This window comes from Modestobacter sp. SYSU DS0875 (assembly GCF_054050915.1).
Window position 1 is genome coordinate 1 of record NZ_JBJHAH010000002.1, and the last position, 112,611, is coordinate 112,611.

108 protein-coding genes, 3 tRNA genes and 1 pseudogene (1 of these 112 only partly in view) are annotated in these 112,611 nt (G+C 74.8%); 61 read left to right on the plus strand and 51 right to left on the minus strand.

The annotated features are described in order from the left end of the window. Positions 1-169 precede the first annotated feature (169 nt). The 6 genes from ACI79Y_RS01030 to ACI79Y_RS01055 all read left to right on the plus strand — a co-directional run bounded on the left by ACI79Y_RS01030 (position 170) and on the right by ACI79Y_RS01055 (position 4,307). Positions 170-243: transfer RNA gene (locus ACI79Y_RS01030), tRNA-Met, on the plus strand. A gap of 228 nt (positions 244-471) precedes the next feature. Beyond that, positions 472-548: transfer RNA gene (locus ACI79Y_RS01035), tRNA-Met, on the plus strand. Positions 549-656: 108 nt separating this feature from the next. Next, a complete protein-coding gene (gene galT, locus ACI79Y_RS01040) occupies positions 657-1,793 on the plus strand; it encodes a galactose-1-phosphate uridylyltransferase (RefSeq protein WP_457156712.1) in 1,137 nt (378 codons plus the stop codon). Between the two features lie 74 nt (positions 1,794-1,867). Further along, positions 1,868-3,058, plus strand: coding sequence for a galactokinase (gene galK, locus ACI79Y_RS01045; RefSeq protein WP_457156713.1), 1,191 nt, complete (start codon positions 1,868-1,870; stop codon positions 3,056-3,058). A 49-nt stretch (positions 3,059-3,107) separates the two neighbouring features. Beyond that, entirely contained in the window at positions 3,108-3,395 is a 288-nt protein-coding gene (locus ACI79Y_RS01050; protein WP_457156714.1) for a GNAT family N-acetyltransferase, read from the plus strand. 42 nt (positions 3,396-3,437) lie between these two features. Further along, positions 3,438-4,307 (plus strand): polysaccharide pyruvyl transferase family protein, encoded by an 870-nt coding sequence (locus tag ACI79Y_RS01055; RefSeq protein WP_457156715.1) that lies wholly within the window; start codon positions 3,438-3,440, stop codon positions 4,305-4,307. On the opposite strand, the gene ACI79Y_RS01060 is transcribed toward ACI79Y_RS01055, so the two are convergent. After that, positions 4,285-5,160 (minus strand): glycosyltransferase family 2 protein, encoded by an 876-nt coding sequence (locus tag ACI79Y_RS01060; RefSeq protein WP_457156716.1) that lies wholly within the window; start codon positions 5,158-5,160, stop codon positions 4,285-4,287. The genes ACI79Y_RS01055 and ACI79Y_RS01060 overlap by 23 nt on opposite strands. A 75-nt stretch (positions 5,161-5,235) precedes the next feature. Between ACI79Y_RS01060 and ACI79Y_RS01065 the strand changes: the two genes are divergently transcribed. Beyond that, on the plus strand, positions 5,236-5,541 hold the full coding sequence (locus ACI79Y_RS01065) for an antibiotic biosynthesis monooxygenase family protein (protein WP_457156717.1): 306 nt from the start codon (positions 5,236-5,238) through the stop codon (positions 5,539-5,541). 9 nt (positions 5,542-5,550) lie between these two features. Here the strand turns inward: ACI79Y_RS01065 and ACI79Y_RS01070 are convergent, their stop codons facing one another. Continuing rightward, positions 5,551-5,820 carry a helix-turn-helix domain-containing protein gene (locus tag ACI79Y_RS01070; protein WP_457156718.1) on the minus strand — a complete coding sequence of 90 codons (270 nt, stop codon included), beginning with the start codon at positions 5,818-5,820 and terminating at the stop codon, positions 5,551-5,553. A 46-nt stretch (positions 5,821-5,866) separates the two neighbouring features. Between ACI79Y_RS01070 and map the strand changes: the two genes are divergently transcribed. Continuing rightward, positions 5,867-6,640 carry a type I methionyl aminopeptidase gene (map, locus tag ACI79Y_RS01075; RefSeq protein WP_457156719.1) on the plus strand — a complete coding sequence of 258 codons (774 nt, stop codon included), beginning with the start codon at positions 5,867-5,869 and terminating at the stop codon, positions 6,638-6,640. Positions 6,641-6,711: 71 nt separating this feature from the next. Here map and ACI79Y_RS01080 read toward each other — a convergent pair whose 3' ends face one another. Both ACI79Y_RS01080 and ACI79Y_RS01085 read right to left on the minus strand, forming a co-directional pair. Continuing rightward, complete coding sequence (locus ACI79Y_RS01080; protein ID WP_457156720.1) at positions 6,712-7,851, minus strand: cystathionine gamma-synthase; 1,140 nt, start codon at positions 7,849-7,851, stop codon at positions 6,712-6,714. Next, on the minus strand, positions 7,848-9,254 hold the full coding sequence (locus ACI79Y_RS01085; RefSeq protein WP_457156721.1) for a cystathionine beta-synthase: 1,407 nt from the start codon (positions 9,252-9,254) through the stop codon (positions 7,848-7,850). The genes ACI79Y_RS01080 and ACI79Y_RS01085 overlap by 4 nt, the downstream gene beginning before the upstream one ends. 177 nt (positions 9,255-9,431) lie before the next feature. Here ACI79Y_RS01085 and ACI79Y_RS01090 point away from each other — a divergent pair, with 177 nt between their 5' ends. The 4 genes from ACI79Y_RS01090 to ACI79Y_RS01105 all read left to right on the plus strand — a co-directional run bounded on the left by ACI79Y_RS01090 (position 9,432) and on the right by ACI79Y_RS01105 (position 12,781). Continuing rightward, positions 9,432-10,397, plus strand: a complete 966-nt coding sequence (locus tag ACI79Y_RS01090) for a phosphatase PAP2 family protein (protein ID WP_457156722.1) — start codon at positions 9,432-9,434, stop codon at positions 10,395-10,397. Continuing rightward, positions 10,336-11,037 (plus strand): ANTAR domain-containing protein, encoded by a 702-nt coding sequence (locus ACI79Y_RS01095; RefSeq protein WP_457156723.1) that lies wholly within the window; start codon positions 10,336-10,338, stop codon positions 11,035-11,037. The genes ACI79Y_RS01090 and ACI79Y_RS01095 overlap by 62 nt, the downstream gene beginning before the upstream one ends. A gap of 50 nt (positions 11,038-11,087) precedes the next feature. Beyond that, positions 11,088-12,491: an FGGY family carbohydrate kinase gene (locus ACI79Y_RS01100; RefSeq protein WP_457156724.1), complete on the plus strand. Its 1,404-nt coding sequence runs from the start codon at positions 11,088-11,090 to the stop codon at positions 12,489-12,491. A gap of 101 nt (positions 12,492-12,592) precedes the next feature. Further along, a complete protein-coding gene (locus tag ACI79Y_RS01105; protein ID WP_457083724.1) occupies positions 12,593-12,781 on the plus strand; it encodes a hypothetical protein in 189 nt (62 codons plus the stop codon). A gap of 24 nt (positions 12,782-12,805) precedes the next feature. Here ACI79Y_RS01105 and hisN read toward each other — a convergent pair whose 3' ends face one another. Continuing rightward, positions 12,806-13,603, minus strand: coding sequence for a histidinol-phosphatase (gene hisN / locus ACI79Y_RS01110; protein ID WP_457156725.1), 798 nt, complete (start codon positions 13,601-13,603; stop codon positions 12,806-12,808). 53 nt (positions 13,604-13,656) lie between these two features. Continuing rightward, positions 13,657-13,842 carry a DUF2795 domain-containing protein gene (locus tag ACI79Y_RS01115; RefSeq protein ID WP_457156726.1) on the minus strand — a complete coding sequence of 62 codons (186 nt, stop codon included), beginning with the start codon at positions 13,840-13,842 and terminating at the stop codon, positions 13,657-13,659. Positions 13,843-13,938: 96 nt separating this feature from the next. On the opposite strand from ACI79Y_RS01115, the gene ACI79Y_RS01120 reads away from it, so the two are divergent. Together ACI79Y_RS01120 and ACI79Y_RS01125 are read left to right on the plus strand one after the other, a co-directional pair. Further along, positions 13,939-14,487, plus strand: coding sequence for a DUF2087 domain-containing protein (locus ACI79Y_RS01120; RefSeq protein WP_457156727.1), 549 nt, complete (start codon positions 13,939-13,941; stop codon positions 14,485-14,487). A 47-nt stretch (positions 14,488-14,534) separates the two neighbouring features. After that, positions 14,535-15,266, plus strand: a complete 732-nt coding sequence (locus ACI79Y_RS01125) for a Type 1 glutamine amidotransferase-like domain-containing protein (RefSeq protein ID WP_457156728.1) — start codon at positions 14,535-14,537, stop codon at positions 15,264-15,266. 27 nt (positions 15,267-15,293) lie between these two features. On the opposite strand, the gene rsgA is transcribed toward ACI79Y_RS01125, so the two are convergent. The 3 genes from rsgA to ACI79Y_RS01140 form a co-directional block, all read right to left on the minus strand. Then, positions 15,294-16,310, minus strand: coding sequence for a ribosome small subunit-dependent GTPase A (gene rsgA / locus ACI79Y_RS01130; protein ID WP_457156729.1), 1,017 nt, complete (start codon positions 16,308-16,310; stop codon positions 15,294-15,296). Continuing rightward, positions 16,307-17,587 carry a 3-phosphoshikimate 1-carboxyvinyltransferase gene (gene aroA, locus ACI79Y_RS01135; RefSeq protein ID WP_457156730.1) on the minus strand — a complete coding sequence of 427 codons (1,281 nt, stop codon included), beginning with the start codon at positions 17,585-17,587 and terminating at the stop codon, positions 16,307-16,309. Before aroA ends, rsgA begins: the two co-directional genes overlap by 4 nt. A 76-nt stretch (positions 17,588-17,663) precedes the next feature. Beyond that, positions 17,664-19,124 carry an NAD-dependent succinate-semialdehyde dehydrogenase gene (locus tag ACI79Y_RS01140; RefSeq protein WP_457156731.1) on the minus strand — a complete coding sequence of 487 codons (1,461 nt, stop codon included), beginning with the start codon at positions 19,122-19,124 and terminating at the stop codon, positions 17,664-17,666. 151 nt (positions 19,125-19,275) lie between these two features. On the opposite strand from ACI79Y_RS01140, the gene ACI79Y_RS01145 reads away from it, so the two are divergent. Continuing rightward, positions 19,276-20,022 carry an SOS response-associated peptidase gene (locus ACI79Y_RS01145; RefSeq protein ID WP_457156732.1) on the plus strand — a complete coding sequence of 249 codons (747 nt, stop codon included), beginning with the start codon at positions 19,276-19,278 and terminating at the stop codon, positions 20,020-20,022. 166 nt (positions 20,023-20,188) lie between these two features. Further along, on the plus strand, positions 20,189-21,634 hold the full coding sequence (locus ACI79Y_RS01150; protein WP_457156733.1) for a fused MFS/spermidine synthase: 1,446 nt from the start codon (positions 20,189-20,191) through the stop codon (positions 21,632-21,634). 9 nt (positions 21,635-21,643) lie between these two features. Here the strand turns inward: ACI79Y_RS01150 and ybaK are convergent, their stop codons facing one another. Continuing rightward, positions 21,644-22,138: a Cys-tRNA(Pro) deacylase gene (gene ybaK, locus ACI79Y_RS01155; protein WP_457156734.1), complete on the minus strand. Its 495-nt coding sequence runs from the start codon at positions 22,136-22,138 to the stop codon at positions 21,644-21,646. Positions 22,139-22,381: 243 nt separating this feature from the next. On the opposite strand from ybaK, the gene ACI79Y_RS01160 reads away from it, so the two are divergent. Together ACI79Y_RS01160 and rsrA are read left to right on the plus strand one after the other, a co-directional pair. Then, positions 22,382-23,095 carry a sigma-70 family RNA polymerase sigma factor gene (locus ACI79Y_RS01160; protein ID WP_457156735.1) on the plus strand — a complete coding sequence of 238 codons (714 nt, stop codon included), beginning with the start codon at positions 22,382-22,384 and terminating at the stop codon, positions 23,093-23,095. Further along, positions 23,092-23,478: a mycothiol system anti-sigma-R factor gene (gene rsrA, locus ACI79Y_RS01165; protein WP_457156736.1), complete on the plus strand. Its 387-nt coding sequence runs from the start codon at positions 23,092-23,094 to the stop codon at positions 23,476-23,478. The genes ACI79Y_RS01160 and rsrA overlap by 4 nt, the downstream gene beginning before the upstream one ends. A gap of 72 nt (positions 23,479-23,550) precedes the next feature. Here rsrA and ACI79Y_RS01170 read toward each other — a convergent pair whose 3' ends face one another. Beyond that, positions 23,551-23,625 (minus strand): 50S ribosomal protein bL37, encoded by a 75-nt coding sequence (locus tag ACI79Y_RS01170; protein WP_014742531.1) that lies wholly within the window; start codon positions 23,623-23,625, stop codon positions 23,551-23,553. 224 nt (positions 23,626-23,849) lie between these two features. On the opposite strand from ACI79Y_RS01170, the gene ACI79Y_RS01175 reads away from it, so the two are divergent. Both ACI79Y_RS01175 and ACI79Y_RS01180 read left to right on the plus strand, forming a co-directional pair. Continuing rightward, entirely contained in the window at positions 23,850-24,893 is a 1,044-nt protein-coding gene (locus ACI79Y_RS01175; RefSeq protein ID WP_457156737.1) for a biotin carboxylase N-terminal domain-containing protein, read from the plus strand. A gap of 68 nt (positions 24,894-24,961) precedes the next feature. After that, a complete protein-coding gene (locus tag ACI79Y_RS01180) occupies positions 24,962-25,186 on the plus strand; it encodes a biotin/lipoyl-binding carrier protein (protein WP_457083696.1) in 225 nt (74 codons plus the stop codon). 3 nt (positions 25,187-25,189) lie between these two features. On the opposite strand, the gene ACI79Y_RS01185 is transcribed toward ACI79Y_RS01180, so the two are convergent. Next, positions 25,190-25,687 carry a GNAT family N-acetyltransferase gene (locus ACI79Y_RS01185; protein WP_457156738.1) on the minus strand — a complete coding sequence of 166 codons (498 nt, stop codon included), beginning with the start codon at positions 25,685-25,687 and terminating at the stop codon, positions 25,190-25,192. A 55-nt stretch (positions 25,688-25,742) separates the two neighbouring features. Between ACI79Y_RS01185 and ACI79Y_RS01190 the strand changes: the two genes are divergently transcribed. Further along, positions 25,743-27,227, plus strand: coding sequence for a sensor histidine kinase (locus ACI79Y_RS01190; RefSeq protein ID WP_457156739.1), 1,485 nt, complete (start codon positions 25,743-25,745; stop codon positions 27,225-27,227). Positions 27,228-27,328: 101 nt separating this feature from the next. On the opposite strand, the gene ACI79Y_RS01195 is transcribed toward ACI79Y_RS01190, so the two are convergent. Together ACI79Y_RS01195 and ACI79Y_RS01200 are read right to left on the minus strand one after the other, a co-directional pair. Further along, a complete protein-coding gene (locus tag ACI79Y_RS01195) occupies positions 27,329-27,580 on the minus strand; it encodes a WhiB family transcriptional regulator (protein WP_153361367.1) in 252 nt (83 codons plus the stop codon). 312 nt (positions 27,581-27,892) lie between these two features. Continuing rightward, positions 27,893-28,855 (minus strand): diacylglycerol/lipid kinase family protein, encoded by a 963-nt coding sequence (locus ACI79Y_RS01200; RefSeq protein ID WP_457156740.1) that lies wholly within the window; start codon positions 28,853-28,855, stop codon positions 27,893-27,895. A 75-nt stretch (positions 28,856-28,930) separates the two neighbouring features. Between ACI79Y_RS01200 and ACI79Y_RS01205 the strand changes: the two genes are divergently transcribed. Next, positions 28,931-29,413, plus strand: coding sequence for a hypothetical protein (locus ACI79Y_RS01205; protein WP_457156741.1), 483 nt, complete (start codon positions 28,931-28,933; stop codon positions 29,411-29,413). Here ACI79Y_RS01205 and ACI79Y_RS01210 read toward each other — a convergent pair. The 5 genes from ACI79Y_RS01210 to sodN all read right to left on the minus strand — a co-directional run bounded on the left by ACI79Y_RS01210 (position 29,410) and on the right by sodN (position 32,758). After that, positions 29,410-30,222 carry an HAD-IIA family hydrolase gene (locus ACI79Y_RS01210; protein WP_457083686.1) on the minus strand — a complete coding sequence of 271 codons (813 nt, stop codon included), beginning with the start codon at positions 30,220-30,222 and terminating at the stop codon, positions 29,410-29,412. The two genes, ACI79Y_RS01205 and ACI79Y_RS01210, sit on opposite strands and share 4 nt — an antisense overlap. Continuing rightward, positions 30,219-30,749: an N-acetyltransferase family protein gene (locus ACI79Y_RS01215; RefSeq protein WP_457156742.1), complete on the minus strand. Its 531-nt coding sequence runs from the start codon at positions 30,747-30,749 to the stop codon at positions 30,219-30,221. Before ACI79Y_RS01215 ends, ACI79Y_RS01210 begins: the two co-directional genes overlap by 4 nt. Next, positions 30,746-31,552: a CDP-diacylglycerol--serine O-phosphatidyltransferase gene (pssA, locus tag ACI79Y_RS01220; protein WP_457156743.1), complete on the minus strand. Its 807-nt coding sequence runs from the start codon at positions 31,550-31,552 to the stop codon at positions 30,746-30,748. Before pssA ends, ACI79Y_RS01215 begins: the two co-directional genes overlap by 4 nt. Position 31,553: 1 nt before the next feature. Then, complete coding sequence (locus tag ACI79Y_RS01225; protein ID WP_457156744.1) at positions 31,554-32,219, minus strand: phosphatidylserine decarboxylase; 666 nt, start codon at positions 32,217-32,219, stop codon at positions 31,554-31,556. Between the two features lie 134 nt (positions 32,220-32,353). After that, a complete protein-coding gene (gene sodN / locus ACI79Y_RS01230) occupies positions 32,354-32,758 on the minus strand; it encodes a superoxide dismutase, Ni (protein ID WP_457156745.1) in 405 nt (134 codons plus the stop codon). Between the two features lie 143 nt (positions 32,759-32,901). Between sodN and ACI79Y_RS01235 the strand changes: the two genes are divergently transcribed. Beyond that, positions 32,902-33,192: a S26 family signal peptidase gene (locus ACI79Y_RS01235; RefSeq protein ID WP_457156880.1), complete on the plus strand. Its 291-nt coding sequence runs from the start codon at positions 32,902-32,904 to the stop codon at positions 33,190-33,192. Positions 33,193-33,237: 45 nt separating this feature from the next. Here ACI79Y_RS01235 and ACI79Y_RS01240 read toward each other — a convergent pair. The 11 genes and pseudogenes from ACI79Y_RS01240 to ACI79Y_RS01290 form a co-directional block, all read right to left on the minus strand. Then, a pseudogene (locus ACI79Y_RS01240) lies at positions 33,238-34,212 on the minus strand (acyltransferase family protein); the annotation flags it as partial. Continuing rightward, the gene (locus ACI79Y_RS01245; protein WP_457156746.1) at positions 34,209-35,072 is read right to left on the minus strand and encodes an alpha/beta hydrolase; all 864 of its coding nucleotides are present in this window, start codon (positions 35,070-35,072) and stop codon (positions 34,209-34,211) included. The pseudogene ACI79Y_RS01240 and the gene ACI79Y_RS01245, both read right to left, overlap by 4 nt. A 62-nt stretch (positions 35,073-35,134) precedes the next feature. Continuing rightward, on the minus strand, positions 35,135-35,830 hold the full coding sequence (locus ACI79Y_RS01250; RefSeq protein ID WP_457083675.1) for a response regulator: 696 nt from the start codon (positions 35,828-35,830) through the stop codon (positions 35,135-35,137). Beyond that, positions 35,827-37,095, minus strand: a complete 1,269-nt coding sequence (locus ACI79Y_RS01255; RefSeq protein WP_457156747.1) for a sensor histidine kinase — start codon at positions 37,093-37,095, stop codon at positions 35,827-35,829. The genes ACI79Y_RS01250 and ACI79Y_RS01255 overlap by 4 nt, the downstream gene beginning before the upstream one ends. A gap of 70 nt (positions 37,096-37,165) precedes the next feature. Then, positions 37,166-37,870 (minus strand): metal-dependent hydrolase, encoded by a 705-nt coding sequence (locus ACI79Y_RS01260; RefSeq protein WP_457156748.1) that lies wholly within the window; start codon positions 37,868-37,870, stop codon positions 37,166-37,168. Between the two features lie 80 nt (positions 37,871-37,950). Beyond that, positions 37,951-39,144, minus strand: coding sequence for a multidrug effflux MFS transporter (locus ACI79Y_RS01265; RefSeq protein WP_457156749.1), 1,194 nt, complete (start codon positions 39,142-39,144; stop codon positions 37,951-37,953). A gap of 70 nt (positions 39,145-39,214) precedes the next feature. After that, positions 39,215-39,400, minus strand: coding sequence for a DUF6104 family protein (locus tag ACI79Y_RS01270; protein WP_457083668.1), 186 nt, complete (start codon positions 39,398-39,400; stop codon positions 39,215-39,217). Between the two features lie 17 nt (positions 39,401-39,417). Then, a complete protein-coding gene (locus tag ACI79Y_RS01275) occupies positions 39,418-43,335 on the minus strand; it encodes a multifunctional oxoglutarate decarboxylase/oxoglutarate dehydrogenase thiamine pyrophosphate-binding subunit/dihydrolipoyllysine-residue succinyltransferase subunit (protein WP_457156750.1) in 3,918 nt (1,305 codons plus the stop codon). A gap of 154 nt (positions 43,336-43,489) precedes the next feature. Further along, entirely contained in the window at positions 43,490-44,290 is an 801-nt protein-coding gene (locus tag ACI79Y_RS01280; protein ID WP_457156751.1) for an ankyrin repeat domain-containing protein, read from the minus strand. A gap of 19 nt (positions 44,291-44,309) precedes the next feature. After that, positions 44,310-45,074, minus strand: a complete 765-nt coding sequence (locus tag ACI79Y_RS01285) for an ABC transporter permease (protein WP_457156752.1) — start codon at positions 45,072-45,074, stop codon at positions 44,310-44,312. Then, entirely contained in the window at positions 45,071-46,087 is a 1,017-nt protein-coding gene (locus ACI79Y_RS01290; RefSeq protein ID WP_457156753.1) for an ABC transporter ATP-binding protein, read from the minus strand. The genes ACI79Y_RS01285 and ACI79Y_RS01290 overlap by 4 nt, the downstream gene beginning before the upstream one ends. 262 nt (positions 46,088-46,349) lie before the next feature. On the opposite strand from ACI79Y_RS01290, the gene ACI79Y_RS01295 reads away from it, so the two are divergent. After that, positions 46,350-47,372, plus strand: a complete 1,023-nt coding sequence (locus ACI79Y_RS01295; RefSeq protein ID WP_457156754.1) for an adenylate/guanylate cyclase domain-containing protein — start codon at positions 46,350-46,352, stop codon at positions 47,370-47,372. Between the two features lie 49 nt (positions 47,373-47,421). Continuing rightward, positions 47,422-49,059 (plus strand): ABC-F family ATP-binding cassette domain-containing protein, encoded by a 1,638-nt coding sequence (locus ACI79Y_RS01300; RefSeq protein ID WP_457156755.1) that lies wholly within the window; start codon positions 47,422-47,424, stop codon positions 49,057-49,059. A gap of 75 nt (positions 49,060-49,134) precedes the next feature. On the opposite strand, the gene ACI79Y_RS01305 is transcribed toward ACI79Y_RS01300, so the two are convergent. From ACI79Y_RS01305 to ACI79Y_RS01315, 3 genes are all read right to left on the minus strand, one after another. Beyond that, positions 49,135-49,209, minus strand: a tRNA-Arg gene (locus ACI79Y_RS01305). 81 nt (positions 49,210-49,290) lie between these two features. After that, a complete protein-coding gene (locus tag ACI79Y_RS01310) occupies positions 49,291-49,971 on the minus strand; it encodes a DUF305 domain-containing protein (RefSeq protein WP_457156756.1) in 681 nt (226 codons plus the stop codon). Between the two features lie 79 nt (positions 49,972-50,050). Then, positions 50,051-50,719, minus strand: coding sequence for a DUF3105 domain-containing protein (locus ACI79Y_RS01315; protein WP_457156757.1), 669 nt, complete (start codon positions 50,717-50,719; stop codon positions 50,051-50,053). 246 nt (positions 50,720-50,965) lie between these two features. Here ACI79Y_RS01315 and argS point away from each other — a divergent pair, with 246 nt between their 5' ends. The 23 genes from argS to ACI79Y_RS01430 all read left to right on the plus strand — a co-directional run bounded on the left by argS (position 50,966) and on the right by ACI79Y_RS01430 (position 73,689). After that, positions 50,966-52,627, plus strand: coding sequence for an arginine--tRNA ligase (argS, locus tag ACI79Y_RS01320; RefSeq protein ID WP_457140402.1), 1,662 nt, complete (start codon positions 50,966-50,968; stop codon positions 52,625-52,627). Beyond that, the gene (gene lysA, locus ACI79Y_RS01325) at positions 52,624-54,129 is read left to right on the plus strand and encodes a diaminopimelate decarboxylase (protein WP_457140401.1); all 1,506 of its coding nucleotides are present in this window, start codon (positions 52,624-52,626) and stop codon (positions 54,127-54,129) included. Before argS ends, lysA begins: the two co-directional genes overlap by 4 nt. Further along, a complete protein-coding gene (locus ACI79Y_RS01330; RefSeq protein ID WP_457156758.1) occupies positions 54,126-55,427 on the plus strand; it encodes a homoserine dehydrogenase in 1,302 nt (433 codons plus the stop codon). Before lysA ends, ACI79Y_RS01330 begins: the two co-directional genes overlap by 4 nt. Continuing rightward, positions 55,424-56,518 (plus strand): threonine synthase, encoded by a 1,095-nt coding sequence (gene thrC, locus ACI79Y_RS01335; protein WP_457156759.1) that lies wholly within the window; start codon positions 55,424-55,426, stop codon positions 56,516-56,518. Before ACI79Y_RS01330 ends, thrC begins: the two co-directional genes overlap by 4 nt. After that, positions 56,511-57,422 (plus strand): homoserine kinase, encoded by a 912-nt coding sequence (gene thrB / locus ACI79Y_RS01340; protein WP_457156760.1) that lies wholly within the window; start codon positions 56,511-56,513, stop codon positions 57,420-57,422. The genes thrC and thrB overlap by 8 nt, the downstream gene beginning before the upstream one ends. 268 nt (positions 57,423-57,690) lie before the next feature. Then, entirely contained in the window at positions 57,691-59,898 is a 2,208-nt protein-coding gene (gene rho, locus ACI79Y_RS01345) for a transcription termination factor Rho (RefSeq protein ID WP_457156761.1), read from the plus strand. 129 nt (positions 59,899-60,027) lie between these two features. Then, positions 60,028-60,252: a 50S ribosomal protein L31 gene (gene rpmE / locus ACI79Y_RS01350; protein WP_457156762.1), complete on the plus strand. Its 225-nt coding sequence runs from the start codon at positions 60,028-60,030 to the stop codon at positions 60,250-60,252. Positions 60,253-60,367: 115 nt separating this feature from the next. Beyond that, positions 60,368-61,444 (plus strand): peptide chain release factor 1, encoded by a 1,077-nt coding sequence (gene prfA, locus ACI79Y_RS01355; RefSeq protein WP_457156763.1) that lies wholly within the window; start codon positions 60,368-60,370, stop codon positions 61,442-61,444. Positions 61,445-61,458: 14 nt separating this feature from the next. Next, a complete protein-coding gene (gene prmC / locus ACI79Y_RS01360) occupies positions 61,459-62,316 on the plus strand; it encodes a peptide chain release factor N(5)-glutamine methyltransferase (protein ID WP_457156881.1) in 858 nt (285 codons plus the stop codon). A gap of 54 nt (positions 62,317-62,370) precedes the next feature. Then, a complete protein-coding gene (locus ACI79Y_RS01365) occupies positions 62,371-63,012 on the plus strand; it encodes an L-threonylcarbamoyladenylate synthase (protein ID WP_457156764.1) in 642 nt (213 codons plus the stop codon). 183 nt (positions 63,013-63,195) lie between these two features. Beyond that, positions 63,196-64,467 carry a glycosyltransferase family 4 protein gene (locus ACI79Y_RS01370; protein WP_457156765.1) on the plus strand — a complete coding sequence of 424 codons (1,272 nt, stop codon included), beginning with the start codon at positions 63,196-63,198 and terminating at the stop codon, positions 64,465-64,467. Further along, positions 64,464-64,949 (plus strand): hypothetical protein, encoded by a 486-nt coding sequence (locus ACI79Y_RS01375; RefSeq protein WP_457156766.1) that lies wholly within the window; start codon positions 64,464-64,466, stop codon positions 64,947-64,949. Before ACI79Y_RS01370 ends, ACI79Y_RS01375 begins: the two co-directional genes overlap by 4 nt. Before the next feature lie 92 nt (positions 64,950-65,041). Continuing rightward, on the plus strand, positions 65,042-65,287 hold the full coding sequence (locus tag ACI79Y_RS01380) for an AtpZ/AtpI family protein (protein ID WP_457156767.1): 246 nt from the start codon (positions 65,042-65,044) through the stop codon (positions 65,285-65,287). Next, positions 65,284-66,111: a F0F1 ATP synthase subunit A gene (gene atpB, locus ACI79Y_RS01385; RefSeq protein WP_457156768.1), complete on the plus strand. Its 828-nt coding sequence runs from the start codon at positions 65,284-65,286 to the stop codon at positions 66,109-66,111. The genes ACI79Y_RS01380 and atpB overlap by 4 nt, the downstream gene beginning before the upstream one ends. A 160-nt stretch (positions 66,112-66,271) precedes the next feature. Then, on the plus strand, positions 66,272-66,505 hold the full coding sequence (atpE, locus tag ACI79Y_RS01390) for an ATP synthase F0 subunit C (RefSeq protein WP_457156769.1): 234 nt from the start codon (positions 66,272-66,274) through the stop codon (positions 66,503-66,505). A gap of 55 nt (positions 66,506-66,560) precedes the next feature. After that, on the plus strand, positions 66,561-67,103 hold the full coding sequence (locus ACI79Y_RS01395; protein WP_457156770.1) for a F0F1 ATP synthase subunit B: 543 nt from the start codon (positions 66,561-66,563) through the stop codon (positions 67,101-67,103). Next, on the plus strand, positions 67,103-67,933 hold the full coding sequence (locus ACI79Y_RS01400; RefSeq protein WP_457156771.1) for a F0F1 ATP synthase subunit delta: 831 nt from the start codon (positions 67,103-67,105) through the stop codon (positions 67,931-67,933). Before ACI79Y_RS01395 ends, ACI79Y_RS01400 begins: the two co-directional genes overlap by 1 nt. 73 nt (positions 67,934-68,006) lie before the next feature. Continuing rightward, a complete protein-coding gene (atpA, locus tag ACI79Y_RS01405; protein ID WP_457156772.1) occupies positions 68,007-69,644 on the plus strand; it encodes a F0F1 ATP synthase subunit alpha in 1,638 nt (545 codons plus the stop codon). Position 69,645: 1 nt separating this feature from the next. After that, the gene (locus tag ACI79Y_RS01410; protein ID WP_457156773.1) at positions 69,646-70,599 is read left to right on the plus strand and encodes a F0F1 ATP synthase subunit gamma; all 954 of its coding nucleotides are present in this window, start codon (positions 69,646-69,648) and stop codon (positions 70,597-70,599) included. Between the two features lie 103 nt (positions 70,600-70,702). Beyond that, positions 70,703-72,148: a F0F1 ATP synthase subunit beta gene (gene atpD, locus ACI79Y_RS01415; protein ID WP_457075324.1), complete on the plus strand. Its 1,446-nt coding sequence runs from the start codon at positions 70,703-70,705 to the stop codon at positions 72,146-72,148. A 299-nt stretch (positions 72,149-72,447) separates the two neighbouring features. Then, complete coding sequence (locus ACI79Y_RS01420) at positions 72,448-72,639, plus strand: hypothetical protein (protein WP_457156774.1); 192 nt, start codon at positions 72,448-72,450, stop codon at positions 72,637-72,639. Between the two features lie 215 nt (positions 72,640-72,854). Next, positions 72,855-73,244: a F0F1 ATP synthase subunit epsilon gene (locus ACI79Y_RS01425; RefSeq protein ID WP_457156775.1), complete on the plus strand. Its 390-nt coding sequence runs from the start codon at positions 72,855-72,857 to the stop codon at positions 73,242-73,244. Between the two features lie 40 nt (positions 73,245-73,284). Then, a complete protein-coding gene (locus ACI79Y_RS01430; RefSeq protein WP_457083610.1) occupies positions 73,285-73,689 on the plus strand; it encodes a DUF2550 domain-containing protein in 405 nt (134 codons plus the stop codon). An 82-nt stretch (positions 73,690-73,771) separates the two neighbouring features. On the opposite strand, the gene ACI79Y_RS01435 is transcribed toward ACI79Y_RS01430, so the two are convergent. Then, the gene (locus tag ACI79Y_RS01435) at positions 73,772-74,380 is read right to left on the minus strand and encodes a cob(I)yrinic acid a,c-diamide adenosyltransferase (protein WP_457156776.1); all 609 of its coding nucleotides are present in this window, start codon (positions 74,378-74,380) and stop codon (positions 73,772-73,774) included. Between the two features lie 90 nt (positions 74,381-74,470). Here ACI79Y_RS01435 and murA point away from each other — a divergent pair, with 90 nt between their 5' ends. Then, positions 74,471-75,766 carry a UDP-N-acetylglucosamine 1-carboxyvinyltransferase gene (gene murA, locus ACI79Y_RS01440; RefSeq protein WP_457156777.1) on the plus strand — a complete coding sequence of 432 codons (1,296 nt, stop codon included), beginning with the start codon at positions 74,471-74,473 and terminating at the stop codon, positions 75,764-75,766. Positions 75,767-75,836: 70 nt separating this feature from the next. Here murA and ACI79Y_RS01445 read toward each other — a convergent pair whose 3' ends face one another. The 6 genes from ACI79Y_RS01445 to ACI79Y_RS01470 form a co-directional block, all read right to left on the minus strand. Continuing rightward, entirely contained in the window at positions 75,837-76,154 is a 318-nt protein-coding gene (locus ACI79Y_RS01445) for a hypothetical protein (RefSeq protein WP_457156778.1), read from the minus strand. Positions 76,155-76,252: 98 nt separating this feature from the next. Then, on the minus strand, positions 76,253-77,278 hold the full coding sequence (locus ACI79Y_RS01450) for a Gfo/Idh/MocA family protein (RefSeq protein ID WP_457156779.1): 1,026 nt from the start codon (positions 77,276-77,278) through the stop codon (positions 76,253-76,255). Positions 77,279-77,348: 70 nt separating this feature from the next. Beyond that, a complete protein-coding gene (locus ACI79Y_RS01455; protein WP_457156780.1) occupies positions 77,349-78,521 on the minus strand; it encodes a sensor domain-containing phosphodiesterase in 1,173 nt (390 codons plus the stop codon). A 236-nt stretch (positions 78,522-78,757) separates the two neighbouring features. Further along, the gene (locus ACI79Y_RS01460; RefSeq protein WP_457156781.1) at positions 78,758-79,489 is read right to left on the minus strand and encodes a YqjF family protein; all 732 of its coding nucleotides are present in this window, start codon (positions 79,487-79,489) and stop codon (positions 78,758-78,760) included. Positions 79,490-79,515: 26 nt separating this feature from the next. Continuing rightward, a complete protein-coding gene (locus ACI79Y_RS01465) occupies positions 79,516-80,244 on the minus strand; it encodes a hypothetical protein (RefSeq protein WP_457156782.1) in 729 nt (242 codons plus the stop codon). Between the two features lie 73 nt (positions 80,245-80,317). Next, a complete protein-coding gene (locus tag ACI79Y_RS01470) occupies positions 80,318-81,226 on the minus strand; it encodes a hypothetical protein (RefSeq protein WP_457156783.1) in 909 nt (302 codons plus the stop codon). Positions 81,227-81,283: 57 nt separating this feature from the next. Between ACI79Y_RS01470 and nucS the strand changes: the two genes are divergently transcribed. The 3 genes from nucS (at position 81,284) to ACI79Y_RS01485 (ending at position 84,073) form a co-directional block, all read left to right on the plus strand. Further along, complete coding sequence (nucS, locus tag ACI79Y_RS01475; RefSeq protein ID WP_457156784.1) at positions 81,284-81,955, plus strand: endonuclease NucS; 672 nt, start codon at positions 81,284-81,286, stop codon at positions 81,953-81,955. A 109-nt stretch (positions 81,956-82,064) separates the two neighbouring features. Beyond that, the gene (locus ACI79Y_RS01480) at positions 82,065-83,735 is read left to right on the plus strand and encodes a 3-hydroxyacyl-CoA dehydrogenase family protein (RefSeq protein WP_457156785.1); all 1,671 of its coding nucleotides are present in this window, start codon (positions 82,065-82,067) and stop codon (positions 83,733-83,735) included. A gap of 101 nt (positions 83,736-83,836) precedes the next feature. Further along, complete coding sequence (locus ACI79Y_RS01485; protein WP_457156786.1) at positions 83,837-84,073, plus strand: hypothetical protein; 237 nt, start codon at positions 83,837-83,839, stop codon at positions 84,071-84,073. A gap of 115 nt (positions 84,074-84,188) precedes the next feature. On the opposite strand, the gene ACI79Y_RS01490 is transcribed toward ACI79Y_RS01485, so the two are convergent. The 5 genes from ACI79Y_RS01490 to mce form a co-directional block, all read right to left on the minus strand. Next, positions 84,189-84,815: a class F sortase gene (locus tag ACI79Y_RS01490; RefSeq protein ID WP_457156787.1), complete on the minus strand. Its 627-nt coding sequence runs from the start codon at positions 84,813-84,815 to the stop codon at positions 84,189-84,191. Positions 84,816-84,826: 11 nt separating this feature from the next. Beyond that, the gene (locus tag ACI79Y_RS01495) at positions 84,827-85,690 is read right to left on the minus strand and encodes a DUF4397 domain-containing protein (protein ID WP_457156788.1); all 864 of its coding nucleotides are present in this window, start codon (positions 85,688-85,690) and stop codon (positions 84,827-84,829) included. Between the two features lie 88 nt (positions 85,691-85,778). Beyond that, on the minus strand, positions 85,779-87,632 hold the full coding sequence (locus ACI79Y_RS01500) for a hypothetical protein (protein ID WP_457156789.1): 1,854 nt from the start codon (positions 87,630-87,632) through the stop codon (positions 85,779-85,781). A 233-nt stretch (positions 87,633-87,865) separates the two neighbouring features. Next, positions 87,866-89,359 carry a hypothetical protein gene (locus tag ACI79Y_RS01505; RefSeq protein WP_457156790.1) on the minus strand — a complete coding sequence of 498 codons (1,494 nt, stop codon included), beginning with the start codon at positions 89,357-89,359 and terminating at the stop codon, positions 87,866-87,868. A 110-nt stretch (positions 89,360-89,469) separates the two neighbouring features. Further along, a complete protein-coding gene (gene mce, locus ACI79Y_RS01510; RefSeq protein WP_457156791.1) occupies positions 89,470-89,943 on the minus strand; it encodes a methylmalonyl-CoA epimerase in 474 nt (157 codons plus the stop codon). A 138-nt stretch (positions 89,944-90,081) separates the two neighbouring features. Between mce and ACI79Y_RS01515 the strand changes: the two genes are divergently transcribed. From ACI79Y_RS01515 to ACI79Y_RS01540, 6 genes are all read left to right on the plus strand, one after another. Beyond that, a complete protein-coding gene (locus ACI79Y_RS01515; protein ID WP_457156792.1) occupies positions 90,082-91,287 on the plus strand; it encodes an acetyl-CoA C-acetyltransferase in 1,206 nt (401 codons plus the stop codon). After that, a complete protein-coding gene (gene meaB, locus ACI79Y_RS01520) occupies positions 91,284-92,366 on the plus strand; it encodes a methylmalonyl Co-A mutase-associated GTPase MeaB (RefSeq protein WP_457156793.1) in 1,083 nt (360 codons plus the stop codon). Before ACI79Y_RS01515 ends, meaB begins: the two co-directional genes overlap by 4 nt. After that, positions 92,363-93,835, plus strand: coding sequence for a phytoene desaturase family protein (locus ACI79Y_RS01525; protein WP_457156794.1), 1,473 nt, complete (start codon positions 92,363-92,365; stop codon positions 93,833-93,835). The genes meaB and ACI79Y_RS01525 overlap by 4 nt, the downstream gene beginning before the upstream one ends. Before the next feature lie 109 nt (positions 93,836-93,944). After that, positions 93,945-94,454 (plus strand): MarR family winged helix-turn-helix transcriptional regulator, encoded by a 510-nt coding sequence (locus tag ACI79Y_RS01530; RefSeq protein ID WP_457085373.1) that lies wholly within the window; start codon positions 93,945-93,947, stop codon positions 94,452-94,454. A gap of 39 nt (positions 94,455-94,493) precedes the next feature. Further along, the gene (locus ACI79Y_RS01535) at positions 94,494-96,185 is read left to right on the plus strand and encodes an acyl-CoA mutase large subunit family protein (RefSeq protein ID WP_457156795.1); all 1,692 of its coding nucleotides are present in this window, start codon (positions 94,494-94,496) and stop codon (positions 96,183-96,185) included. A gap of 62 nt (positions 96,186-96,247) precedes the next feature. Further along, on the plus strand, positions 96,248-97,225 hold the full coding sequence (locus tag ACI79Y_RS01540) for a tetratricopeptide repeat protein (protein ID WP_457156796.1): 978 nt from the start codon (positions 96,248-96,250) through the stop codon (positions 97,223-97,225). A 121-nt stretch (positions 97,226-97,346) separates the two neighbouring features. On the opposite strand, the gene ACI79Y_RS01545 is transcribed toward ACI79Y_RS01540, so the two are convergent. From ACI79Y_RS01545 to ACI79Y_RS01565, 5 genes are all read right to left on the minus strand, one after another. Further along, positions 97,347-98,765: a neutral zinc metallopeptidase gene (locus tag ACI79Y_RS01545; RefSeq protein ID WP_457156797.1), complete on the minus strand. Its 1,419-nt coding sequence runs from the start codon at positions 98,763-98,765 to the stop codon at positions 97,347-97,349. A 95-nt stretch (positions 98,766-98,860) separates the two neighbouring features. Beyond that, the gene (gene glgB / locus ACI79Y_RS01550) at positions 98,861-101,977 is read right to left on the minus strand and encodes a 1,4-alpha-glucan branching protein GlgB (RefSeq protein ID WP_457156798.1); all 3,117 of its coding nucleotides are present in this window, start codon (positions 101,975-101,977) and stop codon (positions 98,861-98,863) included. Positions 101,978-102,032: 55 nt separating this feature from the next. After that, positions 102,033-103,403, minus strand: coding sequence for a maltokinase N-terminal cap-like domain-containing protein (locus tag ACI79Y_RS01555; protein WP_457156799.1), 1,371 nt, complete (start codon positions 103,401-103,403; stop codon positions 102,033-102,035). Next, a complete protein-coding gene (gene treS / locus ACI79Y_RS01560) occupies positions 103,403-105,265 on the minus strand; it encodes a maltose alpha-D-glucosyltransferase (protein WP_457156800.1) in 1,863 nt (620 codons plus the stop codon). The genes ACI79Y_RS01555 and treS overlap by 1 nt, the downstream gene beginning before the upstream one ends. A 101-nt stretch (positions 105,266-105,366) precedes the next feature. After that, complete coding sequence (locus ACI79Y_RS01565; protein WP_457156801.1) at positions 105,367-107,379, minus strand: alpha-1,4-glucan--maltose-1-phosphate maltosyltransferase; 2,013 nt, start codon at positions 107,377-107,379, stop codon at positions 105,367-105,369. Positions 107,380-107,574: 195 nt separating this feature from the next. Between ACI79Y_RS01565 and glgP the strand changes: the two genes are divergently transcribed. The 3 genes from glgP to ACI79Y_RS01580 all read left to right on the plus strand — a co-directional run bounded on the left by glgP (position 107,575) and on the right by ACI79Y_RS01580 (position 111,927). Beyond that, a complete protein-coding gene (gene glgP, locus ACI79Y_RS01570; RefSeq protein ID WP_457156802.1) occupies positions 107,575-110,124 on the plus strand; it encodes an alpha-glucan family phosphorylase in 2,550 nt (849 codons plus the stop codon). A gap of 269 nt (positions 110,125-110,393) precedes the next feature. Beyond that, entirely contained in the window at positions 110,394-111,362 is a 969-nt protein-coding gene (locus tag ACI79Y_RS01575; protein WP_457156803.1) for an FHA domain-containing protein, read from the plus strand. 13 nt (positions 111,363-111,375) lie between these two features. Then, complete coding sequence (locus ACI79Y_RS01580; protein WP_457156804.1) at positions 111,376-111,927, plus strand: hypothetical protein; 552 nt, start codon at positions 111,376-111,378, stop codon at positions 111,925-111,927. A gap of 10 nt (positions 111,928-111,937) precedes the next feature. Here the strand turns inward: ACI79Y_RS01580 and glgX are convergent, their stop codons facing one another. Continuing rightward, positions 111,938-112,611, minus strand: partial view of a glycogen debranching protein GlgX gene (gene glgX / locus ACI79Y_RS01585; RefSeq protein WP_457156805.1) — the 3' portion only. Its footprint extends 1,501 nt past the window's final position; the window shows 674 of its 2,175 coding nt (coding positions 1,502-2,175); its start codon lies beyond the right edge, outside the window — the gene reads right to left on this strand; the stop codon is at positions 111,938-111,940.

A 112,611-nucleotide genomic window follows, 5' to 3' on the forward strand; every position in this document is an offset into this window, starting at 1 on the left:
CCCCCCCCCCCCCCCCCCCCCCCCCCCCCCCCCCCCCCCCCCCCCCCCCCCCCCCCCCCCCCCCCCCCCCCCCCCCCCCCCCCCCCCCCCCCCCCCCCCCCCCCCCCCCCCCCCCCCCCCCCCCCCCTCGGCACGACCCGGTGGACCTGTTGTACTGTTGTCTCACCGACGCGGGGTGGAGCAGCTCGGTAGCTCGCTGGGCTCATAACCCAGAGGTCGCAGGTTCAAATCCTGCCCCCGCTACTCGTCCGGAGGGCCGGTCACCATTCTGGTGACCGGCCCTCCGTCATGTCCGGCCCGCTCGCGTGCGGCGCACTTCGTGTCCGGGCCCTCCTGGCCGGCCCGTGCCGGCACCGTCTCCGGCGCACGTTCCCTCGGCGGGCGGCTCCGCCGCGGGCGGCTCGGCCGCAGGTGGCTTCCCGCCCCCCGGTTCGCGTCGGATCGTGAGGTGGGGTAACCTGATCTCACCGACGCGGGGTGGAGCAGCTCGGTAGCTCGCTGGGCTCATAACCCAGAGGTCACAGGTTCAAATCCTGTCCCCGCTACCAACCCGGAGGCCCGGTCACCGTTCTGGTGACCGGGCCTTCGGTCTGTGTGGCGGCGCCGACCCGGTCCCCGGGCTCCGGTGGCCGCCCGGGACGGAGAGGACGCAGTCGATGGGACCGGGGTCTGCAGAGGCGCCGCAGGGCTGGACCGGGCAGGTGACCGAGCGGACGCTGGCCGACGGTCGCCCGATCCTCTACTTCGACGACGAGCGCCGGGCCGGGTCCGTGCACGCGGCCGTCGACCAGCGGCCGCTCGATCAGACCCCGCGCGCCGGTGAGGTCCGCTTTGACGTCCTGACCGGGGAGTGGGTGACCATCGCCGGGCACCGGATGAACCGGACCTTCCTGCCGGCGGCCGCGGACTGCCCGCTCGACCCCACCCGGGATCCGGAGCACCCGAGCGAGGTGCCCGACAGCGAGTACGACGTCGTCGTCTTCGCCAACCAGTTCCCGAGCTTCGCCCCGGTCGCCGTGGGCCCCGACGGGGACGCCCCGCCGTTCGGCCCGGTCGACGGTCCCGCGTACGGGCACTGCGACGTCGTCGTCTTCTCCAGCGACCACGAGGCCTCCGTCGTCGACCTGCCGGCCCAGCGGATGCGCACCGTCGTGGAGGCCTGGGCGCACCGGACCGCGACCCATTCGGCCGATCCGCGGATCGCGCAGGTGTTCGTGTTCGAGAACCGCGGCCAGGAGATCGGCGTCACCCTGACCCACCCGCACGGGCAGATCTACGCCTACCCGTTCCTCCCGCCGCGCGCCGGTCAGCTGGTCGAGCAGGCCCGCCGGCACCGCGAGGCGACCGGCGGCAACCTGCTGGCCGACGTGCTGCGCGCGGAGCAGGCCGCGGGCCGGCGGGTCGTGCTGGCCGGTGAGCACTGGACCGCCTACGTGCCCAGGGCGGCCCGCTGGCCGGTCGAGGTGCACCTGGCCCCGCACCGCGACGTCCCCGACCTCGCCGCGCTGGACGACGCGGAGAAGGCCGAGCTGGCCGTGGTCTACCAGGAGCTGCTGCGCCGGGTCGACCGGTTCCACCCCGGGGTCGACCGGGTGCCCTACATCGCCGGCTGGCACCAGGCCCCGACCGGGGAGGACCGCGAGCTGGGCCGGCTGCACCTGCAGCTGTTCTCGCTGCTGCGGGCGCCGGGGAAGCTCAAGTACCTCGCCGGCTCGGAGTCGGGCATGGGCGCCTGGATCAACGACACGACGCCGGAACGCATCGCCGACCGGCTGCGGGAGGTGGCCTCGTGAGCGGACAGGGGCGTGAGCGCAGCGAGGAACGAGCGAGGAGCGGAGGGCCCCGCGGGAGCGAACGCGTTGACGTCGTGAGCGCCGAGGTCGACACCGGCGCGGAGGTGGGTGCGCAGGGGCTCGCCGAGCAGGCGGCGGCCGAGTTGCGGCGGGCCTTCGACGTCGAGCCGGACGGCGTCTGGACCGCGCCGGGCCGGGTCAACCTGATCGGGGAGCACGTCGACTACAACGGCGGCCGCTGCCTGCCGATGGCGCTGACCCGGGTCACCGCCGCGGCCGTGCGCCGCCGGGACGACGACGTCGTCCGGCTGGCCAGCACCGACCCGGACGCGCCGACGTTCGAGGGCACCCTCGCCGGCCTCGGGCCCGGCCGGGTCGAGGGTTGGGCCGCGTACGCCGCGGGCACGCTGTGGGCGCTGCAGCAGGCGGGGATCGACGTCCCGGGCCTGGACCTGTCGGTCAGCAGCGACGTGCCGCTGGGTGCGGGTCTGTCCAGCTCCGCGTCGCTGGAGGCTGCGGTGGCGATCGCCGCGGCCGAGCTGGGGGGCCGGGCCGACTCTCCCGAGTTGCGCCACCTGCTCGTCCAGGCCGCCATCCGGGCCGAGAACGAGGTCGTCGGCGCCGGCACCGGGGGCATGGACCAGACCGTCGCGCTGCTGGCCGAGGAGGGCTCGGCCCTGCTCATCCACACCCGGGACTTCCGCACCGAACCGGTGCACCTGGGCCTCGCCGAGGCCGGGCTGGCGCTGCTGGTGATCGACACCCGGGTCAAGCACACCCTCGCCGACGGGCAGTACGCCCAGCGGCGCGCCGACTGCGACGAGGCGGCCCGGCAGCTCGGCCTGGAGTGGCTCTCCGACGCCACCGAGGCCGACGTCGAACGGCTGAGCGACGAGCGGCTGCGGGCCCGCACCCGGCACGTGGTGGGCGAGAACCAGCGGGTCGACCGGGTGGTCGAGCTGGTCCGGGCAGGCCGGGTGGCCGAGATCGGGCCGCTGCTGGACGCCTCGCACACCTCGCTGCGCGACGACTACGAGGTGTCCGCGGTGGAGCTCGACGTCGTCGTCGAGGCCGCCCGCGAGGCGGGCGCGCTGGGGGCGCGCATGGTCGGCGGCGGGTTCGGTGGCTCGGCGATCGCGCTGGTCCACCCCCGCGACGCGCAGGCGATCAGCAACGCCGTCGCCGCCGCCTGTCGCGAGCGGGGGCTCACCGAGCCCGGCACGCTCACCGTCACCTCCGGCCCCGCGGCGCGCCGGCTGTCCTGAACCCCCGGGGCCGGGGAACAGCACCCCGGCCCCGGGGGTTGGCCCGAGCATGGAGACGACCGTCACCGACGCCCCCGAGGACAGCCGCTACGAGATCCGCGACGGCGAGCGGCTGCTGGGCCAGGCCGCCTACCAGCGGCGCGGCGACCAGGTGGTGTTCACCCACACCGAGGTGGACACCGGCGAGGAGAACTCCGGGCTGGGCAGCACGCTGGTCCGGGCCGCGCTGGACGACGTCCGCAGCAAGGGAGGCACCGTCGTGCCGATGTGCTCCTTCGTGCGCGGCTGGATCGACCGGCACCCGGAGTACCAGGACCTGGTCGCTGCCGAGGGCTGACCGCCTGCAACCGCGCTGCGGCCGGCCTGAGAGGGTGGGCCCATGCGTGTCCTGGTCGCCGGGTGGTTCAGCTTCGACGAGGTCATCGCGACCGTCGGTGACGAGCTGGGGGCCGACGTCGTCACCGGCTGGCTCCGCGAGCTCGGGGTCGACCACGACGTCGCCTGGGCGCCCTACCTGCAGCGCGGCCCCGACTGGCGGGAGCTGGACCCCGCCGGCTACACGCACCTGGTCTTCGTCAGCGGCCCGGTGTCGGACACCCCGCTGCTGCGCGAGCTGACCAGCGCGTTCGCCGGTGCCCAGCGCTGGGCGGTGAACGTCTCGGTGGTCTCCGACGCCGGGCGCGCGCTGTTCGACCGGGTGTGGGAGCGGGACGCGCCCGGCATCGCCCGGCCCGACCTCGCCATCGGCACGACGACACCCGACGTCCCGGTGATCGCCGTCGCCTTCGCCCCGCCGCAGGAGGAGTACGGCGACCGCAGCCGCGCCGGGGAGGTGCGGGCGGCGATCGAGGGCTGGCTCGGGGCCCGGGCGATCCCGTGGTTCGAGCTGACGATGGACCTGTTCGAGAAGCCGCACGAGCGCTTCCCGTCCCAGGTCGAGGCCCTGATCCGGCGGGCCGACGTGGTGCTCAGCATGCGGCTGCACGCCCTGGTGCTCGGGCTGGCGCACGGGAAGCCGGTCATCGCCTGCGACGCGATCGTCGGTGGCGCGAAGGTGAGTGCCCAGGCGGCGTCGCTGGGCTGGCCGGTGGTGCTGCGGGCGGGCGAGATCGACCCGGTGACGCTGGACGCCGCACTCGAGCACGCCCTGTCGGGCACGCTGACCGAGGAGATCGCCGCCGCCCAGCGGCGCGGCGCGGAGGGCAACGCGGCCGCCCGCGACTGGTTCACCTGCCAGCTGCAGGGCTGAGGGGGCGCTGGGCGGCGGCGAACCGCCGCTCCAGCTCCGCGGGCACCGGCCGGCGCTGCCGCAGGGCGGCGGGCAGGCGCCGCAGCACGCCGGCCAGCGCCGTGCGGGCGGCCGGTTCGTCTCGGCAGCGGCGGGCCAGCCGGGTGGTCGCGGCGAGCGCCACCGGCAGCGGTCGGCGGAGCCAGTCGACGAGCACGTCGTTGCGGATCTGCAGCGCCCACCGCTGCGGCGAGGGCCGGTCCGGACCGGCCGGGTCGTGCCAGGCGACGACGTCGTCGGCGTAGGCCAGCTGCCAGCCGGCGGCGGCCAGGTCGAGGGCGAGCAGGTGCTCCTCGCCGCCGAAGAACAGGAACGGGGAGAAGCCCCCGACGGTCAGGTAGGCGTCCCGGCGGACCACGGCGGCGAACGCCGGGAAGCTGAGCACGTCCGGACCGGGCGCGCCGGGGGAGCGGCCCAGCACCGCGGCCCGGTGCTTGACCGACACCCGGTCGTCCGACCCGTCCCGCGCCAGGCGCACCCGGCCCACCAGCACCGCGACCTGCGGATGGGCGTCGAGCAGCTCGGCGGCCCGCTGCAGCGCGCCGGGCTCCCACCACGAGTCGTCGTCGGCGAACGCGACGTAGGGCGTGGTCGCCCGCCGGACGCCGTCGGTGCGGGCGACCGCGCCGGCGTTCTCCGGCAGCTCGACGACGTCGACCCGCGGGTGCGTCTCACGGACGGCCGCCGCCGTGCCGTCGGACGACGCGTTGTCGACCACCAGGATCGGCTGCCCGTCGACGTCGAGCCGGTCCAGCGAGCGCAGCAGCGAGTCCCGCCGGTCCAGAGTGGCGATGACGACGGTGACCCGGTGCACGCCGGGATGTCTACCCGAGGCTTCCCCGCACTCGTCGTGCGGCCACTGCGCGTCCGGTCCCGGGCCGCCAGTACCGTGCCGGACGCGGTACTGGAGCACGCACTGCTGGACGTCCGGCCGGGCCACCAGGAGGAGTTCGAACGTGCCTTCGCCGAGGCGCGCTCGATCATCGCGGCCATGCCGGGCTTCCGGGCTCTGTCGCTCTCCCGCTGCCTGGAGCGGGAATCGGGCTACCTGCTGCTGGTGGAGTGGGACCGGCTGGAGGACCACACCGAGGGCTTCCGCGGATCCCCCGGGTGTCAGCGGTGGCGGGATCTGCTGCACCGCTTCTACGAGCCGTTCCCGGTCGTCGAGCACTTCACGACGGTCGTGACCGCCTGAGGTCGGGCGTCAGGCGGGGAGTGGGGTGCCCTCGGTCGGGCTGTGCAGGGCGGTGATCAGGTGGTCCAGCGGCAGGTCCAGGGCCCCGGCGAGCGCGGCGACGGTGAAGAACGCCGGCGTCGGCACCCGGCCGGACTCGATCTTCCGCAGCGCCTCCGGGCTCACCCCGGAGGCAGCGGCGACCTCGGCGGGGGAGCGGTCGCCCCGGGCCTCGCGGAGCAGCGCCCCCAGTCGGCGGCCGCGCTCACGCTCTTCGAGGGTCAGCGGCGGGCGCACCATGGCCGTGATAGTAATACCGGGATACCAATACCGGGAGGAACTCCAGATGATCGAGCTGCGGACGCCGGGGGAGATCGACGCCATGCGCGCGGCCGGTGCGGTGGTCGCCGACATGCACGCGGCGGTGCAGGCGGCCGCGGCCCCGGGTGTCCGGCTGACCGAGCTGGACGCGATCGCCCGCGACGTCCTCGCCGACGCCGGGGCGACGTCGCCGTTCCTGGGCTACGCCCCGCTGCCGACCACCCCGCCGTTCCCCGGCGTGCTCTGCCTGTCGGTCAACGACGTGGCGCTGCACGGCATCCCGACCAGCCAGGAGCTGGCGGACGGCGACCTGCTCAGCGTGGACGCCGGCGCGACGCTCGACGGCTGGGTGGGCGACGCCGCACGCACCTACCCGATCGGCACGCCGCGGCCGGAGGACCTCCAGCTCGTGGAGACCACCGAGCGGGCGCTGGCCGCGGGGATCGCCGCGGCGGTGGTCGGCAACCGGGTCGGCGACATCTCCGCTGCGATCGGGGCGGTCGGCCGGGCCGGTGGCTGCGGGATCAACACCGACCAGGGCGGGCACGGGGTCGGCCGGAGCATGCACGAGGCGCCGAGCGTGCCCAACGAGGGCCGGCCCGGCCGCGGGCTGCCGCTGCGCGCCGGGCTGGTGATCGCGATCGAGCCGTGGTTCCTGGCCGGCGGCAGCGACGACTACCGGGTCGACGCCGACGGCTGGACGCTGCGCAGCGCCGACGGGAGCCGCGCCGCGCACGTCGAGCACACCGTGGCGGTCACCGCCGACGGCCCGCGCGTCCTCACCGCCCCGCGCTGCTGAAGGACCCCCCACCGCTCGCACGCTCGCGGCGGGCCCCTACGAGGGGGCCGAACGGTGGGGAGCGGGGGGTGTCAGGACAGCGCCTGGTCCAGGTCGGCGAGCAGGTCGTCGACGTCCTCGATGCCCACCGACAGTCGCACCAGGTCGGCCGGCACCTCCAGCGGCGAGCCGGCAGCGCTGGCGTGGGTCATCCGGTGCGGGTGCTCGATCAGCGACTCCACGCCACCCAGCGACTCGGCCAGGGTGAACAGTTGCGCCCGCTCGCACACCCGCAGCGCCGCCTCCTCGCCGGCCTTCAGGCGGAACGAGATCATCCCGCCGAAGCCGGACATCTGCGACGCTGCGATCTCGTGGTTGCGGTGCTGCGGCAGCCCCGGGTAGAGCACGTCGCCGACGGCCCGGTGCTCCAGCAGCCACTCGGCGATCCGGGCGGCGTTGGCGCTGTGCCGCTCCACCCGGACGCCGAGGGTCTTCAGGCTGCGCAGCACCAGCCACGAGTCGAAGGGGCCGGCGACGGCGCCCATCGCGTTCTGGTGGTAGGCCAGCCGCTCGCCGAGCTCAGCGTCGGACACGACCAGCGCACCGCCGACGACGTCGGAGTGCCCGCCCAGGTACTTCGTCGTCGAGTGGACGACGACGTCGGCGCCGAGCGTCAGCGGCTGCTGCAGGTAGGGGCTGGCGAAGGTGTTGTCGACGACCAGCAGAGTCCCGGAGGCGTGCGCGATCTCGGCCAGCGCGGCGATGTCGGAGACGTTGAGCAGCGGGTTGCTCGGCGTCTCGCACCAGATCACCCGCGTCGTCTCCGGGGTCACGGCCTCCCGGACGGCGTCCAGGTCGTTGAGGTCGACCGGCTGGTGCGTGACACCCCACGGCTCGAGCACCCGGGAGATCAGCCGGTACGTGCCGCCGTAGGCATCACCGCCCAGCACGATCGAGTCGCCCGGCCGGCACACGGTGCGCAGCAACGTGTCCTCGGCGGCGAGCCCGGAGGCGAACGCCAGTCCGCGGGTGCCCTGCTCCAGCGAGGCCAGCGCCGTCTGCAGGGTGTCCCGGGTGGGGTTGGCGCTGCGGCTGTACTCGTAGCCGCCGCGCAGCCCACCGACGCCGTCCTGCTTGTAGGTGGTCGTGAGGTGCAGCGGCGGGATGACCGCCCCGGTCGCCGGGTCCGGGTCCTGCCCGGCGTGGATCGCCCGCGTGTTGAAGCCGCTCATGCCCCGACCGTAGGCGTGATGCCGACCAGGTGGCCCAGCACGTCCTGCCGGGTGACGACGCCGGCGGGCTTGCCGTCGACGTGCACCAGCAGGGCGTCGGCCTCGCCCAGCGCGCTCACCGCCGCGCTCACCGGCTCGCCGGAGCCGATGATCGGCAGCGGTGCGGACATGTGCCGCTCCACCGGGTCGGCCAGCGTCGCGCGCCCGGCGAACAGCGCGTCCAGCAGCGCCTTCTCCGCGACCGAGCCGACCACCTCGCCGGCGGTCACCGGCGGCTCGGCCCGCACCACGGGCAGCTGGCTGACGCCGTACTCGCGCAGGATGTCGATCGCGTCGCGGACGGTCTCGGTGGGGTGGGTGTGCACCAGCTGCGGCATCCCCGCCGACCCAGCGCCGGACTTGGTCCCCAGCAGCTCGCCGACCGTCTCCCCGCCGCCGGCGTCCAGGAAGCCGTAGTCGGCCATCCACTCGTCGTTGAAGATCTTGTTCAGGTAGCCGCGGCCGCCGTCGGGCAGCAGCACCACCAGGACGTCGTCCTTCGTCAGCCGCTCGGCCACCCGCAGCGCGGCCACCACCGCCATGCCGCAGGAGCCGCCCACGAGCAGGCCCTCCTCGCGGGCCAGCCGCCGGGTCATCGCGAAGGAGTCGCCGTCGGAGACCACGACGATCTCGTCGGCGATCGACTTGTCGTAGGCCTCGGGCCAGAAGTCCTCGCCGACGCCCTCGACCAGGTACGGCCGGCCGGTGCCGCCGGAGTAGACCGAGCCCTCGGGGTCGGCGCCGATGACCTGCACCCGGCCCGCGCTGGCCTCCTTGAGGTAGCGGCCGACGCCGGAGATGGTGCCGCCCGTGCCCGCGCCGGTGACGAAGTGGGTGATCTTCCCGTCGGTCTGCGCCCAGATCTCCGGCCCGGTGGTCTCGTAGTGCGAGCGCGGGTTGGCCGGGTTGGCGTACTGGTCGGCCTTCCAGCCACCCGGGGTCTCGCGGGCCAGCCGGTCGGAGACCGAGTAGTAGGAGCGCGGGTCGGCCGGGTCGACCGCGGTGGGGCAGACGTGCACCTCGGCGCCGTAGGCCTTGAGCACGTTGATCTTCTCCTGGCCCACCTTGTCCGGGCAGACGAAGACGCACTTGTAGCCGCGCGTCTGGGCGACGATGGCCAGCCCGATGCCGGTGTTGCCGCTGGTCGGCTCGATGATGGTGCCGCCGGGCTGCAGCGCCCCGGAGGCCTCGGCGGCCTCGACCATGCGGAGCGCGATCCGGTCCTTCACCGAACCACCGGGGTTGAGGTACTCGACCTTGGCCAGCACCAGCGGGGCGTCGGGCCCCAGGTGCTCGGTGACCTTGTTCAGCCGGACCAGCGGGGTGTCGCCGATCAGCTCGACGACGGACTCGGCGTACTGCACGGGATCTCCTGCGGCGCTCGGGCCGGTGGCGGGTCGCGCCTCCGGCGGTCCCCCCATCCCACCATTCCGTGCGCGTCCGGGCGCGCGCGGTGCGAGGCCCGCCGGGGCGCGCGCCGCCGGGCGCCGGTGCCGGCTGCTCCCCGAGCGCGGGACCGGCGCTCCACCCATGCTGAGGTGGTGCTGCTGGCCTGGGACAGTGCGCTCCGGATCCCCAGGCCCCGCGCTCGGCCCCTGCTCGCCGGGGGGCTCACGGCGGCCCTGCTGGTGCTGCTGGCCGGGGTGCTGACCGGCAGCCGGGTGATCGAGCTGGACGAGGCGGTCTACCGCTGGGCGCCGGGCCAGCGCTGGCCGGCCCTCGGCCCGCTCGCCGACTGGTGGGTGCTGCTGGGCCAGCGGGCGGTCTGCCTGGCCCTGGTCGTCCCGTGGCTGGGGCTGCGGGCCTGGCGGGCCCGGAACGCCGGCCCGCTCGTCGTCCTGGCCGTGGCCACCCTGCTCACCAACGTCGGCGTCGGCGCCATGAAGTACCTCGTCGGTCGCCTGGGGCCACTGCAACTGGGCGAGGCCGCCGGCGACGTGGGCGCTGGTCACGCCTTCGCGCTGGGTGGCTCGATCTTCCCCTCGGGGCACGCCGCCAACGCAGTCGTGACCGCGGGTGTCCTGGTGATGACGGCCCGCGGGCACCGTCGGCTCGGCGCCGTCCTGGCCGGGGTGCTCGCGGCCGGCGTCGGGCTCACCACGATCCACCTGGGCACCCACTGGGCCTCGGACGTCCTCGCCGGCTGGTGCGCCGGAGGGCTGGTCCTCCTCGCCGTCGCACCCGCTGTCCGGGTGGTCACCGAGCTGACCGGTCGGCTGACCGGTCGGCTGACCGGACGGCTGGCCGCCCGGCACGGTCCCGGCCGGCCGCTCACGGCGGCCACGGGCCCGACGCGGCCCGCCCGCCCCGAGGCCGGGGCGGCGTCCCCCTCCCGCGCGGTGCCGGCGCACGTGGGTCGGGCCTATACCCTCGCGTGGCCGAGCCCGCCACTCGGCAGCGACCGTCGAACCGGCGGCGGCCGTCGACGGAAGGGGCCCACCCACCATGAGCGAGCTGTCGTGGGACCTGCACCAGGCCCTGGCCGGGATCGAGCTCGCCGGCCGTGAGCTCTCCGACGTCCTCGACGAGGTGGTGCACGTCGCCCGCCGGGCCATCCCCGGCACCGAGGCGACCTCCATCACGCTGATCCGGGGGGAGCGCGCCTTCACCGCGGCCTTCGACGGTCAGCTCGCGATGGACGCCGACGAGTCGCAGTACCAGCGCGGCCACGGCCCCTGCCTGGACGCCGCCCTCGCGGGCGAGGTGTTCGTGGTCCAGGACATGCGGGCCGAGGAGCGCTGGCCGGGCTACGCGTCGCGCGCCGCGGAGTTCGGGGTGCGCAGCTCGTTGTCGGTCCCGCTGCCGTACCAGGGCGCCACGATCGGGGCCCTCAACAACTACGCCACCCGGACCGGGGCGTTCGCCGAGACTGACGTCGCGCTGGGTGAGGAGGTCGCGGCCTTCGTCGCGATCGCGGTCGGCAACGCGGAGGCGACCAGCCGGGCGCTGGAGGAGTCGGCGAACATGCGGCGGGCGATGCTCTCCCGCGCGGTCATCGAGCAGGCCAAGGGCATCCTGATGGAGCGGCACAAGATCACCGCGGAGCAGGCGTTCACCCTGCTCACCCATGCCTCCCAGCGGCGCAACGTCAAGCTGCGGGTCGTCGCCGACGAGCTGGTGGCCACCGGGGAGCTCACCGCCCGCTGACGCCCCGCCCCGGCTGGCGCGGCCGGCGCCCCGGCGGCCAGGATGCGGCGGTGAGCAGCGACCCGGTCGTCGTCGGCGCCGACCTGGGCACCAGCGGGCTGAAGCTCGCCGCCCTCGACCCGGTGGGCGCCGTCGTCGCCGAGAGCGAGGTCGGTTACGCCGTCGACCGGCCGCAGCCGGCCTGGGCGCAGACCGACGTCGCCGTGTGGCGCCGGGCACTGGACGACGCCCTCACCGCGCTCGCCGGCCGGCTGGCGGGCCGCCCGGTGGCCGCCCTGGGGTTCTCCGGCCAGATGCACGGCGCGGTGCTGGTCGACGGCGCCGGCCGGCCGCTGGCACCGGCCCTGCTGTGGCCCGACCAGCGCGCCACCGCGGAGCTGACCCGCTGGCGAGGGCTCCCCGACGGCGACCGGGCGGCGCTGGCCAACCCGCTCGTGCCGGGGATGACGGGGCCGCTGCTGGCCTGGCTGGCCGCGGCCCGACCCGAGCTGCTGGACCGCGCCGCGGCCGCCCTGCTGCCCAAGGACGCGCTGCGCGCCACGCTGCTGCCCGGCACCGACCCCGCGGTCACCGACCGGACCGACGCCTCGGCCACCCTGCTGTGGGACGTCCCGGGGGAGCGCTGGTCCACCGCGGCGGTGGCGGCCGCCGGCCTGCCGGAACGGGTGCTGCCCGCCGTCCGTCCCGGCGCTGAGGTGCTCGGCACGGCGGTCCTGCCGGTCGGTGAGGTGCCGGTCGTCGTCGGCGGCGCCGACACCCCGCTGGCGCTGCTGGCGGCGGGCGGCGACGGCGGCGTCCAGGTGAACCTCGGATCCGGGGCGCAGGTGCTGCGCCCGGGCGTGCGGCCGCGGCCGGTGGCCGACCCGGTCGTGCACTGCTTCGCCGACGCCGACGAGGGCTGGTACGCGATGGCCGCGCTGCAGAACGCCGGCACGGCCTGGTCGTGGGTGCGGGAGGTGCTCGGCCTCGACTGGCCGGCGCTGGTGGGCAGCCTGGGCGCCGCGGCGCCGGGGGCCGGTGGCGTCGTCTTCACCCCGTTCCTGACCGGTGAACGGGGTGGGGTCGCCGGCCCGACGGCGCGGGGTGGCTGGACCGGGCTGTCGGCCGGCACCAGCCGGGCCGACCTGGCCCGCGCCGCGCTGGAGGGCGTCGTGTTCGCCGTCGGCGCTTCCCTCGACCTGCTCGGGACGCCGCCGGACGACGACGCCCCGGTGGTGCTCACCGGCGGCGGCGCGCGGGACAGCGGGCTCCAGCAACTGCTCGCCGACGTGCTGGGCCGGCCCGTGCAGCACGTGCGGGTGCGCAGCGCGTCGGCCGCGGGCGCCGCGGTGCTCGCCGGGCGCGGGGTCGGGCGGCAGCTCACCCCGCAGCGGGCGCACGGGCCGGTGGTGGAGCCGCGGACGGTGCCGCAACTGCGGGCCGCCCGGGAACGGTGGACCGCCGCGGTCGGCTGACCCCGGCCGCGCAGGAGTGGAACCGGCTGGTCCGGGGCACCGTTGGCCCGGAGTGAGGAGCCGGCACCCGGCTCCTCGTCGACGAGAGGGGGCGACGCGCCATGGCGTCGATCATGAACAAGGTCATGCAGTTCGCGAACAGCCCGAAGGGCAAGCAGGTCATCCGTCAGGCGACGGACAAGGCCCAGCAGCTGGCGAGCGACCCGAAGAACCGGGCCCGCATCGAGGACGTGCGGCGCCGGATCCAGGGCGGTCGCGGCGGTTCCGGGGGCACCGGACCGGCGCACTGACCAGCGCCCCGGGCGGCGCTCGCCCTAGCGTCGGGCGAGCGCCGTCAGCACGTCGGCGTGCAGCACGCCGTTGCTGGCCACCGCGCTGCCGCCCGCCGGGCCCGGGGTGCCGTCGAGGTCGCTGAAGCTCCCCCCGGCCTCCCGGACGATGACGTCGAGCGCGGCGAGGTCCCACAGCGACACCTCGGGCTCGCAGGCCACGTCGACGGCGCCCTCGGCGACCATCATGTAGCTCCAGAAGTCGCCGTAGGCGCGGGTGCGCCACACCGAGCGGGTCAGGTCCAGGAACGGGTCGAGGCGGCCCTGCTCCTCCCAGCCGGAGAGGCTGGAGTAGGACAGGCTCGCGTCGGTCAGGCCGGCCACCTGCGAGACGGTGCAGCGGGTCGCGTTCTCCAGCCGGCGACCGGTCCAGGCGCCCACTCCCGCGGCCGCCCACCAACGCCGGTTGAGGGCCGGAGCCGACACCAGCCCGACGACCGGCACGTCGCCCTCGAGCAGCGCGATCAGCGTCGCCCACACCGGGACCCCGCGGACGAAGTTCTTCGTGCCGTCGATGGGGTCGATCACCCAGCGCCGGTCGCCCCGGCCGGTGCTGCCGAACTCCTCGCCGAGGACCGCGTCCCGGGTCCGTGCCCGGGACAGGGTGGCGCGCAGCTGCTCCTCGACCGCCCGGTCCGCGTCGGTGACCGGGGTCAGGTCCGGCTTGGTCTCCACCCGCAGGTCCTGCGCCCGGAACCGGTCGAGGCTGATCGCGTCGGCCTGGTCGGCGAGCACGTGCGCCAGGCGCATGTCCTCGGTGAAGCCGCGCATCCCGGGTGTCATGGCACCCGAACCTACTGGTCCCGGCCCCGAGGGGCCGGGACCGACGGGGACGCTCAGTTGTTGAAGACCGCCTTCTCCACCGCAGCCGGGGTGTCGTACTCGCCGTCGTCGATGTTCCTCAGCGCCTCGAGCACCTCGCCGTCGCCCCCGTGGGACTCCGCGTGCTTGACCACGTCCTCCTTCTTCGCCGGGTACTCGATGCCGCCGAGGGCCTTCTGGATGTCGATCGGGCTCACCATGGCCGGTCGGCTACCCCGCGACCGGTGCGTCGATGCCTGCGGCTGCACGCCGGTGTGCCGGGGCGCCCGCGACGTCACCCCGGTTACGGTCGGGGGATGGAGGCGCGGACGATCGTCGGGCTGCTGGCCGACCCGGTCCGGCTCAAGGTGGTGGCCGCGCTGGCGCTGGGCGCCGGCACGATCGAGCAGGTGGCCGAGGCCACCGGCCTCTCCCTGCAGGAGGTGGCGCTGGCCGCCCGCCGGCTGGCCCGCGGCGGCCTGGTCGGTCGCGACGGCCACCGGTTGACGCTGCACCAGGACCGCTTCGGCAGCGTGGCGCGGGCGGCCGCCGAGCGCGAGCCGGCCCCGGAGCCGCTGTCGGCCGACCCCGCCGAGGACGCGGTGCTGCGGGCCTTCGTGCGCGACGGCCGGCTGGTCGCCGTCCCCGCGCAGCAGGGCAAGCGGCGGGTGGTGCTGGCCCACCTGGTGCACGTGTTCGAGGCCGGGGTGCGGTACCCGGAGCGCGAGGTGAACGCCCTCCTGGCAGCCTGGCACCCTGACGTGGCCGCCCTCCGCCGGTACCTGGTCGACGAGGGGCTGCTGTCGCGGGACGCCTCCGGGGTCTACTGGCGCAGCGGTGGTTATGTGCACGGCGTCGACGACTGACCCGGCTCCGATGACCGACACGGCGCCGACGGGACGAGGGGAGCAGCGTGCAACGGCAGGTCTTCGCCTTCTCCGGGGTGCTCGCGCCCCGGCCGGGTGAGCGCGGCAACCAGCCGCTCATCGAGCACGTGCTCCGGCTCGGACGGGACCGGCGGACCGCCGAGGGACCGGTGCGGATCTGCTACGTGCCGACGGCGATCGGCGACGACCCGACGGCGGTCTCGGTGTACGACCGGGTCTTCGGCACCCGGGGCGACGTCACCCTCAGCACGCTGCGGCTGTTCCCCCGGCCGAGCGTGCCGGACGTGCGCCGGCACCTGCTCACCCAGGACGTCGTGCTGGTCGAGGGCGGCAGCCTGGTGAACCTGCTGGCCGTCTGGCGCGCGCACGGCCTGCCCGCGGCGCTGCGGGAGTGCTGGGAGGCCGGGGTCGTGCTGGCGGGCACCGGGGCCGGGAGCCAGTGCTGGCACGCGGGCGGCCCCACTGACGGGTTCGGCGACCGGCTCGCCCCGCTGACCGACGGGCTGGGCCTGCTGCCGTTCAGCAACAACGTGCACGACGACGACGGCGAGCAGCCGCGCCGGGAGGCCTACCGCCGGCTGGTGGCCGCGGGCGAGCTGCCCGGCGGGTACGCGACCGAGGACGGGGTCGGCCTGCACTACATCGGCGCCGCCCTCGCCGAGGCGGTCACCGTGCGCCCGGGAGCCCAGGCGTGGCACGTGCGGCCCGACGGCGCCGGCGGCTGGGCCGAGCGCGCGCTCCCGGCCCGCCTGGTCTAGCCACCTGCGCCCCGGGCGCCGGCCCTCCTAGTGCCCCGGGTCGAGCTGGCCGACGGCGGTGATCAGCCGGCGGAAGCTGCCCAGCCGCTCGCCGCGGGCGGACGGACCGTCGGCGGCCCAGGCGTCCAGCGCGCACTCCGGGTCCTCGGCGGTGTGCCCGCAGCCGGGCGGGCAGTCGACGGCTGCCTCGGCGAGGTCGTCGAAGGCGGCGAGCACGTCCTGCGCGGTGACGTGCGCCAGCCCCAGCGAGCGGATGCCCGGGGTGTCGATCACGGTGCCCCCGCCGGGGAGGTCCAGCAGCACCGCCGAGGACGACGTGTGCCGGCCCTTGCCGATCTTGCTGACGTCGCCGGTGGCCCGGAAGGCGTCCGGGACCAGCCGGTTGACCAGGGTCGACTTGCCGACCCCGGACTGGCCGACCAGCACGCTCATCCGCCCGGTCAGCCGCTGCAGCAGCTCGTCCAGCGACGCCTCCCGCGACATGGGCACCGCCTCGACCTCCAGACCGGCGTACCGGTCCAGCAGCGGCTGCGGGCTGGCCAGGTCGGTCTTGGTGAGGCACAGCAGCGGCGCCAGGCCCCCGGCGTAGGCGGCCACCAGGCAGCGGTCCAGGAAGCCCAGCGCCGGGTCGGGGTCGGTCACCGACGTGACGACCACCAGCAGCTCGGCGTTGGCCACCACGATCCGCTCGGTCGGGTCGGTGTCGTCGGCGGTGCGGCGCAGCGCCGTCGTCCGGTCCTCGATCACCACGATCCGGGCCAGCGTGTCCGGCCGGCCGGAGGTGTCGCCGACGATCCGCACCCGGTCGCCGACCACCACACCGTGCTTCCCCAGCTCCCGGGCCCGCATGGCGGTCACCTCGACCGGGGCGCCGTCCGGGTCCTCGACCCGCACCTGCATCCGGCCGCGGTCGACGGCGACCACCATCCCCGGGACGGCGTCCTCGTGCGCCGGCCGGGTGCGGGTGCGCGGGCGGGAGCCGTGCCGGGTCGGCCGGACCCGGACGTCGTCCTCGTCGGACCGCTTGTCCATCCGGCGGCTCAACGGCCCACCTCCGCCGGCTGGTCCACCAGTGCGGCCCACCGGTCCAGGAAGTCCGGGAGGGTCTTGCTCACCGCGCCGGGGTCGGCGACCCGGACGCCGCCGACAGCCAGCCCGAGCACGGCGGCGGCGTGCACCATGCGGTGGTCGGCGTAGGAGTCCAGCTGTGCGGCCCGGCCCGGGCCGGGGGTGATCACCAGGCCGTCGGGCAGCTGCTCCACCCGGGCGCCGACCGCGGTCAGCACCTCGTCGAGTGCCTGCAGCCGGTCGGTCTCGTGCCCTCGCAGGTGGGCGATGCCGGTCAGCCGGGACGGACCGTCGGCCAGGGCGCACAGCGCCGCCAGCACCGGGGTCAGCTCGCCGACGGCGCCCAGGTCGGCCACCAGCGGCGCGATCCGGGCGCCCCCGGTGACCTGCAGCCCGGCGGGGGTGGTCGCGACCTCGGCCCCCATCGCGGTGAGCAGCCGGTCAAGCTGCGCGCCGGGCTGGGTGGTGTCGGCCGGCCAGTCGCGCACGGTGACCCGCCCGCCGGTGACCAGCGCGGCCGCGAGGAAGGGTGCGGCGTTGGACAGGTCGGGCTCGACCACCCGGTCCAGGGCGGTGATCGGGCCGGGGGAGACCCGCCAGCCGCGTTCGGTCGGGACGACGTCGACGCCGTGCTCGGCCAGGGTGCGCACGGTCATCTCCACGTGCGGCATCGAGGGCAGCGACCCGGCGACGGCCAGGTCGACTCCCCGGTCGTACCGGGCGGCGGCCAGCAGCAGCCCGGAGACCACCTGGCTGGACTCGCTGGCGTCGACGGTCGCCGCGCCGCCGCGGACCGCGCCGGTGCCGTGCACGGTGAACGGTGCCCGGCCCCGGCCGTCGTCGTCGATCCGCACGCCCAGGTCGCGCAGCCCGGCGATCAACCCGGCGTTGGGCCGTTCCCGCAGCCGCGGGTCGCCGTCCAGCCGCACCGGGCCGGTGGCCAGCGCGGCGACCGGGGGCAGGAAGCGCAGCACGGTGCCGGCCAGCCCGGCGTCGACGTCGGCGGGGCCGCGCAGCTCGCCGGGGGTGACCAGCCAGTCGTCCCCGTCCTCGGCGACGCCCACGCCCAGCGCGCGCAGCCCGGCGGCCATCAGGTCGGTGTCCCGGGCGCGCAGCGGTCGCACCAGCCGGCTGGGCCCGTCGGCCAGCGCGGCCAGCACCAGCGCGCGGGCGGTGAGCGACTTCGACCCCGGCAGCGTGACCACCGCGTCGACGGGGGCGGTGCGGTGCGGCGTCGTCCAGACCTGTGCCATGCCGGTCATCCTGCCCTGTCACGGCACCGGAGGTCCGGGGTGACGGCGTCTGCGGCCACCACCCCGGACCACCAGGTCAGCCGGCCTCGGCCTCGACGGACTCCGGCTTCGGGGTGCCGACGGTGCGCACCAGCCGCTGGTTGGCGAACTCGAACATGCCGAGCTCGGAGAGCTCCCGGCCGTAGCCGGAGCGCTTCACCCCGCCGAAGGGCAGCTCCGGGGAGGTGCCGGACGGCGAGTTGATCCAGACCATCCCCGACTCCACCCGGTCGGCCACGGCGCGGGCCCGCTCGACGTCGGCGGAGAAGACCGAGGCGCTCAGCCCGAACTCGGTGTCGTTGGCCAGCCGGACCGCCTCGTCCTCGCTGGACACCCGGTACACCACCGCCGCGGGGCCGAACAGCTCCTCGCGGTAGGCGCGCATCTCCGGGGTGACGTCGGCCAGCAGGGTGGCGTTGACGAACGCGCCCTCCCGCTCCGGCCGGCCACCGCCGACCAGCACCGTGGCGCCCTTGTCGATGGCGTCCTGCACCTGGGCGGTGTAGTCCTGGGCGGCCCGCTCGGAGGACAGCGGGCCCAGCGTGGTCGCCGGGTCCGCCGGGTCGCCGGGCTGCAGCCCGCGGAAGGCCTCGGTCAGGCCCGCGACGAACTCGTCGTACACGTCGTCCATCACGATGAACCGCTTGGCGGCGATGCAGGCCTGCCCGGTGTTCAGCGTGCGGGAGATCGTGGCCGCCTGCACCGTCTTCGACACGTCGGGGGCGTCGAGCACGATGAACGGGTCGCTGCCGCCGAGCTCGAGCACCGACTTCTTGAGGTGCTTGCCGGCCAGCGACGCGACGCTGCTGCCGGCGCGAGCGCTGCCGGTCAGCGTCACGCCCTGCACGTGCGGGTGGGCGATCACCTTCTCCACGTCGGAGATCCGCAGGAACAGGTTGGTGTAGACGCCCTCCGGGACGCCGGCGTCGCGGAACAGCTGCTCCAGCGCCAGGGCGGTCTGCGGGTTGTTCTCCGCGTGCTTGAGCAGCACCACGTTGCCCAGCACCAGGTTGGGGGCCACCACCCGGGCCACCTGGTAGAGCGGGAAGTTCCACGGCTCGATGGCCAGCAGGACGCCGACGGGCTCGTTGACGACGAGGGCCTCGCCCTCCATGACGTCGATCCGCTTCGGCTCGAGGAAGCCCGGGCCCTTCTGGGCGTACCAGTCGAAGATCATCGAGACGAGCATCGCCTCGCCGGTCGCCTCCTGGATGCGCTTGCCCATCTCCTTGGTGATGAGCGCGCCGAGGTCGTCGCGCCGCTCGCGCATCAGCTCACCGATGCGGCCGACGATCGCGGCGCGCTCGGCGACCGGGCGGCGGCGCCACTCGCCGAAGGCGGCGTGCGCCCGCTCGACGACGCCGTCGACCTCGGCGGTCTCCAGGAAGGGGAACTCCTGCTCGGTGCGTCCGGTGGCCGGGTCGATCGTCGCGTACGGGCGGTCGCCGGCGTCGCTGGCGGTCTTGGGGTGCTCGGTGGGCGGAGCCTGGGTCGTCACGTCGTCGTGCCTCCATCGCGCTGGGTCGGCTCTGTGCCTCCCCGTCCTACCTCCGCCGGGCCCCGCGCGCACGGGTGAGGGCGTCGGACGGAAGACCCACCTAGGCTCGCTGGTGGCCGCCGGTGCCGTCGGCGGGCGGGGAGGAGCCGTCATGTGTGGTCGCTACGCCGCCAGCCGGCGTCCCGAGGACCTGGTGGTCGAGTTCGAGGCGGTCGTCGCCGAGGGGCAGCCCGCGCTGCCGGCGGACCACAACGTCGCGCCGACCAAGGACGTGTACGTCGTCCGGCACAAGAAGGAGCGGGACGCCGAGGGGGCGCTGACCGGCGGTGGACACCGCGAGCTGCGGGTCGTGCGCTGGGGTCTGGTGCCCTCCTGGGCCAAGGACGCCGCGATCGGCAACCGGATGCTCAACGCGCGGGTGGAGTCGCTGACCGAGAAGCCGGCGTTCCGCACCGCCGCGGCGAGCCGTCGCTGCCTGGTGCCTGCCGATGGCTGGTACGAGTGGGCGCCGCGCACCGACCGCCCGGGCAAGCAGCCCTACTACGTCACCCCGGAGGACGGCGCGGGCCTGGCGTTCGCCGGCCTGTGGGAGGTCTGGGGCCGCGGGGACGACCGGCTCTACACCTGCACGGTCGTGACGGCGCCCGCGGTCGGTGCACTGGCCGAGGTGCACCCGCGGATGCCGCTGGTCCTTCCCCGCGAGCGGTGGGCGCAGTGGCTGGACCCGGCGGTGCAGGACGTGACCGAGGTGGCCGCCCCGACCCCGCCGGAGGTCGTCGAGCGGCTGGAGATCCGCCCGGTGGGCCCGGCCGTGGGCAACGTGGCCAACAACGGTCCGCAGCTGACCGCCCGGGTGGAGTCGGTCAGCGAGCCGGCCGACCAGCCCGCGCTCTTCTGACCGACCGCCTCCCTGACCGACCGACCGCCTGCCTGACCGACGCAGCCGAGGAGACCCGCTGAGCGCCGACCCGTCCGCCCCGCCCGCCCCCGACCGGGCCCCGGAGTCCTCCCGGGCGCTGCCCGGGTGGGTCGCGGCCGGGGTCACGTTCCTCTCCTCCGGCGCGGTGCTCGTGCTCGAGGTCGTCGGGCTGCGGCTGATCGCGCCCTACGTCGGCATCACGCTGCAGACCAGCACCGCGGTGATCGGCTTCGCCCTGGCCGCGATCGCCGTGGGCGCGTGGGCCGGCGGCGCGGCGGCGGACCGGACCGACCCACGCCGGCTGATCGCCCCGCTGATGGTGGCCGGTGGTGGGCTGATCGTGGCGGTGCTGCCGCTGGTCCGCTTCGCCGGGGAGCTGCTCACCGGGGCGGCGGCGGGCAACGTGCTCCTGCTGGCGGCGGTCGCCGTCGTGGTGCCGGCGGCGCTGCTGTCCGCCGTCCCGCCGATGGTCGTGGCGCTGCAGCTGGGCAGCCTCGCGCAGACCGGCTCGGTGGTCGGGCAGCTGTCCGGCATCGGCACGCTCGGCGGGATCGTGGCCACCTTCGCCACCGGCTTCGTGCTGGTCGCCGTGCTGCCCAGCAGCGTCATCCTGGTCGGCACCGGCCTGGTCGTGGTGGTCGCCGGGCTCGTCCTGGCCGTGCTGCTGCGCCGCAGCGGGCCGGCCGGCTCCGGGCGGCTGCCGGTGGGGCTGCTCGTGCTGGCCCTGGCGGCGCCCCTGCTCGCCGCGGTCGCGCCCACCCCGTGCGAGCGGGAGACCGCCTACCACTGCGCGCGGGTCACCACCGACCCGGAGCGGCCCACCGGGCGGGTGCTGCAGCTGGACACGCTGCGGCACTCCTACGTCGACCTGGCCGACCCCACGTACCTGGAGTTCGAGTACGTGCAGGCGATCGCCTCGGTCGCTGACGCGATGGCGCCGGCGGGGGAGCCGTTGTCGGCGCTGCACGTCGGGGGTGGGGGGCTGACGCTGCCCCGCTACCTCGCCGAGGTCCGGCCGGGCACGGTCGGCCGGGTGCTGGAGGTCGACCCCGGCGTGGTCGCCATCGACGAGGAGGAGCTCGGCCTGGAGCGGTCCGCGGAGCTGCAGGTGCGGGTCGGGGACGGTCGGGTCGGCCTGGAGGAGGAGCCGGCCGGGCAGCGCGACCTCGTCGTGGGCGATGCCTTCGGTGGGCTGTCGGTGCCCTGGCAGCTGACCACCGTCGAGGCGCTCCGCCTGGTCGACGACGCCCTGGCCGAGGACGGCGTCTACGCGGTCAACCTGATCGACCACCCGCCGCTGGGCTTCGTCCGCGCGGAGCTGGCCACCCTTCGGGAGGTCTTCGACCACGTCGCGCTGCTCGCCCGGGCCCCGGTGCTCGCCGGCGAGGACGGCGGGAACGTCGTCGCGGTCGCCTCGCAGCAGCCGCTGCCCGTCGACGGGATCGCCGCCGCCCTCGACGACCGGCAGCTGGCCTGGCAGGTCGCGACGGGGGAGGAGCTGGACCGGTTCGTCGGCGACGCCGGCGTGCTCACCGACGACTTCGCGCCGGTCGACCAGCTGCTCACGCCCTACCCGACCACCGCCCGCTGACCCGGCCCGTCACCAGCGCGTGATCGGTGCGGTCCGGGCGCGGGTGAGCCGCACCAGGTCGGCCGGGGACAGCTCCACCTGCAGACCCCGGCGGCCGGCGCTCACCAGGACGGTGGCGAAGCCCAGCGCCGAGGCGTCGACCACGGTCGGCAGTGCCTTGCGCTGGCCCAGCGGGCTGATGCCCCCGCGCACGTAGCCGGTGGCGCGCTCGGCGTCGGCCGGGTCGGCCATCGCGGCCTTCCGGCCACCCGCGGCCGCCGCCAGCGCCTTGAGGTCCAGCTGCCCGCTCACCGGGACGACGGCGACGGTGAGCGCGCCGTCCACGCGGGTGACCAGGGTCTTGAACACGCGGGCCGGGTCGGCGCCGAGCGCGGCCACCGCCACCTCGCCGTAGCCGTGCCGCCCCGTCTCCGCGAGCGCCGCGCCGTCGGCCGGGTCGTACTCGTGCAGGGAGTAGGCCGCCTTCGCCCGTTCCAGGGCCCGCACCGCCGGGGTCGCTGCCACGGCGGGGGAGCCTAGAGCGCGGTGGCCGGCGGCACGACCGGGTTCGGCGGTGACCCGGGTCGCGGGAATCCCTCCCGGGGGTGCTCGGTTGGACCGACCGTGAGCAGCACAGCCCCGGGCGCGGCGGCGCGGACCGCGCGCAGCGCCGCCCCGTCCCGTCGTCCCCCCGGCCGTCCCGACCGGTCCCGGCTAGGATCGTCCGACGTGGTGCCCCGTTCCCGGGTGCCGCAGAGAGGACGGTCGGTGCCCGAGGAGCCCAGGGTCGAGAACCCCGTCGTCGAGGCGGACGCGGCTGCAGTGCAGCCGGACCAGCGCGAGGAGACGCCGGAGGCCCGCGCCGACGGCAGTCGGAGCGAGCTCGCCGAGTCGCGGGCGCAGCGCGACGCCCGGTTCGAGCGCGACGCCCTGCCCTACCTGGACCAGCTCTACCCGGCGGCCCTGCGGATGACCCGCAACCCGGCCGACGCCGAGGACCTGGTCCAGGAGACGTTCGTCAAGGCATACTCCGCGTTCCACCAGTTCGCCGAGGGCACGAACCTCAAGGCCTGGCTGTACCGGATCCTGACCAACACCTACATCAACAGCTACCGCAAGAAGCAGCGGCAGCCGCAGCAGTACCCCACCGACCAGGTGCAGGACTGGCAGCTGTACGCCGCGGAGGAGCACACCTCCAGCGGGCTGCGCTCGGCGGAGATCGAGGCGCTGGACCACCTGCCCGACTCCGACATCAAGGACGCCCTCCAGCAGCTGCCGGAGGACTTCCGGCTGGCGGTGTACCTCGCCGACGTCGAGGGCTTCGCCTACAAGGAGATCGCCGAGATCATGGGCACGCCCATCGGCACGGTGATGTCCCGCCTGCACCGCGGTCGCCGCGGTCTGCAGAAGCTGCTGGCCGACTACGCCCGGGAGCGCGGTTTCGTCCGCGCGGGGGCTGCCGAGGAGGCGACCCGCTCATGAGCACCGACGCTCACGACGGAACGCACCGGATCCGGGGAGAGCACGGGGCGCACGACGACGTCGAGATCACCTCGTGTGACGACGTCCTCTCGCACGTGTTCGAGTTCCTCGACCAGGAGACCGACGACGCCCGGCGGTCGGTGATCGCCGAGCACCTTGAGGACTGCTCGCCCTGCCTGCGGCAGTTCGGCATCGAGCAGGAGTTCAAGGCCCTGGTGCGCCGCCGCTGCGGCGGGGACGCGCCGCCGCCCGGCCTGCGGGACCGGATCAAGGTGCAGCTGACCACCGTCTCCTTCGAGGAGGACGGCACGCAGGTCCGCATCGAGCGGTCCAGCGTGGAGACCTACACCGAGCAGCTCCCGGGGGAGCGCCCCTCCGCCTGACGGCGGCGGACGAAGGACCCCCCTGCCCCGTCGCTCGCGACGGGATCCTGCAGGGGGGCCGACGGCTCCGCCTTACGCGTTGGGGCGCTTGCCGTGGTTGGCGCCGCTCTTCTTGCGGGCGCGCCGCTTGCGTCCACGCTTGGACATCGCTGCCTCCTGACTCGGGTCGGGGTGCCGCCGGTGGTGCCCCGGCGGGTGATCGCCGGCCGGCGCAGCGTGCGGAGAGCACCCGGACCGGCCAAGCTGACCGGACGAGGATCTCACGCGCCGGGCCGCGGCCGTGCGGTGGTGCAAGGCCGGTGGGGAACCTGCCAGGCTCAGGGGCGAGTGGTGGCGACGACGCCGGCCGCAGGCCGGGGACGGGGGACGAGGTGGCCCAGACGGCGGTGGAGAGCGTGCTGGTCGCCGGCCGCGGACCGGCCGCGTGCGCGGTGATCGCCGCCTGCACGCGGCTGGGGGTCAAGGCCGTCGCGGTGTGCTCCGAGGCCGAGCAGGACGCCCGGCACGTCCGGATGGCCGACGAGGCGGTGCTGCTGGGCCCCGCGCCCGCAGCCCAGTCCTACCTCGACGTGCGCCGCATCGTCGAGGCCGCCCGCCGGACCCGGGTGCGTGCGGTGCTGCCGGTCCCGCCCGCGCTGGCCGGCAACGCCCGGCTCGCCGCGGCGGTGGCCGAGGCCGGGCTCACCTGGGTCGGCCCGCACGCCGAGGTGCTCGAGCGGCTGGGCGGCGACGGGGTCGAGCCGGCCAGCGAGCGCGGCTTCCTCGCCTGGGTCACCGAGGACGCGCTGCACCACGTCACCCCGGTGGTGCGCGACCGGGCCGGGGGCACCCCGCGGGTGAGCTGGACCCCCGCGGAGGGCGTGGGACCGCTCCCGGCCGCTGCCCGCCGCCTGCCCGAGCTGGGCTGGCGCGGACTGGTGACGGTGGGCATCGATCCCGACGGCGAGCTGGCCGAGGTCGCCGCCGGGTTCTCGCTGGACATGACCGTGCTGGAGCGGTCGCACGGCGTGGACGCCGTCGAGCTCTCGCTGCGCAGCGCCGTCGGCGAGGCCCCCGACGACGGCGGTACCGCCCCCGTCCGCCCGGCCGTCGCCGTCCAGCTGCGCGCCACCCTCCCGCCCGGGGTGGCCGGCCGGGTGACCGGGCGCCTGCCGGACCTCCCGCCGGGCGGTGTGCGGGGCGCCGACCGCGAGATGGTCGCCGTGCGCGGCTACGACCCCGGGGACCGCCTGGACGGCTGGTACGACGCGCTGCTCGCGACGGTCAGCGCGGCGGCGCCGGACCTCGCCGCCGCCGCGCGCGCGGCCACCGACGTGCTCACCGGGCTGCCCGACACCGGGGCGCCGCACGACGGTGCCGCGGTCTGCCAGGTGCTGCACCGGATCGCCGCTCCGCTGGTGGCCGACCGCAGCTGAGCTGCGGTCCGTGCTTTCATGGTCGTCCCCGTCGGGCGGCGGGGACGTCGACACGAGGAGGCGCGCCGGTGGCGGTCGAGGAGATCCACGCCGAGATGGTCTCCAGCGTCTGGAAGGTCCTGGTGGCCCCCGGGGCGCAGGTCGCGGCCGGGGACACGCTGGTGATCCTGGAGTCGATGAAGATGGAGATTCCGGTGCTCACCGAGCGGGCCGGTGTGGTCGAGGAGATGCACGTGGTGGAGGGCGAGGTGCTCCAGGAGGGCGACCTCATCGCCACCGTCGTCGCCGGCTGACGCTCACAGCTCCCGCGCGTACACCCGCAGGTCGACGCCCGGCACCGGGCTCCAGTCGCGTTCCGGCAGCCGGGCAAAGCCCAGCCGCTCGTAGAGCCGGTGCGCCGTCGCCATCTGCGGCCCGGTGGTGAGCAGCATCCGCCGCTTGCCCGCCGCGCGGGCGCGGTCCAGGCAGGCCTGCACGAGCGCCTGGCCCAGCCCCTGCCCGCGCGCCGCGGGGTCGACCACCAGCATCCGGAAGGCCGCCTCGTCGTCGGCCTCGGTGACCTGGCCGAAGTCGCCGGTGAGCACCAGCGCCACGCTGCCCACCACCGCGCCGTCGCCGTCCCGGGCGACGAGCAGCTCGGCCCGGTCGGCCCGGCCGGCGACGTCGGCGAGCTGCTCGGCGTACGCGGGCGAGGCCAGCCCCTCCGCGGTGTACACACCGGCGGTGAGCCGGCCGATCCGGTCGTGCTCCTCGGGGCGGGCGGGGCCGATGTCGACGGCGGCGCTGCGGGTCACCAGCGCAGGGTAGGTGGACCGGCCGCCGGAGCCCACGCCTAGGCTCCGGGTCACCATGAGCAGCCTGTCCGAACGCCTGACCCGGAGCTCGGCGGCGAGCCCCTCCCAGGTCGACCACGCCCGCCGGCTGGTCGCCGACTGGCAGCTGCTGGCCGACCTGGCCTTCGCCGACCTGACGCTGTGGGTGCCGCTGCAGGACGGCGCCTGGTGGTGCGTGGCGCAGGTGCGGCCGCTGACCGCACCGACCAGCCAGCCCGACGACCTCATCGGCACCGAGCTCAGCGGCGATGAGGCCGCCCAGCTGGTGCAGGCGCACACCGAGGGGCGCCCGGTCACGGAGGGGGAGCCCGACTGGTCGGGGACCGCCCCGCGCCGGCGTGAGGTCATCCCCGTGCGGCACGACGGCGTGGTGGTCGCGGTGCTGGCCAAGGACACCAACCTCGCGGTCACCCGGGCGCCGTCGACGCTGGAGCTGACCTACCTGGACATCGCCGCCGACCTGTCGCTGATGGTCGCCGCGGGCACCTTCCCGCCACGGATGCTCGACGACGCGGAGATGAGCCCGCGGGTCGGCGACGGGCTGGTCCGGCTCGACTCCGCCGGTCGTGCCGTCTACGCCAGCCCCAACGCGCTGTCGGCGTACCGGCGGATGGGGGTCATGGGCGACGTCGTCGGTGCGGACCTCGCCGACGTGACCCGCGGCGTCTCGGCCGACCGGGTGGCCGGCGAGGCGGTGGCCGCGAGCATCAACGCGGCGGTGGCCGGCCGGTTCCCCGACCCGATGGACGTGGAGAACGACGCCGCCACGATGCTGGTGCGCGCGCTTCCGCTGCAGGCTCCCGGGGCCGAGGAGGGCGCGCTGGTGCTGGTCCGCGACGTCACCGACGTCCGCCGGCGGGACCGCGCGCTGATGACCAAGGACGCCACCATCCGGGAGATCCACCACCGGGTGAAGAACAACCTGCAGACCGTCGCGGCGCTGCTGCGGCTGCAGGCCCGCCGGATGACCGAGCCGGCGGCCCGGGCTGCGCTGCAGGAGTCGGTGCGCCGGGTCGCCTCGATCGCGGTGGTGCACGAGACGCTGGCCGGCAGCCGGGACGACGTCGTCGACGTCGACGACGTGCTCGACCAGGTGCTGCCGATGCTCGGCGACGTGACCTCGGTGGGGCCGGCGGCGCGGATCAAGCGCGACGGCCGGCTGGGTGAGCTGCCCGCGGCCGCGGCGACGCCGCTGGTGATGGCGGTGACGGAGCTGCTGCACAACGCCGCCGAGCACGCCTTCGAGGACGGCTCGCCCGGCACGATCGTGCTGCACGCCCGCCGCGAGGGCGCCGACCTGGAGGTGCGGGTGCACGACGACGGGCGCGGCCTGCCGCCGGGCTTCGACCCCGCGGCGAGCACCGGCCTGGGGCTGCAGATCGTCCGCACCCTGGTGACCAGCGAGCTGCACGGCACGCTGGAGATGGGGCCGCCCTCCGGCGGTGGCCCGGGCACGGAGGTCGTGCTCACCCTGCCGGGAGCCGGCCGTCCGCGCCGCTGAAGCAGCGAGGGCCGCTCCGGAAGACGGAGCGGCCCTCACTGTCGGCCCCGTCCGGAGGTGCACCCCGAGCGTGCCGGGGGCCGAGGGACGGGGCGCTTCGACTAGGCGGTGCGTACCCGGGTGCGGGCGGTGCGTCGCTTGAGGGCGCGGCGCTCGTCCTCGGACAGGCCGCCCCAGACGCCGGAGTCCTGGCCGGAGCTGAGTGCCCACTCCAGGCACGACTCCACGACCGGGCAGCGACGGCACACAGCCTTGGCCTGCTCGATCTGGACGACCGCAGGGCCCGTCGTCCCGATCGGGAAGAAGAGCTCCGGGTCCTCGTCCCGGCAGAGCGCGCGGTGGCGCCAGTCCATGGCTGTGTACTCCTCGATCTCGGCTGGAATGCTGTCGGTGGGCAGTCGGCCGCCGGCCCTGAGGACCGCCCCCGCAGATCAACGCGCCGGAGGTCCGGCGTCGTGAACGGCGGCCGCCTGCCTTGTTACCGGCAGGTTGCTTGCTTGTGATGCTTTCACGAGACGCCGGGCTGTCAAGCAGACAGCCACCTGTTCACGGGTGCTCGTGAGGAAGCTCACCACGGCTGTGCGGGCCTCGCCACTCGTGCAGCGCCGCCTGCGTCCGGGGCCGCAGCGAGCGGAGCGAGTGGTGGGGAGGAACGAGGTCCTTCCTCAGACGACGACGCGGAGCGCGGCGGGCACCGAGCGCACCCGCAGACCGGTCGTGGTGCCGAGGTGGTCGCCGTCGAGCTGCCACCCCTGTGGGCGGGTGGCGGTCAGCGTCAGCTCGGTCAGGTCGTGCCAGCGGTGGATGCCGCGCCCCCGGGCGTCGGGCCGTGCGGCCATCACCTGGCGGACGTGGTGCAGCATGCGGACCACGCCGACCCGGCCCATCGCGAAGACGTCCAGCCCGGTGTCGAAGGACGCCTGCGGACTCGGGTTGACCGGCCGGGAACCGAGGTAGGTCCACGGGCTCACGTTGGACAGCAGGGCCAGGAAGAGCCCGTCGACGGGTGGCTCCCCGGGAACGGCGAGGGTCATCGTCGGGCGGCGCCGGTCGCGGCCGATCACGAAGGCGTCGAGGCCCGCGCGGACGTAGAGGGCGCCGCTGGACCGGCGACCGCGCGCCCGCTGCGCCTCGACCCGGGAGATCACGTCGGCGTCGAAGCCCATGCCCGCGGCGAAGGCGAACCAGCGCGGCTCGGTCCACTCCTCGGCCCCGGTGCCCGGCAGGCGGGCCGAGGCGGTGCCGAGGGAGACCAGCCGGGTGCGGCCGGCGCGCAGCGAGTCGAGGATCTCCCCGGTGGCCTCCACCGGGTCGCGGGAACGCCCCAGCGCCCGGGAGAAGACGTTGGTCGAGCCACCGGGGACGACGGCGAGCGTGGGGAGGCGACCACCCGGTCCGGCGCTGAGCAGGCCGTTGACCGCTTCGTTGACCGTGCCGTCGCCACCCAGGGTGACCACGACGTCGACGCCGTCGGCCGCGGCCTGCGCCGCGAGCTCCCGCCCGTGACCCCGGTGGGCCGTCTCCGCGACGTCGACCTGGAGCTGGCTGGACAGCGCCCGGACCAGCACGTCGCGCACCTTGCGGGTGGTGGTCGTCGCCGCCGGGTTCGCCACCAGCAGCGCACGCATGCGGCAAACATAGCCAGCCGCCTCGGGGGGCCATCCGGCAGCTCGCCCGGTCGCTCCGGGCGTAGCCTCGGGGCCGTGTCTGGCGATCAGTCGAACGCCCCCGAGCGCCGGCGACCCCGAGCGGAGGGGCTGCTCGGTGGTGCCGCCCAGCCGACGGCGCCCCGGCCGGCGCGGGACCGCCCGCCGGCGCCCCCCGCGGTCCGCCGGGCCGCACTGGTGGTCGCCGTCGAGGCGGCGGGGCTGACCGCCCTGGCGCTGCTGCTGCTCTTCCTGACCGTCACCGGTGAGCCGGACAGCGTCGGCCGGGCGCTGGCCGAGGTCGTCTACGTCGGGCTGGGCGCCGGGCTGCTGTCGGCCGCGGCGGTCGGGCTGTGGCGGGTGGCCGGGTGGTCGAGGGGCCCGGTGATCGTGCTGCAGCTGCTGCTGGGCGTCATCGGCTACACGGCCGCCTTCCAGGCCGACCAGCCGCTGCTGGGCGTGCCGCTGCTCGCGATGGTGGCGCTGGAGCTGTACCTGCTGGCCACTCCCGAGGCCCGGCTGGCGTTCCTCGACCGCTAGACGAGGTCGATGACCTCGGCGATCGAGGGGAGCACCCGACCCGGGCGGAACGGGAAGCGGGGCACGTCCGACTCCTTGGTCGACCCGGTGAGCACCAGCACGGTGTCCAGCCCGGCCTCGATGCCGGCAACGACGTCGGTGTCCATCCGGTCGCCGACCATGGTCGTCGACTCTGAGTGGGCCTCGATCCGGTTCATGGCGCTGCGGAACATCATCGGGTTGGGCTTCCCGACGAAGTAGGGCTCCGCGCCGGTCGCCTTGGTGATCATCGCGGCCACCGAGCCGGTGGCGGGCAGCGGCCCCTCCGGCGACGGCCCGGTCACGTCCGGGTTGGTCGCGATGAAGCGCGCTCCGTCGCCGATCAGCCGGATCGCGCGGGTGATCGCCTCGAAGGAGTAGGTACGGGTCTCACCCAGCACCACGTAGTCGGGGTCGGTGTCGGTCAGCACGTAGCCGGCCTCGTACAGCGCCGTGGTCAGCCCCGCCTCACCGATCACGTAGGCCGAGCCGCCGGGCAGCTGGGAGGAGAGGAAGTCCGCCGTCGCCAGGGCCGAGGTCCAGATGAACTCCTCGGGCACGGTCAGCCCGCTGCGGGCCAGCCGTGCCGAGAGGTCGCGCGGGGTGAAGATCGAGTTGTTGGTCAGCACCAGGAAGCGGCGCTCCCGGTCCCGCAGCCGCTGCAGGAACTCCGCGGCGCCGGGCAGGGCGTTGCCCTCGTGCACCAGCACGCCGTCCATGTCGGTCAGCCAGCACAGGGACTCGCTGCGCTCGGTCGTCACGTCGTCCTCCTCCTCGGTCGGGGTGGTCACCGGTGGGACGCGGCGAAGGAGTCGAGCGCCTCGTCGGTCAACCGGTAGACCGTCCACTCGTCCATCGGCACGCCCCCCGCTGCTCTGTAGAACGCGATCGACGGCGCGTTCCAGTCCAGCACCGACCACTCCAGGCGCGCGTACCCGCGCGCCACGCAGACCTCGGCCAGGGTGCGCAGCAGCTCCCGCCCCAGGCCCGTCCCACGGTGCTCCGGCCGGACGTAGAGGTCCTCCAGGTGGATGCCGTGCGTGCCCCGCCAGGTGGAGAAGGTGAGGAACCACAGCGCGAAGCCGGCGGTGCTGCCGTCCGCGGCGAGGGCCACGTGCCCGAACAGCGCCGGTGACTCCCCGAACAGGGCGCCGTGCAGCTGGTCGGCGGTCATCTGCGCCTCGTGCTCGGCCTGCTCGTAGGCGGCCAGTTCCCGGATCAGTCCGAGCACGGCGGGGACGTCGCCGGGCTCGATCGGGCGCACCGTCACGACGTCCCCGGTTCGCTCCCGGGGTGCGCGCCGCTCCTGCCCGCTCACGAGAGCGCCTCCTTGACCCGGTCCGGCACGAGCCGCTCCAGCGGCGACACCAACGGCATTACCAGCGGGGACAGCAGGTAGCCGTATGCCAGCAGGCAGCCGGTCACCACCGGGATCGTGGCCATCCCGATCACGACCAGGACGGCGGCGATCACCAGACCGTAGGGCTTGCCGCTCTTCGGGCTCACCAGCGAGCGGAACGAGCGGTAGCGGACGTTGCTGATCATGAGCAGGCCGGGGACGACCAGCACCAGCAGCACCCACAGCCGGTCCCGCCCCTGCATCGCGTCGGCGAAGGCGAACACGCTGGCCAGCACGACGCCGGCCGCGCCGGGGCTGGGCAGCCCGGTGAAGTACCGCTTGTCCGCGGTGGGGTCGATCGTGGTGTTGAACCGGGCCAGCCGGATCGCGGCGCAGGCCACCCAGAGGAAGCAGGCCAGCCAGCCCAGCGGGTCCCACTGGTCGCGCCCGTCGGAGAACAGCGCGAAGACCACCAGCGACGGGGCCAGGCCGAAGGAGACCAGGTCGGCCAGCGAGTCGAACTGGAGGCCGAACGGCGACACCGCGCCGACCAGCCGGGCGACCGCGCCGTCGGCGATGTCGAAGACCACCGACAGCCCCACCAGCAGGCAGGCCAGCCGGTACTCCCCGCGGAAGGACACCAGGATGGCGGCGAAGCCGCAGGCCATGTTGGCGAGGGTGAACAGGCTGGGCAGCCAGGCCCGGGCACGCCGCCGACCGCCACGCATGGAGCCGCGGACGAACTCGACGGTCGTCGTCCGCCTGCCGGACACCGAGGGCATCTCAGGCCGGCCGGGACCAGCGCGCGATGACGGTCTCGCCGCCCCGCACCCGCTGGCCCTCGGTGACGGTGACCGTGCACTCACGCGGTACGAACACGTCCATCCGCGACCCGAACTTCATCAGCCCGATCCGTTCTCCGGTGGCCACCTGCTGACCTTCCCGCACCCGGGTGACGATCCGCCGGGCGAGCACGCCGACGATCTGGCGGAACACCACGGTGCGGTCGCCGTCGGCCAGCCACAGCTCGCTGCGCTCGTTCCGGTGCGCGCTCTCCTTGCGGTACGCGGCGAGGAAGCTGCCCGGCCGGTAGCTGGCGGAGGTGATCCGGCCCCGGTAGGGCGACCGGTTGACGTGCACGTCGACGACGGAGAGGAAGACGCTGACCTGCTGCCAGTCACCCTTCGGGGCGACACCGGGCTGGGGCTCCCCGGCCACCATCACCACGCCGTCGGCGGGGGAGACGACCTCGTCGTCCGGCGGTGGCACGGCGTCGCATCGTCGATCCGGGTCACGGAAGAAGACCGCCATGTAGCCGGTGAGGGCCAGGAACGGCCACGCCGCCAGCCGGACCGGCCGGGACCCGGTGGCGCGGCCCACGGCGGACAGCGCCGCCGCGGTGGCCGACGGAACGGCGAGGAAGGGCCAGCCGGCCCGGTCGATGTGCATCGCAGACCGAGGTTACCGGGCTGTGACCGGGCGTTCGCGGTGGCGGCGTGGCGGACTGCCCCGGAGACGCCACTGCCGGGCGCCCGCGGTCGCGGGGCCCGGCAGTGACGGCCTTGTGCAGCGGGGTCCGCTGCTCAGGCAGCGGCCTTGGTCTCCCAGAAGATCTTGTCGATCTCGGCGATGTAGTCGAGCAGCTTCTGACCCTCGGCGGGGTCCATGCTGCCCTTGCCGCCGGCGGCGCCGGCCTGCTTGGTGGCCTTGTTGAACAGCTCGTTCAGCTGCGGGTACTTCTCGAAGTGCGGGGGCTTGAAGTAGTCGGTCCACAGCACCCACAGGTGGTGCTTGACCAGGTCGGCCCGCTGCTCCTTGATCATGATCGCCCGGGTCCGGTAGACCGGGTCCTCGTTGCTCTGGTACTTCTCCTGGATGGCCTTCACCGACTCGGCCTCGATGCGGGCCTGGGCCGGGTCGTAGACGCCGCAGGGGAGGTCGCAGTGCGCGGTGGCCTCCACGGCGGAGAACATGCGGAACAGACGCATGGGGGTGCCTCCGGGTTCGTGGGGATGGATCTTCTGCGACCCTACCCGCGGTGATCAGCGTGAACACGTCCAACGGTGGCGGCACCGAGGAGCCCCCCGGGCTGCCCACCCCGTGGGTGCTGGCCCGGGTCAGCGGGCCGTCGATGTCCCCGACACTGCGGTCCGGTGACCGGCTGCTGGTCCGCCGGCTGCGCCGCCTGGGGACGGTCCGCCCCGGCGACGTGGTGCTCGCCCGGTTCCCCTCCCGGCCGGAGCTGCTGGTGGTCAAACGCGCGCGCCGGCCGCTCGCGGACGGCCTCTGGTGGGTGGAGGGGGACAACCCGTTCGTCGCCGACGACAGCCGGTCGTTCGGTCCGGCGCTCGTGGTCGGACGCGTCGTGGTCCGGCTGCGGCCCCGCCCGGGGCGTCTCCCGCAGGCTCCGCCGCCCGGCTGACCGCCGACCCGCGGCCACCGCCGAGGCCAGGAGCACCACCCCGGCCAACCAGGCGCAGCGGGCCAGCACCCACCCCGGCCCGTCGGGCACCCCGTGCAGCCCGGCCAGCGGGCCCAGCGGCAGGGTCACCAGCCACAGGCCGACGAGCAACGGCAGGTGCAGCAGGAACAGCGGCAGCGCCAGCCGGGTCGCCGTCCGCACGGCCCGGGCGCGGCCCAGCGCGCCCAGCCGGGGGAGCAGCAGGGCCGCCAGTCCGGCCTGCGCCAGACAGAGGCAGACGGTCGCGGCCGACGGCGGGTCCAGGTTCGAGCCCTCCTGACCGCGGACCCCGACCGCGCTCACCGGCAGGTCGCCGACGGCCACCAGCAGCACCACCCCGGTCAGGCCACCGGCGATCAGCAGCAGCGCCGTCGGGCGGGGCAAGGGCCGCCGGGCCAGGGCCACGCCCAGCTGCCAGGGCACCCACCAGCCGGTGAGCACCGCCGTGTGCGCCAGCACCGGACCGCCCAGCGGCGCGGCCAGCGCCAGCACGGCCGGCACCGCGGCGGCGGCCGTGCCCAGCCGGTCGTCCAGCCGGAGCATCAGCGGGGTGGCCGCCACCAGGGTGAGGTGCACCGCCAGGAACCACAGCGGGCTCAGCGAGAGCAGGACGATCGTCCGCACGACGCCCTGGGCCGTGCCGTGCAGGGCGAGCGCCAGGGCGACCACCCCCACCCCGGCGGCCACCGCGGCGACCGGTGCGGCCACGGCGCGCACCCGCTGCCACCACCAGGCCGGCACGCCGTTCCCGGCGGTCGCCCGGCTGCGGGCCGCGGCGGCCCCGGCGACCAGGAAGAACAGGCCCAGCGTCTGGAACAGCCAGCTGACTGGTGCCAACGCCGGCATCGTGCGCAGCGGGCTGTCCAGGGCGACCGCACCGCCGGGTTGCAGGGCCGGGGCCGTCACCAGCCAGTGGCCGAGCACCACCCCGGCGGTCGCCAGCACCCGCAGCGCGTCCAGGCCCGGGTCGCGGCGGTTCATCGGGCCGCCGCCTCGACCGGCGCAGCGGCGTCCGGCGTCCGGCCCAGGCACACCGCGGCCACTCCCGCGAGCGCCGCGGAGCCCGGCCTGAAGTAGCCGTCGTGGCCGGAGGTCCCGGCGACCGGCAGCGCCCGGGCGCCGAACGCCGCGCCGGCCGGATCGGCACCGTGGCCGAGGTCGCCGAGCCGCACCGACGGGAGCCGCCCGATCCAGTCACCCGCCGTCCGGGCCGCCCACACGCGTGCTCCGGTGCGCAGGTCGGCCACCGAGGCGGCGCGCGCGCCCGGGCTGCCCAGCAGCACCAGGTCGTCGGCGGGGACCTCCGGTGCGGCCAGCGCCGCGACCACCGCGCCGTAGCTGTGCCCCACCACGGTGACGTGCGCCCCGCCGTCCTCGAGCTCCTCGACGAAGGGGACCAGCGCCGCCGCCCCGGCCCGGGCGAGCCGCCCGGTGGCGGCGTCGACGCCGACCCCCTCCGGCGTCGGATACCCGACCCAGAGGACGACGGCGAGGTCGGCGCCCCCGGCCCCGGCCAGGCTGCGGGCCCAGCCGAGGGGGCGCCGCTGCGGATCGGCGGGGTCGTGCAGGGTGCGCAGGTCGATGTCCGACCCCGGGACCAGCACGGCGACGTGGTCACTGGTCGCCGGGTCGCCGATCGCGAGCACGGCGAGGCCGCGCCCGCGTGGGTCACAGCCGAGGACGTCGACCGGCCCGAGCCGCCGGGCGAGCTCCGCGGCACAGGCCTGGTCCAGGCCCACCGGCTCGGGGACGGGGGCGGCCGCCGCCGGGGGCAGCAGCGTCGTCGCCACCACCGCCAGCGCGCCGAGCACCGAGGTCAGCGGTCGCGAGAGGATCTCCACGACGACTGATCCTGGACACGGCCGGCCCCGGAGTCGTCACGCTGCGGAGCCGACCCGGGGTGCTACCGGGGTGCTCCTCCACCCGGGACCGCCACCCCGGTCTCGTACGCCAGTACCACCGCCTGGGCCCGGTCCCGTAGCCCCAGCTTGGTGAGCACCCGGCTGACGTGGGTCTTCACCGTCTGCTCGGCGAGCACCAGGTGGTCGGCGATCTCGGTGTTGGACCAGCCACGGGCGATGAGCCCGAGGACCTCGGTCTCCCGTTCGGTGAGCACCGCCAGCCGCTCCTGCTGCGGCGGTACGGCCGGGCGGGCGGCCACGAAGTCGGCGATCAGCCGGCGGGTCACCTGCGGGGCGAGGAGGGCGTCGCCCGCGGCGACCACGCGGACGGCGTTGAGCAGGTCGGCAGCCGGGGCGTGCTTGAGCAGGAAGCCGCTGGCGCCGGCGCGGAGCGCGTCGTAGACGTGGTCGTCCAGGTCGAAGGTGGTCAGCACGAGCACCCGGGGCACGGGGCCCTCCCCGGCCGGCTGTCCCAGCAGCGAGCGGGTCGCCGCCAGCCCGTCCATCACCGGCATCCGCACGTCCATCAGGACGACGTCCGGGGCCGTGCCGGCCCGGGTCAGCTCGGCGTTCAGCCGGAGCGCAGCGGCGCCGTCGCCGGCGGTGCCCACGACCTGCATGTCGGGCTGGGCGGCCAGCAGGGCCGCGAAGCCGTCGCGCACCATCTCCTGGTCGTCGACCAGCATCACCCGGATCACCGTGACCTCCCGTCGGCCGGTGCGGGCTGCAGCGGCAGGGTGGCCTCCACGGCGAAGCCGCCGTCGGCCGTCGGCCCGGCCGTCAGCCCGCCGCCGTGCAGCTCCGCCCGCTCCCGCATGCCCACCAGCCCGACGCCGGCACCGGTCGTCCCCGACCGGTCGCCGGGCCCGTTGACGACCGTCACCCGCAGCTGCCCGTCCTCCGCGACGACCCGCAGGTGCACCGGGGCGCCGGGGGAGTGCCGGGCGGCGTTGGCCAGTGCCTGCTGCGCGATGCGGTACGCGCTGAGCCCCAGGGCAGCCGGGACGGCCGGCTGTTCGACCTCCGCCTCGAGTCGCACGCCCTGGGCCCGGGTGGCGGCGACGAGGTCGGTGAGCGTGGTGAGCCCGGGCTGCGGTGCCCGGTCGGCCGCCTGGTCCTCGGCGCGCAGCACCCCGAGCAGCTGTTGCAGCTCGGCGAGGGCCTGGCGGGCGGTGTCGGCCACGGCGGCGAGCTCGGTGCGGGCCGTCGGCGGGAGGTCCGGCAGCCGGTAGGGGGCGGTCTCCGCGCGGACGGCGATCGCCGACAGCTCGTGGGCGACCACGTCGTGCATCTCCCGGGCGATGCGGGCCCGCTCGGCCAGTGCGCCGCGCTGGGCCAGCGCCGCCTCGGTGCGCACCTGCTCCTCGGCCAGCGCCCGTCGGGCGTCCCACCGGGCGCCCATGCTCATGCCGATGAGCAGCAGCGCGACGACGGCGAGCAGCGAGACCTGCAGGTAGCCGGGGCCGACCTCCCAGGTGGTGCCGAAGCGCCGCAGCAGCAGGACCAGCGCCGAGAGGACCCCGACCACGACCGCCGTCCCGCGGGGGAGCGCCCAGCCCACCGCCAGCAGGACCGGCACCCACAGGCACCACTCCCACGGCTCGAGCAGGGGCGTCGGTCCCGGGGGCGGCTCCAGCACATGGGGGGTGAGCAGCAGCCACAGGGTCATCAGCCGCCAGCCGTCCAGCGGCCGCCGCAGCGTGAGGACCAGCGCGGCCACCATCGGCAGGCACCACAGGAAGGCGAGCCCACCGGCCGCCCGGCCGGCGTCGATCTCCACGCTGTTGGCGGCCAGCGCGACGACCAGGCCGTAGAGCGCGACCGCCGCGGTCAGCAGCCGCCGCGCCCGCCGGGACCGGGTGGACCACGGGAGCGGCCCCGACGGTGAGACCCCGCCGACCGCGCGGCCCAGCGCACGGGGGACGGCGCGCAGCCGGTCTGCGGGACGTGGGTCGGGCACCACGCGGTCACCGTAGGGCCTGGCCCGGTGGACCGGGCCGCACGGCGGGGCCGGCCTCCTCCGGGGGTGGTGGTCAGCCCAGCCGCTCCAGCAGCGGGTCGACCAGCTCGCGCGCACCGGTGTTCAGGTAGAGGAGGACCAGCGTCGCGGCGCCGAACAGCGGGGCCAGCACCGCCTTCTCCAGCGTCGTGCCGGTGTGCAGGTGCACCGGGTTGAGTCGGGCGCGGCGCAGCAGCCAGAAGACGGGGACCGGCACGCCTTCCTTGGTGAGCGCGTCGCCGGCGATGTGGGTCAGCACCCCGACGACGACCGCCCACGGCAGCCACGCCGGGCTGGGGCTGTGCGCGAGCAGCAGCCATGCGCCGCCCCAGGAGATCACCAGGTTGCCGAGGACGGTGTTCTCGGCCCGGCCGGGGATGACGAAGTGCAGTGCCCGCAGCGCCAGCCCGATGGCCAGGGCGAGCAGCAGCAGGCTCGACCAGTGCTGCCAGGCGGCGGCGGAGGCGAGCAGCCCGAAGGCCAGCGGCCCGAGGACGGCGTCGTGGGTGCCCCACCGGTGCCCGCGGGCGACCGTGTTGACCAGCCCGGACGGCAGGTCGGTGAGCGGCCCCCACATCCGGGAGATGGTGGACCCGCGCTGGTCCAGGTCGGGCAGCATGGCGAACCCGCCCGCGGCGGCCACCCAGGCCACCTGGGCGATCGTCCCCTCGACCGGGGCCCAGGGCAGTGTCGCGGCGCCGGCGGCCAGGCCGGAGAGCGCGTGGGAGTGACCGAGCACGCACGGAGCGTGCCGCCGGGGTCCGGGATCGCGGGGGAGGCGCGCGGAGGTGGGCCCGCCGCGGGTGACCGTGCAGCCGGTCAGGCCGCCGTGCGCACCTGCTCCTGGTCGCTGCCGGTCGCGGCACGCACCCGGCCCAGGACGACGGCGGCCAGCCACCCCAGCGAGGCGAAGCCGACCATCACCGCCGCCATCGGCACCAGCGTGCCGGGCGCGCCGAACCCGGCCAGAGGTGCGCCGAGCCCGGCCAGTGCGAACTGCGCCGTGCCGACCAGCGCCGACGCCGTCCCGGCCATCCGGGCGGCGTCCGCCATGGCCAGCGCCGTCGCGTTCGGCAGCACGAGGCCGTTGGCGGAGACCACCAGGAAGAGCATCGGCAGCACCAGGGGCAGCCCGGCGCCGGCCAGCGCGCCGACGAGCAGCACGGTGCTGCCGACCACCTCCACGCTGAGCCCGGTGATCAGGAGCGTGCGGGACCCGAGCCGGCGGACCAGCAGCCGCGACAGCTGCCCGGCGAGGACGATGCCGATCCCGTTGACGGCGAAGACCAGGCTGAACTGCTGGGCGCTGAGCCCCTGCCCCGACTGCAGCACGAACGAGGAGCTGGAGATGTAGGTGAACAGGGTGCCGAAGCCCAGTCCCTGGGCCAGCACCGCACCGACGAAGGCCCGACGGCCCAGCAGCCGGCGGGCGTTGCGCGCGGTGGTGCGGAACCCGCCCGCGACCCGCCGTTCCGGCGGAAGGGTCTCCGGCAGCCGCCACAGGCTGGCCAGGAACAGCACGACCCCGATGCCGGTGAGCGCGACGAAGACGCCGCGCCAGTCGGTGAACCGCAGCAGCTGCGCACCGGCCACCGGGGCGAGCACCGGCGCCGCGCCCATGATGGAGGCGAGCACCGCGAACGCGCGGGCGGCCTCGGCACCCTCCAGGCGGTCCCGGACCACCGCCCGGGCGAGCACGATGCCGGCTGCCCCGGCGACGCCCTGGAGCAACCGGATGGCCGACAGCACCCACACGTCGGGGGAGAGGGCGCACAGCAGCGAGGCCAGCGCGTAGGCGCCCACCCCGACGAGCACGGGAACCCGTCGCCCGAGCCGGTCCGACAGCGGGCCGACGACCAGCTGGCCGAGGGCCAGCCCCAGCGCGACCGCGGTCAGCGTCAGCTGGGTGGCCGACTGCCCCGCGTCGAACTCGCGCTCCAGGGTGGGCAGCGCCGGCAGGTACAGGTCCATCGACAGCGGACCGAAGGCGGACAGGGCACCCAGCAGGACCATCAGGCCCCGGCCTGCGGGGCGCTCCCTCCGCGGGCGAGCAGAGGGAGCGCCCGTCACTCGTCGTCCCGCGTCACTCGTCGTCGAGGTCGTCGGTGCCGCCGCGGGCCAGCCAGGTGGCCAGCCGCTCGACCGGCACCTCGAAGTCCGGGTGCTGGTCGACGAAGGCCTGCAGCTGGTCGGCCAGCCAGGCGAGGCTGACCTCCTCCTCGCCCCGCCGGCCCGCCAGCTCCTCGATTCCGCGATCGGTGAAGTACACGGCCGTGCTCCCGCGGGTCAGTCGCTGAACGCCTGGGCGACCAGCTGGCGCTGCTCGACCTCGTGCACCTTTGCCGAACCGACCGCCGGGCTCGCCGAGGCCTTCCGGGAGACCCGGCGCAGCGTCCGGCCCCCGGTCAGGTGCTCGGGCAGGTTGCAGGCCATGAACTGCCAGGCGCCCATGTTCGCCGGCTCCTCCTGCGCCCAGACGACGTCGGTCGCGTTCGGGTACTGCGCCAGCGCCTCGGTGATCTCCTCGGCCGGCAGCGGGTAGAGCTGCTCGACCCGCAGGACGGCGGTGTCGGTGCGGCCCTCGGACTCCCGCTGGGACAGCAGCTCGTAGCTGACCTTGCCGCTGCACAGCAGCACCCGGCGCACCCCGGCGGGGTCCAGCGGCGAGCCGCCGACCCCCGGGTCGGGCAGGACCGGGCGGAACCGCTGCTCGGTGAAGTCCTCGACCGAGCTGACCGCGGCCTTGGCGCGCAGCAGCGACTTCGGCGTGAACACCACCAGCGGGCGGTGCACCTCCGACAGCGCCTGACGGCGGAGCAGGTGGAAGTAGTTCGCCGGTGTCGAGCAGTTGGCGACCGTCATGTTGTTCTCGGCCGACAGCTGCAGGAACCGCTCGATCCGCCCGCTGGAGTGGTCGGGGCCCTGGCCCTCCAGACCGTGCGGCAGCAGCAGGACGACGCCGGAGCGCTGCCCCCACTTGGCCTCGCCGGAGCTGATGAACTCGTCGATGACCATCTGCGCGCCGTCGACGAAGTCACCGAACTGGGCCTCCCAGAGCACCAGCGCCTTCTGGTTGGCCACCGAGTAGCCGTACTCGAAGCCGAGCGCGGCGTACTCGCTCAGCAGCGAGTCGTAGACGAAGAACTTCGCCTGGTCCTCGGTCAGGTGCGCCAGCGGGGTGTGCTCGGCGGCGGTCTCCCGGTCGATGAGCACCGAGTGCCGCTGCACGAAGGTGCCGCGCCGGGAGTCCTGACCGGCGAGCCGGACCGGCACGCCCTGCATCAGCAGCGACCCGAAGGCCAGCAGCTCGCCCATCGCCCAGTCGATGCCGCCCTCGCTGGCCATCGCCGCCCGGCGCTCCAGCATCCGCTGCAGCTTGGGGTGCACGGTGAAGTCCGTCGGCAGCGAGACGTGCGCGTCGCCGATGGTCTTGAGCACCTCGCGGGTGATGGCGGTGTCGACCGTCATCTCCTGCGGCGACCGCGGGTCCATCACCGGCTCCGGCGTGGAGGAGTCGCGGGCGTCGTGGGTCTCGGCGAAGGCCCGCTCCAGCTGGTCGCGGTAGTCCTTCAACGCCTCCTCGGCCTCGGCGAGGGTGATGTCGCCCCGGCCGACCAGCGCCTCGGTGTACAGCTTCCGCACCGAGCGCTTGCGGTCGATGATGTCGTACATAAGCGGCTGGGTCATCGAGGGGTCGTCGCCCTCGTTGTGCCCGCGCCGGCGGTAGCAGACCAGGTCGATGACGACGTCCTTGTTGAACGCCTGCCGGTAGTCGACGGCCAGCCGGGCGACCCGCACGCAGGCCTCGGGGTCGTCACCGTTCACGTGGAAGACCGGGGCGCCGATCATGCGGGCGACGTCGGTCGAGTAGAGCGTCGAACGCGACTGGGCCGGGCTGGTGGTGAAGCCGACCTGGTTGTTGATGACCACGTGCACGGTGCCGCCGGTGCGGTAGCCGCGCAGCTGCGAGAGGTTCAGGGTCTCCTGCACCACGCCCTGCCCGGCGAAGGCCGCGTCGCCGTGCAGCAGCACGGGCAGCACGGTGAAGCCGCCCTCACCCTTGTCGATCATGTCCTGCTTGGCCCGCACGATCCCCTCGAGGACCGGGTTGACCGTCTCCAGGTGGCTGGGGTTGCTGGCCAGCGAGACGGCGAGCCGGCGGCCGTCGTGGTCGAAGGTGCCCTCGGCGCCGAGGTGGTACTTCACGTCGCCGGAGCCCTGCACGGTGCCCGGGTCGATGTTGCCCTCGAACTCCCCGAAGATCTTCGAGTAGCTCTTGCCCAGCACGTTGGCCAGCACGTTCAGCCGGCCACGGTGGGCCATGCCGATGGCGACCTCGTCGAGGCCGTGCTCGGTGGAGGAGGTGAGCACCTCGTCGAGCAGCGGGATGACCGACTCGCCGCCCTCGAGGCTGAAGCGCTTCTGCCCGACGTACTTGGTCTGCAGGAAGGTCTCGAACGCCTCCGCGGCGTTCAGCCGGCCGAGCACCCGCTTCTGCTTCTCCCGGGTGGGCTGGTCGTGCTTGACCTCGATGCGCTCCTGGAGCCAGCGGCGCTCCTCGGGGTCGGTGATGTGCATGTACTCGATGCCGACGGTGCGGCAGTACGACTGGCGCAGCACGCCGAGGATGTCGCGCAGCAGCATGGTCCGCTCGCCGGCGAAGCCGCCGACCGGGAACTGCCGGTCGAGGTCCCACAGGGTCAGCCCGTGCTGGACGATGTCCAGGTCGGGGTGGGTGCGGACCTTGAACTCCAGCGGGTCGGTGTCGGCCATCAGGTGGCCGTTGCGCCGGTAGGCCTCGATGACCTCGATGACGCGGGCGTTCTTGTCGATCTGGCCTTCGTGGCTGACCCGCTTGTCCGGCACCCAGCGGACCGGCTCGTAGGGCACCCGCAGGGAGCGGAAGACGTCGTCGTAGAAGCCGTCCTCGCCCAGCAGCAGCTGGTGCATCCGGCGCAGGAAGTCGCCGGACTCCGCGCCCTGGATGACCCGGTGGTCGTAGGTCGAGGTGAGCGTGATGATCTTCGAGACGGCCATCTCGGCCAGCGCCTCGGGGCTCATCCCCTGGAACTCGGCCGGGTAGTCCATCGCCCCGACGCCGACGATCGTGCCCTGACCGGTGGTCAGCCGCGGCACCGAGTGGTTGGTGCCGATCGTGCCCGGGTTGGTCAGGCTGACCGTGGTGCCGGAGAAGTCGTCCATCGTCAGCTTGTTGGCGCGGGCCCGCCGGATGATGTCCTCGTAGGCGCCCCAGAACTCCGCGAAGTCCATCGTCTCGGCGGCCTTGATCGAGGCGACGACGAGGGAGCGGGAGCCGTCCGGCTTGGGCAGGTCGATAGCCAGCCCGAAGTTGACGTGCTCGGGCCGCACCAGCACCGGCTTGCCGTCGACCTCGGCGAAGGAGTTGTTCATGTTCGGGAAGGCGTCCAGCGCCCGGACCAGCGCGTAGCCGATCAGGTGCGTGAAGGAGACCTTCCCGCCGCGGGCGCGGGCCAGGTGGTTGTTGATGACGATCCGGTTGTCGACCAGGAGCTTGGCCGGGACCGCACGCACGCTCGTGGCCGTCGGGACGGTCAGCGAGGCGTTCATGTTCTTGACCACGCTCGCGGCGGCGCCGCGCAGCGGGGTGCGCGTCGGGCCCTCCCCGGCGTCGGCGGCCGGCTTCGCGGCGCCGGGCTTGGCCGCCGGCTTGGCCGGTGCGGCGGGCTGCTGCTGCGAGGCTCGCTCGGCGGCGCGGTTGACCACGGTTCCCTCCGAGCGGGGGTCGGCGATGGGGGCCCGGGAGACCTGCTCCTCGGTGCTGGGGGCTGACGTGCTGGGCCGGTCGGCCGGAGCCGCCGCGTCGGTCGGCGGAGCGGCCGGGGCCGACCGCGTGCCGGACGCCTGGGGTGCGGGCGCAGCCGGGGTGGCACGGGAGGCGACCTCGCGCTCGGGCGCAGGGGAGGCGTAGCTCGTCGCGGTGGGGACGGCGCCGGGCGTCGGTGCCGAGGGCTCCTCCGGCGCGGACGACCCGGCGGGCGACCGGTCCTGCCCGTCGGCGACCGGGCTGCCCGGCCGGTAGTCGGCGAAGAAGTCGTGCCAGGCCTGGTCCACGCTCCGTGGATCGGCGAGGTACTGCTGGTACATCTCCTCGACCAGCCACTCGTTGGTGCCGAAGCCCGCCACCGGGTTGCTGTTGGAGGCGGACGGCTGGGATGAGCTCACGCTTGACACGGGGCGGAGTGCCTTCTTCGTCGGTGGACGTCGTTGGACCGGTGTCCGACTCTACGCCCGCCCGTTGTGCCGAGGATCGTTCGACGTGAGGTGCCGCACGTGTCCCGGCTCACCGGTCCCAGGGGTCCCGCGAGCGGCAGGTGCGTCACCCGCCGGCCCCCGCCGCGCGCAGCAGCCCCAGCACCTCGTCGACGGCCGTCGGGTCGGCGCCGGGAGCGGCTCCCGCCTGGCCGCGGGCTCTGGTCACCCGGGCGATGTCCAGTGCGCTGGCGCCGTCGGCGGTGGTGGCGTCGACGTCGGCCCCGGCCGCCAGCAGCAGCTGCACGGTGGCCGCTGCGCCCTCGCCCGCGCCGGCGACCGCGCTGTGCAGCGGTGTGCGGCCGCTGTCGGGGTCGCGGGCGTCGACCGGCGCACCGGCGGTCAGCAGCAGGCCGACGACCGGGGCCGCCCCGGCCGCCGCGGCGGCGTGCAGCGCCTCGCCGTCCGGAGCGGCACCGCGGCCCAGGAGCAGCCGTGCGGCGGGGGTCGAGCCGCCCCGGGCGGCCCAGGTGAGCAGGCTGGTGCCGGCCGTCGGGTCGTGCAGCGGCGCGCCGCCGTCCAGCTGCGCCACCAGCGCCGGGACGTCGCCGAGGAAGGCGGCGGTCGCGGTGTCGACCGGGATGCCCAGCTCGCGCAGGACCACCACCAGCTCCGGGGCGTCGGTGAGCGCGACCTGCAGCGGCGTGCGGCCCTCCTCGGTGGTCGCACCCGGGTCGGCGCCGGCACCGAGCAGCTCGGTGACGACCTCCGGCCGTCCGGCCGCGACGGCCAGGTGCAGCGGGGTCCAGCCGTCCTCCCCGCCGCGCTCGACGGTCGCGGCGAGCAGCTGCGGCTGTTCGGTGACCGCTCTCCGCACCTCGGCCGGGTCGCCGGCGTCGATCAGCAGGGCCAGCCGCTGCGCGGTCATCCGGGGCGTCATCGTGAGGTCAGACCACGTCTCGGCGCACTGCCAGCAGGGTGCCCAGCACCGCGGCCACCAGGCCGTAACCGAGCAGCAGCAGGCCGCCCTGCCACGCGTCGAGCAGGTCGTCGCTCCCGTTGAACGTCGCGGTCATCGCCTCCAGTGCGCCGCCGGGCAGCCACTTGTAGGCACCCGAGATGGCCGGGATGGCCTGGATGATCGTCTCGACGACGAACAGGTAGACCAGCGTGCCGACGATCGCGCCGACCTGGTTGCGCACCAGGGCGCCGATCCCGACACCGATCACCGTGTAGACCACCAGGGCGGCGCCGGCGCCGAGGACCACCTGCAGGTTGTCCCCGCTGAGCGAGGGTGCATCGCCACGGGCGCCGGCGTACACCAGCACCACCGCGATGTTCACCGCCAGCACCACCAGAGCCATCGGGACGGCGGCGAGCGCGTAGGCGATCAGCTTGGCGACGACCACCCGACCACGCTGCGGAGTGGTGAGGAAGGTCGGCGTCGCGGTTCGGTGCCGGTACTCCTGGGTGGTGCCGATGATGCCCAGCACCACGAACAGGATGGTCGCGTTGGCCGCCACGGCGAAGGCGAGCTGCTCGTACTGGGGGGTCCCGAGCGGCGGCGGCCCGCCCTGCTCCGGCGCATCGCCGGCGAAGGCGGTGAACAGCGCCGCGAAGCCCCCGGCCAGCAGGCAGGAACCGAGCAGCAGCCCGATCCACACCCGCGTGGTGAGCAGCTTGAGCCACTCCGCGCGCACCAGCCGGGTCATCGGGCCGTCCCCTCGGTCTGCGCCGGGGAGCCCGCGGCGTACTGCTCCTGCCCGGCGGTGAGCCGGAAGTAGACCTCCTCGAGGCCGCTGGTCTGCGCCCGCAGCTCGTGCAGCTCCACACCGCCGGCGAAGGCGCGGTGCCCCACCTCGTCGGTCGCCATCCCGCCCACGGTCACGCCGTCGGGCCCGGTGGGCGTCACCGTCGCACCGGCGGCGCGCAGCAGCTCGGCCAGCTGGACCACCTGGGGGCTGCGGGCCAGCACTGTGCCGCCGCCGGAGCCACCGCGCAGGTCGGCCAGCGAGCCCTCGCGGACCAGCTTGCCGGCGCCCACGATGACCACCCGGTCGGCGGTCTGCTCCACCTCGGCGAGCAGGTGGCTGGAGACCAGGACCGTGCGGCCCTCCTCGTGGGCCAGGTGGCGCAGGAAGCCGCGCAGCCACTGGATGCCCTCCGGGTCCAGCCCGTTGGCCGGCTCGTCGAGCACCAGCACCTGCGGGTCGCCGAGCAGGGCGGTGGCCAGCCCCAGGCGCTGGCGCATGCCCAGCGAGTAGCCGCCGGCGCGCCGCTTCCCCGCCGGTCCCAGCCCGACCCGGGCCAGCACCTCGTCCGCGCGGACGGCGGGCAGCCCCGCGGCGGCGGCGTAGACACGCAGGTGGTCCCGGCCGCTGCGGGCCGGGTGGAACGCCGTCTCCAGCACCGCACCGACCCGGCGCAGCGGCTCGGAGAGCTGGGCGTAGGGCGTGCCGTTGAAGGTCGTCGTCCCGCTGTCGGCGGTGATCAGGCCCAGCGCCATCCGCAGCGTCGTGGTCTTGCCGGCGCCGTTGGGACCGAGGAACCCGGTCACCTGGCCGGGCTCGACGGTGAAGCTCAGGCTGTCGACGGCGCGGACGGCACCGAAGGACTTGGTGAGGCCGCGGACCTCGACCCGTACGGGGTCGGTCCGGGCGCTGCTGGGGCTGGCGATCTCGGGCTCCTGAGGTCGGCGGGTTCGCGCACTCCGCCGCTCATCCAAGCGCAACCGGAAGCGGCGCGGGGTGTCCCGGGGCGTGCGGCGTGGCGCCGCCCGGACGTGACCGCCGGCACAGTGCGGACGCCGGATTGGTAGGTTCCGCCCTCGTGAACGCCTCCCGCGCCGCCGCCGGGCGCCCGCGGCCCACGCGGGCCGACCGCTGACGGAGACCGGCCCGGGCGAGCCCCCCGGACTGCCGGCGGCCGCCCGGGAGGAGCTCGAGCGGCTGCTGCTCGCCGGCCCTCGTCGGTACACCCGCCGGCAGGTGGCCGAGCTGGCCGGGATGCCCGCCGAGCGCACCCAGCGGTTGTGGCGCGCGCTCGGCTTCGCCGACGTCGCCGACGACGACCCGGCCTTCACCGACGCCGACGTGACCGCGCTGGCCCGGTTGTCGGCGCTGATCGACTCCGGCCTCGTCGACCCGCAGACCGAGGCGTCCATCGCCCGGGCGATGGGGCAGGCGCTGTCGCGGCTCGCCGACTGGCAGACCGACCTGCTCGCGGCCCGGCTCGCCGAGGCCGGCGCGGACGCCGGGGCCGGGGTGGACGCCGGGACCGGGGTGGAGGCGGGGGTCGCGGCCGAGGTGCTGCGCTCCACCGAGGCGCTGCTGCCGCTGATGAGCGAGCTGCAGGACTACGTGTGGCGGCGGCACCTGGCCGCGAACGCCGGGCGGCTGGCGCTCACCTCTGGTGCCGACCGCCGCGAGCTGGCGGTGGGCTTCGTCGACCTGGTCGGCTACACCTCCCGCAGTCGTGGCATGGGCGGCCGGGAGCTGGGCGTCATGGTCGAGGACTTCGAGGGCCTGGCCGCCGACGTCATCGCGCGGCACCGCGGCCGGGTGGTGAAGACCGTGGGCGACGGCGTGCTGTTCACCTGCGCCGACGCCGTCGACGCGGTGGAGATCGCGCTGCGGCTGCCGGTGGAGTGGTCGGCCGAGGACCGCCCGCCGCTGCGCGTGGGGGCGGCCTACGGTCCGGTGCTCACCCGGCTGGGCGACGTCTACTCGCCGGTGGTGAACCTGGCCAGCCGGCTGACCTCGATCGCGCACCCCTCGACGGTGCTGGTCGACCGCGAGCTCGCCCGCCGGTTGCTCGGCTCGCCGGCCTACCGGGTCCGCCCCCTGCGGCAGGTCTCGGTGCGCGGCTACGACCAGCTGCAGCCCTGGCTGGTCCGCCGTCGCGAGGACGGCGACCCACCCGGCGTGGCCGCGTTGGAGGAGCTGCTGGACGAGATCGCCCGGGACGTGCTCGGGCGCGGCACCGACGAGCCACCGGCCGGCGGGGACTGACCGGGGAACCCGGTCGACCGCCGCCCGGAGCGGTGGGCACGATGTGCGGGTGTCCGCCACCCTGCTGGCCCGCGGCCTCGCCGCCGGCCACGGCGCCCGTGTCCTGTTCACCGGCCTCGACCTCGTCGTGGCCCCCGGCGACGTCGTCGGCCTGGTGGGGGTCAACGGCGCCGGCAAGTCCACCCTGCTGCAGACCCTGGCCGGCCAGCAGCCCGCCGAGTCCGGGGACGTCGTCCTCTCCCCGCCCTCGGCCACCGTGGGCTACCTGCCCCAGGAGCACGAGCGGCGCCCCGGCGAGACGGTGCTCGACGCCCTCGCCCGCCGGACCGGGGTCGCCGCGGCGCAGCAGGCCTTGGACGCCGCGACCGAGGAGCTGACCGCCGGGACACCGGGCTCCGACGACGCCTACGGCGACGCGCTGGAGCGGTGGCTGGCCCTGGGCGGTGCCGACCTCGCCGAGCGGGCCGAGGAGGTGGTGGCCACCGTCGCGCACGGCGTCGCCCTGGACGCCGCGATGACCGGGCTCTCCGGCGGTCAGGCTGCCCGGGTCGGGCTGGCCTCGCTGCTGCTGTCCCGCTACGACGTGCTGCTGCTCGACGAGCCGACCAACGACCTGGACCTCGCTGGGCTGGACCAGCTGGAGCGGTTCGTCACCGGGCTGCGGGCCGGGGTGGTGCTGGTCAGCCACGACCGCGAGTTCCTCGCCCGCACCGTCACCCGGGTGGTGGAGCTCGACCTCGCCCAGCAGCTGGTCCGGGTGCACGACGGCGGCTACGAGGCCTACCTCGCCGAGCGGGAGGTGGCCCGCCGGCACGCCCGCGAGGAGTACGACGAGTACGCCGACACCAAGGCCTCGCTGGAGTCGCGGGCGCGGATGCAGCGCAACTGGATGGCCAAGGGCGTCCGGGACTCGATCAAGAAGTCCAAGGACGGCGACAAGCACATCAAGGCGGCCAACCGGTCCTCCTCGGAGAAGCAGGCCGCGAAGGCGAAGCAGACCGAACGGCGGATCGAGCGCCTCGAGGTGGTCGAGGAGCCGCGGAAGGAGTGGGAGCTGCGGATGGAGATCGCCGCGGCGCCGCGGGCCGGTGCCGTGGTGGCGACGCTGCGCGGCGCCGTCGTCCGGCGCGGCGGGTTCGCCCTGGGCCCCGTCGACCTGCAGGTCGACTGGGGCGACCGCGTGGCGATCACCGGCGCCAACGGGTCGGGCAAGAGCACCCTGCTCGCGGCCCTGCTGGGCCGGCTGCCGCTGGACGCCGGCACCGCCGCCCTGGGCCCCGGTGTGCGGCTGGGCGAGGTCGACCAGGCTCGCGGGCTCTTCCTCGACGACGAGCCGCTGGCGGTCGCCTTCGGCCGGCAGGTGCCCGACTGGCCGGACGCCGAGGTGCGCACCCTGCTGGCGAAGTTCGGCCTGCGCGCCGACCACGTGCTGCGCCCGGCGGGCACGCTGTCGCCGGGGGAGCGCACCCGGGCGGCGCTGGCACTGCTGCAGGCGCGCGGGGTGAACGTGCTGGTGCTCGACGAGCCGACCAACCACCTGGACCTGCCGGCCATCGAGCAGCTGGAGCAGGCGCTGGCCGACTACCCGGGCACGCTGCTGCTGGTGACCCACGACCGGCGGATGCTCGAGGCGGTGCACACGACGCGGCGGTTGACGGTGGCCGGCGGGCGCGTCACCGAGGGCTGACCACCGCCGGGAGCGCGAACCGCCCCCGGGAACGCGAACGGCCCTCCCGATCAGGTCGGGAGGGCCGTTCGGACGTGGTGCCCCCGGCAGGATTCGAACCTGCGCCCCTGCCTCCGGAGGGCAGTGCTCTATCCCCTGAGCTACGGGGGCTCGTCCACCGGCACCGCTCGCGGCGCCGGGAAGAGACGCTACCAGCCGCGCGCCGGGTGGCGGCCGGTGGGTCGGGCGGGGTCAGGAGAAGGGCAGCGGGGCTGCGCCGCGCTCGCGGAGCATGTCGACCATCGTCGTCGTCTCGGCCGTCTGCGACTGCGCGATCGAACGTGCCAGCCCGCGGACGACGTCGACCTCGGCGTGCTCCTCGCCGTACTCGGCCATCTCGAGCCCGCCCTGGTGGTGACGGGTCATCAGCTGGAGGAACCGCACGTCGAACTCCGTGCCGGTCAGCGACCTCAGCTCGGCCAGCTCCTCCTCGGTGGCCATGCCCGGCATGGGGCGACCGTCGGTCGTCGCGTGGTGGGCGTGACCGTCACCGGCCATCCAGGCCATCACGTCCCGGTTGGTGGCCGGCAGCCCCCACAGCGAGAGCCAGCCCCGCATGCGCCCGGCCTGGCCGGTCTGGGTGGCGGAGATGTCGAACGCCAGCTGCCGCACCTCGGGGTCCTCGCTCCGCTGCAGTGCCAGGTTGGCCATCTCCACCGCCTGCAGGTGGTGCCGGGACATGTCCTGGGCGAAGCCGGCGGACACCGAGTCCGCCGAGGGCTCGTCGGTGCGACCGATGCCCAGGGCCACGGCCAGCCCGCCCCCGGCGACCAGCAGCCCCACCGCGATCACCGCGACGAGGGCCGCCGGCAGCCAGCGACGGGATCGGGTCCGGGCGGGGACGGCCTGGTCGATCGTCTGGTCGGGGTCCATCGGGGTCACCTCGGGGTCAGGTGCGTGAGCTGCGAGCGGGGCACCGGTCCGGAGCACGCCGGGCCGGCGTCGACGACGGTCAGGACTCGCCGTCGGTGGGCACGTCTGCGGTCGCCGACCGGCTGGCGTCACCGGCGGTGAGGGGGGCGCTCAGGAAGCCCGGGTTCTCGCAGCTGGCGTTGGGCTCGGGGTAGAGGACGGTGCCGTCCTCGTCCTGGCCGAAGACGAAGAAGTCGATGTACTGCTCGACCCGCGGGTCGCTGGCGGAGTCCACGGTCAGCTGGTGGTTCCAGGACTGCAGGCTGATCGGCGCGGGCAGGCCGTCGAACGGCGACAGCATGAGCCCTGCGTTGCCCTCGACCAGGTCCTCCAGCGTGGACAGCTCGTCGTCGCCGATCGCCGCGGGGTCGTAGGTGATCCAGACGGCCCCGTGCTCGAGCGCGTGCACGGCGTTCTCGGACCGGATCTGCTCGGCGTAGACGGTGCCGGTGCAGTCGGCCCACTCGCCGTCGTGCGGGCCGCCCACCGGCGGGGTCTCGCTGTACTCCACCGGCGTGGACACGTGCTCCTGACCGGCGGCGTAGTCGAACACCTGCACGCCCTCGAGCTGGTCGGCGGAGGTGATCCGGTTGGCGTTGGACCGGTTCACCGTGATGACGGCGTAGGTGAGGATGGCGGCGGCGAAGACCGCGACGGCGACCGCCGCGGCGATCAGCCCCCACGGCCGCTGCGGGGCGACCACGTTCACCGGCGGACGGGTGCGCCCGCGCCCGCCGGACCGCTGGGCCCCCGACCCCCCGCGGGAGGCGCCGCCGGACGGGCGACCGGTTCCGGGCTTGGGGTCCTTGGCCAACTGCCTCTCCTCGCTGCGGTGCTGCTCCGCGGGCGCCTGGTGCCCCCGCAGGTCGCTGCCGGGGCCTGGCCCGGGCGGGGGCGAGTGTAGGTCGCTGACCTGTGCGGCCCGGGCCGCCGAGCCGCTCAGTACGCTCGCCGGGTGACACCCGAGCAGCTCAGTGACGTCGTCCGGTCCGCTGTCGCGGCGGCCGTGGAGCGCGGCGACCTCGCCGTCGCCGTCCCGGAGGACGTCGTCATCGAGCGCCCGAAGAACCCCGAGCACGGCGACTACGCCACCAACGTGGCGCTCCGGCTGGCCAAGCCGGCCGGGCGGCCGCCGCGCGAGGTGGCCGAGCTGCTGGCCGGGCAGCTGCGCGAGCACGAGGGCGTGGCGGCGGTCGACGTCGCCGGCCCCGGCTTCCTCAACGTCACCCTGGCCAAGGACGCCCTGGGGCAGATCGCCGTCCGGGTGGTGACCGCGGGCGAGGCCTACGGGCGCACCGAGGTGCTGGCGGGGCAGCGGCTGAACCTGGAGTTCGTCTCGGCCAACCCCACCGGCCCGGTGCACATCGGCGGCACCCGCTGGGCGGCGGTCGGTGACGCGCTGGGCCGGCTGCTGGAGGCCTCCGGCGCCGACGTCACCCGCGAGTACTACCTCAACGACGCCGGTGCCCAGATCGACCGGTTCGCCCGCAGTCTCCAGGCGGCGGCGCTGGGCCGGCCGGTCCCGGAGGACGGCTACGCGGGGGAGTACATCGGCGAGATCGCCGGCCAGGTGCTGGCCGCCGAGCCGGGGCTGCTGGAGCGGCCGGAGCCGGAGCAGGTCCCGGTCTTCCGGACGCGGGGCGTCGAGCTGATGGTGGCCGAGATCCGCAGCTCGCTGGCCGCGCTCGGCGTCGAGTACGACGTCTTCTTCTCCGAGCTGAGCCTGTACTCCTCCGGTGCGGTGGAGAAGGCGGTGCAGCGGCTGCGCGACCAGGGGCACGTCTACGAGGCCGACGGCGCGGTCTGGCTGCGCACGACGACGTTCGGCGACGACAAGGACCGGGTGCTGGTCAAGGCCGACGGGGAGACGACGTACTTCGCCTCCGACTGCGCCTACTACCTGGACAAGCGCGAGCGTGGCTTCGACAAGGTCGTGATCATGCTCGGCGCCGACCACTCGGGCTACGTCGGCCGGTACAAGGCGCTGGTCGCGGCCACCGGCGACGACCCGGACACCAACCTGGAGATCCTCATCGGCCAGCTGGTCAACCTGCTGCGCAACGGCGAGCCGGTGCGGATGAGCAAGCGGGCCGGCACCGTCGTCCTCCTGGACGACCTGGTCGAGGCGGTCGGCGTGGACGCCGCCCGCTACGCGCTGGCCCGGGCCTCGGTCGACCAGCAGATCGACATCGACATCGACCTGTGGACCCGGAAGACCAACGACAACCCGGTCTTCTACGTCCAGTACGCGCACGCCCGGATCTCCTCGGTGCTGCGCGGAGCGGCCGACCTGGGGCTGACGCTGGGCGAGGCCGGCGACGTCGACCCCGCCGCGCTGGCGCACCCCCGCGAGGGCGACCTGCTGCGCGCGCTCGGCGACTTCCCCCGGGTGGTCGCCTCGGCCGCCGAGCTGCGCGCGCCGCACCGGGTGGCCCGCTACCTGGAGGAGCTGGCCGGCACCTACCACCGGTTCTACGACTCCTGCCGGGTGCTGCCCCGCGGCGACGAGGAGGCGACCCCGGTGACCACCGCGCGGCTGTGGCTGTGCGCGGCCACCGCCACGGTGCTGCGCAACGGCCTGGACGTGCTCGGGGTCTCCGCGCCGGAGCGGATGTGAGGGCGCACCCGGCCGGTCCGCTGCACGGCACGCTGACCCCGCCCCCCGCCGCGGGCGCCCCGCCCACCGACCTGGGCGCGCTCGACCCGCACGTCTGGCCGCGCTCGGCGACCCGGGTCGACGGCGAGATGCACCTGGGCGGCCGGCCGGTCACCGAGCTGGCCCGGGACCACGGCACCCCGCTGTTCGTGCTGGACGAGGGCGACTTCCGCGGCCGGGCCGCGGACTTCGCCACCGCCTTCGCCGACCCGCAGCTGCCGGCCGACGTGCACTACGCGTCCAAGGCGTTCCTGTGCGGGCAGGTGGCCCGCTGGATCGCCGACGACGGGCTGTTCCTGGACGCCTGCAGCGGCAACGAGCTCGCCGTCGCGCTGGCCGCCGGCTTCCCCGCCGAGCGGATCGCGCTGCACGGCAACAACAAGTCCCTGGTCGAGCTGCAGCTCGCCGTCGACGCCGGGATCGGGCACGTGGTGCTCGACTCCTTCGACGAGATCGAGCGGCTGGTGCCGCTGGCCGAGGCCCGGGTCGCCGCCGGCGGCACGCCGGTGCCGGTGCTCATCCGCAGCACCGTCGGCATCGAGGCGCACACCCACGAGTTCATCGCCACCGCCCACGAGGACCAGAAGTTCGGCTTCTCGCTGGCCACCGGCGACGCGCTGACCGCCGCGGTCCGGGTGATCCGGGAGCCGGCGCTGCACCTGGCCGGCCTGCACAGCCACATCGGCTCGCAGATCTTCGACACCGCCGGCTTCGAGGCCGCCGCGCACCGGGTGGTCGGCCTGCTGGGGCAGGTGCACCAGGCCACCGGCGAGGTGCTCGGCGAGCTGAACCTCGGCGGCGGGTTCGGCATCGCCTACCTGCCCGAGGACGACCCGGTCACCCCCGGGGACGTCGCGGCCAAGCTGCGCACCGTCGTCGCCGCCGAGTGCGCCCAGCTGGGGCTCCCGGTGCCCCGGCTGGCCGTGGAGCCGGGGCGGGCCATCGCCGGGCCGGGCACCGTGACGCTGTACGAGATCGGCACCATCAAGCCGGTCCGGCTGGGCTCCAGCGGCACGCCGGGTGCCCCGCTGGTGCGCAACTACGTCTCGGTCGACGGCGGGATGAGCGACAACATCCGCACCGCCCTCTACGACGCCTCCTACACCTGCGTGCTGGCCAACCGCACCTCCACCGCCGCGCCGGCGCTGTGCCGCGTCGTCGGCAAGCACTGCGAGAGCGGCGACGTGCTGGTCCGCGACCTGTGGCTCCCCTCGGACGTGCAGCCCGGCGACCTGCTCGCCGTCGCCGCCACCGGCGCCTACTGCTGGTCGATGGCGAGCAACTACAACTACCTGCTCAAGCCGCCCGTCGTCGCCGTCCGGGACGGCGCCGCCACCGAGATCGTCCGGCGGCAGACACTGGCCGACGTGTTCGCCCTCGACGCGGTCCTCGCGTCCGTCCCCGCCCCCTCGCCGGCGATCGATCAGCCGGCCCCCGAGCACCCCGCTGGAGCCCGCTCGTGAGTGACTCCCTGAAGGTCGCCCTCCTCGGTTGTGGCACGGTCGGCACTGCGGTGCTGCGGCTGCTGTCCGAGCAGGCCGACGATCTCGCCGCCCGCGTCGGCCGCCGGGTGGAGGTGGCCGGCGTCGCCGTCCGCCGCCCCGACCGGCACCCGGGAGTCCCCGCCGAGCTGCTCACCACCGACGCCGAGGCGCTGGTCACCAGGGACGACGTCGACCTGGTGGTCGAGGTGATCGGCGGCATCGAGCCGGCCCGCACCCTGCTGCTGGCCGCCATCGGCGCCGGCAAGTCGGTGGTCAGCGCGAACAAGGCGCTGCTGGCCGAGGACGGCGTCGCGCTGCACGCCGCCGCCGCCGAGGCCGGCGTCGACCTCTACTACGAGGCGGCGGTGGCCGGGGCCATCCCGCTGCTGCGCCCGCTGCGCGAGTCGCTCGCCGGTGACCAGCTGCGCCGCGTCGTCGGCATCGTCAACGGCACGACGAACTACATCCTGTCCCGGATGGCCGAGACCGGTGCCGGCTTCGGCGAGGCGCTGGCGGAGGCGACCGAGGCCGGGTACGCCGAGGCCGACCCGACCGCCGACGTCGACGGGTTCGACGCCGCCGCGAAGGCCGCCATCCTCGCCTCGCTGGCCTTCCACTCCCCGGTGCGCGCCTCCGACGTGTACCGGGAGGGGATCGCCGCGGTCTCGGCCAGCGACGTCGCCCGGGCCGCGGAGATCGGCTGCACGGTGAAGCTGCTGGCGATCTGCGAGCGGGTGCCGGCCGCCGACGGCGGCGGGGACGACTCGATCGCCGTCCGCGTGCACCCGGCGATGATCCCGACCACCCACCCGCTGGCCGCGGTCGGCGGCGCGTTCAACGCCGTCTTCGTCGAGGCCGACGCCGCAGGCGAGCTGATGTTCTACGGCCAGGGGGCCGGGGGCGAGCCGACCGCCAGCGCGGTGCTCGGTGACCTGGTGGCGGTGGCCCGCAACCGGCTGACCGGCGCCGCCGGCCCGGGCACCACGGGCTACGCCGGGCTGGGCGTGCGGCCGATGGCCGAGACCCCCACCCGGTACCACGTGAGCCTCGACGTCGCCGACGTGCCGGGCGTGCTGGCCACGGTCGCCCAGGAGTTCGCCGCCCAGGGGGTCAGCATCGCCACCGTCCGGCAGGACGGGCACGGCGACGCCGCGACCCTGGTGATCGTGACCCACCGGGCACCGGACGCCGCCCTGGCGACGACGGTGAGCCGGCTGCGGGAGATGGACGCCGTCCGCGGCGTGACGAGCGTGCTGCGCGTGGAGGGCCTGTCATGACCACTGCGGGACTCCGGGGAGCGGTCTCCCCGTACTGGCCGGGGCTGATCGAGGCCTACCGGCACCGGCTGCCGGTGAGCGAGAGCACCCCGGTGGTGACGCTGCAGGAGGGCGCCACCCCGCTGCTGCCCGCCGCCGAGCTCTCCCGCCGCACCGGGTGCGAGGTGTTCCTGAAGGTCGAGGGCGCCAACCCCACCGGGTCGTTCAAGGACCGCGGGATGACCATGGCGATCACCAAGGCGCTGGAGGAGGGCGCGCAGGCGGTCATCTGCGCCTCCACCGGCAACACCAGCGCGAGCGCCGCCGCCTACGCCGCGCGCGCCGGGCTGGTCTGCGCCGTCCTGGTGCCACAGGGGAAGATCGCCACCGGCAAGCTCGCCCAGGCGCTGGTGCACGGGGCCAAGCTGCTGCAGGTCGAGGGCAACTTCGACGACTGCCTGGCGCTGGCGAGCAAGTTGGCCATCGACTACCCGGTGAGCCTGGTCAACAGCGTCAACCAGTACCGGATCGAGGGTCAGAAGACCGCGTCGTTCGAGATCGTCGACGTCCTCGGCGACGCCCCCGACGTCCACTGCCTGCCGGTCGGCAACGCCGGCAACATCACCGCCTACTGGCAGGGCTACCGCGAGTACGCCGCCGACGGCCCGGCCACCCGCACCCCGCGGATGTGGGGCTTCCAGGCGGCCGGCGCGGCGCCGATCGTCACCGGCCGGGTCGTCGAGCAGCCCAGCACCATCGCCACCGCCATCCGGATCGGCAACCCGGCGTCCTGGACCAAGGCGCTGGCCGCCCGTGACGAGTCCGGCGGCCGGATCGACGCGGTCACCGACCGGGCGATCCTCGCCGCGTACCGGCTGCTCGCCCGCTCGGAGGCGGTCTTCGTCGAGCCGGCGTCCGCGGCCTCGGTGGCGGGGCTGCTGCAGGTCGCCGAGGCGGGCGGGCTCGAGCCCGGTCAGCGGGTGGTCTGCACGGTCACCGGCAACGGCCTGAAGGACCCGGAGTGGGCGATCTCGGGCGCACCCGCCCCGGTCACCGTCCCGGTCGACGCCGCGGCCGCCGCCGCCCAGCTGGGCCTCACCACCGGTGGCTGACGGCGTCCGCATCCGGGTCCCGGCGACCAGCGCCAACCTCGGGCCGGCGTTCGACTCCGCGGGCCTGGCCCTGACCTGCTGGGACGAGCTGGAGCTCGCGGTCACCGACGGCGGCCTGACGGTCTCCGTGGCGGGCGAGGGCGAGGCCGACCTGCCCACCGACGAGTCGCACCTGGTCGTGCAGGCATTCCGGGCCGCGTGCGCGGAGCTCGGCTGGTCGCCTCCCGGTCTCCGGTTGTCCGCGACGAACGGCATCCCGCAGGGGCGCGGGATGGGGTCCTCGGCCGCGGCGGTGACCGCGGGGGTGCTCGCCGCCTGGGCGCTGTGCCCCGACGTCGCCGAGGTCGACCAGGCCGCGGTGCTGCGGCTGTGCTCGGCCCTGGAGGGGCACCCGGACAACGTGGCGCCCTGCCTGCTGGGCGGGGCGACCCTGTCCTGGACCACTCCGGCCGGTGCCCGCGCGGTGCGGCTGGCGGTCCGGCCGCAGGTCACCCCGGTGCTCTTCGTCCCCGGGGCGACGCTCTCGACGCACCTGGCCCGCGGGCTGCTGCCCGCATCCGTGCCGCACGCCGACGCCGCCGTGAACGCCGGCCGCGCCGCGCTGCTCGTGCACGCGCTCACCGCCGCCCCCGACCTCCTGCTCGAGGCCACCGAGGACCGGCTGCACCAGGCGCAGCGAGCCCCCGCGATGCCCGACAGCGCCGCTCTGCTCGCCCGGCTGCGTGCCGACGGGCACGCCGCGGTCGTCTCCGGCGCCGGGCCGTGCGTGCTGGTGCTCGCACCCGGCCCCGAGGCGGTCGACGCACTGGCCGGGCACACCCCGAACGGGTGGCGCTGCATGCCCCTGTCGGTGGACGGCGACGGCGCCGTCGTCCACGGGACGGGGCGTGCGGTACGGTTGTGATGCCCGGGAACACACTGGTGGCAGCCGGTGTTGTGGCGTGAGTCGGCCGGCATCTAGGCTGACGACGTAGCCGCCCTCGGGCGAGCCTCACGCGGGACGTTGCAGACGGATGACCCTCTCTCGGTGATCGTCTCCTCGATCCTCGGCCCGCATCCACAGACCCGACGCCTCCGCATGGTCGCCACGAGCCTCCGGGCTCCTGCCGCCCCCGGGACCGGGTCACCTCCTGCGCTGGTAGGCGCAGGTCACCGCAGGGAAGGACCTGTACGTGAGCGAGACCTCCGACCTCATCGACGGCGCGCGCGACGCGGCCCCGTCGGACGAGGCAGCTGCCGGCGCCGGAACGGCTCCCCGTTCCCGCCGTCGCGGCAGCGGGCTGTCCGGCATGCTGCTCCCCGAGCTGCAGCGCCTGGCCGGTGAGCTGGGCATCCCCGGCACCGCGAAGATGCGCAAGAGCGACCTGGTCGCCGCCATCTCCGAGCGCCAGGTGAGTGCACCGGCGTCCCCGCCGCAGAGCGGGACCCCGGCCGGCGACGCCCAGAGCGGCGACGCCCAGAGCGGCGACGCCCGGACCACCGACAGCCCGGCCGTCCCGGCGCCCCGCGCCGACGGCGGGGCCGCCACCTCGGCGGCCCCCCTCGAGGCGCCCGTCAGCGGCGGCGCCAACGGCGGGCCGGTCACCACCGCCGACGCCGATCCTGTCGAGGCGGCCCCGACGGGCCGGCGCCGGCGTGCGGCGAGCCGTCCCGCCGGTGCGCCGGCCGGCGGCGACGCGGCTCCGGAAGCGGGCACCGCCGACGCCCCGGCCGCAGAGACCGCCCCGGCCGCAGAGACCGCCCAGGTCACGGAGAGCACCCCGGCCGCGGAGACCGCCCCGGCCGCGGAGACCGCCCCGGCCGACGGTGGCACCGAGGGCGAGCGCCCGCAGCGTGAGCGCCCCAGCCGCAACCGCGACCGCAACCGCGCGGACCGGGACGGCGAGGCGACCCGCGAGGACCGGGGCAACCGCGAGGACCGGGCCGCCCGCTCCGACGGGGGCCGGGACGGCGAGGAGCGCGGCGGTCGCAATCGCAACGACCGCGACAACGACGGGGGCAACCGCGACGAGCGGGGCAACCGCAACGGTCGCAACCGGAACGACCGCGCCGAGCAGCGTGACGGTACCCGGGGCAACGAGCGCACCGACCGCAACGACGTCCGCAGCGACGAAGACGACGACGACTTCGAGGGCAGCGGCCGCCGCCGCGGTCGTCGTTACCGCGACCGCAACCGCCGTGGCGGCCAGGCCGGCGGGCGTGACCGGTTCGAGCAGGGCGAGCCCGCGGTCAGCGAGGACGACGTCCTGCTGCCGGTCGCCGGCATCCTCGACGTGCTGGACAACTACGCGTTCGTCCGCACCTCCGGGTACCTGACCGGCCCGAACGACGTCTACGTGTCGCTGTCCCAGGTGCGCCGGTACGGCCTGCGCCGCGGTGACGCGATCACCGGCGCCGTCCGCCAGCCCCGCGAGGGGGAGCGCAAGGACAAGTACAACGCGCTGGTCCGCCTCGACTCCGTCAACGGCATGGACCCCGAGCAGGCCCGCAACCGCCCCGACTTCACCAAGCTCACCCCGCTCTACCCGCAGGACCGCCTGCGGCTGGAGACCGAGCCGCACCTGATGACCACCCGGGTCATGGACCTGGTCATGCCGATCGGCAAGGGGCAGCGGGCGCTGATCGTCAGCCCGCCGAAGGCCGGCAAGACGATGGTGCTGCAGTCGATCGCCAACGCGATCACCACGAACAACCCCGAGTGCCACCTCATGGTCGTCCTCGTCGACGAGCGGCCCGAGGAGGTCACCGACATGCAGCGGTCGGTGAAGGGCGAGGTCATCGCCTCCACCTTCGACCGGCCGCCGGCGGACCACACCACGGTCGCGGAGCTGTCCATCGAGCGGGCCAAGCGCCTGGTCGAGATGGGCCACGACGTCGTCGTCCTGCTGGACTCGATCACCCGGCTGGGACGCGCCTACAACCTGGCGGCCCCCGCCAGCGGGCGCATCCTCTCCGGCGGTGTCGACTCCACGGCGCTGTACCCGCCCAAGCGGTTCCTCGGCGCCGCCCGCAACATCGAGAACGGCGGCTCGCTGACGATCATCGCCTCGGCGCTGGTCGAGACCGGTTCCACGATGGACACGGTCATCTTCGAGGAGTTCAAGGGCACCGGTAACGCGGAGATCAAGCTCGACCGCCGGCTGGCGGACAAGCGGGTCTTCCCGGCCGTCGACGTCAACGCCTCGGGCACGCGCAAGGAGGAGATCCTCCTCTCGCCCGACGAACTGGCGATCGTCATCAAGCTGCGCCGGGTGCTGTCGGCGCTGGAGCCCCAGCAGGCGCTGGAGCTGCTGCTCGACCGGATGCGGAAGACCCGCAACAACGTCGAGTTCCTCATGCAGGTGCAGAAGACGACGCTCGGCGTCGGCGACAAGGAGTAGGGCGGGGCCGCTCCGGCACCTCCCCATGGCCGTACACTGGCCGATCGAGCCTCCGCCGTCGGGGGCTCGCCCCGCCTCCCGACGGCGTTCGAACCACCAGATCCCGAGACCAGAGAGAGGGTGCACGGCATGAAGGCCGACATCCACCCCGACTACAACGTCACCCAGGTGACCTGTGGTTGCGGCAACACGTTCACCACCCGCAGCACCGCCCCCGGCGGCACGCTGACGGTCGAGACCTGCTCCGCCTGCCACCCCTTCTACACCGGCAAGCAGCGCATCCTGGACACCGGTGGCCGCGTCGCCCGCTTCGAGAAGCGGTTCGGCAAGCGCGCCACCGGCGCCGAGAAGTAGCACCTCCGACGGCGCCCGCGCCGCCCCGCACCGGGGCGGGGCGGGCGCCGTCGTCATGTCCGGACCCAGCCCGGGCATAAATGGCCATTTCTGCCCTCCTCGCAGGAGCGTGTGCGTGAGCAGCAGTGACACCGGCAGCGACCGGCTGGCCGGGCTGCTCAGCGAGCACGCCGAGCTCGAGCTGGAGCTCGCCGACCCGGCGGTCCACGCCGACACCGCACGCGCCCGCCGACTGGGCCGTCGCTACGCCCAGCTCGCCCCGGTGGTGGAGACCGCCCGCGCGCTGGACGCCGCCGGCGACGACCTGTCCGCTGCACGGGAGCTGGCCACGGAGGACGCCTCCTTCGCCGCCGAGGCCGAGGCCCTGCAGACCCGCGTCACCGAGCTGACCCAGCGCCTCACCGAGCAGCTGCTGCCGAAGGACCCCGACGACGACAAGGACGTCATCCTCGAGATCAAGGCGGGCGAGGGGGGCGCCGAGTCGGCGCTCTTCGCCGGGGACCTGCTCCGCATGTACCTGCGCTATGCCGAGCGCCAGGGCTGGTCCACCGAGGTGCTCGACGCCGTGCCCGCCGAGCTGGGCGGCTACAAGGACGTCGCGGTGGCGATCAAGGCGCGCGGGACCGAGGCTGTCTGGTCGCGGCTGAAGTTCGAGGGCGGCGTGCACCGGGTCCAGCGGGTGCCGGTCACCGAGTCCCAGGGGCGGATCCACACCTCCGCCGTGGGCGTGCTCGTGCTGCCCGAGGCCGAGGAGGTCGACGTGAGCGTCGACCCGAACGACCTGCGCATCGACGTCTTCCGCTCCTCCGGCCCCGGCGGGCAGAGCGTGAACACCACCGACTCCGCGGTGCGGATCACCCACCTGCCCAGCGGCATCGTGGTCAGCTCGCAGAACGAGAAGAGTCAGCTGCAGAACCGCGAGTCCGCGTTGCGCGTGCTGCGCTCCCGGCTCCTCGCCGCCGCCCGTGAGGAGGCCGACGCGGCGGCCAGCGACGCCCGCCGCAGCCAGGTCCGCACCGTCGACCGCAGCGAGCGGGTGCGCACCTACAACTTCCCGGAGAACCGGATCTCCGACCACCGGGTCGGCTTCAAGGCGCACAACCTCGACCAGGTGCTGGACGGCGAGCTGGACCCGGTGATCGACGCGCTCACCGCCGCGCACACCGCCGAGCTGCTGGCGGCCGGCTCCTGACCGCCGCCCGCACCCTGCTCGCCGACGCGGCGCGCCGGCTCGCCGAGGCGGGGGTGGAGTCGCCGCGGGTCGACGCCGAGCTGCTGCTCGCCGCCGTCCTGGGCACGTCCCGGGCCGGGCTCCTCACCGCCGGCGACGTGTCGGCGGCCGCCGCCGACCGGTTCGCCGGGTGGGTCGGGCTCCGCGCCGACCGGGTGCCGCTGCAGCACCTCACCGGCACCGCTCCCTTCCGGCACCTGGAGCTCGCGGTCGGGCCCGGGGTGTTCGTGCCCCGCCCGGAGACCGAGCTCATCGTCGGCTGGGTGCTGGACCGCATCGCCGGTCGGGATGCGCCGCTCGTCGTCGACCTGGGCACCGGCTCGGGGGCGATCGCGCTGTCCGTCGCCCACGAGCACCCCGGAGCGCGCGTCGTCGCCGTCGAACGCGACGCGGGGGCGATCGAGTGGACCAGGCACAACGCCCGTGCCCGGGCCGCCGCCGGCGACGCCCCGGTCGACGTGCGCGCCGGTGACATGACCGATCCGCGGCTGCTCACTGAGCTCGACGGCGCGGTCGACGTCGTCGTCTCCAACCCGCCCTACGTGCCCGACGGCGCCGGGCTGCCCCGGGAGGTCGCCGACCACGACCCGCCGCTGGCGCTGTGGGGCGGCCCGGACGGTCTGGACGTCGTCCGTGGCCTGCTGGACACCGCGGCCCGCCTGCTGCGGCCCGGCGGGTGGCTGGCCATCGAGCACGCCGACCAGCAGGGGGCGTCGCTGCCGGCGCTGGTCCGCGCGCACGGCGGCTGGACCGAGGTGGCCGACCACGCCGACCTCGCCGGCCGGCCGCGCTACGCCACGGCTCAGCGCACCGGGCACCACCCCGCCAGGTAGTCGGAGTCCACCTCTTCGCGGCGGGCCACGTGCGGTGGAGCAGACTGCGCACTCGTGCCCGACGTCTTCGACTGCAGTGACCCCGAGCAGCGCGAGCAGGGGCTGACCGCCGCGGCGGTCGCCGTCTCGCGCGGTGAGCTCGTCCTCGTGCCCACCGACACGGTGTACGGCGTCGCCGCCGACGCCTTCACCCCGGCGGCCGTCACCCGGCTGCTGGCCGCCAAGAACCGCGGTCGCAGCATGCCCACACCGGTGCTCATCGGTGAGGCGTCCACCCTGGCCGGCCTGGTGGTGACCGTCCCGAAGGTCGCCCACGCCCTGGCCGAGGCGTTCTGGCCGGGCGGGCTGACCCTGGTGGTCGAGCACGCGCCCTCGCTGGCGTGGGACCTCGGCGACGCGGAGGGCACGGTGGCGGTCCGCCTGCCCGACGACGACGTGGCCCGCGACCTGCTGCGGCGCACCGGCCCGCTGGCGGTCTCCAGCGCCAACCGCTCCGGCCGGCCGGCGGCGACCACCGCGGAGGAGGCGATGGCCCAGCTGGGCGAGCACGCCGCCGTGGTGCTCGACGCCGGGCCGCGGACCGGGAGCGCGGCGAGCACGATCGTCGACTGCACCGCGCCGACCCCGCGGGTGCTCCGGCACGGCGCCATCGACGTCGAGCGGCTGCGCGAGGTCGTGCCCGAGGTCACCGACTAGCGGGCCGGACGCGAGCGCAGTTCACAGCTGTCTGCCAGGGGTGGGGGCGCGGGCACGGGATACCGTGGCGTGTCAGCCGCGTGCCCCGCCCCGGGCGCTGCGGGCGCCGACGTCCCACCACCGCTCTGGAGTGCACCGCGATGACCCGTCCGTCCGGAACGCACACGACGGTCCGCTGATCGCATGCGCGAGTACGCCGTCGTCCTGCTCGCCGCGGGCCTGGTCACCTTCCTGGCGACCCCCGTGGTGCGGGTGGCGGCGGTCCGCTTCAAGGTGATGGCGGCGGTCCGCGACCGCGACGTGCACGTCATCCCCACGCCTCGCGGTGGGGGAGTGGCGATGTACCTGGGGGTGGCCGCCGGCGTGCTGGTCGCCTCGCAGCTGCCGTCGCTGCAACGCAGCTTCGAGTTCAGTTCGCAGACGGTGGCCGTGCTGGTCGCCGGCGGGCTGATCTGCCTGCTCGGGGTGCTCGACGACCGGTTCGGCCTCGACGCGCTCACCAAGCTCACCGGTCAGATCGCCGCGGCCGGGGTGATGGTCCTGCTGGGCGTCCAGCTGGCCTACGTGTTCCTGCCGGTGGCCGACATCGGCACCCTCTCGCTGGGCCCGGACGTCGGGGTGCCGGCCACCGTGCTGCTGACCGTGCTCACGGTCAACGCGCTGAACTTCATCGACGGCCTCGACGGCCTGGCCGCAGGTGTCTCGGCGATCGCGGCCCTGGCGTTCTTCGCCTACAGCTACCACCTGGGCTACATCGGCTACGACGACGTCTCCAGCGCCCCCGCGCTGATCACCGCCGTCCTGGCCGGCGCCTGCCTGGGCTTCCTGCCGCACAACTTCAGCCCGGCGCGGATCTTCATGGGCGACTCCGGGTCGATGCTGGTCGGATTGATGCTCTCCGCGGCCGCGGTCTCGGCCACCGGGCAGACCGACTCGCAGACGCTGGGCTCCGCGGCCAGCCTGCTACCGCTGACCCTCCCGCTGCTGGTGCCGGTCGCGGTGCTCTTCATCCCCTTCATGGACCTGGTCATGGCCGTCGTGCGGCGCAGCATGCGCGGGCAGTCACCGTTCGCGCCGGACAAGATGCACCTGCACCACCGGCTGCTGTCCATCGGTCACTCGCACCGCCGGGCAGTGCTGATCATGTACTTCTGGGCCGCCCTGCTGAGCTTCGGCGCCGTCGCGCTGTCCATCACCGGCGGCACCGTCGAGGTGCTCGTGGTGATCGGTGCGCTGCTGGTCGTCGGGGTGGTCGTCGTCCTCAGCCCGCGCGCCCGGCGGGCCGCGATCGCCGCCCGCCAGGCCGAGCTCGCCGCGATGCGCGAGCGCAGCCGCACCGCTCACCCCGCGACCCGCGCGGCGCGGGGGAGGGGCGCGGCCGAGGTCGTGCCGACGCAGCCCGACGCGGTGCCCACGCGGGCCGGCACGGCCCCGCCGGCGGGGGTGCGCCGGTGACCGCCCCGTCCCCGGGCCGGTCGGCCGTGCCGTGGGACCTGTCGTTCCTGCGGATCGGTGTGCTGGCCACCAGCGTGCTGGCCGCGGTCGCCGCGCTGGTCGTCGGCATCGCGCTGAGCTGGGCGGATGCGCTGACCGTGCTGCTCGGCAGCGCGGTGGTCACCTTCTTCTTCTGCGTCTCCGGGGCGGTGGTCGGCTGGGCCGGCCGGGTCGACGACACCTGGACGCTGCCGGCCGCGCTGGGCACCTTCGGGCTCAAGGCCGTCCTGCTCTTCCCCCTGCTGACGGGGCTGCCGGAGGACGGCTGGCCGGACCGCCGGGTGATGGCCTGGACGGTGGTCGCCGGGGCGCTGCTGTGGAGCGGGGTGCAGCTGCGGTGGGTGTGGACCCGGCAGCTCTACTACGTTCCGCCACCCGCACCGCCGGGTGGGGCCCCAGGTGGGCCGGGCAGCGGACCCGGCGAGGCCCCGACACGCGGCTGATAGTCTCCGTCGCGATGGCCGAGGACCTGCCCGCTCGCGGGGAAGCCCGACCACGACCCGCGAGCCCCGCTCGTCAGCCCAGTGGGGCGGACATGGGCTGGGCGGTCACCGGGACGATGATCTCCGGGATGGCCGTGTGGGGCGGGGTCGGGTGGCTGCTCGACCGGTGGCTGGAGACGATCTTCTTCCTGCCGGTAGGCGTGCTGCTCGGCGTGACGGTGGCCATCTACGTTGTGGTCAAGAAGTACGGCGCGCTCGACCCGGTCCCCGGGCAGCGCACCGGCACCACCCCGGGCGGACGACGGAGCCAGCCCAGGACGCAGAAGGGACGACGGTGACCTCCAGCGCCCACGCGCTCGGCGACGTGCTCGCTGTGGAGAGCGACCCCGGTGGCGGCTTCGTGCCCCCCGGCCTCGGTGAGTTCTTCCCCGAGGCGCTCTTCCAGTTCTCGATCCTCGGCGTCGAGTTCGAGATCACCCGCATCACGCTGCTGCTGTGGATCGCGACCGCGGCGATGATCGCCTTCCTGGTCGCCACGGTCCGCAACCCGCAGATCGTGCCGGGGAAGCTCCAGTACCTCGGGGAGAGCGGCTACTCGTTCGTCCGCGACGGGATCGCCCGTGATGTGGTCGGGCCCAAGGGCCTGCCGTTCGCGCCGTTCCTCGCCTCGCTCTTCTTCTTCATCCTGGCGAACAACCTGATGGCGATCATCCCGTTCGCGCAGATCTCCCCGATGTCGCGGTTCGCCTTCCCGCTGGTGCTGGCGCTCATCTGCTGGGTCGTCTACATCGCGGTCGGCATCAAGAACCAGGGGTTCGTGCCCTACTTCCGGGACATCGCCTTCCTGCCCGGCGTGCCCAAGCCGATGTACGTCCTGATCACCCCGCTCGAGCTGCTGCAGAACTTCATCGTGCGGCCGTTCACGCTGGCGATCCGGCTCTTCGCAAACATGTTCGCCGGCCACATGCTGCTGGTGACGTTCGCGCTGGGAGCCACCTACCTGCTCACCGTCGGCAACTTCTCGGCCGTCTTCGGGCCGCTGTCGGCGCTGATGGCGATCGTGATGACCTTCTTCGAGCTGCTGGTGATCTTCCTGCAGGCCTACGTCTTCACGATGCTGATGGGCACCTACCTCAACGGCTCGGTCGAGGCCGCGCACTGACCTCGGCATCCCCGGATCGACGGGGTCGCCGCTCGCCGCGAGCGGGCGACCTGCGACGATCCTGCTGACTGCACCACCCGCACGACCTGCACCACCTGCACGGCCCCGCCAGCCGCCCGGTGTCCACCGGGCGACGACACAGGAGGAACACCCCGCGATGATGGACGTACTCGCAGAGATCAACGGCAGCATCGGTTCGGTCGGCTACGGCATCGCCACGATCGGCCCCGGCATCGGTGTGGGTCTGGTCTGGGCCGCGTACATCCAGGCCACCGCCCGTCAGCCCGAGTCGGCCGGCCTGACCCGTACCTACGCCTTCCTCGGCTTCGCCCTCGCCGAGGCGCTGGCCCTGATCGGCTTCGTCGCCCCCCTCGTCTACGGCACCGGCGCCTGATCCTGGACTCCTCGACGAGTCCGGTCACTGACACTCAGACAGGGACGATGTGAGCATGAGCATCCTGGCCGCGGAGAGCCAAAACCCGCTCCTCCCGCCGTTGGGCGAGATCATCATCGGGCTGATCGCCTTCGCGGTCCTCCTGTTCGTGATGATCAAGCTCGTCGCCCCCCGCTTCGAGCAGGTCTTCCAGGCCCGCCGCGAGGCGATCGAGGGCGGGATCGAGCGGGCCGAGGCGATGCAGGCCGAGGCCAAGGCGGCGCTGGAGCAGTACCGCGCCCAGCTGGCCGAGGCCCGTACCGAGGCGGCGCAGATCCGCGACGCCGCGCGCGCCGAGGGACAGCGCATCATCGAGGAGCTCCGGGCCCAGGCCCAGGAGGAGTCCGCGCGGATCGTCGCCCGCGGCGAGGAGCAGCTCGCTGCCTCCCGTCAGCAGGTGGTCACCGAGCTGCGCGGCCAGATCGGCACGCTCGCAGTCGACCTGGCCGGCCGGGTCGTCGGTGAGTCCCTCGCCGACGACGCGCGCCGCAGCGGCACCGTCGACCGGTTCCTGGACGACCTGGACGGCATGACCGCCACGTCCGGGGGCACTCGCTGATGCACGCCGCCAGTCGGGCCGCTCTGGAGGCCTCCCGAGCGCAGCTGGAGCAGCACACCGCGGGGGCGCGCAGTCGCACCCGTGGTGAGTCGCTGCTGTCGCTGGCCGACGAGCTGTTCGCCGTGGCGCACCTGCTCGACGGCCAGGTCACCCTCCGGCGTGCGCTGTCCGACCCGTCCGTCCGCCCGGACGACCGGGCCGGGCTGGCTCGCCGGCTGCTGTCCGCCCAGCTCGGTGCCACCGCCCTCGACGTCGTCGAGACGGTGGCCCGGCAGCGGTGGTCCCGGCCGCTGGACCTCGTCGAGGCCACCGAGACCCTGGCGACGGAGGCCGCGCTCGACGCGGCCGACGCCCGCGGGGAGCTCGACGGCGTCGAGGACGAGCTGTTCCGGTTCGGCCGCATCGTGGCCGCGGACGGGCAGCTGGCCCGGATCCTCGGTGACCGCTCGGCCCCCCGGGCGGGGAAGCTGGAGCTGCTGGACCGGCTGCTGGCCGGGAAGGTCAGCCCGGTGACGGAGCGGCTGCTGCGGAACTCGCTGACCAGCTCGCACGTCTTCAATGCGGAGAACGAGGTCGAGCGACTGTCCACGGTCGCCGCCCACCGGCGTGGCCGGTCGGTCGCGTCCGTGATCAGCGCCGTCCCGCTCACCGAGCCCCAGCAGCGGCGGCTCGTCACCGCCCTCGAACGGATCTACGGGCGCACCATGGGGCTGCAGGTCCAGATCGACCCGGGAGTCCTCGGTGGGCTGGTCATCCGGGTCGACGATGAGGTCATCGACGGCAGCATCGCCCACCGCCTCGAGGCCGCCGGCCGGCGGCTGGCCGGCTGACCGCCACGGCCTGCCGCGTACACCCGGCCCGCCGCACCACCCACAGACACCAGCAGAAGAGGACGCGAGAGCCATGGCCGAGCTGACGATCTCCGCGGACGAGATCCGCAGTGCCATCCAGAACTACGTCACCGAGTACACCCCGGACGTCTCCCGGGAAGAGGTCGGGGTCGTCACCGAGTCCGGAGATGGCATCGCCCGGGTCGAGGGCCTGCCCTCGGTCATGACCAACGAGCTGCTCGAGTTCGAGGGCGGCGTGCGCGGCCTGGCGCTGAACCTCGACACCCGCGAGGTCGGTGTCGTCATCCTCGGTGACTTCGCCGGCATCGAGGAGGGCCAGACGGTCCGCCGGACCGGTGAGGTCCTCTCCGTGCCCGTCGGTGACGGCTACCTCGGCCGGGTCGTCGACCCGCTCGGCAACCCCATCGACGGCGCCGGCCCGATCGAGACCACCACCCGCCGCGCCCTCGAGCTGCAGGCGCCCACCGTGGTGCAGCGGCAGTCGGTGCACGAGCCGATGCAGACCGGCATCAAGGCGATCGACGCCATGACGCCCATCGGCCGGGGCCAGCGTCAGCTGATCATCGGTGACCGGCAGACCGGCAAGTCCGCGATCGCGCTGGACACGATCATCAACCAGAAGCAGGCCTGGGCGACCGGCGACCCGAAGCAGCAGGTCCGCTGCATCTACGTCGCTGTGGGCCAGAAGGGCTCCACGATCGCGGCCACCCGGGCCGCGCTCGAGGACGCCGGCGCGATGGAGTACACGACCATCGTCGCCGCCCCGGCCTCCGAGGCCGCCGGCTTCAAGTACATCGCCCCCTACACCGGCTCGGCCATCGGCCAGCACTGGATGTACGAGGGCAAGCACGTCCTGATCGTCTTCGACGACCTGTCCAAGCAGGCCGAGGCCTACCGCGCCGTGTCGCTGCTGCTGCGCCGTCCGCCGGGCCGCGAGGCCTACCCCGGCGACGTCTTCTACTTGCACTCCCGCCTGCTCGAGCGTTGTGCGAAGCTCAACGACGAGCTGGGTGCGGGGTCGATGACCGGCCTGCCGCTCATCGAGACCAAGGGCAACGACGTCTCGGCGTACATCCCGACCAACGTCATCTCCATCACCGACGGGCAGATCTTCCTCGAGACCGGTCTGTTCAACTCCGGTGTGCGCCCGGCGATCAACGTGGGCATCTCGGTGTCCCGCGTGGGTGGGTCGGCGCAGATCAAGGCGATGAAGTCCGTCGCCGGCCGGCTCCGCCTGGACCTGGCGCAGTTCCGTGAGCTGGAGGCCTTCTCCTCCTTCTCCTCGGACCTCGACGCCTCCAGCCGGGCCACCCTGGACCGCGGTCAGCGGCTGGTCGAGCTCCTCAAGCAGGGGCAGTACTCGCCGTACCCGGTGGAGCGCGAGGTCGTCTCGCTGTGGCTGGGCACCACCGGCAAGCTGGACCGGGTCCCGGTCAGCGACGTGCGCCGGTTCGAGTTGGAGTTCCTGGACTTCATCGCCCGGGGCGACAACACCGTCTTCGACGACATCCGCAACAGCAAGGTGCTCAGCGACGACACGGTGAGCAGCCTGGAGCGGGCGGTGGACAGCTTCTACGGGCAGTTCACCACCGGTGAGGGCGAGTCGCTGCAGGTCAACGAGCCGGAGGTCGAGTCCCTGGACGCGAGCGAGCGCGGCCAGGAGACCGTCCGGGTCAAGCGGAGCTCCTGACGTGGCCGGTAGCCTGCGCGCGCTGCGGCGCCGGATCCGCTCCACGCGGTCGACGAAGAAGATCTTCTCGGCGCAGGAGCTGATCGCCGGTGCCCGCATCGTGCGTGCCCAGGCTCGGGTGGAGGCCTCCAAGCCGTACTCCCGGGAGATCACCCGGGTGCTCTCGGCGCTGGCGGGATCCGCCAGCCTGGACCACCCGCTGCTCACCGAGCGGGAGAACCCGCGGCGGGTGGCGGTCCTGGTGATCACCTCCGACCGGGGGTTCGCCGGCTCGTACAACGTCAACGTCCTGCGGCGTACCGAGGAGCTCCTCGGCCTGCTGCGGGACGAGGGCAAGGAGCCGCTGCTGTACGTCGTCGGCCGCAAGGGCGAGACGTACTACCGGTTCCGCGACCGCGACCTCGAGGACAGCTGGACCGGCTTCTCCGAGCAGCCCGGGTACGAGAACGCCCAGGAAGTTGGCTCCACCCTCATCGAGGCGTTCACCGCCGGTGAGGACGACGCCGATGGCGGAGCAGGCGACGACGGCGTGCTGGGCGTCGACGAACTGCACATCGTCTACACCGAGTTCCGCTCGCTGCTGTCCCAGGTGCCCGTCGCCAAGCGGATGGCACCGCTGGTCGTCGAGGAGGTCGACGACCTCGAGGAGGAGCAGTCCACCAACGGCTCCGAGCCGGTGGCCTCCTACGAGTTCGAGCCCTCCCCGGAGCAGCTGCTCGACGCCCTGTTGCCCAAGTACGTCACCACCCGCATCTACGCGGCGATGCTGGAGGCCGCGGCCTCGGAGTCGGCGTCGCGGCGGCGGGCGATGAAGTCCGCCTCGGACAACGCCGAGGAGCTGGCCAAGAACCTGTCGCGCCAGGCCAACCAGGCCCGGCAGGCGGAGATCACCCAGGAGATCAGCGAGATCGTCGGCGGCGCCGACGCACTGGTCTCCGCGGGCCAGGACGACTGAGCCCCGCACCCGTTCCACCGTCCCCGGCGGCGGCGCAGACCGCCGCCGCCGGGGACACTGAAGACGTAGGACCACCGAGCCCGAGGGCAGGAGAGCAGCACAGATGACCGTCACCGAGGACCGTCCGACCACCCGGGAGACGACCGGCTCCGGCCGCGTCGTCCGGGTCACCGGGCCGGTCGTCGACGTCGAGTTCCCCCGCGACGCGATGCCCGACCTGTTCAACGCGCTGAAGGTCGACGTCACCCTGGCCGACCTCCGCAAGACGCTGACCCTCGAGGTCGCCCAGCACCTGGGCGACAACGTGGTCCGCACCATCTCCATGGCCCCGACCGACGGCCTGGTCCGCGGGGCGCCGGTCACCGACACCGGCTCGGCGATCTCCGTGCCCGTCGGCGAGGCCGTCACCGGCCACGTGTTCAACGCGCTCGGCGAGTGCCTGGACACCCCCGGCTACGGCGAGGACGCCCCGCACTGGACGATCCACCGGCACGCGCCGAAGTTCGACCAGCTCGAGGGGCGCACCGACCTGCTCGAGACCGGCATCAAGGTCATCGACCTGCTCACGCCCTACGTGCGTGGCGGGAAGATCGGTCTGTTCGGTGGCGCCGGCGTGGGCAAGACGGTCCTCATCCAGGAGATGATCCGTCGCGTCGCCCAGGAGTTCGGTGGCGTCTCGGTCTTCGCGGGAGTGGGGGAGCGGACCCGCGAGGGCAACGACCTCATCACCGAGATGACCGAGTCCGGCGTCATCAACTCGACCGCGCTGGTCTTCGGCCAGATGGACGAGCCGCCGGGCACCCGGCTGCGGGTCGCGCTCTCGGCGCTGACCATGGCGGAGTACTTCCGCGACGAGGCCGACCAGGACGTGCTGCTCTTCATCGACAACATCTTCCGGTTCACCCAGGCCGGCTCGGAGGTCTCCACGCTGCTCGGCCGCATGCCGTCCGCGGTGGGCTACCAGCCGACCCTGGCCGACGAGATGGGCACGCTGCAGGAGCGGATCACCTCCACCCGCGGCCGGTCGATCACCTCGATGCAGGCGATCTACGTGCCTGCCGACGACATCACCGACCCGGCGCCGCACACCACGTTCGCCCACCTCGACGCGACGACCGTGCTCTCCCGGCCCATCTCTGAGAAGGGCATCTACCCGGCCGTCGACCCGCTGGACTCCACCAGCCGGATCCTCGACCCGCAGTACATCGGGCAGGAGCACTACGACATCGCCCGCGAGGTGCAGCGGATCCTGCAGCGCTACCAGGAGCTGCAGGACATCATCGCGATCCTCGGCATCGACGAGCTCGGTGAAGAGGACAAGGTCACCGTCAACCGGGCCCGTCGCATCGAGCGCTTCCTGTCGCAGAACATGTTCGTCGCCGAGGCGTTCACCGGTCAGCCGGGCTCCTACGTCCCGCTGTCGGAGACGCTGCAGGCCTTCAAGGCGGTCGCGGCCGGCGAGTACGACCACGTCCCGGAGCAGGCCTTCTTCATGTGCGGTGGCCTCGAGGACCTCGAGCGGAACTTCGACAAGCTCAAGAAGAGCTGAGGAAGGACCACCCTTCCCCCCACGCCTCGCAGGCTCGGCGCGGGTCCCTGGAGGGTGGCCGTTCCATCAGGTCAGCAGCGGCCGGGTCTCCCTTCGGGGAGGCCCGGCCGCTGTCGTCCCGCCCCAGCGGACGGTGACGACGCGCGGCGGCGGACCGCCCGATCGGGTGGTGTCCGCACCGGGGCCTCAAGGAACCGTCCGGACGTGACGACGATGGTGCGAGAGCGCCCGACCAGCGGGTGCGGCACTCGGGAGTTCGGCTCGTGCACAGGTGGGACCTCGCAGGACCGCTGCGACGGGTGGGTGGGGACACGGAGCCGGGGAACCAGCGCACGCCGCTGCCCGCCGACGCCCTGGAGTGGAGCTGGCCGCCCTACGCGCCGGTCGAGGGTCGTTCCTTCAGCGACGAGGAGTGGGCTCCACCCTCGGTCGTCTGGCACCCCCAGGTGCGGCTGGGCCGCTGGACCGTCGTCTACCGCCGCAGCGCCTGACGAGGTCGAAGGACCCTCCTGCCCCCCCGCCACTCGGTCCGCTCGTGGCGGGCCCTGCAGGGGGGCCGGTCCGTGTCGGCAGCGGGGCCGTGGGGCCGTTGACGAGGTGCCGCCACGGCTGCAGTTAGAGTGGAGCCGACCCGTCGCCGCGTCCAGCCGGACCGGTGGCCCGCACCGCCGGCTGACCGCCGGCCCGGTGACCCCCGAGGAGTGTCGTGGCGACCCTGCAGGTCGAGCTCGTGGCCGTGGAGCGGATGATCTGGTCCGGCGAGGCCACCCGGGTGATCGCGCGGACCACCGAAGGCGAACTCGGGGTGCTGGCCGGCCATGCGCCGCTGCTCGGCGAACTGGCCCCCGGCGGGGTCGTCCGCATCCAGCAGGAGTCCGGCGAGGAGCTCGTCGTCGCCGCGCACGGGGGCTTCCTCTCCATCACCGGCCAGGGTGTCTCCATCCTCGCCGAGACCGCGGAGTTCGCGAACGAGATCGACGTCGAGCGGGCGCGTGAGGCGCTGCGCCGCGCCCAGCAGGCCGGGGACGACCCCGAGGCGGTCGCGGCCGCACGTCGCGCGCAGTCCCGGCTGCGGGCCGCCGGCCAGGACGCCTGATCGCCCGGACCACTCCCTCGCGCCCGCCAGCCCCGCCCCGGTGACCACCCTCGTCCTGGTCGTCGCCGGCGTGCTGCTGGTGGCGCTGATCGCCGCCTTCTTGCTGCGCCGCCGGTTCCTGCTCTCCGGGCTGGGCGCGGTGACGATGTGGCTGCGACCTCCCGACGCCGGTCGCTGGGCGCTCGGCGTCGCCTGGTACTCCGGTGACACCCTGCTCTGGTACCGGGCGCTCTCCCTCTCCGTGCGGCCCAACCGGCGGCTGTGCCGCGGGGAGTTCCGGGTCGACGCGCGGCGCCGCCCGGACCAGGGCGACCTGGCCCTGCCGGCCGAGAGCGTGGTGCTGACCTGCCGCACCGGCGCGGGCCCGCAGGAACTGGCCATGGACCCCTCGACGGTGACCGGCTTCCTGTCCTGGATCGAGTCCGCCCCGCCGGTCGACCGATAGAGGACCCCCGTGCCCCCCACCGCTCGCAAGCTCGCGGCGGGGCCCTGCACGGGGGCCGTTCCAGACTGACGTCAGCGCGTCGTCAGTCAGTCGCGCGGGCCTCGCGCTGGGCGTGGGCGCCGCTGTGCGCGCCGGGCTGCCACAGCACGTCGCCGTCCGGGTTCGCCCGCCGGGCCAGGATGAACAGCAGGTCCGAGAGCCGGTTCAGGTAGCGGGCGGTCTCGGCGTTGGTGTGCTCGGCGTCGACCTCCAGCAGCGCCCACACGCTCCGTTCGGCCCGCCGGGCCACCGTGCGGGCCTGGTGCAGCAGCGCGGCCAGCGGTGTGCCGCCGGGCAGCACGAACGAGGTGAGCGCGGGCAGCTGCGCGTTGTGCTCGTCGCACGCCGCCTCCAGCCGCTCGGTGTACGCGCCGGTGATCCGCAGCGGCGGGTGCGCGGGCTCCGCGACCACCGGCGTGGACAGGTCGGCGCCGACGTCGAAGAGGTCGTTCTGCACCGAGCTCAGCAGCGCGGCCACCTCGGGGGCGGGGGAGCCCAGGGCCAGCGCGACGCCCAGCACGCTGTTGGTCTCGTCGACGTCGGCGTAGGCGATCAGCCGGCGGTCGGTCTTGGTCACCCGGGACATGTCGCCCAGGTGCGTCTGGCCGGCGTCACCGGTGCGGGTGTAGATGCGGGTCAGCCGGACGGTCATGGTCAGGAGCCTAGAAGACGAGCCCTGCTGCCCCCACCGCTCGCAGGCTCGCGGTGGGGCCGTGCAGCAGGGCCGCCGTAGGGTGTTCCGGTGGAGTGCTTCGAGGTGACCGGCGGGACGTCGCTGCGCGGCCGGGTCCGGGTCACCGGCGCGAAGAACAGCGCCCTCAAGCTGATGGCCGCCGCCCTGCTCGCCCCGGGGCGGACCACGCTCGACGAGGTGCCCGACATCCTCGACGTGGAGATCATGGGCGAGGTGCTGCGCCGGCTGGGCTGCGACGTCAGCTACGAGCGGTACCCGGCGCGCGAGGGGGAGAGCCGCAGCGGGGGTGGCCGCGTGCTCATCGACGTCCCGGAGCAGCCCTCCAGCGAGACCGACTACGACCTGGTGCGCCGGATGCGCGCCTCGATCAGCGTCCTCGGCCCGCTGGTCGCCCGGCTGGGCACCGCCAAGGTCGCGCTCCCCGGGGGCGACGCGATCGGCTCCCGCGGGCTGGACATGCACGTCGCCGGCCTCGAGCGGCTGGGCGCCAGGGTGGTCAACGAGCACGGCTTCCTGATCGCCACCGCCCCGACGCTGGTCGGCACCTCCATCTGGCTGGACTTCCCGTCGGTGGGCGCCACCGAGAACCTGGTGATGGCCGCCGCCCTGGCCCAGGGCACCACGGTGGTCGACAACGCGGCCCGCGAGCCGGAGATCGTCGACCTGTGCCGGATGCTCACCGCGATGGGCGCCCGGATCGAGGGCGCCGGCACCTCCACGATCACCGTCGAGGGGGTCACCGAGCTCCGCCCCGTCGAGTACACGACGGTGCCCGACCGGATCGTCGCCGGCACGTGGGCGATCGGGGCGGTGATGACCCGTGGCGACGTCCTGGTGGAACGCGCGGTCGCCGACCACCTCGCCGTGCCGCTGGAGAAGCTGGTCGCGGCCGGGGCGACCGTCGAGACCCGGCCCGACGGCGTGCGGGTCGCGATGGACGACCGGCCCCGCGGGCTCGACATCGTCACGCTGCCCTTCCCGGGGTTCCCCACCGACCTGCAGCCGATGGCGGTCGCGCTGGCCGCGGTGTCCACGGGCACCGCGCTGATCACCGAGAACGTCTTCGAGGGCCGGTTCATGTTCGTCAACGAACTGGTCCGGCTCGGCGCGGACGTGCGGATCGACGGCCACCACGCGGTGGTCCGGGGCCGGGAGCGGCTGTCCAGCGCTCCGGTGCTGGCCACCGACATCCGTGCCGGCGCCGGCCTGGTGCTGGCCGGCCTGCTCACCGACGGGGTGACCGAGGTGCAGGACGTGCACCACATCGACCGCGGCTACCCGGCGTTCCTGGAGCAGTTGCGCGGCGTCGGGGTGCAGATCGAGCGGACCGAGCGGCCGGGCTGACCGGCGATCGGCCCTCGCGCGGGGGCCTGGGTCGAGCGGAGCGAGGTCCGGGCGGCGTGGGGGTCCTGCGTCACTGCCCGTGGAACGACAGCGCCAGCGCACGGGCGCGCGGCAGGTCCTCGGGGAAGACCAGCACGTCGGAGCGGTGGGCGGCGGGGTGCCGGATCGTCGAGCGGATGCCGGCGTCGGAGAGCACCGCCCGGAAGGCCAGCGCCGACTCCCGGCGGGTCATCGTCGCCACCGGGGTGAGCAGCTCCTCGGCCCGGCGCGGCTTCGACGAGGTGTCCGAGGCGAAGGCCCAGCGCAGGAACAGCCCGATCAGCGCCAGCCCGACCAGCGCGATGGCCGGCCCGACGAGGAAGTGCAGGCTCCCGGCGTCGATCGGCACGTCGACCTCCCCGCTGGACCGGGCCGGCCCGCCACCGGCTCGCGACCGAGTCTGCCACTGCCGCCGTGCACGCGACCCGTGGTCACCGGCCGGCGGCGTCACAGCCGGACGACGACGCCCTCGGTGGCGCTGCGGCGGGCGGCGTCGAGCACGGTGAGGCTGGCGACGGCGTCCCGGGGCTCCACCGGCACCAGCCCGAGGCCGCGCACCGCTGCGGCGAACGCCGGGTAGAAGGTGTCCCAGGCGCCGGGCAGCGTCGGCACCCGGTCCTCGTGGTCGCCGCGCCGGACCCGGCCCCAGCGCTCCTCGGGCTCGGCGCCCCAGTCGGTGCCCAGGGTGGCCGGGGTCTGCCCGGCGAGCAGCGCGTCCTCCTGGCCGTCCATCGGCCCACCGACGACGTAGCTGCCGGTGGTGCCGGTGACCCGGAACCGGTCACCGGGTGCGCCCTCGCTCCAGCTGCCGGCGAGATGCGAGCGGGCGCCGTTCGCGTGGGTCAGGGCGACGAAGACGTCGTCGTCCAGGCCGTTCCCGCGGACCCGCCACTCGGCGTAGACCGACGTGACCGGGCCGAGCAGCACCAGCGCCTGGTCGACCAGGTGGCTGCCGAAGTCCAGCAGCGTGCCGCCGCCGGCTGGTCCGGGACCGGCCTCGGGGGCGAAACGTTCGAAGCGGGACTCGAACCGGGTGATCGTGCCCAGCGTCCCCGCCTCGGCCAGCGCCCGGACGGTGCGGAAGTCGGAGTCCCAGCGCCGGTTCTGGTACGGCGACAGCGCCAGGCCCAGCCGTTCGGCCCGCTCGGCGCTGGCCCGCGCTGCGGCGGCGTCGAGCGCGAAGGGCTTGTCGCACACGACCGCCAGGCCCAGCTCCAGCGCCTGGTCGGTCAGGGCGCTGTGGGTGTCCGCGGGCGTCGAGATCGCCACCGCCTCCGCCCCGGCGGCGCGCAGCTCGGCCAGCGAACCGAACGTCGCCGTCCCCGGGTGCTCGCGGGCGACGAGCTCCCGCCGTTGCGCCGAGGAGGTGACGACCCCGACCAGGTCGACCTCCGCCGCGGCCGCGAGCAGCGGCGCGTGGAAGTACCGGCCGCCGAAGCCGTACCCCACCAGCCCGAACCGAACGGGTTCCACCACGGTGCTCCTCACCTCGACGACGCGTGCGGTGATCCTCTCCTGCCGGGCCCCGGGAGCGGCGGGCGGCTCAGAGCAGGGGCGCCGGGCGGCCGAACAGGTGTCCCTGGCCGCGGCACACGCCCAGGCGCCGGAGGGACTCGACCTCGGCGGGCTCCTCGACCCCCTCCGCCACCAGGACGGCGCCCGTGGCAGCCGCGAAGCTGACCATCGCGGTGACCAGGGCCTGCTTCGCCGGGTCGCGGTGCAACCCGGCGACGAGCGCGATGTCCAGCTTGACGACGTCGGGGTGCAGCCGCAGCACGTGCCGGAGGCTGGCGTACCCGGCGCCGGCGTCGTCGACGGTCAGCCCGATGCCGGCCTCGCGCAGGCAGTGGAGGCCCCGTTCCAGGGCGTCGTAGTCGTCGACCGGGCTGTGCTCGGTGACCTCGACCGCGAGGTCGAGGTGCCGGTGGTCGAGCAGCAGGCCGGTCACCGACCGGCACAGCAGCGCCTGCGGGGAGAGGTTGAGCCCCAGCGGTCGGCCCGCCGGCAGGCGCGGGGCGACGGCGAGCGCGGCGCGGGCGGCCAGCTCCTCCAGTTCGACCCCCAGTCCTGCCGCGGCCGCGGCGCTGAACAGCGCCGCTGGTCCGTCCTCGACGTCGGGGAACCGGGCCAGCGCCTCGTACGCCACGGTCGCTCCGGTGGCCAGGTCGACGATCGGCTGGACGTGGGTGACGACCGCGCCCTCGCTGAGCACCTCGCGCACCCGCTCGGCGGGGTCGGCCGGGGGCTCGGGCAGCGGCTCGGCCAGCCGGTCGGCGATGAGGTCGGCCAGCAGCTCCAGGGTGCGGGCGGCCGCGCCGTCCAGGTGGGCGCCATCGTCCTGGCTGACGCAGCAGAGCATGCCGACGGGACGGCCGTCCGGGCTGCGCACCGGCGCGCCCACGTAGGAGCCGATGCCGAGATCGGTGGTGACGGCCAGGTCGCGCGTCTCGGGACGCCGACGGGCACCGGTGACCACCGGGGGGAGCTGCCCGTTGAGCACCCGCACGCAGAACGAGCCCTCCAGCGAGGGCTCCATCCCCTCGTGCACGTGCACGGTGTCCAGCGCGCCGGTGGCGGCCCGGATCTGCTGGGTGCTCTCGGTGAACGTCGACATCCAGGCCACGTCCATGCCCAGCCGGGTGCGCGCCGCGTCGAGCACGCGGTGCAGCCAGGCGGGGGACAGGGCGACGGTCGGCGTCGGCGGGCTCCCGGTCACCTCCGCAGTGTCGCGCACCACACCCGGTGACGGAACGTCCTGGTCCTGATTGCCTCGGCGGGTCGTCCGACCGGTGCACGAGCGCCTGCACCAGTTCGCCCAGCGCCGCCAGTCCCAGGCCAGCCGGCCGACATGCCCGGCGTCGACGGCGACCTGCGCAGGCCGCAGCCGTCCGCCGTCTGACCTGCGGGCCCCGCGCAGCGAGCCCGGTCCGGCGGTGGTCCACCGGGTCGGGCTCAGCGCAGCAGCGGGCCGAACCGGACGTCGACGCCGGGGGAGAACAGCACGCTGTCCGGGGTGCCGGTGGTGCCCGGCAGCCCGGTCGCGGCCAGCAGTGACTCCTCCAGGCAGACCAGCTCCGCGTGCCGCAGCGGCCACTCGGGGTGCTCGTTGGGCCAGTAGACCGGCCCACGCCGACCCGGCCGGTGCAGCCCCCAGCGGGCGGTGAGGAACCGGGCCAGTGCGTCGTCCCCGGCCACGGGGTCCCCGATCCGCACCTCGATCCGGCTCTCCGCCGGCCGCGGGCCCGGCCAGCGGCGGGTGGAGGTGTAGCGGACGAGGTCGCCGGTGCGCGCGACGCGCATCCGCGACCACAGGTAGGGCAGCCGGGCCACCCAGCGGGCGGCGAGCACCGGCAGCAGCCGCTCGGCGTCCAGCGACCGGAAGACCACGCCCCGGCGACCGGCGGCGTCGACCGAGTACAGCCGCACGTTGGTCTCGGCGAACGTGCCGAGGTACGGCAGGCCGGGGCTGCCGAACACGCCGATGCGGAGCATCCGGAAGGGCACCAGCCCGACGTAGGTGGCGCCCTCGTGCACGTCGGGCACGGTGCCGGCCGGCAGCAGCGGTGCGACGACCGCCGGGTCGACCGCCCAGTGCAGGAAGGTGAGGTCCCGCCAGCCCTGGGTGGAGATGGCGCGCAGGACCGGCCGCGGGCTGGTCGCTGTCGACGGTTCGGGATCGGCCACGGTGTCCAGCCTCCCCGGTCGGGGGCTCAGACGGGCAGCGGGAGGTCGCGGTAGGTCCGGCCGGCGAGCCAGCCCCAGCCGCCGTCGTCGGTGAGCGGGGCCTCGGTCCACACCCATCCGCCGTCGGGAGCGCGGGTGAAGGGCTGCAGGTCGAAGGAGAGGCGCAGCTCGTCGGTGACCGTGCGGCCCAGGTTGTGCGCCAGCAGGACGACCGTGACGCCGGTCCAGCCGAACCGCCGGCCGGTGCACCCGGCCAGTCCCGCGGCCACCTCGGGGGCCGGCACCACCAGCTGCAGGGTGAGGCACCGCTGGTGCGGACCGGGGTGCTGGCCGCCGCGGCGCGGGGGGAGGGGCAGCGACCCGGGATCGCGGAACCGGCCGCGGGAGGCGCGGCCCGGCTCCACCAGCGCCGGGGTGACGCCGTGGTTCTCCACCTCGAGCAGCACCTCGAAGCGGACGTCGCCGTCGCCGCGGGAGGCCAGCACGTCGGCCACCCGCACCGACACGGCCGGCGCCGTCGCGTCCAGGGCGGCCCGGGAGGTCGTCACGCTCGGGGACAGGGCAGCCGCGGGCCGCGCCCCGGCGTAGGCCACCAGCAGCCCCAGGACCGGGGGAGCGGCGGTGACCACGGCGGTGAGCACCCGGTCGTCGAGGACGACGGCCAGCGGTGCGGCGACCAGCAGCTGAGCGGCGACGACGCCGAGCAGCAGCTGCTCGCGCCGGGAACCGTCCAGCAGGGTGGTCGGTCGCCGCACGGCTCGACCCTGGCAGCCCGCGGCGACCGGGTGCCCTCGACACGCCCGGCGCGGAGCGGTGGTGCCGCCGAGGTCACGCCGTCAGGTCGGCGCACCCCTGCTCGTGCGGCAGCAGCGGCCGGAAGGTGACCGACCACCGGGTGCCGTCGGCGCCCACCCACGGGGTCTGCGTGGTGGCCTCCCGGGCGGCGGCGGCCACCGCGGTGGCCTGCTCTCCGTCGACGGTCAGGCAGGTCACCCCCGGCGCGATCGGCTCACCCGGCAGCGCCGGCCCGGGCCACTCCCGCTCCGGTGAGGCCGCGTCCTCCGGGGCGGCAGGGTCGTCGGCCGGTTCGGTCCAGGGGCGCACCAGGGCCGCGACGGCGGTCGGCTCGTACTGCTCCGCCTCGCCCACCGCGTCCGCGCCGAGGGTGGCGGTCAGGTCGGTGAGGGCGTCGCGCAGGTCGGCGAGCCGGGCGCGGGCCTCCTGCTGGTCCTCGGTCAGCCCGCTGTCGGGCCAGTCGCGCCCCTCGGCCAGGGCGTAGGCCTCCCGGACGAAGGTCCCGTCGGCGGTGTGCAGGGTGAACCGGGTGCTGGTGGCGTCGGCCACCGGCGGCGAGCCGAGGTCGCCGTCCTCCGCGAGCCCGGCGTCCAGCGCCCGCTGGGCCAGCTCCCGCACGGCGTCCGGGTCGATCTGCTGCACCTGCACGTTGGGCCAGGCGGGGCCCGGGTAGACCGCCACGACCGGGCCCTCGGTGATCACCCGGCCGTCGGCGTACACGGCCACCACCGGCAGCCGGGCGGCGAGCATCTCCGGGGTGGTGAACCCGCCGGTCTGCTCGACCGCCAGCACCAGCGCGTCGGCGGCCTCCGGCAGCTCCGGGCCGGGGCTGGGGGAGGACGTGGACGGCGGCGCGCCGGCGCTGCCGCCCTGCGCGCAGGCGGCGAGCACGGTCAGCAGGGCGGCGAGGGCGGTCGCGCGGACCGCGGTGATCAGGCGCACGCCACCAGGACGAAGGGGGCGGGCGGTCGGTTCCACGGCCCGGTAGCGTCGCCGACCGTGCGTCTGGTCATTGCCCGCTGCTCCGTCGACTACATCGGGCGGCTCACCGCCCACCTGCCGCCCGCCCTGCGGCTGCTGCTGGTCAAGGCCGACGGGTCGGTGTCCATCCACGCCGACGACCGGGCCTACAAGCCGCTGAACTGGATGAGCCCGCCGTGCTCGCTCAAGGAGGAGCTGACCGACGGCGCGGGCATCTGGACGGTCACCAACAAGGCCGGCGAGCAGCTGATCATCACCATCGAGTCGGTGGAGCACGACTCCCGGCACGAACTCGGCGTCGACCCGGGCCTGCAGAAGGACGGCGTCGAGGCCGACCTGCAGCGGCTGCTGGCGATGCACGTGGAGACCTTCGGCGCGGGCTGGTCGCTGGTGCGCCGGGAGTACCCGACCGCGATCGGCCCGGTCGACCTGCTCTGCCGGGACGCCGACGGCACGACGGTGGCGGTGGAGATCAAGCGGCGCGGGGAGATCGACGGGGTCGAGCAGCTCACCCGCTACCTGGAGCTGCTCAACCGCGACCCGCTGCTCGCCCCGGTCAAGGGCGTGTTCGCCGCCCAGGAGATCAAGCCGCAGGCCCGGGTGCTCGCCACCGACCGGGGCATCGACTGCCTCACCGTCGACTACGCCGTCCTCAAGGGCACCGACGACCCCTCCGCCCGGCTCTTCTGAGGAAGGACCCCTCGAAGGGCCTCCCTGCAGGGCGCCCGGATCGCCGAGCGGTGGTCGCTGAGGTGCCGGGTGGGAGACTCCGACGGTCACCGGACGAGAGGACGGCAGCGTGGCCAGGGAACTGACCGAGGTCGGCGTCGTGGGGCTGGGCATCATGGGCGCCGGCATCGCCGAGGTGCTCGCCCGCGCCGGCCTGTCGGTGACCGCCGTCGACGTGACCGACCAGGCGCTGGAGCGGGGGCGGGCGCACGTCGAGACCTCCACCGGCAAGGCGGTCGCCCGCGGCCGCCTCGACCCGGCCGACCGGGACGCCGTCCTGTCCCGGATCCGCTTCACCACCGCGATGGACGAGCTCGCCGTCGCCGGGCTCGTCGTGGAGGCCGTGCCCGAGCGGCTGGAGCTGAAGACGTCGGTGCTGGCCACGCTGGACCGGGTCTGCCCGCCGGGGACGATCCTGGCCACCAACACCTCCAGCCTGTCGGTCACCGAGCTCGCCGTGACCACCGGCCGCCCGGGCAGGGTCGTCGGGATGCACTTCTTCAACCCGGCGCCGGTGATGAAGCTGGTCGAGGTGGTGCGCACCGTCGTCACCGAGCCGTCGGCCGTCGAGGACGTCGAGGCGCTGTGCGGGCGGCTGGGCAAGGTCGCCGTCACGATCGGCGACCGCGCCGGCTTCCTCGCCAACGCGCTGCTGTTCGGCTACCTCAACTCCGCCGTCTCGATGCTGGACAACGGCCACGTCACCCGGGAGGACCTGGACGACGCCATGCGGCTGGGCTGCGGCCTGCCGATGGGGCCGTTGGCGCTGCTGGACCTGATCGGCCTCGACACCGCCCACGAGGTCCTGGAGACGATGTACCGGCAGTCGCGGGACCGGCTGCACGCGCCCAGCCCGCTGCTCACCCAGCTGACGGCCGCCGGGCTGCTGGGCCGGAAGACCGGCCGCGGCTTCTGGACCTACGCCGGCCCCGGCTCCGCCGAGGTGGTGCCCGACGCGCAGACCCCGGTCGCCGGGAGCGCCGCGCAGGGGGCCCGCCCGGTACAGGTCGTGGGCGTCGTCGGCGGCGGGCCGCTGGCCACCGCCCTCGCGGAGCGCGTCGCCGCGAGCGGGCTGGACGTCACGGCCGTCGCCGACCACGCGCAGCTGACCGGCCTGGCCGACGCGGACCTGGTGGTGGTCGCCGGGGGCGAGGAGCCGGCGGTCGAGCGGGCGCTGTTCGCCGAGCTGGGCCGGCTCACCCGGCCCGGGACGGTGCTGGCCACCACCTCGCGCGCGCCGGTGGTCCAGTGCGCCCAGGCCAGCGGCCGCCCCGCTGACGTCGTCGGCCTGCACGTCCCCGGCCCGGCACCCGCGGAGCTCCGGGTGGCCGAGGTGGTCACCACCGTCGTCACCGAGCCGGACGCCGCCGCCACCGGGCACGCGCTCTGCGACCGGCTGGGCATCCGGTCGGTGTCCAGCGCCGACCGGGCCGGGTTCGTCGTGGACGCGCTGCTGTTCCCCCACCTGAACGACGCGGTGCGGATGCTGGAGGCGCACTACGCCACCGCCGACGACATCGACGCGGCGATGACGCTGGGCTGCGGCTACCCGACGGGCCTGCTCGAGCTGCTCGACGGCATCGGCCTGGACGTCGCGCTGGCGGCCCAGCGGCAGCTCTACGCGGAGTCCCGTGAGCCGGGCCTCGCACCGGCTCCGCTGCTGGAGCACCTGGTCGCCGCCGGTCACCTCGGGCGCCGGACCGGTCGCGGGTTCCGCGACTCCGCGGGTCGGCAGGACTAGTGCCCCGCCGCGGCGGCTCCCGCCGCGACCGGTCCGGGGCCTCCCCGGCCGGTCGCGGTTCCCGGTCGTCCGCGCGGCGGCCCTTCCCCCCGTCGACGCCGGTGGAGGAGGCGCCCGACGGCGACTGGGCGGTCCGCCCGCTCACCGGGGCCGGAGGGGACAAGACCTACCGGTGCCCGGGGTGCGACCAGGAGATCCGGCCGGGGACGCCGCACGTGGTCACCTGGCCCGCCTACGCCCGGGACTCCGACCTGAGCCCGTGGGACACCGAGTCGGCCGCCGACCTGCGCCGGCACTGGCACCGGGTCTGCTGGGACAACCGCCGCCGGCGTCGGTGAAGGCGGAAGGACCCCGTCCTCCCCACCCTTCGCGAGCTCGCGGCGGTGCCCGGGACGGGGCCTGGCCCCACGCCTCGCTCCACTCGGCGCGGGCCCCTGAGAGGTGGCCGTTCCCTCACGTGACTGCGCGGGCGTAGACCACCACGTTGTCGGTGTAGCTGCGGCGGTCGCGGTCGAAGTCGCCGCCGCAGGTGATCAGGCGCAGCTGCGGATCGGCGGTGGGGCCGTAGACCTCCGCGGTGGCGAAGTCGGTCTTGGGGTAGGCGGCCACCCGGGTGACGGTGAACGCGACCTGGCTGCCGTCGGCGCGGTCGACCAGCACCTCGTCGCCGGCGGTGAGCTCCTCCAGGCGGAAGAAGACCGCCGGGCCGGTGCGGTCGTCGACGTGGCCGGCCAGCACCGCCGGGCCCGGCTGCCCGGGGGCCGGTCCGGCGGCGAACCAGCCGGCCTCGGTGACGTCGGTGGGCGGCACCAAAGCGCCGTCGCCGTCGACCCCGATGGCCGGCAGCGGGCTGTCCACGCCGATGGCCGGCACCCGGAGCCGCACCGGGGCGGGGGCGGTGGTCGTTCCGGAGGTCTCGGCGACCACGACCGGCGCCGGCGGTGCCTCGGCCCGGGCCGGGACCGCGGGGGCGGGGGTGAGCAGCGCGGCCGCGCCGGCGATGACGCCGACCGCGGCGAGCCCCAGCCGCGCCCGTGCGGTCGCCCGCGACCGCGGACACCGGTGCCGGCCCTCGGTCACCCGGTCCCCGGTCAGGACGCCGCGTGCCGGGCCGACCGGCCGCGGGGAGCCACCCGGCCCCGGACGGCGAGCAGCAGGGCGGTGACCGAGAGGGCGGCCAGCGCCGTGCGGCCGACCGGCGCACCGCCGTCGGCTGCGGCCCCACCCGCGCCGGCCTCCACGCCGCCCACCGGGACCACACCGGGGCTGGCGGCGTCCAGCGCGGTGGTCACGGTGACCCCGCCGCCGTCGCGGTCCAGCAGCAGCACGGTGTGGACCGACCCGGCGGCGAGGTCGACCGGCAGCTCGGTGGGCTCGCCGGCCGCCGTCGTCACGGTCAGGGTGGCCGGGCCGCCGGGCACGTCGAGGTACTCGGTGTTGCGCGCGAACTCCAGGCCCGAGGCCAGCTCCGGGCCGTCGGCCAGGGCGAGGTCGACGGGGGAGACGCCGGCCGCCGCGTTGACCACCCGGGCACGCGCCTGGCCGGCGGGGGGCAGCGACAGGTCGTCGGGCAGGACCGCGAACCCCAGCTCGGCGAAGTACCCGACGCCGGCGATCGTGGTCGCGCTGCCGGGGCCCACCGTGACGGTCGTGGCCAGCACCGGCGGGCTCGCGGGATCGGCGCCGGCAGCGCGGGCGCTGACCGTGTACGTGCCCGCGGGCACCGACCGGTAGGCCGAGACGTCGCCGTAGGTCACCGCCGGGAGCACCACCCCGGTGCCCGGTGCGGACACCGAGTCGATGTAGGCGTCGACCGACGGGGTGTCGGGGGAGAGGTGCATCATCCGGACCAGCCCGGTGTCACCGGCGGGGGCAGCGGCGGCCGGGGAGATGCCCAGCGCGCACAGCCCCGCGCTCAGCAGGAGCAGCAGCGGGCCTCGGGTCAGCCGGGACATCGGCGTCCTCCTGTCGGTTCGGGTGCCCGCCACCCCTACCCGTGCCGGCCGGCATCTGCACGCGCGGTTCCCACGGGGTGGCGCTGGGTCATCCTCCCCCGCCCGGGGTCACCATCGCGTCGGGGTCCGGGGCCAGCCGCCAGGTCAGCAGCAGCCCGTCCTCGACGGTGGTCACCCGGGCCGGCCGGTAGGGGGCGCGCTGGGCCTCCAGCCAGGCGCGCAGCCGGTCGGCCGCCGCTGCGTCGGGCAGCGGCTCCCCGCCGACGGAGCCGAGCAGGGCCTGGTGCACCGGCACACCGGGCAGCTCCCCGGGCACCGGGGGCAGGCCGGCCAGCTCGACGCCGAACCGGGCAGCCAGGCCGGCGAGCAGGGTGAGCACCCGGGGGTCGACGGCTCCGGAGCGCAGCAGCTCGGCGGCGGCCGGCGGGGCGGTGGTCGCCGGGCTGGCCAGCAGCGCCTCCCCGAGTTCGCGCCGGGCCGCCAGCTGCTGCGGGGTCGGATCGGCCGGATCGGGGTCGGCCACGGTCACGGTGGCGTGGTCCGGAGCCGTGTCGTCCGGAGCCGGGGCGGCCGGGAAGCGGGCCAGGGGGCGGGCGTCGCCGGCCGGGTCGTCACCGGTGATGACCTGCAGCCGGAGCGGGGGACCACCGGTCGCGGCGGCGACCGGGCCACCGGCGGGCACGAGCCGGTCGGCGTCGATCCCGGCGTGCACCAGCTCGGCGGCCAGCCGCGGGTCCGCGGCGAGCACCGCGTCGTCGGGGAGCTGCTCGCGGGCCCAGTCCGCCAGCTGGGCGTGGGCCGGGGCCCCGAGGTCGTCGCGGGGTGCGGCGAAGGCGCCGGCGAGCGCGGCGAGGAGCAGCAACGCCAGGGCGCCGGCGGCGGCCGGCCGGACGGTCCGGCCGAGCGCGGGCCGGGCCGTGTGGAGCCGGTCGGCCAGACCGGTGAGCAGCACCGCGGTCAGGAGCGCGGCCAGCGGCAGGCAGGTCAGCAGGGTCGGGAGCCGGTGCCCGGGCGGGACGACGCCCAGCAGCGTCCCGGCCAGCAGGGCCGCGCCCGCCCCGCGCAGCCTGGGCAGCCGGACGACGGTCAGTGATCCGACGGCGAGCAGCCCGACGCCGAGCACCACCAGCCCCGCGGTGCCCGCTCCCCAGCGCGCCGGGTCGCCCGGCTGCGGGTGCCAGGCGCCGACGAGCAGCCGGACGACGACGGCGCCGGCCACGATCCCGCCGACGGCGAGCCCCAGGGCGGCCGGCGGGCCGGTGGGGCCCGGTCCGGGCCCCCGGTGCCAGGGCGTCCGAGCGGCGGCTCCGGCGGCGCCGCCGACGACGAGGAGGACCAGCGCGTCCGGGGCGAGCAGCACGCCGATCAGGGTGGCCACCGCGGCGGTGGTCCCAGCCGCGGGTGAGGGCCGGCCGGACAGCAGCAGCCACGCGGCGAGCAGCAGCCAGGGCAGGGCCAGCCAGGACGGCGACGCGACGGCCGACAGCGGGGCGAACGCCGGCGCCGCCGCCAGCGCCAGCACGGCGAGCGCGGACCCGGCGTGGCCCAGGCCCAGCCGCCGGGCGGTCCGCCACAGCAGCACCCCGGTGACCAGCAGGGTGACGGCGAGGAGCTCCCGCTCGGCGGCGAGCAGGGTGTCGTGCCGGGCGAACGCCCGGGTGACGGTGGCGTAGACCGCGGTGTGCAGCGCGCCCAGCCCCTCGGGTGACAGCAGCGCGAGGTCGCCGTCCCCGCGCAGCAGGACGGCCGCCGGTGCGGCCAGGGCGTCGTCGTCGGGCAGCCGGGGGGCGGACAGCCGCCAGGTGGCGACGGCGGCCAGCACCGCCAGTGCGGTCAGCGGCCAGAGGACGGCGGCGCGCCGGTCACCCGGGGACGTCGCAGCGTGCCGGGCCCGCCGGGTGCCGGGGCGGCGGCGGCCGACCGGCGGGATCGGGTCCGGCACGGTCGTGGTCCTCCCGCGAGTCGTCGGGCGGCCGGCCACCCGGTGGAGTCGGCCCGGCACCAGCCGCACCCGACCCTGGCACGGGCCGGGAGGCCGGGCCACCGGGGCCGACGGGTGCGGGCGGACTCCGGAGGCCGACGTGCGAGGACCCGCCACCGGTGGTCCGGGGCGGGTCCTCGCGGGTGCGGCCGGCCCGGGTCGCGCCCGCGCCGGTCCGGGTCAGCCGATGCGGGTCAGCTGCGGCCGGACTCGGTGGAGCCGGTGCCCGGGGCGCTGCTGGTGCCCGCCGGCACCGGCGGGGTGGCCGGCTGCTGGGCCCGGTGCTGGGTGGTCCGAGGCGGCACCGGCGGGGTCTGGCGCGGCGCGGCGACCGGCCGCGCGGGCTGCCGCTCGGCGGCCGGCTGCTCCGCGGTCGTGCCCGACGGCGCCGCGGCGGGCGCGGCCTGCGCCGGCGCGGTCCGCGGTCCGGCCGCCGGCTGCTGGGGAGCCGTTGCCTGCTGTGGCCGGGCCTGGGGGGCGGGTGCGGCCTGGGCCGGGCCGGACTGCGGCTCCGGGGCAGCCGGGGTCTGCGTCGTCGGAGCGTCCGCCGTGGCCGGCTCTGCCTCGGCTGCCCGTGCCTCGGCTGCCCGTGGACCGGGGGCCTCCGCCTGCGCGGGGGCCGGCTCGGCCGCGGCCCGCGTCGCCTGGTCCTGCTCCTCGGGACGCGGCGGGATCCGCAGCGACTGGGTGCGCGCGGCCGGCGGCTCGGCGGCCGCCCGGGCGGGCTCCGACGAGGCCGCAGTGTCGGGCGCCTTGCTCTGCGGCGACTCCGCCGGCGGGGTCGAGGGCCGCTGCGCGGGAGCCTCCTGCGCGGATGCCTGCTGCGCGGGCTGCCCGGCCGGGCGGGCCGCCGGGGTGGGGCGGTCGCCGAGGTCGGGCAGCTGCTCCAGGAGCGTGCGCACGTCGGTAAGCCGCTGGGCGAGCTCGTCCCGGACCGCCCGGATGGCGGCCGCGGAGGCCTCCGCCTCGGTGACGGTGCGGTGCGCGTGCTCGTCGGCGGCGGCCACGCGCTGCTGGGCGGTGGCCACGGAGTCGCGCTCGCGCTCCTCCTCCAGCCGGGCGGCCTCGGTGCGCCGGATGCGCATCGCGATCTCGAAGTCCTCCTCCGCCTTGGTGCGGCGGGCCTGCGAGTCGGCGTCGAGGCGGGCCACCCGCTCCTGCGCCTTGGTGACGAGCTCGTCGGCGCGGGCCTGGGCCTTCACCGCGACCTGCTCGGCGTGCGCCCGGGCCTCGGCGACGAGCCGCTCGGCCTCGGCCCGGCTGGCGGCCGACCGTTCCCCGAGCGCCCGCTCCTCCCCGGTGATCCGCTCGCGGACCGCCTCGGCCTCGGCGGCGACCGCCGCCTGCAGCTGCGCGGCGTCCTCCTGGGCGGCCCGGCGGATCTCCGCGGCCTCCTCCTCGGCCAGCCGCAGCATGTTCGAGATGCGCTCGCCCATGTTCTCGAACGTGGGCGCACTGGCGCTCGCGGCCCGGCGGCGCAGCTGCTCCACCTCGCCGTGCAGGGCCTGCAGCTGGCGGGCCAGGTCGGAGGAGCGCGCCACCGCGGCGTCCCGGTCGGCGATGGCGACCCGCAGGTCGGCGTCCATCCCGGCGAGGGTCTCGTGCACCTGTTCGCGGTCGTAACCCTTGCGCACCACGTCGAAGCCGGGGCCGCCGTCGCGGAAGAAGTCGTCACGAGGGTCGCTCATGGGCGTCATCCTCGCAGAGAACCGGCGCCGGGTCAGCGTGTCGCAGGCCGCTGCGCGGGCGACTCACAGGGAGCCCGGCCGGGGGCCCGCGGTTCGGGCCGGGGAGCCGCTCAGCGGCCGGCGGGGCCTCCGGCCGGCTCGACCAGCTCGACCAGCACGCCGCCGGCGTCCTTGGGGTGCACGAAGTTCACCCGGCTGCCGGCGGTGCCGCGGCGCGGCGAGTCGTAGAGCAGGCGCAGCCCGCGGTCGCGGAGCGTCTGCGCGGCGGCCTCGACGTCGGTCACCCGGAAGGCCAGCTGCTGCAGCCCCGGGCCGGAGCGGCCGATGAACCTCGCGATCGTCGACTCGGGGGTGAGCGGGGCGAGCAGCTGGACCCGGGTCTCCCCGTCGCCGACGACGAGCATCGCCTCCCGGACGCCCTGCTCCTCGTTCGTCTCCTCGTGCACCGACCGCACGCCGAACGTGCCGGCGTAGAAGGCGATCGCCTCGTCCAGGTCGGGCACCGCGATGCCCACGTGGTCGATGGTGGTGAACATCCCGGCGGGCAGCCGGCTGTGCGCGTCGTCGGGCACGGCATCGGTCATGCGGCGCATCCTGCCGGGGGAGACGCCGGGGCCGTCGCCCGGGCCCTATCCTCGACGGATCCGCAGCGGTGCGGAAGCCTGCGCCGCGATCCCGGAGCAGGCCGCCAACGGCGGCGGCCGGAGCCACTGGAGGCCCCGATGAGCCAGCCCGCACCCACCCGTTCGGTCATCGTCGGCGGCGCCCGCACGCCGATGGGCCGGCTGCTGGGTTCCCTCAAGGACTTCAGCGCCGCCGACCTCGGCGGCGTCGCCATCAAGGCGGCCCTCGAGCGCGCCGGGATCACCGGCGACCAGGTCGACTACGTGATCATGGGCCAGGTCATCCAGGCCGGCGCCGGGCAGAACCCCGCCCGCCCGGCCGCGGTCGCCGGCGGCATCCCCATGTCGGTGCCCTCCTTCACGCTGAACAAGGTCTGCCTCTCCGGCATCGACGCCATCGCCCTGGCCGACCAGCTCATCCGGGCCGGCGAGTTCGACGTCGTGGTCGCCGGCGGCATGGAGTCGATGACCCGGGCGCCGCACCTGCTGCCCAGCTCGCGCACCGGCACGAAGTACGGCGACGCCACGCTGGTCGACGCGATGGCGCACGACGGCCTCACCGACACCTTCGACCAGGTGGCCATGGGGGCGCTGACGGAGCAGGCCAACAGCCGGTACGGGCTGACCCGCGAGGAACAGGACGCCTTCGCCGCCGCCAGCCACCAGAAGGCCGCGGCCGCGCAGAAGAACGGCCTGTTCGACGACGAGATCACCCCGGTGCCCATCCCGCAGCGCACGGGCGACCCGGTCGAGTTCCGCGAGGACGAGGGCATCCGCCCGGACACCACCGCGGAGAGCCTGGCCCGGCTCAGGCCCGCCTTCGCACCCGACGGCACGATCACCGCGGCCTCGGCGTCGCAGATCTCCGACGGCGCCTGCGCGGTCGTGGTGATGTCCGCGGCGAAGGCCGCCGAGCTCGGCTGCACCGTGCTGGCCGAGATCGGTGCGCACGGCGTCGTCGCCGGCCCCGACGCCACGCTGCAGACCCAGCCGTCCCGGGCGATCGCCAAGGCGTGCGCCCGCGAGGGGATCGACCCGGCCGCCCTGGACCTGGTCGAGCTGAACGAGGCGTTCGCCGCCGTCGGCATCGTCTCCACCCGCGAGCTGGGCATCGACCCCGAGCGGGTCAACCCCAACGGCGGGGCGATCGCGCTGGGCCACCCGGTCGGGATGAGCGGTGCCCGGATCGTGCTGCACCTGGCGCTGGAGCTCCGCCGTCGCGGCGGCGGGGTGGGCGCCGCCGCGTTGTGCGGCGGTGGCGGTCAGGGCGACGCGCTCATCCTCCGGGTCCCCGCCGCGGGGTGAGCGAGCCCGAGGCGCCGGCCGTCCAGGCGGCCGCCGCCGGCCCGGGGCGACGGGGCCGGCGGGCGGCCGACGTGCCGGCGCTGGTCGCGGGGGCCCGGGAGGGCGACGCCCGGTCGGTGGCCCGGCTGATCTCGCTGGTGGAGGACGCCAGCCCGCTGCTGCGCGAGGTCGCAGCCGCGCTGGCGCCGCACACCGGCTCCGCCCGGGTCGTCGGGCTCACCGGACCGCCCGGGGTCGGCAAGTCGACGACGACCACGGCGCTGGTGCGCGCGTTCCGGGCGCGCGGTGAGCGGGTGGGGGTGCTCGCCGTCGACCCCTCCTCACCGTTCTCCGGCGGCGCGCTGCTCGGCGACCGGGTGCGGATGCAGGACCACGCCGGCGACCCCGGGGTGTTCATCCGGTCGATGGCCTCCCGCGGCCACCTGGGTGGGCTGGCCTGGGCCACCCCGCAGGCGCTGCGCGTGCTCGACGCGGCCGGCTGCGACGTCGTCCTGGTCGAGACGGTCGGGGTGGGCCAGTCGGAGCTGGAGGTCGCCTCGCTGGCCGACACGACGCTGGTGCTGCTCGCCCCGGGCATGGGCGACGGGATCCAGGCGGCCAAGGCCGGGATCCTCGAGGTCGCCGACGTCTTCGTGGTCAACAAGGCCGACCGGGACGGCGCGGACCAGACCGTCCGCGACCTCCGCGCGATGCTCTCCCTCGGCGGCCGGCACACCGACGCCGGGGAGTGGCGGCCGCCGATCGTGAAGACGGTGGCCAGTCGGGGCCCGCACTCCCGGGACGGGGACAGCGGGGTGGACGACGTGGTGGCCCGGCTCGACGACCACGCCGCCTGGCTGGCGTCCTCGGGGCAGGGGCACCGGCGCCGGGTCGCCCGGGCCGTCCGCGAGGTCGAGGCGATCGCCGTCGCCGGGCTGCGCGAGCGGATGGGGGACGTCGGCGGCTCGGCCGCGTTGCCGGCCCTGGCCGAGCGGGTCGTGGCGGGGGAGACCGACCCGTACCGCGCCGCGGACGAGCTCGTCGCGCACCTCCAGGACCTGGCGGGCAGGATGGCCACCGTGCAGAGGTCAGCCAGGTGAACGGGACCCCGGACGCCGTCGTCGTCGGAGCCGGCCCGAACGGGCTGGCCGCTGCCCTCCGCCTGGCTGCGGCCGGCCTGTCCGTGCGCGTGGTGGAGCGCGGCGACCAGCCCGGCGGCGGGCTGCGCACCGAGGAGGTGACCCTGCCCGGCTACCGGCACGACATCTGCTCCACGGTGCACCCGATGGCGGCCAGTGCGCCGTTCTTCACCGAGTTCGACCTCGCCTCCCGCGGGGTCCGGCTGCTGCAGCCGGAGGTCAACTTCGCCCACCCGCTGGACGGCGGCCGGGCCGCGCTCTCGGTGCACGACCTGGACCGCACGGCCGAGTCGCTCGGCCGGGACGCCTCGGCCTACCGGCGGCTGTTCGGGCCCCTGCTGCGGCACGCGGACGAGATCGTCGACTTCTTCCTGACCTCGGCCTTCCGCCGGCTGCCGGTGCGCGGCGCGCCGGCGATCGCCGCCTTCGGCCTGCAGGGGCTGCCGAACATCGAGTTCCTCGCCGACCGCCACTTCGCCGACGACGAGGCGAAGGCGCTGGTCACCGGCGTCGCGGCGCACGGGATGCTCGACCTCACCCGGCCGCTGACCGCGGCGCTGGGCATGTTCCTGGGGATGCTCTCCCACCACCAGGGGTGGCCGGTGGTCGAGGGCGGGTCCCAGGTGCTCTCCGACGCGATGGTCACCGCGCTGGAACAGCAGGGCGGTGAGGTCGTCACCGGGCACGAGGTGACCGACCTGCGCGAGTTCGCCGGGGTGCCCGCCGTCCTGCTGGACACCTCGCCGGGAGCCTTCGTGGCGATGGCCGGCAACGGCGTCACCGACGGCTACCGCCGCTGGGTGCACCGGTACCGGCACGGGCCCGGGGTGTTCAAGGTCGACTGGGCGCTGTCCGAGCCGGTGCCGTGGACCAACCCCGACGTCCGGCGGGCCGGCACCGTGCACGTCGCCGGCACCATGGCGGAGACGATCGCAGGGGAGGCAGCCCCGGCCGGCGGGCGGATCACCGACCGGCCCTACGTGCTGGCCGTGCAGCCGACCGTCGTCGACCCCTCCCGCGCGCCGGACGGCGGGCACGTCTTCTGGGCGTACGTGCACGTGCCGCACGGGTCGACGGTGGACATGACCGAGGCGATCGAGGCCCAGGTCGAACGTTTCGCACCCGGCTTCCGCGACACGATCCTGGCCCGGCACACCATGCACGCCGGGGAGATGGAGCACTGGAACCCCAACGACGTCGGCGGCGACATCTCCAACGGCGAGGCGTCGCTGCGGCAGATGCTGTTCCGGCCGGTGCCCCGCTGGAACACCTACAAGACGCCGATGACCGGGGTCTACCTCGCCGGTGCGGCCACCCCGCCCGGGCCGGCCGTGCACGGTCACTGCGGGGACAACGCGGCCCGGGTGGCGCTGCGCGAGGTGTTCGGCATCCGGCGCGCGCCGGAGCTGCGCCCCGCGCTCCCCGGCTGACCTGAGCGCGCTGCTCGCCGAGTGTCGAGTCGTCGACATGTCACCTCGGCGACAGACGTCGACAGCTGCGCACTCGGCGGCCGGCGGCCCGGAACTAGGCTCTGCGGTCATGGTCCGACCCCTGGGGCTGCCCTTCGACCCGATCGAGCGCGCGGCGGAGACCTGGGCGGAGCGGTTCGGCCCGGCGGCCTCGATGCGTGCGGCGACGTCGGTGTTCCGGGTGCAGCAGATCCTGCTCGCCCGATTCGACGAGGCGCTGCGCCCACACCGGCTGACCTTCGCCCGCTACGAGGTGCTGGTGCTGCTCACCTTCTCCCGCACCGGTCAGCTGCCGCTGAAGGTGATCGGCAGCCGGCTGATGGTGCACCCCACCAGCGTCACCAACGCGATCGAGCGGCTGGTCGCCGCCGGCTACGTCGAGCGCCGCCCCAACCCGACCGACGGCCGGGGGGTGCTGGCGGCGATCACCGACGCCGGCCGGGACGTCGTCCCGCCGGCCACCGAGGCGCTCACCGGCCAGGACTTCGGCCTGGCCGGCCTGCCCGAGCACGAGCTGGACACCTTGTTCGCCATCCTCAAGAAGGTGCGGCTGGGCGCGGGCGACGTGGCGCCGGACTGAGGCCTGGCCGCAGATGCTAGGGCGTCCTAGCATCTGGTCATGACCGAGCCCGCGGGCAGCGAGGCCCGCCAGCGGTGGCAGCAGCGGTACGACGCGGCGCTGGCCGCCGGGCGGGTCCGGGAGGCCGACTTCACCACGCTCTCGGGGGTGGCCGTCGACCCGGCCTACGGGCCCGCCGACGAGCGCGCCGTCCCCGGGTTCGAGCGGATCGGCTGGCCCGGGGAGTTCCCGTTCACCCGGGGGCTGCACCCCACCGGCTACCGCGGCCGGCTCTGGACGATCCGCCAGTTCGCCGGGTTCGGCAACGCCCGGCAGACCAACGAGCGGTTCCGGTCGCTGCTGGCCGCCGGCGGTGGCGGGCTGTCGGTCGCCTTCGACATGCCGACGCTGATGGGCCGGGACTCCGACGACCCCCGCGCGCTCGGCGAGGTCGGGCACTGCGGGGTCGCGGTCGACTCCGCGGCCGACATGGACGTGCTGTTCGACGGCATCCCGCTGCAGGACACCACGACGTCGATGACCATCAGCGGCCCGGCCGTCCCGGTGTTCTGCATGTACCTGGTCGCCGCGGAGAGGCAAGGCGCGCCAGTCGGGTCACTGGACGGCACGCTGCAGACCGACATCTTCAAGGAGTACACGGCGCAGAAGGAGTGGCTGTTCGCCCCCGGACCGCACCTGCGGCTCATCGGTGACCTGATGGAGTTCTGCGCCGCCGAGATCCCGGCCTACAAGCCGGTCTCGGTGTCCGGGTACCACATCCGGGAGGCCGGCTCGACGGCCGCGCAGGAGCTCGCCTACACGCTGGCCGACGGCTTCGGCTACGTCGAGCTGGGGATCTCCCGGGGGCTGGACGTCGACGTGTTCGCGCCGGGGCTGTCGTTCTTCTTCGACGCGCACATCGACTTCTTCGAGGAGATCGCCAAGTTCCGGGCCGCCCGGCGGATCTGGGCGCGCTGGCTGCGCGACGTCTACGGCGCCCGGACGGCGCGGGCCCAGCAGCTGCGCTTCCACACCCAGACCGCCGGGGTCTCGCTGACCGCCCAGCAGCCGGAGAACAACATCGTGCGGACGGCGGTCGAGGCGCTCGCCGCGGTGCTCGGCGGCACCAACTCGCTGCACACCAACGCCCTCGACGAGGTGCTCGCGCTGCCCAGCGCCAAGGCAGCGCAGATCGCGCTGCGCACCCAGCAGGTGCTCGCCGAGGAGACCGGGGTGGCGAACGTGGCCGACCCGCTCGGCGGCTCCTGGTACGTCGAGGCGCTCACCGACGAGCTGGAGCGCCAGGCGGAAGAGGTGTTCGCCCGGATCCGCGAGATGAGCTCCGACGGCTCGATGACCAGCGGCATCCTGCGCGGCATCGAGGACGGCTGGTTCACCGGGGAGATCGCGGAGGCGGCGTTCACCTACCAGCGGGCGTTGGAGAAGGGTGGGAAGAAGGTGGTCGGGGTGAACACCCTGACCGACTCGGTGCAGGACGGCGACCGGCTGGAGGTCATGCGGGTCGGCCACCAGGTCGAACTCGACCAGCGGGCCGAGCTCGCCACCCGGCGGCAGACCCGCGACGACGCCGCCGCCCGGGCCGCGGTGGCCAGGATGGTCGAGGTGGCCCGCACCGACCAGAACATGGTGCCGGCGATGCTCGACGCCGCCCGGGCCGAGGCCACCCTCGGCGAGATCTGCGACGCCCTCCGCGCCGAGTGGGGCACCTACGCCGAGCCGGCGAGGTTCTGAGCCCGGACGCGGCCGACATCCCACCTGGTCGACGACCGGGTCCATGGGGTGACAATGGGTCCATGCAGCCGAACCGTCCTGCTCGTCCCGCCGCCCCGCGCGACCCCCGGGCCGCCGCCCAGCAGGCCCAGATGGCCGCCTCCCTGGCCGGTGCCGTCGACCTCGCCGCGGTCAAGGCGCGCAGCGAGGCGGCGGCCCGGGCGCAGGCCGCGCCGCCGCCGTCGGCGAGCACGCCGGCCGGTGCCCCGGGCAGCGCCGTCGTCGACGTCACGGAGGACACCTTCCAGTCCGAGGTCCTCGACCGCTCCTTCCAGGTGCCGGTCGTCCTCGACCTGTGGGCCGAGTGGTGCGGCCCCTGCAAGCAGCTGTCGCCGGTGCTGGAGAAGCTGGCCACCGAGGGCGGCGGCTCGTGGGTGCTGGCCAAGGTCGACGTCGACGCCAACCCGGCGCTCGCCCAGGGGCTGCGGGTGCAGGGCATCCCGGCGGTCAAGGCGGTGTGGCAGGGCCAGCTGGTCGCCGAGTTCACCGGGGCCATCCCGGAGGAGCAGGCCCGCCAGTTCGTCACCGAGCTGGTCGCCGCCACCACCGGGGGCGCGGTGCCCGGCGCCGAGGGCGAGCCGGCCGAGCCGGAGGACCCGCGGCTCGACGAGGCCGAGGCCGCGCTGGACCGCGGTGACCTGACCGCCGCCGAGGCCGCTTACCAGGCGATCCTCGACGCCGAGCCCGAGCACCCCGTCGCCGGGCTCGCGCTGCGCCAGGTGCAGCTGTTCCGCCGGGCCGAGGAGGCCGGCCCGGACGCGCTCAACGCCGCCGACGCCGCACCCGACGACGTCGCCGCGCAGACCCGCGCCGCCGACCTGCTGCTCGGCACCGGCAACGTGGAGGCCGCCTTCGACCGGTTGCTGGACGTCATCCGCCGCACCGCCGGTGAGGACCGCGACCTGGCCCGCAAGCACCTGGTCGAGCTGTTCGGCGTCGTCGGCGACGAGGACCCCCGGGTCGGCGCCGCCCGCCGCGCGCTCACCCTCGCCCTCTACTAGTCGGTCGTCCGGCCCCCTCGCCGGGGCCCACCGCGAGCCTGCGAGTGGTGGGGTCAGGCCTCGTCCGGAGGCTCACCCCGAGCCTGCGAGGGGTGAGGGGGACGAGGTCCTTCGACCTTCCTCAGCCGAGGCCGCAGGCGGTGGGGCCCTCGAACACCCCGGCGCGGAAGACGTCGACCAGCTGGAAGCCGGTCAGCCCGACGTCGGCGACGACCTCGGGGTCGTCGCTGTACTCGAGCAGGAACGAGACGCTCTCGTCGGCGTCGCCGGGGGAGATCCGGATGCTGGGCACCTCCTCTTCGAGCGCCGCCGCGGTGAAGGCCCCGGCCAGGCACACGGAGGAGCGGACCGCCTCCTGGTCGTCGGTCGACAGCCCGAGCTGGTCGCGCACCGCCAGGCCGTACGGCACCGCGACGGCGGTGAGCACGGCGTAGTCGCCCAGGTCGTCGTAGAGCGGCCGGGTGAGGTCGGCCTCGTCGAAGGCGACGGTGCCCTCCGCCGGGCAGTAGACCAGGTCGCCCTCGGGCCGGCTCCCGGCGCAGTCGGGCGCCGTCCGGGCGAACGGCTCCAGCTCGGGGGGCTGGAAGTCCGCCCCGCGGGAGTCGAGGACCGCCGCCCAGAACTCCGGGAAGGACGTGGCGATCAGGCTCTGCACGTCGGCGTAGGGCGCATCGCCCCCGGTGAGCAGGTCCTGGTCGGAGAACTCGCGCTGGGTGTACGGGCGGTCGGGGCCGAAGGCGTCCCGGCAGGCCGTCGGGCCGTCGTCGAAGCCCTGCTGGAAGGCCGAGACCCGGTCGAAGTACGAGCCGTGGGCCTCGCCGGCGTCGAGCCCGGTGCCGACCGGGTCGCGCAGCAGCAGGTAGCCGCGCAGCACGTCGTCCAGCTCTGCCGAGCGGATGCTGTTGTGCGGCGCTTCGCCGTCGGCGACCCACCGCGTCCAGGCCCCGGCGAAGCAGTCGGCCTGGGTCTCGATGTTGATCGACCGCTGGACCGGGTAGCCGACCCGGCCCTGCACGGCGTGGCCGAACTCGTGGGCCATCACCAGCGCCGGGATGAAGCGCCCGTAGCCCTCCGCCCCACCGGTGCCGAAGGCCAGCTCGCCGAGGAACGCCCGGTCGTACTGGATGGCGTCCCCGTTCGGGTACTGCTGGCTGGGCCCGCAGTAGAAGGCGTTGTCCTCGACCGCCTCGGGTGGCTCGCCGCAGCCGATCTCGCCCCCGGGGTAGGCGGTGGGGTCGATGTCCGCGGGGTCGACGGAGTAGTAGCCACCAGCCAGCGGTGGGAACTGCTGCTGGTAGACCGGGCCGAACTGGTCGGCCCACCAGGTGTTCAGGTCGGCCAGCGCGTTGCGGGCGAGGCGGTCGACGTCGGAGTCGACGGCCCCGATGATCGGGAACTCCTCCGGGGCGACGTCGTCGCGCACGCCGGCCAGCGGGGTCGCCGTGCCCTCGATGAAGGTGACCGCGCACCCGCTCAGCGCCGTCGCCCCGAGCGCCGTGGCCAGCGTGAGGCCGGCGAGCCGGTGCGAGGGGGTGGGCATCCGCTCCCTGTCGTACGGGCCACCGGGCCGGTGGCGGTCACCCCGCGGGACGGCGGAGGTGGCGACGGCCCCGCGGAGCCGTCGCCACCTCCGGATCACTCCTGGGGGCCGGCCTGCGCCGGCTCCAGCCCGGTGCCCGGACCCTCGGCGGCGCCGGAGGCCTCGGCGGCGGCGATCTGCGCCTGGTCGGCCGGGACGCCGGAGTCGGGCAGCTCGGGCTCGGGACCCTCGTGCACGAGCCACACGGTGGCCAGCGGCGGGGCGGTGAGCGTCGCCGACCACGGCTGCCCGTGCCAGGCCTCGGCCACGGCGTCGACGCCGCCGAGGTTGCCCACCCCGGAGCCGCCGTAGCCCTCCGAGTCGGTGTTGACCAGCTCGCGCCAGCGGCCACCCCGCGGCAGCCCGACCCGGTACTCGTGGTGCGGGGTGCCGGAGAAGTTGGCGACGCAGGCCAGCACCTGGCCGTCCTTGCCGTAGCGCAGGAAGGTCAGCGTGTTGCCGCCGGCGTCGTTGGCGTCGATCCACTGGAAGCCGGCCGGGTCGACGTCCTGGGACCACAGCGCCTCGGTCTCCTTGTAGACCGTGTTGAGGTCGCGGACGAGGTCCAGCACGCCGCGGTGCGCCGGGTCGTCGAGGTGCCACCAGTCCAGCGAGCGGCTCTCCGCCCACTCCGAGAGCTGGCCGAACTCCGAGCCCATGAACAGCAGCTGCTTGCCCGGGTGGGCCCACATGTAGCCCAGGTAGGCGCGCAGGTTGGCCAGCTGCTGCCACCGGTCCCCGGGCATCTTCCGCAGCAGCGATCCCTTGCCGTACACGACCTCGTCGTGGCTGATCGGCAGGACGTAGTTCTCCGAGAACGCGTAGACCAGGGAGAACGTCAGCTGGCCGTGGTGGTAGCTGCGGTACACCGGCTGGTTGGCCATGTAGCCCAACGAGTCGTGCATCCAGCCCATGTTCCACTTGAAGCCGAAGCCCAGGCCGCCGAGGTAGGTGGGCCGGGTGACGCCCGGCCAGGCGGTCGACTCCTCGGCGATCGTCACGACGCCGGGCACCTCGCGGTACACGGTCGCGTTCATCTCCTGCAGGAACGAGACCGCGTCCAGGTTCTCCCGGCCGCCGTACTGGTTGGGCGTCCACTCGCCGTCGTTGCGGGAGTAGTCCAGGTAGAGCATCGAGGCGACGGCGTCGACCCGGATGCCGTCGATGTGGAACTCCTGGGCCCAGAACAGCGCGTTGGCGACCAGGAAGTTGCGCACCTCGGGCCGGCCGAAGTCGAAGACGTAGGTGCCCCAGTCCGGCTGCTCGCCGCGGCGCGGGTCGGCGTGCTCGTACAGCGCGGTGCCGTCGAAGCGGGCCAGTGCCCACTCGTCCTTCGGGAAGTGCGCGGGCACCCAGTCGACGATGACGCCGATGCCGGCCTGGTGCGCGCGGTCGATCAGGTAGCGCAGGTCGTCCGGGCTGCCGAAGCGCGAGGTGGGGGCGTAGTAGGAGGTGACCTGGTAGCCCCACGAACCACCGAAGGGGTGCTCGGCCAGCGGCATGAACTCCAGGTGGGTGAACCCGGCGTCCTTGACGTAGGCGACGAGCTCGTCGGCCATCTCGCGGTAGGAGAGGCCCTGGCGCCACGAGCCGGCGTGCACCTCGTAGACGCTCATCGGCCGCTCGTGCCACTTGCCCTCGGCGCGCTGGGCCAGCCAGTCGCTGTCGCCCCACTCGTGCGTGGACTCGGTGACCACGGAGGCGTTCGACGGCGGCACCTCGGTGGCGAACGCCATCGGGTCGCTCTTCACCCGCCACTGCCCGTCGGCGCCGAGCACGTGGTAGCGGTAGCGGGTGCCCACCTGCACGCCCGGGACGAAGACCTCCCAGACCCCCGAGGAGCCCAGCGACCGCATCGGGTAGGCGCGCGCCTCCCAGTAGTCGAAGTCACCGGTGACCTTCACGCCGCGGGCGTTCGGCGCCCAGACGGCGAAGGAGACGCCGTCGACGGGGCCGCCGGGGGTCTCGTAGTGCCGGACGTGCGCACCGAGCACGGTCCACAGCTTCTCGTGGCGGCCCTCGCGCAGCAGGTGCTGGTCGAGCTGGCCCAGCGTGGGCAGCCAGCGGTACGGGTCGTCGACGGTGTAGGTGTCGGTGCCGCCCTGCCCGTTGGGGTAGACGACCTCGATCCGGTAGTCACCGGGCTGCTGGGGCAGGCGGGCCTCGTAGATGCCACCGCCGTGCAGCTGGTGCGCCTCGTACCGGGTGCCGTCCTGGTCGACGACCACCACGGCCACGGCGTCCGGCCGCAGCGTGCGCACCGCCCAGCCCTCGGGCAGCCGGTGCGCACCGAGCACGCCGTGCGGATCGTAGGACCAGCCCTCGACGACGGCGCGCAGCTCCTCCCCGGTCACCTCCCGGCCGGCCGGGGTGGCGTCCGCGGGCACCGAGGTGCTCACCGGGGTCTGCCCGTCGGGCAGCGCCGCCACCAGCTCGGCGGCGGCCGGCTCCGGGGCCTCGCCGGGGGCGGGGGGCAGGTCGGTGACCTCACCGACCACCAGGTCGGCGGTGGCCGTGTCGGCCGTGGTGGGCTCGGGCGCCGGTCCATCGGTCGGCGGCGCCGGGGACTCGGCCGCGGGGGCCTCCGCGTCGACGGTGTCGGGCGCGGGTTCCGCACCCGGTTCCGAGGCGGTCTCGGCCGGGGAGTCGCCGCCGGTCCCGGCGTGCTCGCCGTCCTCGGGTGCCTGCGGGGTGCTCGGCTCGGCCGGGTCGGGGCTGGGCGCCTCGGGCTGCGGGGCCGGGGGTGCGCTCGGGTCGCCGGGCTCGGCGATCGGTGCGGGGGCGACGACCGGGGCAGCGGTCACCTTCTTGGCGGCGGCCTTCCGGGTGCGCTTGGCCGGGGCGGCGTCGCCGTCAGCGGCCGCGCCCTCGACAGACGGGGTCGCCTTCTTCGTCGTCCGCTTGGCGGCCTTCTTGGCCGGCGCCGCCTCGTCGGCGGGCTCGGTCTGCTCACCGGCGCCGCCGGCTGCGGCAGCCGTCCTCTTGGCCGGGGCCTTCTTCGCCGGGGCCTTCTTGGCGGCGGCCTTCCGCGTGGCCTTCTTCGCCGGCTGGGCGGTGTCGCTCGCGGCGGCCTCCTGGACGGCGGCCGTCTTCTCCTCGACCCGGCGCATCAGCTCGTCCTTGCCGGCCGGCTCTGCGTCGGGGGAGTGGCCCTGCGTGTCCTCGGTGCTCATCGGTGTCTCCAGGTGCTACTCGGTGGTCCGTGGTCGTCGGGGCCTGCCATCGGCGTCACTCGCCGGAGGTCAGCCGGGACAACGAGCTGAGCGGGATCATCAACCAGTGCGGCCGGTTCCGCGCCTCGTAGACGCACTCGTAGACCGCCTTGTCCGCCTCGAAGGCACGCAGCAGGGCCGAGTCGGTGGACAGCTGCACGCCGCCGGCAGCGGAGTAGCCCGCGCAGAAGGCGGCCCGGTTGCGCTCGGCCCACTCCTGGGCGCGGTAGGCCCGCTGCGGGTCGTCGGGCTGCTCGACCAGCATGTGCCGGGCCGCGTAGTCGAAGCTGCGCAGCATCCCGGCGACGTCGCGCAGCGGGGTGTCCAGCTCACGGCGGGCGGCCAGCGGCCGCGCCGGCTCACCCTCGAAGTCCAGGACGATCCAGCCGCTGGTGGTGCGCAGCACCTGGCCCAGGTGCAGGTCGCCGTGCACCCGCTGGCGGGTGACCGGCTCCTCGGTCCCGGCCACCGCGGCGTACAGCCCGCGCAGCCCGTCGGCGTGCTCGGCCAGGTCCGGGACGACGGCCAGCGCCGCCTCCAGCCGCTGGGTCATCTGGTCGGCCAGCGTGCGGTACCAGTCCCGGTCGGCCGGCTCGGTGGGCAGCACTCGGGCGAGGTCGGCGTGCACCGAGGCGGTCGCCTCGCCCAGCCGCTCGCTCTCCCCGGCGAAGTCCCCGCCCACCTCGTCGGCGTGCAGGTCGCCCTCGGCGTAGAGGTCACGGACGCTGGAGGTGGCCAGCCGCCAGCCGTCGCTGGCGTTCGGGACGAACGTCTGCAGCATCGCGACGGTGGCCGGCTCGTCGCCGGGGGCGCCGTCGATCTCGATGTGCCCCAGCAGCCCGGCGATGTGCGGGTTCTCCGCCCGGCGCAGCGCGTCGTGGATCTCCACGTCCGGGTTCAGCCCGGGCTCCAGCCGGCGGAACAGCTTGAGGATCGCCGACTCGCCGTAGACGAGCGAGGTGTTGCTCTGCTCGGTGGAGATGATGTCGCCGGGCAGCCCCTCCGGGATGTGCGCGACCCCCGCCGGGTGGAAGTGCATGGGACCCACGGTGGAGGCGGCCACCAGGTGGGTCAGCCAGGGGATGGTGGCGTCCCGGTCGCGCATCGCGTCGTAGGCGTAGTTCTCCGTGCCGTTGGCGCCGGGGACCGCGCCGATGAAGGCGCCGGACAGCTCCTCGGTCGGCGACTCGCGCCAGGACAGCGGGACCAGGTAGGTGTCGGTCGCGCCGTCGGTGTAGGTCACCTGCACCCGGTGGACGGAGAGGACCGGGTCGGACTGGTCGAGGAAGAACCCCTCGTCGCTGACCTCGGCCCACTCACGGCCCTTGCCGCCGAACCAGCGTTGTCCCGGCATCCAGCCGGCCAGCAGGTCGGTCACTGCGGTCATCAGGCTTCTCCCTCAGGGTCCGTGGTCGTCGGGGCCTCGCCGCCGAGACCCCCGCTGCCCGCCGGGGCGCCCTCGGAGACGAGACCGGAGTCCAGCAGGGACTGCGCGACGTTGCTGCTCGTCGTGCTCTCCCAGTCCTCCTCGTCCTCGGGTGTCGTGTCGACGGGCTTCTGCAGCTCGAACCAGTAGAAGCCGTGACCGCCCAGGGTCAGCATGTAGGGCAGCACCCCGATCTGGGGGAACTGCACGCGCCCGGTCAGCTCGACCGGGGTGTAGCCCTCGAAGCGCCGCAGGTCCAGCTCCACCGGCTGCGGGAACCGGGACAGGTTGTTCACGCAGAGCACGATGTCGTCGCCGAACTCGCGCACGAACGACAGCACGGTCGGGTTGCGGGAGCCGATCTCGGTGAAGCTGCCGACGCCGAACGTCGGGTGCTGCTTGCGGACGGCGATCAGCGTGCGGGTCCAGTGCAGCAGCGAGTTCGAGTTGCGCAGCTGGGCCTCCACGTTGGTGACCTGGTAGCCGTACACTGGGTCGGCGACCAGCGGGAGGTGCATGCGCTGCGGGTCGGCGGTGGAGAAGCCGCCGTTGCGGTCCGGCGTCCACTGCATCGGGGTGCGGACGGCGTCGCGGTCACCGAGCCAGATGTTGTCGCCCATGCCGATCTCGTCGCCGTAGTACAGGACCGGGGAGCCCGGAAGCGACAGCAGCAGCGCGGTGAACAGCTCGAGGGTGTCGATGTCGTTGTCCAGCAGCGGGGCCAGCCGCCGGCGGATGCCGATGTTGGCCTTCATGCGGGGATCCTTGGCGTACTCGTCCCACATGTAGTCGCGCTCCTCGTCGGTGACCATCTCCAGGGTCAGCTCGTCGTGGTTGCGCAGGAAGATGCCCCACTGGCAGTTCTCCGGGATGCCCGGCGTCTGCGCCATGATCTCCGAGATCGGGAAGCGCTGCTCCCGGCGTACGCCCATGAACAGACGCGGCATGACCGGGAAGTGGAAGGCCATCTGGCACTCGTCGCCGTTCTCGCCGAAGTACTCGACGACGTCGGCCGGCCACTGGTTCGCCTCGCACAGCAGCACCCGGTCGGGGTACTCGGCGTCGACGACCTTGCGCAGCTTCTTGAGGAACTCGTGGGTGCGGGGGAGGTTCTCGCAGTTGGTCCCCTCCTCCTCGAACAGGTAGGGGACGGCGTCCAGCCGGAACCCGTCGACGCCGAGGTCCAGCCAGAACCGCAGGGCGTCGATGATCGCCTCCTGGACCTTCGGGTTCTCGAAGTTCAGGTCGGGCTGGTGGCTGAAGAACCGGTGCCAGAAGTACTGCTTGCGCACCGGGTCGAACGTCCAGTTGGAGCTCTCGGTGTCGACGAAGATGATCCGCGCGTCGGCGTAGCCGGTGTCGTCGTCGGCCCACACGTAGAAGTCGCCGTAGGGACCCTCGGGGTCGCTGCGGCTGGCCTGGAACCAGGGGTGCTGGTCCGAGGTGTGGTTCATGACGAAGTCGATGATCATCCGCATCCCACGCGAGTGGGCGGCCTCGATCAGCTCCTTGAAGTCCTCGATGTCGCCGAACTCCGGCAGCACCGCGGTGTAGTCGCTGACGTCGTAGCCGCCGTCGCGCAGGGGGGAGGAGAAGAACGGCGGCAGCCAGAGGCAGTCGACGCCGAGCCACTGCAGGTAGTCGAGCTTGCCGATCATGCCGCGCAGGTCGCCGATGCCGTCGGCGTTGCTGTCGGCGAAGCCGCGGACCAGCACCTCGTAGAAGACGGCGCGCTTGAACCACTCGGGATCGCTCCCCGGGGCGGGGAGCGTCGACTGCTCGCCCGCGCCGGGGGTCGACTGGGCGGGGACGGGGAGGGTCATGGAACTCGGTCCTCGTTCGTTCTCGGGGGTGCTGGGCGGTGCGACGGCGCCGGCCGCGGCAGGTCCGGCGCCGTCGCGGGTGAGGACGGTCGGGAGACCCGTCAGGGGGTCAGTGGGTCCACCGGTGCGGACAGGGTGCGGTGCACGGTGAACACGTGGGCCGGTTCCCGGTAGGGGTCCAGCTCGACGTAGTTGTGCTGGCCCCAGTCGTAGTGCGCGCCGGTGAGCTCGTCGGTGACGGAGAACCGGTCGGACCAGTCCAGCCCCAGGGCCGGCATGTCCAGTGACGTGGTGCCGATCTGGGTGTAGCTGCTGTTCAGCGAGACCACCACGAGCACCGCGTCGTCCGAGCCGGGGTCGGTCTTGGAGAAGCAGAGCAGGTTCTCGTTGTCGATGTGGTGGAACCGCAGCGTGCGCAGCTGCTGCAGCGCCGGGTGCGCCCGGCGGACCTCGTTGAGCCGGCGCAGGTAGGGCGCCAGTGTGCGGCCGCTGGCCTCGGCGCCGGCCCAGTCGCGGGGACGCAGCTGGAACTTCTCGGTGTCCAGGTACTCCTCGCTGCCCGGGCGCAGGCCGACGTGCTCGAACAGCTCGTAGCCGGAGTAGACGCCCCAGGTGGGGCTCATCATCGACGCCAGCACGGCCCGGATCTTGAACATCGGCGGCCCGCCGACCTGCAGGGTCTCGTGCAGGATGTCCGGGGTGTTCACGAAGAAGTTCGGCCGCATGTAGTGCGAGTTGGCGGCCAGCTCGCGGCCGTACTCCTCCAGCTCCCACTTCTCCGTGCGCCAGGTGAAGTAGGTGTAGCTCTGGGTGAAGCCCAGCCGGGCGAGCTGGTGCATCATCGCCGGCCGGGTGAACGCCTCGGCGAGGAACAGCACGTCCGGGTCGGTCTTCTTGACCTCCCAGATGAGCCAGTGCCAGAAGTTCAGCGGCTTGGTGTGCGGGTTGTCGACCCGGAACACCCGCACCCCGGCGTCCATCCAGTGCCGCACCACCCGCAGCACCTCGGCGTAGATCCCCGCGGGGTCGTTGTCGAAGTTGATCGGGTAGATGTCCTGGTACTTCTTCGGCGGGTTCTCCGCGTAGGCGATCGTGCCGTCGGGCTTGGTGGTGAACCACTCCGGGTGCTCGCGCACCCAGGGGTGGTCCGGCGCCGCCTGCAGGGCGAGGTCGAGCGCGACCTCCATGCCCAGCTCGCGGGTGCGGCCGACGAAGGCCTTGAAGTCGTCGAGGGTGCCCAGCTGGGGGTGGACGGCGTCGTGCCCGCCCTCGTCGCTGCCGATCGCCCACGGAGAGCCGACGTCGTCCGGGGTCGCGACCAGGGTGTTGTTCTTGCCCTTGCGGTTGACCTTGCCGATCGGGTGGATCGGTGGCAGGTAGACGACGTCGAAGCCCATGTCGGCGATCGCCGGCAGCCGCTCGGCGGCCTGGGCGAACGTGCCGTGCGTGGGCTGGCCGCCGACGACCGGGCCCTCCGAGCGCGGGAAGAACTCGTACCAGGAGCCGTAGAGCGCCCGCGGGCGGTCGACCCACAGCTCGTACTCCCGGGTCGGGGTGACCAGCCGGCGCACGGGGTGCTCGTACAGGAACTGCTGCAGCGCCGGCGCGAACGCCGGGGCGATCCGGGCGGTGAGCTCACGGCCCTCGTCGCGGAGCGCCCCGACGGCGTCGTACAGCGCGGGGCGGTTCTCCTCGGGAGCGGCCGCGGCCACCTCCTCGAGCAGCCGGGCGCCGGACTCGAGGTCGTTGGCGAGCTCGTCGGCGCCCTGGCCGGCCTCGACCTTGACCTCCACGTCGTGGTGCCAGGTGCTCAGCGGGTCGTCCCAGGCCTCGACCCGGTAGGTCCACAGACCCTCCCGGTCGGGGACGACCGTGGCGGCCCACCGGTCGGGCTCGGGCCCGAACTCCCGCATCCGGGTCAGGGAGGGCGTCCCCGCGGTGCCGTCCGGGGGCGTGAGCACCACGGTGGCGGCCACGGCGTCGTGGCCCTCGCGGAAGACGGTGGCGGTGATCGGCAGGTGCTCGCCGACCACGGCGCGGGTCGAGAACGACCCGCACGACACGACGGGGGCGACATCGGTGATGCCGAGGCGGAGGTCAGCGCGGCCAGTCATCGCGGCAACGCTATCCAGATCCGCGCTGGTGGGCACTTCGGAGTGGTCTCGCCTCCGCCAGGAGAGGGAGGTGGGCTGCCTCCCCGGACCCCTGCCCCGCCCGCGTGCGTGGCCCCGGGCCGGGTGCCCGGTGGACGGGAGACCGGAGGTCGCTCGACCCGGTGCGGAGCTGCCGCCGCCGCTACTGTCGAACCCGTGCGAGCCCTTCGTCGACTGACCGTCCGAGCCTCGCTGCCCGAGGCGCTCCTCCCGCTGTCCCAGCTGGTGACGAACCTGCGCTGGTCCTGGCACCCGGAGACCCGTGACCTGTTCGAGGCGCTGGACCCCGAGCTGTGGGAGAGCTGTGGCGGCGACCCGGTGAAGGTCCTCGGTGAGGTGTCCGCCGAGCGGCTGGCCACGCTGGCCGCCGACCCGGCGTTCCTGCAGCGGTTGCAGACCGTCGCCGACGACCTCCGCGAGTACCTCGACGCCCCACACTGGTACCAGTCGCTGGGTGAGGACGCACCGGCGACGATCGCCTACTTCTCCGCCGAGTTCGGCATCACCGAGGTGCTGCCGCAGTACTCCGGTGGCCTGGGCATCCTCGCCGGTGACCACCTCAAGGCCGCCTCCGACCTCGGCGTCCCGCTGATCGGCGTCGGGCTGCTCTACCGGTCCGGGTACTTCTCCCAGGGCCTGTCCGCCGACGGCTGGCAGCTGGAGCACTACCCGGCGCTGGACCCGCACGGCCTGCCGCTGAAGCTGCTCCGGGACGCCGACCGCAACGCGGTGGTGGTCGCCGTGCCGCTGCCCGAGGGGCGCACGCTGTACGCGCACGTCTACCGCGCCCAGGTCGGCCGGGTGTCGCTGCTGCTGCTCGACAGCGACATCGAGGAGAACAGCCCGGCCGAGCGCGGGGTCACCGACCGGCTCTACGGCGGCGGCGAGGACCACCGGCTGCGGCAGGAGATGCTGCTGGGCATCGGTGGTGTCCGGGCGCTGCGCGCCTTCTGCTCGCTCACCGGCACCCCGCCGCCGGAGGTGTTCCACGCCAACGAGGGGCACGCCGGCTTCCAGGGCGTCGAGCGGATCCGCGAGCTCACCGAGTCCCACGGCCTGTCCTTCGCCGAGGCGCTGCAGGCGGTGCGCGGCGGCACGGTCTTCACCACCCACACCCCGGTGCCCGCGGGGATCGACCGCTTCCCCAAGGCGCTCATCGAGCGGTACTTCGCCGGGTTCGGCGTCCCGGTCGACCAGCTGCTGCCGCTGGGCGCCGAGGATGACCCGAGCAAGTTCAACATGGCCCACATGGGGCTGCGGCTGGGGCAGCGGGCCAACGGGGTCAGCCAGCTGCACGGCCACGTCAGCCGGGACATGTTCGGGCCGCTGTGGCCGGGCTTCGACCCCGACGACGTCCCGATCGGGTCGATCACCAACGGGGTGCACGCCCCGACCTGGACCGCTCGCGAGCTGCTGGAGCTCGGCACCCAGACCACCAGCCAGGGGGATCCGCTCGAGGTCGACGGCGACGTGCACTTCGACGGCGTCGACCGCATCCCCGCCGCCGAGCTCTGGAACACGCGCCGGCTGCTGCGGAGCCGGCTGGTCGAGGAGGTGCGCCGCCGGGTGCGGGCCACCGCGCGGTCCCGCGGTGCGGCGGAGGCCGAGCTGGACTGGACGGAGACCGTGTTCGACCCCGACGTGCTGACCATCGGCTTCGCCCGCCGGGTGCCCTCGTACAAGCGGCTGACGCTCATGCTGCGCGACCCCGGTCGGCTCAAGGCGCTGCTGATGGACGACGAGCGGCCGGTCCAGCTGGTCATCGCCGGCAAGAGCCACCCGGCCGACGACGGTGGCAAGCAGCTGATCCAGCAGATGGTGAAGTTCGCCGACGACCCGGACATCCGGCACCGGATCGCCTTCCTGCCCAACTACGACATCGGCATGGCCCGTCACCTGTACTGGGGTTGCGACGTCTGGCTGAACAACCCGTTGCGGCCGCTGGAGGCCTGCGGCACGTCGGGGATGAAGTCCGCGCTCAACGGCGGGCTCAACCTCTCCATCCGCGACGGGTGGTGGGACGAGTGGTTCGACGGCCAGAACGGCTGGGCGATCCCGACCGCCGACGGTGTCGAGGACCCGGAGCGGCGGGACGACGTCGAGGCGCAGGCCATCTACGACCTCCTCGACCGGCAGGTCCTGCCGCGCTTCTACGAGGTCGACGGCGAGGGCATCCCGGGCCGCTGGGTGGAGATGGTCCGCGACACGCTGCGGGAGACCGGCCCGAAGGTGCTCGCCACCCGGATGGTGCGGGACTACGTGCAGCGGCTCTACGTTCCGGCGGCCGGCGCCGCCCGTGCGATGGCCGCCGAGGGCTACGCGCCGGCCCGCGCCGAGGCGGCCTGGCGGGCCCGGATGCTGGAGCACTGGCCCGGGGTGCGGGTGGCCCACGTGGAGGCGACCGGCGTGGGGGAGACCCCGGAGATCGGCGGGGGCATCGACCTGCGGGCCGAGGTCGAGCTGCCGGGGCTCACCCCGTCCGACGTGCTGGTGGAGGCGGCCTACGGGCGGGTGGACGACGCCGACGGGCTGCACGAGGTCACCACGCTGGAGCTGCGGCACGACGGTGCGGAGGGTTCGCGGCACTGGTTCGCCGGAACCGTGCCGCTGGAGCGCACCGGCGCCTTCGGCTACACGGTCCGGGTGCTGCCGCACTCGGAGCTGCTGGCCACGCCGGCCGAGCTGGGGGTCGTGGTCAACGCCTGAGGAAGGACCCGCTCGCGTCACCCCTCGCCAGCTCGGGGTGAGCCGCTGAGCGGGGCCGGGGCCGTTCCCTTACGTCACCTGCTCGGGGCAGGGCCTCGGCAGCGGGCTCACGGCTGACTGCTCACAGTCATCGTGCCGTAGCGGAACGTGGCGGTCTCGGTGGTGAGGATGTGACCGTTGGTACGTGCCGGGCAGAACGGGCCGAGATCACGGCGCGGCACGCGGTGGCGGGCGGTCGGATGTGCGGGTCCGTCGTTAGGGTGGCCTCCATGCCCGACCGCTGTGAGGTGCTCCCCGGAGACTCTGTCGTCGCCCGCCGCGGCGGCGGCCTGCTGTGGGTCGACGCCCCCGGCTCACCGGCGCTGGTCGCCGCGCTGCACGCCTGTCTCGGCGTCAGCGGCCCCGGCGCCGACCGTGTGCTCGCGGCCGTCGCCGGACAGGTGAACCGGCTCTCCGACGGCCCCGTCTCCTTCGCCCTGGTCCTCGCCGACACCACCGACGGCGCCGGCTCCGGCGCCGCGCTCTGGTCGGGGAAGGGTCAGCCGGCCGTCGACGGGGTGCCGGTCTCCGGCTCGGCCGCCGACGGGTGCACCCTGGCCTCGGGCTTCGCCCTCGGGCAGACGCTGTACGTCGGCCCCGGGCAGCAGGCCGCGGCCATGCCGCCGGGGGTCGCGCTCGACCTCGTCGAGGGCACCGTTCCCGGCTCCGGTGCGCTGCTGCAGCTGGCCGCCGCCGTGCCGCCCGCGGTCGCCGTGCCGCGGTCTGCCGGGCTGCCCAGCGAGTCGCCCTTCACCGCGAGCACCGACGGGGGTTTCAGCGGCGCCGGGCGGGCCGCCTCCGCGGCGGCCGCCCCGTCGGGTGAGCAGACCGCCTTCTGGCGTCCGGAGCCCCCGGCGGCCCCGGTGCTCCGCTTCGACGACGGCATGGTCGTCACCGTCGACGAGGACCTGGTGCTCGGGCGCCGTCCCGACGGACACGACCTGGTCACCAGCGGATCGGCGCGCCCGGTGCCGATCGCCGACACGCAGAACGTGCTGTCCTCCGCGCACGCCGCCATCCAGCGCTCCGGCCGCGAGGTGTCGCTGATCGACCTGGGCTCGCTCAACGGCACCCACGTCGCCGGCCCCGAGGCGACCGAGTGGACGCAGCTCGAGCCGGGGGTCCCGCACGTCCTGGCCGACGGCGACCGCCTGCTGCTGGGCTGGACGGTCATCACCTTCGAGCAGGCCGCCGAGTAGGACCGTTGTGGCAGTGCGGCGGCGGACCCTCGCGGCGCTGCTGGCGGTGTCCTGCGTCGGGGCCTGCTCCGGACCCACCGCGGACGGCGTGACCACGCTGGTCAAGGCGGACGGCCGGAGCCCGTCTCTGGGCTCGGAGGACGTCGGCGGCGGGTACTACGCCGTGCTGGAGGTCGCCTACGACGAGGCGACGGCCGCGGCGGCCTGGGATGCGGTCGTCCCCTCCGGTCTGCCATCGGCCGACGGTGAACCTCGCGAGCCCGGTCGCTACGGGGCGCTCGAGGACGTCGACCTCGCCGAGCAGGTGCTCGTCGTGTTCTCCGGCGGCCAGTCGGGCGTCTGCCCTGGCTGGCTCGGTGACGTCTCGGTGGCCGATGGCGAGGTGCACCTCGAGGAACGCCGGCACGTCCCCGGGGACGGCTGCACAGACGACTTCGCCCCCTACCGCCTCGTCCTGGCGGTGGACCGGGACCGGGTGCCGGCCGCCGAGGCGCTGCCGACCGAACGGGTGCTGGTCGACGGGAGGGACCTGGCCGGGCTGGTGACCAGCTACCCGGCCGGCTGAGGGCTGACGGTCAGCCGGCGTGCGCCGCCGCCGGCTGCGGCGGGCGCAGCACCCGCAGGGCCCACACCGACCGGCCGGGCAGCTGCACCGGGCCCGGGGCCACCGCCGTCGGCCGGGGTGGCTGACCGGTCGGGTACTCGGTCGCCAGCACCAGCTCGTAGCCGTCGCTCCAGGGTGCACCCGGCAGGACGACGTCGACCGGGTCGGCGCCGGCGTGCAGCCAGATCAGCCACGAGTCGTCGACCACCGGCCGCCCGCGTTGGTCGCGGTGCCGCAGGCCGCGGCCGTCGAGGTACATGCCCACGGTCTGCAGGTCGGTGTCGAACCAGTCACCGCTGGTGAGCTGCTCTCCGGTGGGGGAGAACCAGGCCAGGTCCCGGGTGCCGCCGGTGCCGGCCACCTCGGCGCCCTCGAAGAAGGCCTCCTGGCGCAGCGCCGGGTGCGCCCGCCGCAGCCCGACGGCGTGCGCGACGAACGACCACAGATCGGCGTCGATCGCCCCCCAGTCGAGCCAGGAGACCTCGTTGTCCTGGCAGTAGGCGTTGTTGTTCCCGCGCTGGGTGCGGCCCAGCTCGTCGCCGGCGGTCAGCATCGGCACGCCGGTCGACAGCAGCAGGGTCGCCAGGTGGTTGCGCACCTGGCGGGCCCGCAGCTCGGTGACCGACGGGTCGTCGGTGGGGCCCT

What these genes read in the sequence shown, in the direction of transcription:
- galT (WP_457156712.1), top strand. Translation starts at nt 657, where the DNA reads ATGGGACCGGGGTCTGCAGAGGCGCCGCAGGGCTGGACCGGGCAGGTG.
- ACI79Y_RS01050 (WP_457156714.1), top strand. Translation starts at nt 3,108, where the DNA reads ATGGAGACGACCGTCACCGACGCCCCCGAGGACAGCCGCTACGAGATC.
- ACI79Y_RS01055 (WP_457156715.1), top strand. Translation starts at nt 3,438, where the DNA reads ATGCGTGTCCTGGTCGCCGGGTGGTTCAGCTTCGACGAGGTCATCGCG.
- ACI79Y_RS01070 (WP_457156718.1), bottom strand. Translation starts at nt 5,820, where the DNA reads ATGGTGCGCCCGCCGCTGACCCTCGAAGAGCGTGAGCGCGGCCGCCGA.
- map (WP_457156719.1), top strand. Translation starts at nt 5,867, where the DNA reads ATGATCGAGCTGCGGACGCCGGGGGAGATCGACGCCATGCGCGCGGCC.
- ACI79Y_RS01080 (WP_457156720.1), bottom strand. Translation starts at nt 7,851, where the DNA reads ATGAGCGGCTTCAACACGCGGGCGATCCACGCCGGGCAGGACCCGGAC.
- ACI79Y_RS01095 (WP_457156723.1), top strand. Translation starts at nt 10,336, where the DNA reads ATGAGCGAGCTGTCGTGGGACCTGCACCAGGCCCTGGCCGGGATCGAG.
- ACI79Y_RS01105 (WP_457083724.1), top strand. Translation starts at nt 12,593, where the DNA reads ATGGCGTCGATCATGAACAAGGTCATGCAGTTCGCGAACAGCCCGAAG.
- hisN (WP_457156725.1), bottom strand. Translation starts at nt 13,603, where the DNA reads ATGACACCCGGGATGCGCGGCTTCACCGAGGACATGCGCCTGGCGCAC.
- ACI79Y_RS01115 (WP_457156726.1), bottom strand. Translation starts at nt 13,842, where the DNA reads ATGGTGAGCCCGATCGACATCCAGAAGGCCCTCGGCGGCATCGAGTAC.
- ACI79Y_RS01120 (WP_457156727.1), top strand. Translation starts at nt 13,939, where the DNA reads ATGGAGGCGCGGACGATCGTCGGGCTGCTGGCCGACCCGGTCCGGCTC.
- aroA (WP_457156730.1), bottom strand. Translation starts at nt 17,587, where the DNA reads ATGGCACAGGTCTGGACGACGCCGCACCGCACCGCCCCCGTCGACGCG.
- ACI79Y_RS01145 (WP_457156732.1), top strand. Translation starts at nt 19,276, where the DNA reads ATGTGTGGTCGCTACGCCGCCAGCCGGCGTCCCGAGGACCTGGTGGTC.
- rsrA (WP_457156736.1), top strand. Translation starts at nt 23,092, where the DNA reads ATGAGCACCGACGCTCACGACGGAACGCACCGGATCCGGGGAGAGCAC.
- ACI79Y_RS01190 (WP_457156739.1), top strand. Translation starts at nt 25,743, where the DNA reads ATGAGCAGCCTGTCCGAACGCCTGACCCGGAGCTCGGCGGCGAGCCCC.
- ACI79Y_RS01195 (WP_153361367.1), bottom strand. Translation starts at nt 27,580, where the DNA reads ATGGACTGGCGCCACCGCGCGCTCTGCCGGGACGAGGACCCGGAGCTC.
- ACI79Y_RS01200 (WP_457156740.1), bottom strand. Translation starts at nt 28,855, where the DNA reads ATGCGTGCGCTGCTGGTGGCGAACCCGGCGGCGACGACCACCACCCGC.
- pssA (WP_457156743.1), bottom strand. Translation starts at nt 31,552, where the DNA reads ATGCCCTCGGTGTCCGGCAGGCGGACGACGACCGTCGAGTTCGTCCGC.
- ACI79Y_RS01225 (WP_457156744.1), bottom strand. Translation starts at nt 32,219, where the DNA reads ATGCACATCGACCGGGCCGGCTGGCCCTTCCTCGCCGTTCCGTCGGCC.
- sodN (WP_457156745.1), bottom strand. Translation starts at nt 32,758, where the DNA reads ATGCGTCTGTTCCGCATGTTCTCCGCCGTGGAGGCCACCGCGCACTGC.
- ACI79Y_RS01235 (WP_457156880.1), top strand. Translation starts at nt 32,902, where the DNA reads ATGTCCCCGACACTGCGGTCCGGTGACCGGCTGCTGGTCCGCCGGCTG.
- ACI79Y_RS01265 (WP_457156749.1), bottom strand. Translation starts at nt 39,144, where the DNA reads ATGGTCCTGCTGGGTGCCCTGTCCGCCTTCGGTCCGCTGTCGATGGAC.
- ACI79Y_RS01280 (WP_457156751.1), bottom strand. Translation starts at nt 44,290, where the DNA reads ATGACCGCGCAGCGGCTGGCCCTGCTGATCGACGCCGGCGACCCGGCC.
- ACI79Y_RS01285 (WP_457156752.1), bottom strand. Translation starts at nt 45,074, where the DNA reads ATGACCCGGCTGGTGCGCGCGGAGTGGCTCAAGCTGCTCACCACGCGG.
- ACI79Y_RS01310 (WP_457156756.1), bottom strand. Translation starts at nt 49,971, where the DNA reads ATGGACCCCGACCAGACGATCGACCAGGCCGTCCCCGCCCGGACCCGA.
- thrC (WP_457156759.1), top strand. Translation starts at nt 55,424, where the DNA reads ATGACCACTGCGGGACTCCGGGGAGCGGTCTCCCCGTACTGGCCGGGG.
- rpmE (WP_457156762.1), top strand. Translation starts at nt 60,028, where the DNA reads ATGAAGGCCGACATCCACCCCGACTACAACGTCACCCAGGTGACCTGT.
- ACI79Y_RS01370 (WP_457156765.1), top strand. Translation starts at nt 63,196, where the DNA reads ATGCGCGAGTACGCCGTCGTCCTGCTCGCCGCGGGCCTGGTCACCTTC.
- ACI79Y_RS01380 (WP_457156767.1), top strand. Translation starts at nt 65,042, where the DNA reads ATGGGCTGGGCGGTCACCGGGACGATGATCTCCGGGATGGCCGTGTGG.
- atpE (WP_457156769.1), top strand. Translation starts at nt 66,272, where the DNA reads ATGGACGTACTCGCAGAGATCAACGGCAGCATCGGTTCGGTCGGCTAC.
- ACI79Y_RS01395 (WP_457156770.1), top strand. Translation starts at nt 66,561, where the DNA reads ATGAGCATCCTGGCCGCGGAGAGCCAAAACCCGCTCCTCCCGCCGTTG.
- ACI79Y_RS01400 (WP_457156771.1), top strand. Translation starts at nt 67,103, where the DNA reads ATGCACGCCGCCAGTCGGGCCGCTCTGGAGGCCTCCCGAGCGCAGCTG.
- atpA (WP_457156772.1), top strand. Translation starts at nt 68,007, where the DNA reads ATGGCCGAGCTGACGATCTCCGCGGACGAGATCCGCAGTGCCATCCAG.
- atpD (WP_457075324.1), top strand. Translation starts at nt 70,703, where the DNA reads ATGACCGTCACCGAGGACCGTCCGACCACCCGGGAGACGACCGGCTCC.
- ACI79Y_RS01435 (WP_457156776.1), bottom strand. Translation starts at nt 74,380, where the DNA reads ATGACCGTCCGGCTGACCCGCATCTACACCCGCACCGGTGACGCCGGC.
- ACI79Y_RS01495 (WP_457156788.1), bottom strand. Translation starts at nt 85,690, where the DNA reads ATGTCCCGGCTGACCCGAGGCCCGCTGCTGCTCCTGCTGAGCGCGGGG.
- ACI79Y_RS01505 (WP_457156790.1), bottom strand. Translation starts at nt 89,359, where the DNA reads ATGAGCGACCCTCGTGACGACTTCTTCCGCGACGGCGGCCCCGGCTTC.
- mce (WP_457156791.1), bottom strand. Translation starts at nt 89,943, where the DNA reads ATGACCGATGCCGTGCCCGACGACGCGCACAGCCGGCTGCCCGCCGGG.
- ACI79Y_RS01515 (WP_457156792.1), top strand. Translation starts at nt 90,082, where the DNA reads ATGAGCCAGCCCGCACCCACCCGTTCGGTCATCGTCGGCGGCGCCCGC.
- ACI79Y_RS01530 (WP_457085373.1), top strand. Translation starts at nt 93,945, where the DNA reads ATGGTCCGACCCCTGGGGCTGCCCTTCGACCCGATCGAGCGCGCGGCG.
- ACI79Y_RS01535 (WP_457156795.1), top strand. Translation starts at nt 94,494, where the DNA reads ATGACCGAGCCCGCGGGCAGCGAGGCCCGCCAGCGGTGGCAGCAGCGG.
- ACI79Y_RS01540 (WP_457156796.1), top strand. Translation starts at nt 96,248, where the DNA reads ATGCAGCCGAACCGTCCTGCTCGTCCCGCCGCCCCGCGCGACCCCCGG.
- ACI79Y_RS01545 (WP_457156797.1), bottom strand. Translation starts at nt 98,765, where the DNA reads ATGCCCACCCCCTCGCACCGGCTCGCCGGCCTCACGCTGGCCACGGCG.
- glgB (WP_457156798.1), bottom strand. Translation starts at nt 101,977, where the DNA reads ATGAGCACCGAGGACACGCAGGGCCACTCCCCCGACGCAGAGCCGGCC.
- ACI79Y_RS01555 (WP_457156799.1), bottom strand. Translation starts at nt 103,403, where the DNA reads ATGACCGCAGTGACCGACCTGCTGGCCGGCTGGATGCCGGGACAACGC.
- treS (WP_457156800.1), bottom strand. Translation starts at nt 105,265, where the DNA reads ATGACCCTCCCCGTCCCCGCCCAGTCGACCCCCGGCGCGGGCGAGCAG.
- ACI79Y_RS01565 (WP_457156801.1), bottom strand. Translation starts at nt 107,379, where the DNA reads ATGACTGGCCGCGCTGACCTCCGCCTCGGCATCACCGATGTCGCCCCC.
- ACI79Y_RS01575 (WP_457156803.1), top strand. Translation starts at nt 110,394, where the DNA reads ATGCCCGACCGCTGTGAGGTGCTCCCCGGAGACTCTGTCGTCGCCCGC.